A 113,610-nucleotide genomic window follows, 5' to 3' on the forward strand; every position below is an offset into this window, starting at 1 on the left:
TCTGCTCGGCAGGCAAAACAAAAGCCCCCGACCACTAGGGGTGTCGGGGGCTTTTGCGCCTAATCGTCAGGAAATCAGCGACGGAACCAGTGCTGAACTCGGGGGTTGGCTATAAGCAGCCGCGCGAACATACCCATCGGAGTCCTCAGCTTGCTGTCGGCAGCGGGTGCCAGTCGTCAACCTGCTCGGAGGTCTCACCTTCCACCAGCATGTCGCCGTGGTAGAGAGCCTCGAAGTCAGCCTTGATGACGTCGGCACTGGTCTCGTCGATCCACATGACCATGAGCGTATGAGTCGCTATTAAGGAATCCTTGAGTCACGATTCGGAAAATGGTGGCAATTATTACCGCTCGGTAGGGTGGCGCCGCCGAGCCGCGGCCACCCGAGCCCCCCGGCAAGAAATCCAGTCGATATCGGGACCTTGCTGAACCATCCGATACCTGGGCGTCGTATCTAGACCAAGACTTCTTCGACACCTGTTGAGTTATGGCCGGCAACGTGCCGGTCGGGGCGATCGACGACCCGCCGGAGGTATTCGACGTGCTGCAGAGGATTGCACTGCTGGCCATTGCAGCCCCACGGCGAATCATCGCGATCGCGGTCCTGGTATTCATCGCCGCCGCGGTTTTCGGCATCCCGGTGGCCAAGAGCCTGTCGCCCGGCGGCTTCCAAGATCCGAACTCCGAGTCGGCGCGTGCCATCCGCTTGTTGAGCGACAAATTCGGTCAGAGCGGCCAGCAGCTGCTGATCTTGGTGACCGCGGCCGGCGGCGCCAACAGTGCAGCGGCCCGCCAGGTCGGCACCGACATCGTCGCGAACCTGAGGCGCTCGCCGCTGGTTTACGACGCAACCTCGCCGTGGACCATGCCCGGCGCTGCCGCCGATCTGATCAGCAAGGACGGCAATTCGGGCCTGATCGTCGTGAATGTCAAGGGCGGCGAGAACAACGCTCAGCACAACGCCCAGCTACTGTCCGACCAATTCGGGCATGATCGCGACGGCGTGACCGTACTGGCCGGTGGCGCGGCGATGCAGTACGCGCAGATCAACCAGCAAAACCAGGACGACTTACTGGTCATGGAGATGATCGCGCTTCCGATGAGCTTCCTGGTGCTGGTCTGGGTGTTCGGCGGGCTGCTTGCCGCCGCGTTGCCGATGGCGCTGGGAGCGCTGGCGGTCGTCGGCTCGATGTCGGTGTTGCGACTCGTCGCCTTCACCACCGAGGTCTCGATATTCGCGCTCAACTTGAGCACTGCGCTGGGCCTGGCGCTGGCCATCGACTACACGCTGCTGATCATCAGTCGCTATCGCGACGAGTTGGCCGAGGGCAGTCACCGGGACGATGCGCTGATCCGGACCATGGCCACCGCCGGCCGTACCGTGCTGTTCTCGGCGACCACCGTCGCGTTGTCGATGTCGGCGACGGCACTGTTCCCGATGTACTTCCTCAAGTCGTTCGCCTACTCGGGCGTGGCCACCGTGGCCTTCGTCGCGATAGCCGCGATAGTGATAACCCCGGCCGCGATAGTGCTCCTGGGTCCGCGGCTGGACTCACTCGACGTACGCCGGCTGCTGCGGCGACTGCTGAGCCATCCCAACCCGTCGTACAAGCGGGTGCAGGCGTTTTTCTGGTACCGGTCGAGCAAGTTCGTGATGCACCATTGGCTGCCGATCGGATTGGCGGTTGTCGCGGTGCTACTACTGCTCGGACTGCCATTCTTCTCGGTGAAGTGGGGTTTCCCGGACGACCGGGTGTTACCGGTATCGGCGTCGTCGCACCAACTGGGAGACCAGTTGCGCACCAACTTCGCCCACGATCCCGCGATGACGGTACCCATAGTGGTTCCCGACGTCCGCGACCTGGACTCGGCGGAGCTGGACCGATATGCCGCCGACCTGTCGCGCGTCCCCGACGTGGCATCAGTCGCCGGCCCGACGGGAACATTCGTGGCCGGGCAACGCAGCGGCCCTCCGGCCGGGGCCAACCGTGTGGTCGACGGCAGCGCGTTCCTGACGGTCAGCAGCACGGCACCGGAGTTCTCGCCGGCCTCGGACAGCCAGCTCAAACACCTGCACGCCGTGCTCGGTCCTGGTGGCCGGCCCGTCGCCATGGCCGGTGTCGCACAGGTCAACCGGGACAGCGTCGATGCGGTGACAAGACGACTCCCGGCGGTGATGGGACTGATTGCCGCAATTACGTTTGCGTTGCTGTTCCTGCTCACCGGCAGTGTGGTGCTGCCCGCGAAGGCGCTGGTGTGCAACGTGCTGTCGCTGACCGCCGCGTTCGGCGCGCTGGTCTGGATTTTCCAGGACGGTCATCTGGGCGCATTGGGAACGACGCCGAGCGGAACGCTGGTGGCCAACATGCCGGTGCTGTTGTTCTGCATCGCGTTCGGGTTGTCCATGGACTACGAGGTGTTCCTGGTCTCCCGAATTCGGGAGTATTGGTTGGCTTCCGGGGCCGCGGGACAGGCCCACGACGCTCATGCCGCCAACGACGAGAGTGTGGCGCTGGGCGTGGCCCGGACCGGCCGGGTGATCACCGCGGCTGCCCTGGTGATGTCGATGTCGTTTGCGGCGCTGATCGCGGCTCATGTGTCATTCATGCGAATGTTCGGTCTGGGCCTGACGCTGGCTGTCTTCGCCGACGCCACCCTGGTCCGGATGGTGCTCGTCCCGGCGTTCATGCACGTGATGGGGCGGTGGAATTGGTGGGCACCCAAGCCCCTGGCGTGGATACACCGGCGCGTCGGCGTCAGCGAGGGAGCTCGCCAGCCGGCAGCCCGCGGGCCCGTCGAGGTGACGACGCAACACAACGGGCAACCCGTGCCTGCTCGTTGACCCGTTAAGGTGTCGATGGATTTGTGCAGCGACTTCCAAAGGGGTCAACGGTATGACGGCGAGTGCCGCGTCGGAAGTCGATAACCGGTTCTTCGCCCGGATATGGCCGTTCGTCGCCAGCCACGAGGCGGAGGCAGTGCGGGCCTTGCGTCGGGAGAATCTGGCCGAGTTGACCGGCCGCGTGCTGGAGGTCGGCGCAGGCATCGGAACGAACTTCGCCCTGTATCCGCAGTCGGTCGAAGAGGTGGTGGCCCTCGAGCCCGAGCGCCGGCTGGCCGCCCGGGCCGAGCAGGCGGCGGCGAGCGCGCCCGTTCCGGTGGTGGTGTTAGGCCAGACGGTGGAAGAGTTCGAGGGCGAGGAGCAGTTCGATGCGGTGGTGTGCTCGCTTGTGCTGTGCTCGGTGAGCGAGCCCGACGCAGTCCTGCGGCGTCTGCGAAAGTTGCTGCGGCCCGGTGGGGAGCTGCGGTATCTCGAGCACATCGCCAGTGGCGGCTTCCGCGGTCGAATGCAGCGGTTCGTCGACGCGACGTTCTGGCCGAAGCTGTTGGGTAATTGCCACACCCATCGCCATACCGAGCGGTCTATCGTGAACGCCGGATTCGAGCTGGCCAGCTCTCGCCGGGAATGGACGTTGCCGGCCTGGGCGCCGCTGCCGGTATCGGAATTAGCCTTGGGCCGGGCCCGGCGGGCTTAGGTCCTCTTTCCGCCGAAACTGCGGTGAGGGCGCCGATTTCCGCTCAACGTTGACCCTGTGCGCAGGATCGGCGCCACTACCGCAGGCTCGACATACGCGATTCGCGTGCTCCGCGGACCCGGGCGACGATCCCCGGCGGACGATCACCGGCGATAACGCGGATGACCATCCAGCCGAGCCGAGCTATCGCCTCGCTGCGGCGGATGTCCTGCTTGTACTGCCAGTCGTCGAGGCGATGTTGTTCGCCGTCATACTCGGCAGCGACCAGGAGGTCCTCCCACCCCATGTCGAGGTGATACACCGTCCCGTCAGGAGTGATCACGGGTATCTGGGTGGTCGGCCGCGGGAAGCCCGCTTCGATGAGCAGTAGACGCAACCAGGTCTCCTTGGGCGATTGCGAACCTGCGTCGGCCAGCCCTAATGCCGTCTCCAGTTGTCTCAGTCCGCGCGCGCCGCGATGTTGGTCGGCGATTTCGGCGACTTCGTCGACTTTGATGCCGGTCGCGCGTAGGAGGGCATCTAGGTGTGCGACCGCGGCACCTAATGGCTTGCGGCGGCCGATGTCGAAGGCCGTCCGTTGCGGGGTGGTCACCGGCAGCCCGTCGACAATGCCGTACTCGCCTGGAAGAAGCCGTATGTCGTTGGTTCGTATACCGCGCGGCGGCCGTGCGTTCGACCAGATCAGTTCGACGGGCAGACCATCGTCGACCCATTTCGAGCCATGCCAGTCGGATGCGGTGAGTCCGGCGATCACACCCTGACGGTGCGACCACAGCCAAGCAGCGACTGCACGCTGCCGCAACGTCAACCGCTGATTGCGCGGTGCATAGACGTCGGGAAACACGGCCCGGAATCGCGTGCGTAATTGGTGGCGTCGCAGCGTTCCACTGGCCAGGGCTTCACTGCCGATGAAGGGTTCGTTGCGCATCATGACGGCAGATTCGCCGACGACGCCGACGTACGCCCTATCCATCCTGCGTGCAGGGCACACTGTTGTGGACGAACCGCGATCTGTGCGCAGGATCGGCGCCACTACCGCAGGCTCGCGGCTACTTCAAAAGCGCGGGCAGCCGTTCCAATAACCCGGGCAACGCCCGACTCGCCGACTCGCGAATGCTGATTGTGGCGCTGCTCGTCAGCGGTGTGGGCTCGGGGTTGACCTCGATGACGGCCGTGCCGCGCGCCAGCGCCAGATCGGGTAGGCCGGCCGCCGGATAGACGATCGCCGACGTGCCGACCACCACCATCACGTCTGCGGTTTCGGTGGCCTCGACCGCGGCTTGCCACGGCCCCTGCGGCAAGGGCTCACCGAACCACACGATGTCGGGCCGAATCAGGCCGCCGCAGTGGCACACCGGCGGCTCCACTTCAATCGTCGGCTCGAGCATTTCGGGTAGCGTCTCGGTGTAAGCCGAATGGCAACGCTCGCAACAGAATTCGAAAAGGCTGCCATGCAGGTGGTGTACCGGCGCACTGCCGGCGCGCTCGTGCAAGTCGTCGACATTTTGGGTGATTACGCTGACCTCGGCATGGTCTTGCCAGGCGGCAATGGCGCGGTGCCCCTCGTTGGGTTCGACCTTGGCCACCAGGTAATGGCGCCACAAATACCATCCCCAGACCCGCTCGGGATTGCTGCGCCAACCTCGGGTGCTGGAGAGCTCGTAAGGGTCGAAGCGGGCCCACAACCCGTTCTTGTCGTCGCGGAATGTCGGCACCCCGCTCTCCGCGGATATACCCGCGCCACTGAGCACCGCAACTCGCATCCCACCAAGATAACCGTGCTCAGGGAGATGCTGGGTGATACTAGGAAGGTGGAACTGCGGGATTTCTTACGGGTCGACGTGAAGGCGGGCAAGCCGCTGTTCGACCAACTCAGGACCCAGGTCATCGAAGGAGTCCGGGAGGGCGCGTTGCCGCCCGGCACCCGGCTTCCGACCGTGCGTGATCTCGCCGGGCAGCTGGGTGTGGCAGCCAATACCGTCGCGCGCGCCTACCGTGAACTGGAGTCCGCGGCGATCGTCGAAACTCGAGGACGCTTCGGCACTTTCATCTCCCGTTTCGACCCGACCGATGCCGCGATGGCGGCCGCCGCCAAGGAATACGTCGAAGTGGCCAAGGCGCTCGGGCTGACCAAGTCCGACGCGATGCGCTACCTGACCAACGTGCCCGACGACTGAAGCGCCTCGGGAGCACCAGCCACCACCAGATCGCCTGTCAGCCAAGGGAATTCGTTTCTACTCACTGCAGTAACTTGGCCAGCGTGCGCAGGTTGCGGGTGGTGGTCGACGACTTGTAGCGCGGCTTGCCCATCGTCTTGCCGATGGTGCTGTCCAGGGTGCTGCCCTTGGGGACCTGCCAGTAGATGACGCCCAGCGGATCGGGGGCGCGGCTGATCTTCTCCTTCGGCCCGGGCGTCAGTTCGGCGAGCTCGTCGAGGATTTTGGCGTCGCTGACGAACGTGACGTAGGACTGAAAGCCGTCGCGTTCGCGCTCGAAAGGGTAGGCCTCGTCGATGGCGCGCACCGTATCGATGTCGTAGACCAGCACCCAGGCGTCGTAGCCGAACCTCTCGCGCAGTGCGGCTTCGGCCTTCTTGCGGACCGTCGCAACCTTGGCAGACGACTTCAGCAGCACGTTGCCGGTGGCCAGGATGGTGCGAACGTCGGAGAACCCGGCGTCAGTCAACGCGTCCTTCACCTCGGCCATTTTGAGGTTGACGCCTCCGACGTTGACGCCGCGCAGGAATGCCGCATACGTGGTCATGTTCCGATTCCATCAGGGCTGCCGAGAATGGCGCAACGGAGACGTAGGCTTTCGGCATGGGACGCCAAGTCTTCGACGACAAGCTGCTGGCCGTTATCAGTGGGAATTCCCTAGGGGTGCTGGCCACGATCAAGCGAGACGGTCGTCCCCAGCTGTCGAACGTGCAGTACTACTTCGACCCGCGCCGGGTGGCGGTGCAGGTGTCGATCACCGAGCCGCGCGCCAAGACCCGCAATCTGCGCCGCGACCCGCGGGCCTCCCTGCTGGTCGACGCCGACGACGGGTGGTCCTACGCCGTCGCCGAGGGCACCGCAGAGCTGACGCAGCCGGCCGCTGCGCCCGACGACGACACGGTGGAGGCGCTGATTGCGTTGTATCGCAACATCGCCGGTGAACATCCCGATTGGGACGAATATCGGCACGCGATGGTCACCGACCGCCGGGTGCTGCTCACCCTGCCGATCTCGCACGTTTACGGCCTTCCACCGGGCATGCGGTAGTCCGCGACGCTAGGCTGCCGGTATGCCTTCATCGAAGCCCCCCGAGGACGAGACCAAGCGAAAGTTTCGTGAAGCCCTTGAGCGCAAGACGGCGAAGTCCACGGGCGGATCGGATCACAAGGACGGCGGCGGAAAGCAGTCGCGGGCGCACGGCCCGGTGGAGAACCGTCGGGAGTTCCGCCGCAAGAGCGGCTAGCCGCGAAAACCATTGCGGCAGCGGTAGTTCGGCAGTGGGCTGAGCGCCCAGGCAGTAGTGGATGCCCACCCCGAAGCCGAGGTGCTGGCGCGGCTCACGGTGAATGTCGAAAATGCCACCGTATGGCGGGAATTGGCGATGATCCCGGCAGGACGTCGAGCATCATGGGCAGCACCAGTCAGTCCGAAGGATAGTGCTCCGGCTCAGGCCCCAGCGGCCAGCGATCGCGCATAGTTCACCGTCTGGTGAGCAAGCATGACCGACTGAGGGCTCGTTGCCGGGATGATCGTCGAGTGGTAAAAGCCGCTGCCCTGCACAGTGACCTGGATGTAACCCACCATCCTGCGGTCCTTCATTAGTAGAAAAAGCAATCCCAACAAGCAAAACCACGCGAACAATATCGCGAGCACGATGCCCGCGGTGGAGATGCTCTCCTCGTAGCGCGACATGTCCGTCACCGTCCACACCGAGCCGCGAATAGGGTACGTGCCAGTTGGCGTGCTTATCCAGTACTGCGAGATAGCGATGTCGCCGATCATCGTCAGCTGCGGTTCAGGCAGGCCAGCGCCGTATTGAATCGGTGCCCCCACGGGCCTATTGAAGCACGGCGTCGCAGCTGCGGTGGGCCTAATCCAGATTTGTGCTCACGTGGTCTACCGCAGCACCAAGCAGTTCTAGACTGACCGGGTGCCGAAATTGCAGCTTGTCCAAGATCCCGCCGCTGATGCCCTCCTCGACGACAATCCCTTCGCGTTGCTGGTCGGCATGCTGCTCGACCAGCAGGTGACGATCGAAACCGCCTTCGCGGGACCGAAGAAGATCGCGGACCGGATGGGCAGCTTCGACGCCGGCGAGATCGCCGACTACGACCCGGACAAGTTCGCCGCGTTGTGCTCGGAAAGGCCTGCGATACACCGGTTTCCGGGGTCGATGGCCAAGCGCATCCAGGCCTTGGCGCAGATCATCGTGGACCGTTACGACGGCGACGCGGCCGCATTGTGGCGCAGCGGCGATCCCGACGGCAAGGAGCTGCTGCAACGGCTGAAGGGATTGCCCGGCTTCGGTGAGCAGAAGGCGCAGATCTTCCTGGCGTTGCTCGGCAAGCAATACGGTGTGACGCCGAAGGGCTGGCGCGCCGCTGCCGGGGAGTTCGGCAAGCCCGGCACCCACCTGTCCGTCGCCGATATCGTCGATGCCCAGTCACTCGGCAAGGTCCGATCCCACAAGAAGCAGATGAAAGCAGCGGCGAAGGCGGCCAAGTAGAAACCCAAGGGAAGGCGGCAACGTGAAGACGCACCTGACGTGTCCATGCGGAGAAGCGCTGGTCGGCAAGGACGAGGACGACCTGGTGGAAAAGGCCCAGGCTCACCTTGCCGACGTTCATCCCGGCCTGGAGTACGACCGCGACGCCATCCTGTTCATGGCCTACTGATATGCGCCGCGAGCGCCCGGCTCAAACCGGACGCCCGCGGCGGGGGAGGGCCGCTACGGAACTACCGTCGACCCGATCGTCGGCATGAACTGGCACTGCCTTTCCTTGGTGGTGACCTGTCCGAAGATCGTCGACATGATGCTGCCAGAACCGGTATCGGCGATCACGCTCAACGTCGTCGGTCCGTCCGGGTTGATGTCTGAACGCGGCTTGAGCGTGGCGCTTCCAGACTTGCCGGTGGTCAGGTTCACCCAGGTGACATTCAATGGCAGCTTCTGTACCTCGGCCGGACCCGGCGTGCCGACGGCGGTGAACACGTAGGCGGTCTGGCCGGGGCCGGGACCGGGTGTCGGAATCTTGGCCGGACCCGCGACGGATAGCGCGGTCGCTATCGAATTCGTGCCGTCGCCAAGGCAATTCGTGCCGATCGAGGGGTACATGAAGTCCTGCGTCGGCGGCGCGTCGGGGCCGAAACCCGGCGCCGCTGCGGGTGCAGCCGACGGTGCAGGTGCTGGCGTCGGCGCGGCGGACGGTGCCGGCGTCGGGGCGACGGACGGTGCCGGGGCGGGTGTGGGCGCCGCGGCCGGCGGGGTGGCCGGTGGTGTCGCAGCGGGTGCCTCCCCCGGCGGCGGTGCGACTGGCGCGGGCGCTGCGGCCGGCGCCGGTCCGGCCGCGCGCTGGGGGTCGACTCCCGTCGGCAGGTGTGCCAGTGAGCCTGGCACTACGCCCGCTGGCGGCAGGTGCGCTTCGGGTGCGGCCACTCCGGCCGGCACCGCGGAAGCGCCCGGCTGCTGCACGAATTGGTTCACCGACGCGGCCACGTTCTTGGACTCCGTGGGCGTGGCCGGGTTGTGGGTGAACGCCTGCGCGGCGGCCATCAGCAGCTGCGTCGCCTGCCCCGGGTTGCTAGCCGCCTGCTGAATTATCGGACTCAGCTGCGACAGGGCCGGCAGGCCCGGGAGTTGTTCGGCTGGGTTCGGCGGCGGCGCCGGGTCGGCTGCCGCACTCGGGCAGAGCCCGAATGCGGCAGCCGACGCCGTTACGACTACGGCCAAACCTTTGGACAGATTCCAGGTGCTTGCCATGGTGTCCTCCGGTCGTCGATGGTGGGTTCGCCGTCTCACAAACTGCTCAGGGCAGGGCCGAGAGCAGCGATGTGGGCGCCAGCGGCGACGTGGGTGCGTGTGCAGCCGCGCCGGGTGCACCCGGGACGGCGCCCGAAGCCAGCGTGGGAAGGTCGGCCGGAAGCGAAATCTGCGGCGGCACATTCACCGGCAGGTACGGCGGCAGCGCGGGCATGTCGACCTTGGCCTGCGGCACGCCCGGCGTCGCGGCCGGCACCGCGGCGGAGGCGGGTGCTACCGGCGTGGTCAGGCCAGGGATGGACGGCATTCCAGGAATCGCGGGAGCCGCCGGAGCTGCAGGTGCCGCCGGGGCCGCGGGTGCCGCCGGAAGCGGAGCGTTGACCCCGGGAATGGTCGGGGCTGCAGCGGGCGCCGTGGTCGGCGCGGCGGCGGCCGGTGACGATATCCCCGGGATCGGAGCATTGATCCCCGGAATGGTCGGAGCTGCGGCGGGCGCGGGTGTTGCCGCCGCAGCCGGCGGAACGCCCGGCAGGGTGGCGCTGATACCCGGGGCCGAAGGCGGCGCAACCGGCGGCGTGGCGCCGAGGGCCGTCGCGAGGTTCTGCAGAATCTGCGGCGCATTGGCCGCCGAGCTGATCAGCTGTTGCGGAATGTTCGGGATTTGCGGCGGTGCCGGCGCGGGGTCGGCGTGGGCGATACCGCCGGTTAGCAGAGCGGCTGATGAACCGACTACGACGGCGGCTGCCCGCACGATGGTCCAGATGGTTGGCATGACTCTCCCTGGTTGTGGATGACTGGTCGCGGCGCCGACGCTACTTTGATACTGAAGTGACTCAAGTGACACGTGTGGCATTTATTCGATCGTTACTCATACGTGCGGCGGCGGTGACCAGACCGTTGCCACCGCCAAAGTTGGAACCCACCTACGCGGGCCGGCAACGACGCAGAATGCGTTGCGGCCCGTCGTGATCGCTAAAGTCGAACCTGTAGACACCACCTCGGCCGCCCCGGCGGCAACCACCACCCGGCGGCTGGCAACTCGGTTGAGCGCCGCCGCGCCATTGCTGCTGATGCTGAGCATCGCGGCGCGGCTGGCCTGGACGTACCTCACTCCGCACGGCGCCAACCTCGTGGACCTGCACGTGTACCTCGGCGGGGCGGCCGCCCTCAATCACCCCGGCACCCTGTACAGCTATGTGTACGCGGATCAGACGCCCGACTTCCCGCTGCCGTTTACCTACCCGCCGTTCGCGGCGATCGTGTTCTATCCGCTGCAGTTGCTGCCGTTCGGCCTGGTTGCCTTCTTGTGGCAGGTCGCCACGATCGCGGCGCTGTACGGTGCCATCCGGATTGCCCAGCGGTTGCTGGGCGGCGGTTCGCACCGGGTTGCGATGTTGTGGACGGCCGTCGCCATGTGGATCGAGCCGCTACGCAGCACGTTCGACTACGGACAGGTCAATGTGTTCCTGATGCTCGGGGTGCTCTGGGCGGTGTACAGCACACGGTGGTGGCTGTCGGGTCTGCTGGTGGGCGTGGCCGCCGGAATCAAGCTGACGCCGGCAATCTCCGGCGTCTACTTCGTCGGCGTTCGGCGCTGGGGAGCGGCCGTATTTTCGGCGGTCGTGTTTGTTGCCACCATCGCGGTGTCGGTGCTGGTCGTCGGTGATCAGGCCCGGTACTACTTCACCGACCTGCTGGGCGACGCGCACCGGGTTGGGCCCATCGGCACCTCGTTCAATCAATCTTGGCGCGGCGGCATCTCGCGCATTCTCGGCCACGACGCGGGTTTCGGTCCACTGGTCTTGACGGCGATCGCGGTCACCGCGGTGCTGGCCATCCTGGCGTGGCGGGCGCTGGACGAGACCGACCGGCTCGGCAAGCTGCTGGTGGTCGAGTTGTTCGGGCTGCTGCTCTCACCGATCTCGTGGAGCCACCACTGGGTGTGGCTGGTGCCGACGATGATGTGGCTGATTCACGGGCCACTGCGGGACCGCCGCGGCGCGCCGATCGTGGGCTGGGGCTGGCTGGCGCTCACCATCGTCGGCGTGCCGTGGTTGCTGAGCTTCGCTCAACCCAGCATCTGGGTGATCAGCCGGCCCTGGTACCTGGCGTGGGCCGGACTGGCTTACATCGTCGCGGCGCTGGCGACGCTCGGTTGGATTGCCATAGCCGGACGGCAGGATGGTGCGTCCGAGTGTCCAGCCGCCCAGCGGCGCCCCGCTGCGCGGGTCGACTCCTAGCCGCCGACGAGCCCGTCGATATCGCGCGCCATCTCCACGTCGTTCTTGGTGATCCCGCCCTCGGAATGCGTGACGAGAGCGAATGTGACTGTCCGCCAACGGATATCGATATCCGGGTGATGGTTTTTGCGCTCCGCGTGCTCGGCGACCCGTCGCACGGCGTCGATGCCGTCCATAAAGCTCGGGAATTTGATCGACCGGCGCAGAGTTCCGTCGGCATGCTCCCAGCCGTTGAGCCCGGACAGGGCAGCGCCTACTTCCTCATCCGATAACACAGCCATCTGAACCCCTGCGTGGTGTGCCCACCCCGGAAAACGACCAGACCAGGATGACAAGCCAATACCCTTACACGTAACCACCTACCCGCCAGAGCGGCAAGCTAACACGATGCAGTAACGCCCCCGGATTACGTGTTCTTCTAACCCCATTCGGCGGAAGGTTAGAGCACGCCGTTCTGCCGTGTGCCGTTGGGCAAGGACAAAAAGAAACTAAGCCGGCGAGAAAGGTTTACACGGCAAAGTGAGTTATGAGGCCAGTCGACTTACGGATCTGTCGAGCACTTGCTGGCGCGGATTTTGGCGCCGCTACCGCTTCGGGCAAGCGCATCGTTGACGGCTTCCTGGGCGGTGGTTCCCTCGCCGCCGTGCACAGCCTTTCCGTCGTCGGTCAAGGCAACACAGTTCGCCGATGAGGCGAGAATTTTGCAGTCGCTGCCCTTGGCAGAACAATTCTTAAGGGCGTCTTGCTCGGCTTCGGCCTTCGACTCCGGGCCATAGGAGGTATACGAGTAATCCGCTTGCGCCGAGTAGGCGATCGCGGCCCAGTTGCCGGCGGCATTTGCCGGGCAGGCCAGGCCCACACTCAGCCCTGCTCCGACCGCGGCGGCCAGAACGAATCGATTCATTGGAGGCCCCTTTCAGCCCTGTTGTCTTCGATGTGTCGCTTTCGATCCCCGAAGTGTTACGTCGGCACCATATCTCCGCGACAACTAATCAGCGACCGGTTTTGCAAAAATCGTCGTTGAACGCCTCGCTGCTTGCCAATGTCTCCCGTTCGGTTTTTACAAACGCTGTTGTACACGGTGAGGTTTACGAACCCGGGCGTATTACTACACATAATGGTCATATTGGCGTAACGCATTATGTTCACTGCCGTGGTATCTCGGGCTTGAAGAAAGTCCCCCACGAGAAGTCAAGTGCAGCAAGAGTTCCGGGTGTCACCGCTGCGACTGGCATTACGGCCGCAATGGCCATAACGCGCGAGAGTTCCCGACGGTATACCGTGACTGGCCATGCCCACCCAGATCGTGGTCGCGGGCGCGGTCATCTGTGATTCGGCGGTCCTGGTGGCCCAACGAGTCCGGCCGCCGGAGTTGGCCGGTCGTTGGGAACTCCCGGGCGGAAAGGTCGCCCCCGGCGAATCCGAGCGCGACGCGTTGGCCCGTGAGCTTTCCGAGGAGTTGGGTGTCGAAGTTGGCGACGTCGCGGTGGGCGGTCGCCTGGGCGACGACATCGCGCTCGACGCCACGACCACCTTGCGCGCGTACGCGGTACGTCTGGTTCGCGGGGAACCGCATCCGCATGATCATCGGGCGCTGCGCTGGGTGACCGCGGCCGAGCTGCACGATGTCGATTGGGTCCCCGCCGACCGGGGCTGGCTGGCAGATTTAGCTCGAGCCCTTTGAGGAACCTCGAAGAAGCCTGACAGCTTCTCCGCAGGCGGTCCACAGCCTGAATGCAGCTTCCGGGTGGCAGACTGGAACAGTACGCCATACAAACACTTGACCTGGATTTGGATTACCGGCTGTGATCCCGACGGTTGCCTCCAGCGGCGTCTGCGACGCCGCAATTTGGCGTCTCTCCACGCAGAGCCATCCGGCCGCGCTGGATGTGCGGGCTGCCAAGTCGAGCCCGCCCGGTCGTCCGCCGGAACCAGGCACTGAGGACGCGTTGACGAGTAGGGGGGCTATCAGTTGACAGTCACACCTCACATCGGCGGAGCGATCGAAGAGCTGCTGGAGCGCAGCGGGCAGTTCTTCACGCCTGGTGAGATCTCGTCCGACCTGCGCACGGTCACCAGGCAGGGGGGCCGCGAAGGCGACGTGTTCTACCGGGACCGGTGGAGCCACGACAAGGTGGTCCGTTCCACGCACGGCGTCAACTGCACCGGGTCGTGCTCGTGGAAGATCTACGTCAAAGACGGGATCATCACTTGGGAAACCCAGCAGACCGACTATCCATCGGTGGGTCCGGACCGGCCGGAATACGAGCCGCGCGGCTGTCCCCGCGGCGCCTCGTTCTCCTGGTATAGCTACTCACCCACTCGGGTCCGCTATCCCTATGCCAGGGGAGTGCTGGTCGAGATGTTCCGCGAGGCCAAGGCCCGCCTCGGTGACCCCGTCCTGGCGTGGGCCGATATCCAGTCCGACCCCGTTCGCCGCCGTCGCTATCAGCAGGCGCGCGGTAAGGGCGGCCTGGTCCGGGTGACCTGGGCGGAAGCCAGCGAGATGATCGCCGCGGCCCACGTGCACACCATCAAGACATACGGCCCGGACCGGGTGGCCGGTTTCACCCCGATTCCGGCGATGTCGATGGTCAGCCACGCCGCCGGATCCCGGTTCGTTTCATTGCTCGGCGGCGTGATGACGTCGTTCTACGACTGGTACGCCGACCTGCCGGTGGCGTCGCCACAGGTCTTCGGCGACCAGACCGATGTGCCCGAATCCGGCGACTGGTGGGACGCATCGTATTTGGTGATGTGGGGCTCCAACGTCCCGATCACCCGCACGCCCGACGCGCACTGGATGGCAGAAGCCCGTTATCGCGGCACCAAAGTCGTTGTCGTCAGCCCGGATTACGCCGACAACACCAAGTTCGCCGACGAGTGGATGCGGTGTGCCGCCGGCACCGACGCCGCGTTGGCGATGGCCATGGGGCATGTGATCCTCTCGGAATGCTATGTGCGTAACCAGGTCCCGTTCTTCGTCGACTACGTCCGCCGCTACACCGATCTGCCGTTCCTGATCAAGCTGGAACAGCGCGGCTCAGGGGTCACGGCGTTGGTGCCGGGAAAGTTCTTGACAGCGGCTGACATTGGCGAGGAGGTCGACAACGCCGCCTTCAAACCCGCACTGCTCGACGAGGTCACCGACAAGGTCGTCATACCGCACGGCTCCCTGGGATTCCGCTACGGCGAAGACGGGGTGGGCAAGTGGAACCTGGACCTGGGCGCGATTGTTCCGGCCCTCAGTGTCCAGAGCGCCGGCGAAGCCAAAGTCGTTGAGCTGCCCAGCTTTGACACCATCGACGGCCACGGTGAAAGTGTGCGGCGCGGCGTGCCGGTGCGCCGGGTCGGCGAGCACCTGGTGTGCACGGTGTTCGACCTGATGCTGGCCCATTACGGGGTGCGGCGCGAGGGCCTGCCCGGCGAATGGCCGACAGGCTACGACGATGCCAGCCAGCAGAACACCCCGGCCTGGCAGGAATCGATCACCGGAGTGCCTGCGACCCAAGCCATCCGCATCGCCAAGGAATTCGCCCGCAACGCAGAGGAATCCGGCGGCCGATCCATGGTCATCATGGGCGGCGGCATCTGCCACTGGTTCCACAGCGACGTGATGTACCGCTCGGTGCTGGCGCTGCTGCTGTTGACCGGATCGATGGGACGCAATGGCGGCGGCTGGGCGCACTATGTCGGCCAGGAGAAGGTGCGCCCGCTCAGCGGGTGGCAGACGATGGCAAACGCCAGCGACTGGTCACGTCCGCCCAGGCAGGTACCCGGCGCGTCGTACTGGTACGTCCACACCGACCAGTGGCGCTACGACTCCTACGGCGCCGCCAAGCTGAGCAGCCCGTTGGGCCGCGGCAGGTTCGACCAACGACACACGATCGACCTGCTGGCCTCGTCGACGGCGATGGGCTGGAGCCCGTTCTATCCGCAGTTCGACCGGTCCAGCCTCGACGTGGCCGACGAGGCGACGGAGGCGGGCCGTGACGCCGGCGAATACGTCGCCGAACAACTCGCCCAGCGCAAGCTGAAGCTCGCCATCACCGAACCGGACAACCCGGCCAACTGGCCACGGGTGCTCAGTGTTTGGCGGTCCAACCTGATCGGCTCGTCCGGCAAGGGCGGCGAGTTCTTCCTCAAGCATCTGCTCGGCACCGATTCCAACAGCCAGGCCAAACCCCGGGACAGCGGCGTGCTACCCACCGACGTGGCCCGCGATGGCGAGATTCCCGAAGGCAAACTCGACTTGCTGATGTCGATCGACTTTCGGATGACGTCGACGACGCTGGTGTCCGACGTGGTGCTGCCGGCGGCAACCTGGTACGAGAAGGAGGACCTGTCCAGCACCGACATGCACCCGTACGTGCACGCGTTCAGCCCCGCGATCGACCCGCCGTGGGAAACCCGCACGGACTTCGAGGCATTCGGCACCATTGCCCGGGCTTTCAGTGCGATGGCCCGCCGTCATCTGGGCACTCGCAACGACGTGGTGCTGACCGCGTTGCAGCATGACACCGCCGACGCGATGGCCTATCCCGATGGCACCGAACGTGATTGGTTGCATAGCGACGAGACGCCGGTGCCGGGCCGGACGATGAGCAAGGTCACCGTCGTGGAGCGCGACTACGCGGCGATCTACGACAAGTGGGTGACCCTGGGACCGCTGGTCGACCGGTTCGGGATCACCGTGAAGGGTGTCACCGTTCATCCGCTGCGTGAGGTCAGCGAGCTGGCCGCCAAGTTCGGCGTGATGAATTCCGGTGCCGCCGCGGGCCGTCCGGCGATCACCTCCGCCGCGCGGATGGCCGACGTCATCCTTGCGCTGTCCGGAACGTGCAACGGCCGGCTTGCTGTCGAGGGTTTTCTCGAGCTGGAGAAGCGCACCGGCCAGCGGCTTGCGCATCTGGCCGAGGGCAACGAGGAAAAGCGCATCACCTACGCCGACACCCAAGCGCGCCCAGTCACGGTTGTCACCAGCCCAGAATGGTCGGGCAGCGAAACCGGTGGCCGTCGCTACGCCCCGTTCACCATCAACATCGAGCACCTCAAGCCGTTCCACACCCTGACCGGGCGCATGCACTTCTATCTCGCCCACGACTGGATCGAGGAGATCGGCGAGCAGTTGCCGGTGTACCGGCCGCCGCTGGACATGGCGCGGCTGTTCGATCAGCCGGAGTTGGGGCCCACCGAAGACGGAATCGGGCTCACCGTGCGGTATTTGACGCCGCACTCGAAGTGGTCGTTCCACTCCACCTACCAGGACAACCTGTATATGTTGTCGCTGTCTCGCGGCGGGCCCACCATGTGGATGAGCCCGGGCGATGCGGCGAAAATCAATGTGCGAGACAATGATTGGGTCGAAGCGGTCAACGCGAACGGGATCTATGTGGGTCGGGCGATCGTCTCGCACCGGATGCCCGACGGCGTGGTGTTCGTCTACCACGTGCAGGAACGCACGGTGGACACGCCCCGCACCGAGACCAACAACAAGCGCGGCGGCAACCACAACGCGCTGACCCGGGTGCGAATCAAGCCCAGCCACTTGGCCGGTGGCTACGGGCAGCACTCGTTCGGCTTCAACTACCTGGGCCCCACCGGCAATCAGCGCGACGAGGTAACCGTGGTACGCCGTCGCAGCCAGGAAGTGCGGTACTGACCTATGAAAGTAATGGCGCAGATGGCGATGGTGATGAACCTCGACAAATGCATTGGGTGCCATACCTGTTCGGTGACCTGCAAGCAGGCTTGGACTAATCGTTCGGGAACCGAGTACGTTTGGTTCAACAACGTCGAAACCCGCCCGGGCGTGGGCTATCCGAGCACGTACGAGGATCAGGAACGCTGGCGTGGGGGCTGGATCCGGGACAAGAAAGGCCGGCTGCGGCTACGCGACGGCGGCCGATTCGAAAAGCTGCTGCGGATTTTCGCCAATCCCCGGTTGCCAACCATGAGCGACTACTACGAGCCGTGGACCTACGACTACGAAAACCTGACGCAGGCTCCCGCGGGTGACACGTTTCCCACCGCGGCGCCGCGTAGCCAGCTCAGCGGTGAGCCGATGAAGGTGTCGTGGGGTCCCAACTGGGACGACAACCTGGCCGGCTCAACGGAAATCGTGCCGCACGACCCGATCCTGAAGAAGGTCAGCGAAGAGGTGAAGCTCAAGCTCGAAGAGACCTTCATGTTCTACCTGCCGCGCATCTGCGAGCACTGCCTCAACCCGTCGTGCGTCGCGTCGTGCCCCTCGGGCGCCATGTACAAGCGCACCGAGGACGGGATTGTGCTCGTCGACCAGGACCGATGCCGCGGCTGGCGCATGTGCGTGTCCGGATGTCCTTACAAGAAAGTGTATTTCAATCACCAGACCGGCAAGGCCGAGAAGTGCACCCTGTGCTACCCGCGGATCGAGGTCGGCCTGCCCACGGTGTGTTCGGAAACGTGTGTGGGCCGGCTGCGCTACCTCGGCCTGGTGCTCTATGACGTCGACCGGGTGCTGGAGGCGGCGACGGTGGAGAAGGACACCGACCTCTACGAGGCGCAACGTCAGATCCTGCTGGACCCGCACGATCCCGCGGTGATCGCCGGCGCACGGGCGGAGGGCATTTCCGACGAGTGGATCGAGGCCGCCCAGCGCTCACCGGTTTACGCGTTGATCAACACCTACCGGGTGGCGCTGCCGCTGCACCCCGAATACCGCACCATGCCGATGGTCTGGTACATCCCGCCGTTGTCACCGGTGGTCGACGCGATCAGCCACGACGGTCACGACGGGGAGGACCTGGGCAACCTCTTCGGAGCCCTGGATGCGCTGCGTATTCCGATCCAGTATCTGGCCGAGCTGTTCACCGCCGGCGACACCGAAGTCGTCGGAAATGTGCTGCGTCGGCTGGCGGCCATGCGGTCCTACATGCGCGATATCAACCTGGGCCGCGAAACCCAACCGCACATCCCGCAGTCCGTCGGCATGACCGAAGAGCAGATGTACAACATGTACCGATTGCTGGCGGTCGCGAAATACGAAGAGCGATACGTGATTCCGACTGCATACGTGGCGGATGTACCCGCGGCGGCCATGGCGGAGGAGGTGGGCTGCTCGTTGTCGTTCGAGGGTGGGCCGGGCATGTATGAGTCCGGGCCGTTCGGCGAGGGCAGCGGCTTTCCGGTTCCGGTTGCCGTGGAGACCTTCCACGCCCTGCAACAACGCCAGCACGGTGAGCCGGCGGCCGCCGGCAAGGGTGGCGGCGGTCGCTCCCGGGTCAACCTGCTCACATGGGACGGCCACGGCACACCCGCAGGTCTGTTTCCGGAGTCCAGGCAATGAGGCTGCTCTCGGCGGTACTGGACCGTTCGGGCGGCCGGGCGGTGCAGGACCGACTGGTTTGGCAGGCCGCCTCGCTACTGCTGGCCTACCCGGATGACGGTCAGTCCGAGCGGCTGGACATCGTCGATGAGCTGCTCGGTCACATCGTGGGTCCTGCGGCGGTGCTGCTACGAAAGACGCTGGCGGAGTTGCGGACTCGCGACCTGATGACCGCCGCGGCCGATTACGTCGAGACCTTCGACATGCGGCGGCGAGCGACCATGTATCTGACGTACTGGACGGCCGGGGACACCCGCAACCGGGGCCGGGAGATGCTGGTTTTCGCCTCCGCCTACCGCGACGCAGGCGTGGCGCCGCCGCGCGCCGAGGCTCCGGACCACTTTCCCGTCGTGCTGGAATTCGCCGCCACCGTCGACCCTGAGGCGGGGCGCCGGCTGCTGATCGAGCATCGGGTTCCGATCGACGTGCTGCATCAAGCGCTGGTCGACGCTAAGTCCGTGTACCAGCACGCCGTTGCGGCGGTCTGCGAGACGCTGCCGACCGCAACGGATCAGGACGTGCGCCGCGCCCAGCGCCTGGCGCACGCCGGCCCACCCGCGGAAGCCGTTGGGCTGCAGCCGTTTACCCTCACCGTCCCGCCCAGGCGCAGCGGAGGCGATTGACGTGGCCCAGGTTCACATGAAGCTGCTCGAAATCTTCTGGGACGACGTGCCCTACGTCGTGATGGCGATCGCGACCGTCGGCGCTTGGTGGCGGTATCGCTACGACAAGTTCGGCTGGACCACCCGTTCGTCGCAGATCTACGAGTCGAAATTGCTGTCGATCGCCAATCCGCTGTTCCATTTCGGCAGCCTGGCGGTCATCATGGGCCACGTCATGGGTCTGTTCGTGCCCGAATGGTTCACTCGCAAAATAGGTTTGAGCGATCACCTGTATCACCTGCAGGCGCTGCTGCTCGGCATTCCCGCCGGTGCGGCCACGCTGCTCGGCATCGGTTTGTTGATCTATCGGAGACGCACCCGCGGACCGGTGTACCTGGCCACCACCCGCAACGACAAACTGATGTACCTGGTGTTGACGTGCGCGTTGGTCGCGGGCATGTGCTGCACGCTGGCGGGCGCGACGCACTTCGGCGAGCTGCACGACTACCGGCAGAAGGTGTCGGTGTGGTTCCGGTCGATCTGGATCCTCGATCCGCGTGGGGATCTGATGGCGCATGCGGCGTTCTACTACCAAATACATGTGGTGATCGCGCTGGCGCTGTTCGCGCTGTGGCCCTTCACTCGCTTGGTGCATGCGTTCAGCGCGCCGATCGGCTATCTGTTCCGGCCTTACATCGTGTACCGCAGTCGCGATGTCGCGGGAAAGCAGTTGGTGGGTTCAGCGCCGCGCCGTCGAGGTTGGTGAATGCCCCGGCGCGATTCACGAGTTGCGCCGAGATCGACGCTAGCGCGGAAAACTTCGAGTAGGTGTCGCGCCCGCGTCGATCTCGAGGCAACCGGCGTGGGCGCCAGTCATGCCGCCGCTCAGGTCGGCGGGGTGCCGCCGCAGCCGCGCCAGACAAAGGCGGCGGTGCGTACGGGCCAGTCGTCGGGCGGGGTGATTCCGGCAAGCTGATACGCGTACCACGATCCGGTGAGGCTGGCGCCGGCCTGCTCGATATCGGCGTCGGCGGGTAGTTGCCCGCGGTCGATGCCCGCCTGCAACAGCGCCTGAAAGCGGGCGCGCCGAGGTGCGACGATCTGCTCGAGGTAGGCGCGACGGACTTGAGGTTCCGCGGCGTCGGCCAGGATGGCCCCGGCCAGCGGCAACGATCCGGCTTCGGTGATGCGCTGCCGAAAATGCTCGAGCTCGGCGACGAGATCGGTGAACGGGTCTCCCGTCACCGCAGGCCGGTCGGCCTGGGCGAGCCGCGCAACGGCCGCGACGGCGAGGGCGGTCTTGGTCGGCCAGCGACGGTAGATCGCGGTGCGAGTGGTGCCGGCGCTGGCGGCGACCTTCGTCATCGACAGGCCGGTCAGCCCGTCGCGCGCCAGCGCTTCCAGCGCCGCCCGCAGAACGGCTTCGTCGATCGCCTGGTCGCGAGGACGGCCGCCGGACACCGGATTGGCCATGCCATTAAGTTACAAGACAGCACCGTATTGCAATAGGCCGAATTCCCGGCTAACGTGGGTTCCGTTACAAATCTGTAGCGTAACTCTAGGAGCAGAAATGGCTGGTCCAGGCGCCCACGACGCGACCGCTGTGCAGACGGTGACGATTGTCGGAGCTGGGCCCGTCGGCTCCGCACTCGGGGCGAATCTTCTAGGCCACGGCCATCGCGTGCGGTTTGCGGTGCGCAACAAGGCCGTTGACGTCCCGACGGATGCCACCACCGTCGACATCGACGGCTGCGCGACAGGCAGCGACATCACTATCCTCGCGGTGCCGTTCCCGGCGGTCGCCGACGTGGTGCCGCGCCTTGGCCTGAGCGATGGCGATGTGTTGATCGACGCGACCAATCCATTCGGCGAGCCCGTTCCCGACGGTTATTCCAGCGGCACCGCCTACGTGCAGAGCCTGGCCAGCCCCGGAGTCCAGGTCGCGAAGGCTTTCGGCGTGCTGGGCGTCGAGCACATGGCCGATCCGGCGCTACCGGGCGGGTTCACGCCGGTGCTACCGGTGGCCGCCGACGACGACGCCGTGCGCGATCGGGTGGTCCGGCTGGCCCGCGAGATGGGTTTCGATGCAGTGGCGGTCGGCGGCCTCGACAATGCCGCCCTGCTCGAGCACGCCGCACTGTACTGGGGTCTGCTTGCCTACACCGGCGGCCTGGGCCGAGGCTTCGTCCTGGTCGCCCACCATCGCGGCTGACACGCATTTCGCCGAACGTGCTCTGACGGCGAAAATTTGGCGATTTTTTCGCCGTAGTTGCACACTCGGCGCAGCGGGGTTTGCAGCCGTGAGCGCAACCCCGTCGGCCAACGCCCAGCAGCAAGTTCGCTATCCGCCGTCGTCGCTGCCACAATCACCGACGTGCCATTCCGTAATGTCGCCATCGTCGCGCACGTCGACCATGGCAAGACCACGCTGGTCGACGCGATGTTGCGGCAATCCGGCGCGCTGCACGAACGCGGCGAGGTCCTCAAGGAACGCGTGATGGACACCGGCGACCTGGAACGTGAGAAGGGCATCACGATCCTGGCCAAGAACACCGCAGTACACCGCCACCACGAAGACGGCACGGTGACAGTAATAAATGTCATCGACACCCCCGGCCACGCCGATTTCGGCGGCGAAGTGGAGCGCGGCCTATCCATGGTGGACGGAGTGCTGCTGCTGGTCGACGCGTCCGAGGGGCCCCTGCCGCAGACGCGGTTCGTGCTGCGCAAGGCCCTGGCCGCGCACCTGCCGGTGATCCTCGTCGTCAACAAGACCGACCGGCCCGACGCGCGGATCGCCGAGGTGGTCGACGCCAGCCACGACCTGCTGCTCGACGTCGCCTCCGATCTCGACGACGAGGCGGCAAAAGCCGCAGAACACGCGCTGGGGCTGCCGACGCTCTACGCGTCCGGCCGCGCCGGCGTGGCCAGCACCACGCAACCGGCAGACGGCCAGGTTCCCGACGGCACCAACCTGGACCCGCTGTTCGACGTCCTGCTGGACCACGTGCCCCCGCCGAAAGGCGACCCCGGGGCACCGCTGCAGGCCCTGGTCACCAACCTGGACGCCTCGCCGTTTCTGGGCCGGCTCGCCCTGGTCCGCATCTACAACGGCAAGCTGCGCAAGGGCCAGCAGGTGGCGTGGATGCGCGAAGTGGACGGGCTGCCCGTCATCACCAGCGCCAAGATCACCGAGCTACTCGCCACCGAGGGCGTCGAGCGCAGCGCCACCGACGAAGCCGTCGCCGGGGACATCGTGGCCGTCGCCGGCCTGCCCGACATCATGATCGGCGACACGCTGGCCGATCCCGACCACGCCCACGCCCTGCCACGCATCACCGTCGACGAGCCGGCCATCTCGGTGACCATCGGCACCAACACCTCGCCCCTGGCCGGCAAGGTTTCCGGGCACAAGTTGACCGCCCGCATGGTCCGCAGCCGCCTGGACACCGAGTTGGTGGGCAACGTGTCGATCCGGGTCGTCGACATCGGCCGGCCCGACGCGTGGGAGGTCCAAGGCCGCGGCGAACTCGCGCTGGCGGTTCTGGTCGAGACCATGCGCCGGGAGGGTTTCGAGCTCACCGTCGGCAAGCCGCAAGTCGTTACGAAGACAATCGACGGCCAGCTGCACGAGCCGTTCGAGGCCATGACGATCGACTGCCCCGAGGAATTCGTCGGCGCCATCACCCAATTGATGGCCGGCCGCAAAGGCCGCATGGAAGAGATGAAGAACCACGCCGCCGGGTGGGTCCGAATGGATTTCATCGTGCCCAGCCGCGGCCTGATCGGCTTTCGCACCGACTTCCTCACCCTGACTCGCGGCACCGGCATCGCCAACGCCGTGTTCGACGGCTACCGGCCGTGGGCGGGCGAGATCCGCGCCCGCCACACCGGATCGCTGGTGTCCGACCGGTCCGGCACCATCACGCCGTTCGCGCTGCTGCAACTCGCCGACCGCGGCCAGTTCTTCGTCGAACCCGGTCAGGACACCTACGAGGGCATGGTCGTCGGAATCAACCCGCGCCCAGAAGATCTCGACGTCAACGTCACCCGCGAGAAGAAGCTCACCAACATGCGGTCGTCGACCGCGGACGTCATCGAGACGCTGGCCAAGCCGCTCGAACTGGACCTGGAGCGGGCCATGGAATTCTGCGCGCCCGACGAATGCGTCGAGGTGACCCCGGAGATCGTGCGGGTCCGCAAGGTCGAGCTGGACGCCACCGCCCGCGCCCGCAGCCGGGCGCGGGCCAAGGCCCGGGGTTAGCTGTGCGGCGCGTGGTCGGCCAGGCTCTTGGCCATTCGCTCGATACCCTGTTGGGCGTGCTGCACCGCGCTCGCCACCTCCTGGTGGTCGCCGGCGCGCTGGTCGCGATGGTGGGTCTGGGACTGGCGGCCTGCACCGTCAACCCGCCGCCCGCTCCGCAAAGTACCGATACGCCGCACAACTCGCCACCGCCGCCGCAGCGCCCGATTCAGATCATCATGGGCATCGACTCGATCGGCGCCGGGTTCAATCCGCATCTGCTGTCGGATCTTTCGCCGGTGAACGCGGCGATCAGCGCGCTGGTGTTGCCGAGCGCGTTCCGGCCGGTATCCGATCACACCACGCCGACGGGTTCGCGCTGGGAGATGGACCCGACGCTGCTGGTGTCCGCCGACGTGACCAACCAAAACCCGTTCACGGTGACCTACAAGATCCGGCCCGAGGCGCAATGGACGGATAACGCCCCGATCGGCGCAGACGACTTCTGGTACCTGTGGCGGCAGATGGTCAGCCAGCCCGGCGTCGTCGACCCGGCCGGCTATGACCTGATCACGGGTGTGCAGTCGCTCGAGGGTGGCAAACAGGCCGTCGTCACCTTCGCGCAGCCGTATCCGGCGTGGCGGGAATTGTTCAGCAACATCCTGCCCGCACATATCGTCAAGGACGTGCCCGGCGGTTTCGGCGCAGGCCTGGCCCGGTCTCTGCCCGTCACCGGCGGGCAGTTCCGGGTGGAGAACATCGACCCACAGCGCGACGAGATCCTGCTCGCCCGCAACGACCGCTACTGGGGCGCGCCGGCCACCCCCGCCCTCATCCTGTTCCGCCGCGCCGGGGCTCCGGCTGCGCTGGCCGACTCGGTGCGCAACGGCGACACTCAGGTAGCCCAAGTACACGGCGGCTCGACGGCATTCGCGCAGCTCTCCGCGATCCCCGACGTGCGCACCGCCCGGATAGTCACGCCGCGGGTCATGCAGCTCACGCTGCGCGCCAACAAGCCCAAGCTGGCCGATGGCCAGGTCCGCAAGGCGATTCTGGGATTGCTCGACGTCGACCTGCTGGCCGCGGTGGGCGCCGGCAGCGACAACACCGTCACCCTGGCGCAAGCCCAGATCCGGTCGCCGAGCGATCCCGGCTACGAACCGACGGCGCCGCCGGCGATGTCCAAACAGGCGGCGCTGGACCTGTTGACGGCCGCCGGCTACCAGGTCGAGAGCAACGCCTCGGCTACGCCCGCTCCGGGCACCCCGTCCGCAACACCGACCAGCACCGGCCCGCCGGAAGTCATCCACGGGCGGATCAGCAAGGACGGCCAACAGCTGACGCTGGTCATCGGCGTGGCGGCCAACGACCCGACTTCGGTGGCCGTCGCCAACACCGCCGCCGACCAGTTGCGCAGCGTCGGCATGGCCGCGAGCGTCATGGCGCTGGACCCCGTCACGCTCTACCGCGATGCGCTCAACGACAACCGGGTGGACGCCATCGTCGGTTGGCATCGAGCCGGCGGCAACCTGGCCACGGTGCTGGCCTCGCGCTACGGTTGCCCGGCGCTGCAAACCAGCCAATTGCCGGCACCCAACGCGCCGACCACGACACCCGCGGGTGCGACGCCGTCGGCCACGCCGCCCAGCACTCCCACGCCGGCGCCGACGAACCGCCCGCCGGACCCCGGAGCGCTGGTGCGGGCGCCGTCGAATCTCACCGGCATGTGCGACCGCAGCATCCAGGCCAACATCGACGCCGCTCTGAACGGCACGAAGAACATCAGCGACGTGATCACCGCGGTCGAGCCGCGACTGTGGAACATGTCGACGGTGCTGCCCATCCTGCAAGACACCACGATCGTCGCGGCCGGCCCGAGTGTGCAGCACGTCAGTCTGACCGGCGCGGTACCGGTTGGCATCGTCGGCGATGCCGGCCAATGGGTCAAGACCGGACCCTGACTTCAATCCTCCTGCGCGGCAGGCGTTTTCGGCGGGATCACGGTATCGACGATGAGCGCGATCTCTCGTCGGCTCGGCGGCTCGCCGGTGAGCAGGAAGTGCTGGTTGATCAGGGCGGGTCCCACCCGCCCGGTCATCGGTGTCAGGTTGGCCGGGTCGATGTCGCCGTCGCGGACAGCGGCTTGCAGGATCGACTCGACGATTTTCAGCCGTGGGGCGACAACGGCATCGGCGAAGATGGCGCGTAACTCGGGTTCGTGAATCAGCTGGGCGATAATGCCCAGGCCGGGAAACGCGGTCTTGCCGGCCAGGACATCGCGGTGCGCGGTGAACACCGTCAGCAGGTTCTCCCGCGCCGACCGCCCGGCGCGTGGCTCGGTCAACGGCGGCACCACGTGCAGCAGGGCCGCGTGCACCAGATCGTGCTTGCTGGTCCAGCGCCGGTACAACGCCGCCTTGCCCGTGTGGGCGCGCACCGCGATCCCTTCCATGGTCAACCTGCCGTATCCGACTTCGGCCAGCTCGGCCAAGGTTGCCTCGTAGAGCGCACGTTCGAGCACTTCGCCTCGTCGGCGGTTCCGACCGGCCTTTGGGTCGGTTCGGGTCACCTGCGCCATCCGACGATAGTAGCCGCTCGCGTTCCTCTTTGCTGCGGCCTCGATAAGAAACGCCGACGACTACTCAAGCTTCGGGCGGCGGTAGGGTGCCCCCATGCCTGAGACGCCGCGGCTGCTGTTCGTGCATGCCCACCCGGACGACGAGAGTCTCAGCACCGGGGCGACCATCGCGCATTACGCCTCCATCGGGGCCGACGTGCGCGTCGTCACCTGCACTCTCGGCGAGGAGGGCGAGGTCATCGGCGAGCGCTGGGCCGCATTGGCCGTCGATCACGCGGATCAACTGGGTGGTTACCGGATCGGCGAGCTCACCGAGGCATTGCGCGCGTTGGGGGTCGGCAGCCCGAGCTATCTCGGCGGGGCGGGTCGCTGGCGCGACTCGGGAATGCAGGGCACCCCGCGCCGGCGCTGGCAGCGGTTCATCGACGCCGACGAACGGGAGGCCGTGGGTGCGCTGGTCGCCATCATCCGCGAGCAGCGTCCGCATGTGGTCGTCACCTACGACCCCCGGGGCGGCTACGGCCACCCCGATCATGTCCACGCTCACACGGTCACCACCGCGGCCGTGGCCGCGGCCGGCACCGCCGACTGCTACCCGGGAAACCCATGGACCGTGCCCAAGTTCTATTGGACGGTCCTGTCCGAAGGCGCCATGGCCGAAGGCCGGCGGGCGCTGCGGCCCGACGACCTGCTGCCCGAGTGGACGGTCCCGTCGCCCGAGGAGTTCGACTTCGGCTACGCGGACGAGAACATCGACGCCGTCGTCGAGGCCGGTCCCGACGCGCACGCCGCCAAGATTGCGGCGTTGCGGGCGCACGAAACCCAAGTCACCGTCGGCCCCACTGGCCGGGTCTGCGCGTTGTCGAACAACATAGCGCTGCCGATTCTCGGGCAGGAGCACTATGTCCTGGCCGCCGGCTCCCCGGGCGAGCGCGACCGGCGCGGATGGGAGACAGATCTGCTGGCGGGACTGGGTTTCAATGACTACGGCACGCGGTAGGCTGCCAAACAGCCGTGTTGACAAGAATCAGAAGGATTTCTCATGGACCCCGACCTGGACCCCAATCTGCAGCACTGGCAAGACCGACTTGACAGCTTTCAATGGGTGATCGGTTCGATACTCTCGAACATCGACAGCGTCCCGACCTGACCGAAACGAAGCCACGCGCCGCGTCCGTCCAAGACAGCGGCGCGGCCGATCCAGCTATCCGCACAGTCGTGCTGGCCTTGTTGGCCGTGGATGGCATCTTGTCTGCACTGGCCGGGGCATTGCTGCTGCCCTCGTATGTCGGCTCTGTTCCCATTCCGATCAGCGGACTGATCAGCGGCCTGGTCAATGCCGCGCTGGTATGGGCCGCCGGGAGGTGGACCACGTCGGCGCGGGTGGCCGCGCTGCCGTTGTGGACGTGGCTGTCGACGGTCGCGCTGATGAGCCTGGGCGGGCCTGGCGACGACGTGATCCTGGGCGGCAGCGGGTTGCTGGCCTACGCGGCTCCGCTGCTGATTCTGCTGGGCGTCGTCCCCCCGGTGTGTGTGCTCTGGCGAACCACCCACCAGCACTGACAGCGCGGCAGCATGGTCGAGCGCGGGCCGGCCGCGTCCTGCCGCTACTGTTGCGGATGAAAATCGATCGCGGGGAAGTTAAACCAACGTGTCGTTGACTCCAGGCGAGGACCCCATCGTCCTGCCAAATCCCCTTGTTCCGGCCGGGGTCCCGGGCCGGGCCACTGCCTCGGCGCTGCGGCGGGTGCTGCGGCGCGCGCGAGACGGCGTCGCGTTGAACATCGACGAGGCGTCGGTCGCTATGACCGCCCGGGGTGACGACCTGGCGGATCTGTGCGCGAGCGCGGCCCGGGTGCGCGACGCCGGTCTCGAGGCGGCGGGCCGGCACGGACCCAGCGGCCGGTTGCCGATCACGTATTCCCGCAAGGTGTTCATCCCGGTAACGCATCTATGCCGAGACAACTGCCACTACTGCACCTTCGTCACGGTGCCGGGCAAGCTGCGGGCCCGGGGCGCTGGCATGTATCTAGAACCGGACCAGATCCTCGACATCGCCCGCCGCGGGGCCGAACTCGGTTGCAAGGAAGCACTATTCACGCTCGGCGATCGGCCCGAAGCGCGCTGGCCCGAGGCGCGGGATTGGCTGGCAGAACGCGGCTACGACTCCACCCTGTCCTATGTGCGGGCGATGGCGATCCGGGTGCTCGAAGAGACCGGTCTGTTGCCGCACTTGAACCCCGGCGTCATGAGCTGGACCGAGATGGCGCGGCTGAAACCCGTTGCGCCGTCGATGGGGATGATGCTGGAGACCACGTCGCGCCGGCTGTTCGAAACCAAGGGGCTGGCGCACTACGGCAGCCCGGACAAAGACCCCGCGGTTCGGCTGCGTGTCCTGACCGATGCCGGCCGGCTGTCCATTCCGTTCACTACCGGCTTGCTGGTCGGCATCGGCGAGACGCTGAGCGAACGCGCCGAAACCCTGCACGCAATCCGCAAGTCGCACAAGGAGTTCGGGCACATCCAAGAGGTCATCGTGCAGAACTTCCGGGCCAAGGAACACACCGCGATGGCCGCGGTGCCCGACGCCGGAATCGAGGACTACCTGGCGACGGTTGCCGTCGCGCGGCTGGTGCTCGGCCCCGGCATGCGCATTCAGGCGCCGCCGAATCTGGTGTCGCGCGACGAGTGTCTGGCCCTGGTGCGCGCCGGCGTCGATGACTGGGGCGGCGTCTCGCCGCTGACGCCCGACCACGTGAACCCGGAACGGCCGTGGCCGGCCTTGGACGAACTGGCCGCGGTCACCGCGGACGCCGGCTACGAATTGGTGCAGCGATTGACGGCCCAGCCGAAATACGTCCAGGCGGGTGCCGCGTGGATCGACCCGCGGGTGCGCGGACATGTTGTGGCGCTGGCGGACCCGGCGACCGGCCTGGCTCGGGACGTCAACCCGGTAGGCCGGCCCTGGCAGGAACCCGACGACGTGGAGTCCTCGGGCCGCATCGACCTCAACGCCGCCATCGACACCGAGGGCCGCAACGCCGACACGCGCAGCGACCTCGACAGTGCCTTCGGAGACTGGGAATCGGTCCGGACGCAGGTACACGAGCTGGCTGCTCGCGCTCCCGAGCGCGTCGACTCCGATGTGCTCGCGGCGTTGCGGTCGGCGGAACGCGACCCGGCCGGCTGCACCGACGACGAGTATCTCGCGCTGGCGACCGCCGACGGTCCGGCGCTGGAAGCCGTTGCCGCGCTGGCTGATTCGCTGCGCCGCGACGTGGTCGGCGACGAGGTGACCTTCGTGGTCAACCGCAACATCAACTTCACCAACATCTGCTATACCGGCTGCCGATTCTGCGCATTCGCTCAACGCAAGGGTGACGCCGACGCGTATTCGCTGTCGACCGACGAGGTCGCCGACCGCGCTTGGGAGGCGCACGTCGCCGGGGCCACCGAGGTGTGCATGCAGGGCGGAATCGACCCGGAGCTCCCGGTCACCGGCTACGCCGAGCTGGTGCGCGCGGTCAAGGCCCGGGTCCCATCGATGCACGTGCACGCGTTCTCGCCGATGGAGATCGCCAACGGAGTTACCAAGAGCGGCATGAGCATTCGCGAGTGGCTGATCAGCCTGCGCGAGGCCGGGCTGGACACCATCCCCGGCACGGCCGCCGAAATCCTGGACGACGAGGTGCGCTGGGTGCTCACCAAGGGCAAGTTGCCGACGTCGATGTGGATCGAAATCGTCACCACGGCACACGAAGTGGGGCTGCGGTCGTCGTCGACGATGATGTACGGACACGTCGATAGTCCCCGGCACTGGGTGGCGCACCTGAATGTGCTGCGCGGCATCCAGGACCGCACCGGTGGCTTCACCGAATTCGTTCCGCTGCCGTTCGTACACCAGAATTCGCCGTTGTATCTGGCCGGAGCGTCGCGGCCCGGTCCCACGCACCGGGACAACCGCGCGGTGCATGCGTTGGCGCGGATCATGTTGCACGGCCGCATCTCTCATATCCAGACAAGTTGGGTGAAGCTCGGCGAGCGGCGCACGCAGGTCATGCTCAACGGCGGCGCGAACGACCTGGGCGGCACGCTGATGGAGGAAACCATCTCGCGGATGGCCGGCTCAGAACACGGCTCGGCCAAGACCGTCGCCGAGCTGGTCGCGATCGCGGAGGGCATCGGCCGTCCCGCCCGTCAGCGGACCACCACGTACGCCCCGCTGGCGGCGTAACCGTTCAGGCCCCGCGAGGGTGCGTGGTTGTACGCCGACACGCCGGTAGGCGTGGCATTTTGCGCACGCTCGCGACGCCAAGCGGGTATATGCAACCCGTGCGATATCGAATCGATGACGAGCGCTTCCCCGAATGGCAGCCATTCCTGGACGCGGTGCAGCAGCGGCGGCCCGACGTGGGCACGTGGTGTGAGGCATGGACGGTGCGTGACATCGTCATTCACCAGGCCGGTAACGCCGAGGAACTCGCCCGGGTGCTGGGCGCCCACCTGCACGGCGAACCCGTCGGCACCCGCAGCTTCGAAGAACGCGAGGCTCCGCTGCGCGCCATGAACGACACGGACCTCTGGGACGCGCTGCACGAACGGATGGCGGCACTGACCTTGGTCGCCGAGGCCGGCGACGACGTTCCAGCGGAGACCGACGTGGCCTGGACTGGACGCACGATGAAGGTGCCGTGGTTTGCCGAGCACATGCGCGAAGAGCTCGTGCTGCACGGGTGGGACATCACCGGCGACGACCCGCCGGCACAGGCGCGGCTGGCCGAGCCCTGGATGACGACGCACAGCGTGGTCGCGGTGGGCCGCCCGCTGCTGGCCAAGGGCGCGCCGCAACTGGACGAAAAAGTTGAGGCGAGGCTGCGGGTGCAGGGTAGCGACGATGTCGTGCTCAACGCCGACGGCGAGCAAACCAGCATCGAACTCAGCGAACCCGCAGGCCCGGCCACACTCGAAACCGACGCGGCGGCAAGGGTTTTGCTGCTGTGGGGGCGCCGACCCGCAGACCCGTCGCGGATCTGCAGCCGCGTCGGACCGGAAACCTTGGGCCGGGTGCGCCGCCTACTCAGCGGCTACTGATTGCTCAGTAGTTGTTGCAGACCGCCGCCACCCGGGTGACAGTTCCCATGTACCGCGGAGGCAGCTGCGACAAGATCTGCTGCCGCTCCGGCGAACCCGGAGGCGCGGCGAGGAAGTTGTTCAACGCGCCTTGCACGACAGCGCTTCTGTTGAACTGTGCGGCAGCCGCAGGGTCGGTCGCGTTGAGAGCTGCCATCACCTGCCCGTAGTTGCACGTCGTGTAGAGCGGGTCAGTCGGATCTGCCGAGGCAATTCCGGTCGCGGCGCCCAACGCGAACGCGATACCACCGAAACCGGCGGCCAGTTTGGTCAACGACAACCTCACCATTTGTGGACCTTTCCCAGATTATTCGTACCGTCGCGAGAGACGGCCACTAGAGCTGCCCAGCGGTCGCCGTCTTTCGTTGAGGGTACCAGCCCCCGCGGGCCAGCTTCCATCACGGACGTTATCGCAAAACCCGCTCGGCGTCTTACTTTTCGCAGGTCAGCGCCCTGAGTATGGCCTTGCTGTGAATCTGCCATGTAGACCGTTAGAGCCGCGCCGCCAGCTCGGTGCCCTGCTTGATGGCGCGCTTGGCGTCCAGCTCCGCGGCCACCGCCGCACCACCGATGAGGTGCGGGTGGAGGCCGTTGCGGCGCAATTCGCTGTCCAGGTCCCGCACCGGCTCCTGCCCGGCGCAGAGCACAACGTTGTCCACCCTTAGTAGCTGAGGCCGCCGGCGATCCGCGCCGAAGCTGATGTGCAGGCCGTCGTCGTCGATCCGCTCGTAGTTCACTCCACACAGCTGATGGACGCCCTTGGCGTGCAGCGCCGCCCGATGCACCCACCCGCTGGTCTTGCCCAGTCGCCTGCCTTGCGGACCCTTGGTGCGCTGCAGCAGATACACCTCACGGGCGGGCGGTGCGGGCCGGGGCGTGGTCAGGGCTCCGCGGGCTTCCCGCGGGTCGGCCACACCCCACTCGGCCCGCCAGTTCTTGAGGGCGCGCCAGTTCTCGAGGCTTTCCGCTGCTGAGGGCTCGGTGACCAGCAGTTCGCTGACGTCGAAGCCGATGCCGCCGGCCCCGACGACGGCCACGGTCTTTCCGACCGGTTTGGCGCCGGTGATGGCCTGGGCATAGGTCAGCACCTTCGGGTGGTCGATGCCCGGGATAGCGGGGATCCGCGGCGCCACGCCGGTGGCTAAGACGACGTCATCAAAGCCGGTCAACTCATGAGCCGTGGCGCGGGTGCCCAACCGGACCGTGACCCCGTGCTTGGCGAGCATCGTCGAGAAGTACCGGTTGGTCTCGCGGAATTCCTCCTTGCCCGGGATGCGGCGGGCCAGGTCGAACTGACCGCCGATGAAGTCGTTGGCCTCGAAGAGCGTCACGCGGTGGCCGCGCTGTGCGGCGCTGACGGCGGCCGCCAGCCCGGCCGGGCCGGCCCCGACGACGGCCACCGAGCGGGCGCGTCGCGTCGGAGACAACACCAACGTCGTCTCGTGACCGGCCCTCGGATTGAGCAGACACGACACCGCCTTCCTGGCGAAGGCGTGATCGAGGCAGGCCTGGTTGCACGCAATGCAGGTGTTGATCTCCTCAGCACGATCGGACTGCGCCTTGAGCACCCACTCGGGGTCGCTCAGCAGCGGCCTGGCCATCGAGATCAGTTGCACCCGGGTGTCGGTCAGGATCTGCTCGGCGGCCTGCGGCATGTTGATTCGATTGGAAGCCATCACCGGGACGCTGACCTGTTCGGCGACCGCGTCGCTGATGTCGACGAACGCGCTGTTGGGCACCGAGGTGACGATGGTTGGCACCCGCGCCTCGTGCCAGCCGAAGCCGGAGTTGATGACGGTGACGCCCGCAGACTCCAATTCGATTGCCAGCGAGACGATTTCGTCCCAACTCTGGCCGTCCTCGACGTAGTCGGCCATCGACATCCGGTAGCAGATGATGAAATCCGGCCCGACCGCCTCGCGGGTCCGGCGCACGATCTCGACCGGGAACCGGCGACGGTCGGCGGGCGTCGCGCCCCAGCGATCGGTGCGCTTGTTGGTGCGCGGCGCCAGGAACTGGTTGAGCAGATACCCTTCGCTGCCCATGATTTCTACCCCGTCGTAGCCCCCGTCGCGGGCCAGCTGCGCGCACCGAACGAAATCGGCGATGGTCGCCTCGACTCCCCGCGATGTCAGCGCTCGCGGCCGAAACGGGTTGATCGGCGCCTTGATCGACGATGCGCTTACCGAAAGCGGGTGGTACGCATAACGCCCGGCGTGCAGGATCTGCAGCAGTATCTTGGCGCCCGCGTCGTGGACCGCGCTGGTGATGCGGCGGTGCCGCCGGGCCTGCGTCGAGGAGACCATTTCCGACGCGAACGGCAGCAGCCAGCCGGTGCGGTTCGGGGCGTAGCCGCCGGTGATGATCAGCCCCACTCCGCCGCGGGCGCGTTCGGCGAAATATGCGGCCAACCGATCGATGTGCCCGGCGCGGTCTTCCAGTCCGGTGTGCATGGAACCCATCACCACCCGATTCCGCAAAGTGGTGAAGCCAAGGTCCAACGGGGACAACAGGTTTGGATAGTCGGTCATGGCGCGGCGGGACCTAGGTATGCGAAGAGCGGAAGATGCCGATCCCCGTCGAAAGTCAGCTCCCACTCGCCGACCCGGCGCCAGCCCAGGCATTCGTAAAAGCGAATCGCGGCCACACTGTCTTGCGCGACATCGAGCACCGGTCGTGCGCCGAGTTCATGCACATAGCGGGTCGCCGCGTTGGCCAACGCTTCGCCCAGGCGTTGCCGGCGGTAGGTCGGTGACACGATCAGCCGACTCAGCGCCACCAGTCGCTCCTGCCCGATGCCCGCGGCCCTGGTCCAGAGGTCGCTTGCCGGACCTTCGACAACCCGGTGCAGCGCCACGTGGCCTTGGATGCTCGACGCAGCGTCCCGCGCAACCCCCGCGGCAAGCTCGCGCTTCCCAACTAGCCACCTGATGGGATCTGACGGCCACAGCACCGGATACGCGTCCGCGACATGGACGGCGTGAAGAAGATCGACGCATGCTGGCAGATCTTCAGCCTGCCTTGGTTCGACCCGGAACGGGGGGCCTGTTTCCCCAGTGACCACCGGGTCAGTGTCACAGATCCGGGCGGTCGGTCAACACGTACGTACGGCTGGACACATTCGCGGGCGTGCCCAGTGGTAGGCGTGTATGTGCAACGTCTAGTATCAGTAACCGAACGCTCCGCCATCGGGGTCCAGGCGGCTCCAGGCGAGGCGAGCAGCAGCAGCCCACGTGGAACCAGTACATGGAGGACACCTTGAGGAGACGTCCGTGACGTACACGATCGCCCAGCCCTGCGTCGACATCAAGGACAAGGCGTGCATTGAGGAGTGCCCGGTCGACTGCATCTACGAGGGTGCCCGGATGCTGTACATCCACCCCGACGAATGCGTCGACTGCGGTGCCTGCGAACCGGTGTGCCCGGTCGAAGCGATCTATTACGAAGACGATGTGCCCGAACAGTGGAGCCAATACACGCAGATCAACGCCGACTTCTTCGTCGAGCTGGGATCACCGGGCGGTGCGGCCAAGGTGGGCATGACCGAGAACGACCCGCAAGAGGTCAAGGACCTGCCGCCGCAGGGCGAAGGCGACTGAGCGCGGCGGTGCGCCGAGAGCCTGCGACCCGCCGGCCTGCGGTGTCGGCGTCGCTGCCGGTGTTCCCCTGGGACACCCTGGTGGACGCGAAAGCGCTGGCCGCGGCCCACCCGGACGGCATCGTCGACCTCTCCGTCGGCACACCGGTCGACCCCGTCGCGCCGCTGATCCAAGCGGCGCTGACGGCCGCCGCCTCGGCGCCCGGGTACCCCGCCACCGCCGGCACCCCGCAGCTGCGCGAATCCGCCGTAGCCGCCCTGGCCCGCCGGTTCGGCATCACCGGGCTCACCGAGTCGGCGGTGCTGCCGGTGATAGGCACCAAAGAACTCATCGCCTGGTTGCCGACGCTGCTCGGTCTCGGCCCGGCCGACCTCGTCGTGGTACCTGAGCTGGCGTATCCGACCTACGACGTCGGCGCCCGGCTGGCCGCGGCGCAGGTGCTGCGTGCGGACTCGCTGACCCAGCTGGGGCCGCAATCTCCGGCGCTGATCTACATCAACTCGCCGAGCAACCCGACCGGGCGGGTACTGGGTGTCGATCACCTGCGCAAGGTCGTCGAGTTTGCCCGCGACCGAGGCACCGTGGTGGCGTCCGACGAGTGCTACCTGAGTCTGGGCTGGGACGTCGAACCTCCAGGACCGCTGTCCGTGCTGCACCCAGCCGTCTGCGATGGCGACCACACTGGCCTGCTGGCCGTGCACTCGCTGTCGAAGAGTTCGTCGTTGGCCGGATACCGGGCCGGCTTCGTGGCCGGAGACCCGGACATCGTCGCCGAGCTGCTGGCGGTGCGCAAACATGCCGGGATGATGGTGCCGACACCGGTGCAGGCCGCCATGGTGGCGGCTCTGGACGACGACGAGCACCAGAAGCTGCAGCTGGACCGTTACGCGCGCCGTCGCGCCGCCCTGCTTCCGGCGCTCCGCGCAGCGGGTTTCACCGTCGATCATTCCGAGGCCGGCCTCTATCTATGGGTCACCAGAGGCGAGCCGTGCCAGGACACCGTGATGTGGCTGGCCGCGCGCGGGATCCTGGTGGCGCCCGGTGATTTCTACGGTCCCGGCGGTGCACAGCACGTGCGTGTCGCGCTGACTGCCGCCGACGAACGCATCGCCGCGGCGGTCGACAGGCTCTAACAGGGCGCGACCACTGCGAGACGCCAGAATCGCAAAAAGCCCAGCAAGTTGGCTTGATTTTGCATCTCAGTGGTGGAATGAGGCGTGGCATCTACTACTAGTGCTGCCGGTACCCCCGGCTCCACGGGTTCGGCGGGCTCGGGTACCAAGCAGCGCATCCCGCTTTCGATTGGGGATATCGCCAAGCGCGTCTTTCTGGGAAAGCCGCTCATCACCGAGGAACTGCATTCCGAGAGACTGTCGAATTCGGTTGCGCTGGGCGCGCTTTCACCAGATGCGATCTCGTCGACGGCCTATGGCACAGAGCAGATTCTGATCGAGCTGCTGCCCCACGCGGGGCTGGCGGCGTTTGCTCTGTTGCTGCCGATCAACGGCGTCATCCTGTTGATTCTGGTGCTGGTGGCCGCGTCGTATCGGCAGGTCGTCATGGCCTATACGCGGGCGGGCGGGTCGTACATCGTCGCGCGGGAGAATTTCGGGCCCCGCGTCGCGCAGGTCGCCGCCGCGGCGCTGTTGATCGACTACGTCGTCACCGTGGCGGTGCAATCGGCTGCCGGTACGGTCGCGGTGGTCTCGGCGATACGGGCCCTGGGTCCCTACAGTCTGGAAATCACCATCGGCGTGGTGATCGCCATCTGCTATGCCAACCTGCGCGGATTGCGGGAAGCCGGCATACAGTTCGCATTGGCCACCTACTTCTTCGTCGTCATGATCAGCTTGACGATCGTCGTCGGTGTCATTCGCCATATCTTCTGGGGATTGCAGCCCTACGATCCCCAGCACATCCCCGGGACGGTGCCGATTGAGCAGGGCAACGGTCTGGTGATGGGCGCGACGGTCCTGGTGTTGTTGCGCGCGTTCGCCAATGGCGGTTCGTCGCTGACGGGAGTCGAGGCGATCTCCAACACCGTCGACGTATTCCGCAAGCCCCAGGGCCGCAACGCGCGCCGGGTACTCACCGCGATGGCGTGCATCCTCGGTTTCCTGTTGGCCGGTGTCGCCTACCTGACATTTGTCACCCACGCCACCCCGTATGTCGCCGGATACCCGTCGGTGTTGTCGGAGGTCGCCCGGGCGGTGTTCGGCAACGGGCTGATCGGCCACATCTTGTTTATTCTGGTCCAGGCATCGACCGCCGCCATCTTGTTCACCGGTGCGAATACCAGCTTCAACGGCTTTCCCGCGCTGGCGAGTTTTGTCGCCGAAGACAGGTTCCTGCCGCGCCAGCTGATGAAACGCGGCCACCGGCTGGTGTTCTCGAACGGCATCATCGTGCTCACCGCGCTGTCGGTGGTGTTGCTGGTGATCACCGGCGGCTCGGTCAACGCGCTGGTCCCGTTCTATGCGATCGGCGTGTTCACCGGATTCTCGATGGCCGGCTACGGGATGACCAAACATCATCTGACGCACCGGGAGCGTGGGCGGCGACGCCGGCTGGCCATCAACCTGTCCGCGGCGATCCTTTCGACGGTGGTGGTCGGCATCTTCGCGGTGGCGAAGTTCACCGAGGGCGCCTGGCTGGTGGTTGTCGTCTTCCCAGTGTTGGTGTTTGCGCTGATGCGGCTCAACAAGGAATACCGGGCCGAGGCCGCCATACTCGAGATGTTCCGCACCGACCGCCCAGAGTTGGTGAAATACGCCAGGCACCGGGTGTTCATCTTCGTCAACTCACTTGACCTCGCGGTCCTCGAGGGGCTGCGATACGGCAGGGGATTGCGGGCCGACGAGCTGATCGCGGTGCATTTCATGGTCGACGCGGCGCACGCCGCGCAACTCCGAAAGCGTTGGGAGGACTTCGATCTCGACACCCGGCTGCGAATCGTGGACTGCCCCGACCGGCGGCTCACCCGGGCCGCTCAGTTGCTGGTCGCCAAGGCGAGCAAGGAACACCCGAACACCAACGTGACGGTGTTGCTGCCACGTCGGACCTACGCGCCGCTGCTGGGCCGGTTGCTGCATGACCGAACCGCGGACAAGATCGCCCGCGCTGTGAGCCTGCTTCCCGACGCGGCCGCGACGATCGTGCCCTACGACGTGCAATCGCGGGTCCAGGAGGCCTACCCCGAACGCGTCGAGCAACGGCTGGCCCGCGAACTCGACAAGCTGGAGGCCTGGGTTTCCGAGGGCGAGGACCAGGACGTCGACGCCTATGAGCATCCCGAGAATTCCGATCGGCCGCCGTCGGTGATCACGGTGGCGGGCCTGATTCCCGGGCAGCGCGCCACCTTCGAAGGGCGGGTCAGCCAGGTCGAGGACGTCGCCAAAGGACGGCGGACGTTTCGCTCGATAGTGGTCGGCGACGACACGGGGGAGATCAGCATTTCTTTCCGCCCCGGGCGTGGAGGTGCCGATATCCAGCCCGGTCAGGTATTGCGGATCATCGGGAAGCCCCGCCAGAGCGGCCATCGGCCGATAACGATGGTGGACCCCGCGTATCACGTCATCGAGGACCCCGCGAACACCGACGACACCGCGGAAAGTGCCGACTCCGAGGACAGTTAGATTCACTTACCGAGACGGTCCGCAAACGGAATTCGAGGGAGCGACGACTGTGCGACGAGTTGCGGCGGTGCTGGTGTCCGTTTTCAGCTTGGCGTTCACCGCCAACGGCTACCGGCCGCTGACCAAGAACGGCTATGCCTCGCTGTACGCCTTCGGTTTTGGCCTGTTCGCCTCGGAGCTTCCGGTGCCTTCGTTCGCAGCCCAGGTGGCTGCGCTGACGGCGCTGTCTCGGCGGCTCTCGCCTAGGGTGCGTTTGTTCAGCTGGCTGGTGTCAGCGGTGTCCTGGCTGGGGTTGCTCGGCCTGCGCCACTGCGGGCGTACCGCCGACCAACCGTTGACCGCGGCGCTGGACCAAGGGCTGGGTCTGAGCCGTCGCACCGAGTCCGGCGATTTGTGGAAGCGCCCGCAGCCCGGCGGCGCCACCGCCAAGCAACCCGGCGTGCTCCGGATGATGCGGATCTACCGCGACTATGCACATGACGGCGACATCAGCTACGGAGAGTTCGGTTCGCGGAATCATCTCGACATCTGGCGCCGGCCGGATCTGGACCGCGGCGGACGGGCTCCGGTGTTGCTGCAGGTTCCCGGCGGCGCCTGGATGGTGGGGAACAAGCGCGGACAGGCGCACCCGTTGATGAGCCACCTCGCCGAGCTGGGTTGGGTGTGTGTTGCCATCAACTACCGCCTCAGTCCGCGCTCCACCTGGCCGGACCACATTGTCGACGTCAAGCGCGCGATCGCCTGGGTCAAGCAGAACATCGCCGAGTACGGCGGAGATCCGGACTGGATCGCGATCACCGGCGGCTCGGCCGGCGGACATCTGTCGTCGCTGGCCGCGCTCACCCCCAACGACCCGCAATTCCAGCCGGGTTTCGAAGACGCAGATACCCGGGTGCAGGCGGCGGTGCCGTTCTACGGTGTCTATGACTTCAGCCACCCGGAAAGTTCGCATCCCTTGCTCACGCCGACACTGGCGAAGAACGTGTTCAAGCTGAGCCGCACCGAGATCACGGAGCCGTTTCGCAACGCCTCGCCGATCACCCACGTCTCCGCGGATGCGCCACCCTTCTTCGTGCTGCATGGCCGCAACGACTCGTTGGTCCCGGTCGAGCAGGCGCGCAGCTTCACCGCCCGGCTGCGCCAGGTCAGCCGAAACCCGGTCGTCTACGCCGAATTATCTTGCGCGCAACACGGTTTCGACATCTTCGGGTCGGCCCGCGCGGCGCACACCGCGGTGGCGGTCGAGCAGTTCCTCGCCGAGGTGTATGCGTCGGATCGGTACAGCGTCGCGGACCGCGCGTCCGGGTGACCTTGGGCGGCTGCACGGTTGGGTGTGAAACCTTGGCGTCGGAAGTGAAACGAGGGCGGGAAAATCGCCTAGAAGCCGCCCTGCTTGCACTTTGAACGCCCAGGTTTCACACCGAACATCCCCTTAGGCCGTTAGCCGGTGTTTCGCGGGCTGCGCTCGTTGAGCAGTGCGATGACCTGAGCCGCCAGCTCGTCGATGTCGGCATTGGTGGTGTCGAGGACGAGGTCGGGGTCGTCCGGTGGCTCGTAGGGTGCGTCGACACCGGTCAGGCCGCGTAGTTGGCCACTGCGAGCGCGCGCATACAGGCCCTTGGGGTCACGCTTCTCGCACTCGGCCAACGAGGTGGACACGTAGACCTCTATATAGGGCAGCTTGGCGGCGGCGTTGAGGGCGCGGACCATATCGCGGTCCGACTTCAGCGGCGACACCAGCGACGCCAGCGCGACCACTCCGGCGTCGGCCAGCAGACGCGTCAAGTGCCCTACGCGCCTGATGTTTTCGGTGCGGTCGCCGGGTGAGAAGCCCAGGTCGTCGGACAGCCCGTGACGCAGATTGTCGCCGTCGAGCAGGTAGGCCACCCGCCCGGATTCCACCAGCGCACGCTCCACCGCTACCGCGATCGTCGACTTGCCGGATGCGGGTAACCCGGTGAACCAGATGGTGGCGCCCGATTGACCGGTGGCGCTCCAGCGGTAGCCCCGGTCCAGCGACGACGGATGCCAGCGGATGTCGGTGCGGGGATGAGTCCCCGGCTTGACCTCCCGAGCCTCCAGGATGGTGCCGGCGCCGACGGTGTCGTTGGTGGCCTCGTCGATCAGGATGAATGCCCCCATGGCGCGGCTTTCGGCGTAGCTGTCGGCCACCACAATCGAGCTGGTTCGCAATGTGACGGTGCCAATGTCGTTGAGCGCCAACTCGACTGGCCCGTCGAGCTCGTCGAGCGTCTCCGGGTCCAGCCGCGAGTGCAGCGCCTGCACGGTGGCCCGGACGGTCTTGGCGGTCTGTTTGAGCGCCAGCCGGTCGCCGGCGCGCAGCGGGGTGTCGGCGAACCAGCACACTGTCGCGTCGATCTCGCGGGCCAAGACGGGTGCGACGGCGTCGTCGGCACCGCTGATCAGCACGTCGCCGCGACCCACGTCGATGTCGTCGGCCAGTTCGACCGAAACCGACAGCGGCGCAACGGCTGTGGCGCGGTCGTCGTCGAGGGTGTCCAGCGCGGTCACCGTCGAGCGGGTGCCGGCCGGCAGCGACACCACCGGATCACCGACGCTGAGCGTTCCGGCCGCGAGGCGCCCGGTGTAGCGGCGGCGCATGTCCGCGGTCGGCCGCGACACCCACTGCACCGGCAGCCGCAGCCGCGACGCCTCGGCCAGCGGCGCGCTCAACTCGATGCCCTCCAGGTACTCCAGCAGCGTGGGGCCGGTGTACCACGGGGTGCGATCGGAACGGTGTACCACGTTGTCCCCGTGCTTCGCGGCGATGGGGATCACGGTGATGTCGGTACCGCCGAGCCGTGCCGTCATCTGTCGCAGCTCGGCTTCCACCTCGGCAAACCGGGCTTGGTCGAAGTCGATCAGGTCGATCTTGTTCACCGTCGCGACGAAGTGCCTGATACCCAGCAAGCTCGCGATCCGGGCGTGCCTGCGGGTCTGGCGCAGCACCCCGGCACGCGCGTCGACCAGCAGGATCGCCACGTGTGCATTGGACGCGCCGGTGAACATGTTGCGGGTGTAGCGCTCATGACCGGGCGTGTCGGCCAGGATGTAGCTGCGCGTCGCCGTGGAAAAGAACCGATAGGCGACGTCGATCGTGATGCCCTGTTCCCGCTCGGCGCGCAGGCCGTCGGACAGCGCGGCCAGATCGGCGATGCCGTCCGCGTCGGTGACCGCCTCGAGGTGGTCCAACGGCAGGCTGTCGGTGTCGTGCATGAGCCGGCCGATCAGCGTGCTCTTGCCGTCGTCCACCGAGCCCGCGGTGGCGATGCGGAGCAGCTGACGTGTCACGGTCGTGGTCATCAGAAATACCCTTCGCGCTTGCGGTCTTCCATCGCGGCGGCGGAGGTGCGGTCGTCGGCGCGGGTCTCGCCGCGCTCGGAAACCGTGGCCGCGGAGATCTCGGCGATGACCCGGTCGATATCGGTGGCGGTAGAGCGCACCGCCCCGGTGATGGTCAGGTCGCCGACGGTACGGTAGCGCACCCACTCCACGGCGGAGGATTCGCCGGCCTGTGGGCGGATGTATTCGGACACCGCCAGCAGAATGCCGTCCCGTTGGAACACCTCGCGCTCATGGGCGAAGTAAATCGACGGCAGCTCCAGGCCTTCCAGCTGGATGTAGCGCCAGACATCGAGCTCGGTCCAGTTGCTCAGCGGGAACACCCGCACTTGCTCGCCCTTCTTGATGCGGCCGTTGTACAGCGTCCACGGCTCGGGGCGCTGCGCACGCGGATCCCACTGGCCGAACTCGTCGCGGAAGCTCAGTATGCGCTCCTTGGCGCGGGCTCGTTCCTCGTCGCGGCGGGCGCCGCCGAACGCCGCATCGAAACCGCCGGCCTCCAGCGCGTCGAGCAGCGTGCGCGTCTGGGCCCGGTTGCGTGAGGCTCCGGGCCCCGGGTCGGGCACCCGGCCGTTGTCGATGGATTCCTGCACCGAGGCGACGATCAGCTTGTGTCCCTGGCCGGTGACCCGACGGTCGCGGAACTCGATCACCTCGGGGAAATTGTGACCGGTGTCCACGTGCATCACCGGGAACGGCAGCGGCAGCGGTCGAAATGCCTTCTCCGCCAGACGAAGTAACACAATCGAGTCTTTGCCCGCGGAAAATAGCAGCACCGGCTTTTCGAGTTCGGCGACGACCTCGCGGATGATATGTACCGCTTCGGCTTCCAGCAGCCGCAGCTCGTCGACGCGTCGGAGTTCGGTTTTCGTCACCGTGGCAGTCATGTTGGTAGTCCTTCTCTTTCGGCGTCCGCGCGGTAGCGGTCCACCCAATCGTCCGAACGCTGGTCGGCTTGTCGTTCCAGCACCGGCTGGGGCGCCAGGCGCGGGTCAAGTCCCAACGCCTCGAGGATGGTGGCCACCACCTGAGTCAGGTTGCGCCACAACACCGGATACGAGACCTCCATTGGTTGGATGCCTTCCGCGGCGAACCAGGATTGCCAGCCTTCCTCCTGGGCGCGCAGCATCGTGACGATGTGGGCTATCGCGCCGGCGTGATAGGTGGCACGCGCATCACGAACCGGATCGGGCCTGCCGCGCCAGACCCGGGTCTGCACCGCGCGCCAGAACGACACCGCCTGCGACACCACATCAGGCCGGTGGATATGGATCAGCAATGGCTCCTCGCCGACGACGTCGCGGATCGCGGCCAGCAGGCTGTCACCGGATCGATCGGGCAGTTGGCGCGCGCGGTTCAACAGTAGCGGGGTTTGGTTCCACATCAGCTTGCCGCCCCAGACGCCGTTGGGCGTTCTTCCGACCGTGCGGATGTAATCGCGCCAGATCTCGGCCGGCGCCAAGTCGGGCGTGCCCACGTCCAACGGGTCCAGCAGGCGCAGGATCGACTCGTCCTCGACCCCGGCGAACCACTCCCGCGGCTGCGGGGCCTGGCTGGTCGCGGGCAGGTATTGGAAGAACTCCTGGGGTTCGCCGGCCACGCCGGTCGCACGCAGCGATTCGACCAGCAGCGTGCTGCCACTGCGCTGGGACGCCAGGACTAGGTATGACGACGGGGTGTCTGCCATCCTGGCAGGATAACGGGACGGAAATCCGGTGCAACGCAGGGAATTCCTTCACGCTGAAGATAACTATTGCGGGCCGAGGATTTGTCGCCGTTTATCTGCGGCCGGCAGCCGGGCCGATGCGGGCCATCCCGCGCAGGAGCCACGGCGCCCGCCTCGCCACCACCTCGACGGCGCGATCCGAGCGGCGCATGGTCGTCCGCGCTCCGGGAGTGGGCGTCGACACCAATTGCGCCTCCGGTGATCCGGCCCGAGGACCGCGGCGATCGACCGCGAGTAATTGCCAGCTGCCCGGCACACCGCGCAGTTCGACGCGGCCACGGTCCTCAAACCCGGTGCCCGAGCCGACGACCAGATCACGCACGGTATGCGAGACCAGAATTTCTCCGGCACCGGCGTGGCCGAGGATGCGCGCGGCGATGTGGACCGCGATGCCCCCGATGTCCGCGTCCAGCAGCTCGCACTCGCCGGTGTGCACGGCGGCGCGGATCTGGATGCCCAGCATCTCGGCCTCTGCGCGCAGGGCTTCGGCGCAGCGAATCGCCTGCGTCGGCCCGTCGAACGTGGCCAAGTGACCGTCCCCGGTGTTTTTGACCACCGTGCCGCCGAATCTTTCGGTGGCGTTGGCGGTGATCTGCCCGAAGCGCTCCAGCACCGCTCGCCACGTTTCGTCGCCCGCCGCAGCGGCGTGTGCTGTCGAGGCCACCATGTCGGTGAACAACACCGTGCGCAGCGCGCGACGTGAGTGCGACGGCGCCGCATGGCTGCCGGTGAGAAACTCCTCGATCTCGGTCAGAACCTTGTCGGCCTCAGCGAACCAGGGCAGGTGCTCGCCGTCGATTTCGAGGTACCGCGCGCCCTGGATGTGGTCGGCCAGATAGCGGCCAGACTGTACCGGAACGACGGCGTCCGTGCGGGCGTGGATGACCAGGGTTGGGGTCATGATCGACGGCAGGACCGGCCGCACGTCGAGCCGAAACGACGCCTCGAGTGACACGCGCGCCATCCCAGGGCTCGCGCACATGCGCTCCAACATGGCGAACTGGCGTTGTCGACCGGTCAATGACGGCCCGGAGATGCTGAGTGTTGCTCCGCTGCCCCACCCCGAGCGGACGGCGCGGTGGATTGCCTGGACTCGCGCGATCTGCTCCACCGACCAGATGTAGTCGTCACCCACGTCGGGAAGGAGACGTGCCCGGAGTTCGGCTGGGTCGGAGTCGATAGTGTCCCACCCGCCCGGCTGAAACGAATATGTGTCACAGAGGATCAAGGCCTTCGTTCGTTCCGGCCGGGATGCCGCGAACATCATGGCGGCCGGGCCACCGTCACTGCACCCGAAGAGGGCGGCCTTGGCGAAGCCGGCGGCGTCCATGACAGCCTCGATTTCGGTCGCGCGATCATCGAGCGTGCGAACTTTCGGTACCGGGTCCGACAGCCCAACCCCGGCCTTGTCGAACACTGCGATGCGACAGAACGTGGCGAGCTGGTCGAAGAATGCCTTGAATTCGGGCACGGTCCAGAACAGCTCTAGGTGGCTGACGAACGGTCCGATGAAGACCAGTTCGACCGGCCCGTCGCCGAATACTTGATACGCCAGGCTGAGGTCGCCGCACGGCGCGTACGACGTTTCCGGCACGGATCGACCATAGCGGCGGCCGCGGCTAGGCGTAGCCCGTTCGGTCGTGGCCGCGCTTTTCTCGATGGGCCCTCGTGTGGGGGCTTCGGGGGGCGGCCGACCGGGGTGGCCGGTTGCGCATGTGGTCGCGGACGCGGCTCATGACGTCGCCGAGGACGCGCACGTCCTGGTCGGAAAGGGAGCCATACAAGAGGTCGCTGACCACCTCGATGTGGCCGGGGAGGACCTTGGCGATGCGGGCTCGCCCGGCCTTGGTGATGTCGACGACGGTCGCGCGCTTGTCGTGGGTACTGACTTGGCGGGTGATGAGGCCGGCGTCTTCCAATAGTCCGGCCTGATGCGTCAGGCCGCTGCGGCTATACACGACGCCATCGGCCAGCTCCGTCATGGTGAGCGAGCGGCCGGCGTCGACCAATTTGGCCAAGATCTCGAACTGCACGTAGCTCAGGCCGCCCTCGGCCTGCAACTGTTCCCGCACGGCGTACTGCAGCAAGTTGACCGCTTCGGTCAGGGCGAAGTACGTGCGCAACTGTGCCGGCTTGAGGCGCTTAGCCATGCCCCCAGCGTAGTGCTTCAACATCGAAGTACCGCGGGTGTCGGGTCCGGGGCCGCGTCGATCCGCGCAATGAGACGACCGTCACAGGCGCACACGGAATTGCTTCGATCTCGAAGCATGTTGCACCAGGCGCAACTGCTTCAAAATCGAAGCAATTAACGAAGGAGAAACCATGAAGGCTGTGCGATACCACCGTTACGGCAGTAGCGAGGTTCTGCAGTACGAAGACGCCCCGCGACCAGTGCCGGGTCCGCACCAGGTGCTGGTGCAGGTGGCCGCGACCTCGTTCAACCCAGTGGACGCAGGCATCCGCGGCGGCTACCTGTCCGAGGTGTACCAGATCAGCTTCCCGCATATCCCCGGCGTCGACGTCGCGGGCACCATCGCCGGGCTCGGCGAGCAAGTTCGGGGATGGAACATCGGCGATGCGGTCGTGGCGTTCTTGCCGCTGGATGCCGATGGCGCCGCCGCAGAGTACGCGCTCGTGCCAGCCGAGTCGCTGGCCGCCGCACCGACGTCGGTGCCGCTGGCTGATGCAGCAGCACTGCCGGAGGCCGCGTTGACGGCATGGCAGGCCCTCTTCGAGATCGCCGGTTTGACTGCCGGACAGACGATCCTGATCAACGGTGCCTCAGGGGCGGTCGGTGGCTACGCGACTCAGTTGGCCAAACAGGCCGGAGCCGTCGTGACCGCGACCGCCAAGGCACGTGACGCCGAGCGGCTGCGCGGCTTGGGCGCGGACCGCATCGTCGACTACATCGACTACACCCACTCACCGATCGACGTCGAAGGTGCACCATTCGATGTGGTGCTCAATCTGGTCAGCACCACCGACGAGCAGACCGAAGCCCTCATCGGCGTGGTCGTCGACGGTGGTTTCCATGTCGGCACCATGGTTTTCGGGCCGCAGAACCCGGGCCGGGGAGTCCGCAGCCAGCGGGTGTTCGTCCGTAGCGACGCCGCCCAGCTCGCCGGGCTGGTCCGCCGCGTCGAAGACAGGCAACTGAGCATCGAGGTCGCCGACCGCCGCCCACTGGACCACGCCGCCGCCGTGCACGCCGCCTCCGACAATGGCCGCCTGCACGGCAAGACCATCCTCATCCCTGTCGGCCAGTAACCCTCTGCCACAACCATATTCATGCGGCATTGGAGCGGCTATCGCCGCTCCAACACCCGTAGCCCGAGCGAGAACAGCAGGCGCACATCGGGATCCGCCAAGGAGGTGGACACCAGCTGCTCGATTCGACGCACCCGGTAACGAACCGTATTAGGGTGCACCTGCAGTGCATGTGCGGCGGCGGCAATGTCGCCGAAGCTGTCCAGGTAGGCGCGCAGCGTCTCCGCCAGCACCGGATCCCGGGTGCGCAGCTCGCGCAGCCGAGGGTCGACGAGTCGCGCTTCGCTGCCAACCAAACTGACGATCTCGTCGAGCAGCACCGTGGTTCGTGCTTCGGTCAGCGAGAGCACCGGCCCCAAAAACGGGTGCCGCGCAGCGCTTTCCAGTAAGCGGTCCACCTCGCGGCGCGCCTCGGCGACTCCGGACAAGCCCGGTAACGGCGCGGCAACGGCGGCGCGCAGCTCGACACCCAGTTCGGTGCGCAGCGCGCCGACAGTACCGCGCACCCACGACGTCAGCGACCGGGCCCTCGCGGTCGACGGCAGCAACACATACATCCGCCCGCCCGCCGAAGCGACCTGCGCATCGGACCGAAAGGCATTGGCGCTCAAGGCAATGACATCGGCGAGCCGAGGATGGCCCGGCCCGGCGCCGATGACGTCGAAGCCGATCAGTGCGGCGTTCCCGTCGGTGGACAGGCCGAGCTCACGGCCGATTTCGGCGACGTCGACGGCCTCACCATCGCTCAGGCCCAGCAATTGCTGCACCCGCCGCGCCTGAGTCGACGGCCGGGCGGCCAGGCGCGAAATGATCCGAGCAGCAAGCACAGCCGCGCCGCGCAGCATATCCTCGGCGTCTTCGGCCAATGGCTGCGACCCCTGCTGCACCCAGATGGTGCCGGCGAAATCCGACGGCCGCCGCGCCCCGGCCGGTGCATGGTGAATGCCGATGGCCAATCGCGGGCGCAGGCCCAATTCCGGTCTCTCGGCAACGCGGACCACCTCGTGGCCGGCCCGCAGCGCGTCGAAGATGCCCCATTGGCCGATCCATTCGAGATGTTCCGGCGGACCCGCGCGACCCAGGATGGACAGCCGCCGCAGCTCGTCGGCTTCGTCGTTGGAGGCCGAATAGGCCAGCACATGCGACTGTGCATCTTCGATGCTGACCATGCCGTGGATCCGGTCGGCCAACGACTGTGCCAGACCGAAGAGGTCGGTGCCCGAGTCCGCCGCCGGGTCTGCGTGATCCGCGTGATGCTCCAAGACGTGATCGACCAACCGATACAGCCGCTCCCAGCGCGCCTGCGGCTCAACAGCCACCACCGCTGATCCGACCGCGATCGCCTTGGCAACCAATGCGTCGGACGGCTCCTTCACCAGAATCGCCACGGGCGGCCGCCCGGCTTGCCGGTCGATCCAGCGCAGCGCCTCCGCTTCGGTGACTCCCAGCAGGAAGAAGAGGTCGGCCGAGCCTGCGGCCGGGGCCAGTCCCAGCCGCACGTCGTCGGAATCGATCAACGCCGCCGTCGAGACCGGAAGGTCCAGGCCCCGCGGTGCTTCGACAAGGGTCACCAGCGTCGCGTCCAGCGCAAGCAACAATCGGCCCAGCCCGACGCCAGGGACTTTCATATTGTCCGATCGTACTAGGCAGTCAGTAAATTGTTGTCTGATCCGCCAAGTGGTTGGGCCCTTGGGGCGGGGATCCTGGCTAGCATGGACGCAATCTCCCAGGTTCCAGCGCCGGCCAACGAGCCGGTTCACGACTACGCCCCCCATTCCCCAGAACGCAGCCGCCTTGCGGCCGAGCTGGCCGCGCTGACTGACCACCCGATCGACCTTCCGCATGTCATCGGCGGCAAACATCGGATGGGCGACGGCGAGCGGATCGACGTCGTCCAGCCGCACCGGCATGCCGCGAGGCTGGGTACCCTCAGCAACGCAGTGCACGCCGACGCATCAGCCGCCGTGGACGCCGCCATGGAAGCCAAGACAGCTTGGGCGGCAATGCCTTTCGACGAACGCGCCGCGGTGCTGCTGCGGGCTGCCGATCTGCTGGCGGGGCCGTGGCGGGAAAAGATTGCCGCGGCAACGATGCTCGGTCAGTCCAAATCCGTTTATCAGGCCGAGATCGATGCCCCCTGTGAGCTGATCGACTTTTGGCGGTTCAACGTCTCGTTCGCGCGACAGATCCTGGCGCAGCAGCCGATCAGCGGTCCGGGGGAGTGGAACCGATCCGACTACCGCCCGCTGGACGGGTTCGTCTATGCGATCACACCGTTCAACTTCACCTCGATCGCCGGTAATCTGCCCACCGCCCCCGCGTTGATGGGCAACACCGTGGTCTGGAAACCGTCGATCACCCAAACGCTTTCGGCATACCTGCTCATGCAACTGCTCGAGGCCGCGGGGCTGCCGCCGGGAGTGATCAACATGGTCACCGGCGACGGGTTCGCGGTTTCCGATGTCGCGCTGGCCGATCGGCGGCTGGCCGGTATCCACTTCACCGGATCGACGGCCACCTTCCAGCGACTGTGGTATCAGGTCGGCACGAATATCGGTCGCTACCACTGCTATCCGCGACTGGTCGGCGAGACCGGTGGTAAGGACTTCGTGGTTGGGCACGCCTCGGCGGACCCGGATGTGTTGCGCACCGCCCTGATTCGGGGGGCCTTCGACTATCAGGGCCAGAAGTGCTCGGCGGCGTCGCGGGCGTACATCGCGCATTCGGTGTGGCAGCGAATGGGTGACAGCCTGCTGAGTGCGGCGGAGGAGCTGCGCTACGGGGATGTCACGGACTTGACCAACTACGGCGGCGCGCTGATCGATCGGCGTGCCTTCCTCAAGAACGTCGACGCCATCGAGCGGGCAAAGGGCGCGCCCGGGGTAACCGTTGCGGTGGGCGGCGAATACGACGACAGCGAAGGCTATTTCGTGCGTCCGACGGTTTTCTTGTCTGACGACCCGACCGACGAGTCCTTCAGCACCGAGTACTTCGGCCCCCTGTTGTCGGTGCATGTCTACCCCGACGATCAGTACGAGCGCATCCTTGACGTCATCGACACGGGATCGCGTTATGCGCTGACCGGCGCGTTGATTGCCGACGACCGCCATGCCGTGCTGACGGCGCAGGAACGGCTGCGGTTCGCGGCCGGCAACTTCTATGTCAACGACAAGCCGACCGGGGCGGTGGTGGGGCGACAGCCGTTCGGCGGCTCGCGCGGCTCGGGAACCAACGACAAGGCGGGCTCCCCGCTGAATCTGTTGCGTTGGACGTCGGCCCGCACGATCAAGGAGACGTTCGTGCCGGCCACCGATCACACCTATCCGCATATGGGGCCGGAGTGATGGCCGGGCTGTTCGCCTACACGTTGCGGCCGGCCATCCTGGCCGCGAGCCGCCGGCCCGGACTGCGGCGTGCGGCCGAACGCCTACCGGTCACCCGCCGGGTGGTGCGGCGGTTCGTTCCCGGGGAGACTCTTCCGTCGGTGGTGGATAGCGTTGCCGCGCTGCGAGACTCGGGGCGCCTTGTCAGCGTCGACTACCTTGGCGAGGACGTGACCGATGTCGACGGCGCCGCGGGCACCGTACGCGCATATCTGGAGCTCCTCGATGCGCTGGGCGGCGGTGGCGTGGGCGACCGTGTGCGGCCGGTGGAGGTGTCGGTCAAGCTTTCGGCGCTGGGGCAGGCGCTGGAACGCGACGGCCAGAAGATCGCTCTCGACAACGCCCGCAGCATCTGCGAGCGGGCGCAGCAGTTGGGTGTCTGGGTAACGGTAGATGCCGAAGATCACCGAACCACCGATTCCACGCTGTCGATCTCCGGTGATCTGCGCGTCGACTTTCCTTGGCTGGGAACGGTTTTGCAGTCGTATCTACGGCGTACGCTGAGCGATTGTCGCGAGCTGGCTACCGTCGGGGCGCGGGTCCGGTTGTGCAAGGGGGCCTACGACGAGCCGGCATCGGTGGCGTATCGCGATCCCGCCGACGTCACCGATTCCTATTTGCGGTGCCTGCGGGTGCTGATCGCCGGCAACGGGTATCCGATGGTCGCTTCGCACGATCCACAGATCATCGACGCGGTCCCTGGGTTGGCTGCCGAGTTTGGGCGCGCTGTGGGCGATTTCGAATACCAGATGCTGTACGGCATCCGCGACGACGAGCAGCGTCGGCTGGTCGACGGCGGTAATCAAGTGCGGGTGTACGTCCCGTTTGGAACCGAGTGGTATGCCTATTTGATGCGACGGATTGCCGAGCGTCCAGCAAATCTGGCGTTCTTTGTGCGGGCACTGGGGGATAGCGCGAGCAGACGCAAAATCGCCTAATTTGGTATGAGATTGGGGGACTTTGCGTCTGCTCGCGACGGGTCTAAATCCCTTGTGTCACTTTGGCTTCAGTGGCCACATTTTGGGATTTGTTGTCGGTGGGTCTTCATAAGCTTGCGGCATGAGTTCGAGCAGTCGTGAGGAGATCGTGGAGGTCTTTCGCGCGCTCGATGCTGAGGTGGACCGGTTGTGCGGGTTGTCCTTTGACGTGTTCACCACCCCAGAACGCCTGCGGGCGTTGGAGCGGCTAGAACACCTAACCCGCCGGCTGCGCGCCCCCCAGCACACCTTGATCAACCAAGTCAAAGCTCAAGCAGGCGAACAAGAACTGGGCGGCGCCTTATCCACCGCATTGGCCAACCGCCTGCGGGTCACCAAAGCCGAAGCGGCCCGGCGCATCGCCGACGCCGACGATCTTGGCCAGCGCCGCGCGCTGACCGGCGAACCGCTCGCCCCACAGCTCAGCGCCACCGCGGCCGCCCAACGCCAAGGCCTGATCGGCGACGGGCACATCAAGGTGATCCGCAGCTTCTTTTCTCACCTGCCCACCGACATCGACCTGCCCACCCGGGAAGCCGCCGAGGCCGACCTGGCCGACAAGGCCAGCCACTACCGCCCCGACGAGTTGGCCAGATACGCCCAGAAAGTCATGGACTGGCTCAACCCAGATGGCGAACTCGACGACACCGAGCGCGCCCGCAAGCGCGGCCTGACCCTGGGCACACAGGAATACGACGGCATGTCCCGCCTCAGCGGCATGGTGACCCCGGAGCTGCGCGCCGCCATCGAGGCCCTGTTGGCCAAATTGGCCGCACCGGGGGCGTGCAACCCCGACGACGAAAACCCGGTGGTCGACGAGCAGCCCGGAGAGGAGGCGGTGCGCCGCGACACCCGCTCTCAGGCTCAGCGCAACCATGACGCGTTTCTCGCCGGACTGCGCGGCCTGTTCGCCTCCGGAGACCTGGGTCAGCACAACGGGCTGCCGGTATCAATCATCGCGATGACCACTGTCAAGGAGTTGCACGCCGCCGCCGGCAAAGCCCACACCGGTGGCGGGTCGCTACTGCCGATGTCGGATCTGATCCGGATGGCCAGCCACGCCCACCACTACCTGGCCATCTTCGACGGCGCCAAACCCCTGGCCCTGTATCACACCAAACGCTTCGCCTCACCCGCACAGCGAATCATGCTCTACGCCAAGGACCGCGGCTGTAGCCGACCGGGCTGTCCAGCGCCGGCCTACCACAGTGAAGCCCACCACGTAAAAGGCTGGACCACCACGCACCGCACCGACATCACCGACCTCACCCTGGCCTGCGGCCCAGATAACCGGCTCGTCGAAAAAGGCTGGACCACCCGCACCAACAGCCACGGCCAGACCGAATGGATACCGCCACCGCACTTAGACCACGGACAGCCACGGACCAACGCGTTTCACCACCCGGAGAGATTCCTAAACAACGACGACGATGAACCCGGTTGACGACCCGCGATACTCGACTAGCCGAGCATGCGACGATAACGCACCTCGTCCAGCTGCGCTCCCGCAATGGTTTTCGTCTGTCGCCCGCCGTCCAACGTCCACCCGTCGCGTTCGTAGAACCGCCGCGCACGCGCGTTCCCGTCCAGTACCCATAAGGCGGCCTCGCGATAACCATCCCGGCGCAGCCCGTCTCGCGTGGCCATGATCAGCAGCCGACCCAAGCCGGTATGCCAATAGTCAGGGTCGACGTAAATGGCCAGCAGCTCACCGCTATTCGACAACTCGTCACCCCGATACGGCCCGAACATCGCCATGCCGCATACGGTGTCGCCATCCGCTGCGATCAGCGTGGTCGGCAACCCAGGGCCGGCGCGGTGAAAGGCGTATTTGGCGGCCCAGATTTCGGGTTTCAGGCTGTCGAGATACGCCTGAGCGATCAGCCCCCGGTAAGCCGCCTGCCAGGCCCGGACATGCACCCGCGCTACGGCCAGCGCATCGTCTGCAGCGGCCGGGCGAATCTCCGTCACCCTTGACACCTTGGGAGGCTCCTCAGCCAGCCCGCGCGAGGATCAAGCCGCTCGTCGGCACGCCGGTGCCCGATGTCACCAGCACGTGCTCGACGTTGTCGACCTGGTTGTGCGACGTGCCGCGCATCCCCACGTTGCGGGCGATCTCGATCTCGTCGCTGGAGTCCATGGTGAACATGACCATGCCGTCGACGTCGCCAGGCCCCAATCCGGCGTCGTCCAGCGCGGAACTGACCGCCTCGCAAGCCAATTGCAGTTCGCTACGGCCGGACTCCTTGGAGAACTCGGTCTGACCGATGCCGACGATCGCCGCGGCGCCGGGCAGCGTGCTCGTCATGCCGAAGCTCCGTCGAGCAGGCTGATGGTCGCGGTACCAGAGACGTGATTGCCCAAGCTGTTGGCACCGTGGAAGGTCACTTCGACGAAGTTTTCGCCATCGGTGCCTTCGGTTTTGCCGGTCACGCTGCCGGTGAAGCGCAGCGGGTCATCCGGAAAGCACGGCACGCCAAGGCGAATCGACAGATTCTTGACCATCGCCTCGGGCCCGGCCCAGTCGGTGAGGAAGCGCACGCAATACCCGTTGGTGGTCAGGATATTCATGAACAAGTTGGGCGAGCCCTGCTTGTTCGCGTAGTCGCGGTCGTGATGTACCGGCATGAAGTCACGGGAGGCTATCGCGCCCGCGACGATCATCGTTGTGGTGATAGGGATTTCGAGCGGTGTCACTTCGTCGCCGACCGAGATATCGGCCCACTTCAACGTCTCGCGTCTAGCTGTCATCATGCGCGTCCTTCCGAGTCCGTCGGGCATGACCTATTCGCCGGCCGGAACTGGTGCAGCACCAGGTCCCCGTCGAAGGTTTGGAAGTAGACCTCGAGCGGCATTCCGACCGTCACCTCGGCCGGGTCGACGTCGGTCAGGTTGGACACCAACCGCACACCCTCGTCAAGTTCCACCAGCACCACGACGTACGGATAGTCGAAGAACGGGAACCGGGGTTGGTGCGGCATGACGTAGCTGTAGACGGTACCGCGTCCCGACGACGCGACCGCTTCCCAGTCCAGGGAGCGGCAGTTGGGGCACATCGGGCGTGGCGGGTGGCGCAGCTGTCCACATCCGCCGCAGCGCTGGATCAAAAGCTTGTTCTCCCGCAACCCATTCCAGAAGAATTCGGTATCCGGGCTGATGGCCGGCGCAAGTCGGGTAGCCATCAGCGTTCCGGCCTGAATCGCAACACGCGGAATCGCTGCCGGCCCAGCACTTCGCCGTGTTGGTCGGTGTAGGTGGTCAACCAGGTCAGGAAGAAGCCGGTGCCCAGCGCCGTCTTCTTCTCCTCGGACGCCGACTCGTAGACCGTTGTCGCGCTGATGATGTCGCCGAGCCGAGGGTAGCGTTCGATCTCGAACTCCGAGTTGGTCGCGACGGTGCTGGTGTAGCCGGCCTCGTCGAGGAATGCCGTCGGGTTCGATTTGATTTCGATGGGTGCGCCGCCGCGCTCGCCGATCCCTTCGAGGATCGGCGGCGGCATCGTCCAGGTCTGCAGCATCACCGGTGGTGACACGATGCCGCCGAACCGCGACGCGGCGGCGAACTCCGGGTCGAGGTAGACCGGGTTCATGTCGGCCAGCGCGTAGGCCCAGTGCCGGATCATCGGCTGGTTGACCGGATCCGGTGCGACGGAGGGTTTTCCGGTGCCGCCGGTGGGCTGGCCGACGAGGGCGCGCACTTTAGCGCTGACGGTTTCTGGGTCGGTCACTTGTTGCTGTCCTCCTAACTTGCCGTGGCCCGGAGATCACCCGGCGCTCGTGGCATGAGCAACCCGGCCATCGCGATGATGTCACGTTGAAGTTCGTTGGCGCCGAGACGTATTCCGTTGCCGTCCCAGCTGGGAAAGGCTGATCGAGTGCGGCGGGAATTGCGTGCGCACCGGCGGCCCCTTCGCGGGACAAGAATCCGACAGATTAGGTCAATCTGTCCTGCGAATTGTGTCTACTCTGCCCTTAGTCCAGCTGTCAATACAGACACAACACATTGATATCGCCGCGAATTCATTCGCCCACGATTGACGGCGCAGCTCCGCAGGTGTACACCATGGGGTTAGATGACCGACGTGGGTGAGGATCCCGATGACCGAGCAAGCGACTGAAGTCAAGGCACCTTCCAATCTTGTCGACACCTACCAGCTCTACGTCGACGGGCGGTGGGTCGAGCCGGAGGACGGTCGCTACGACGATATTTCGCCGGCCACCGAGCAGGCCATTGCCACCGCGCCGGACGCGAGCGTCGGCCAGGTCGCCGACGCCATCGCCGCCGCGCGACGGGCCTTCGACGACGGTCCGTGGGCCACCATGAGCCATCAGGAGCGCGCCGCGTGTCTCAATCAGCTCGCTGACGCGCTGATGAAGCACGCCGACGAATTCGCAGCGCTGTCTCAGGTGGAATGGGGCTGCACCGCGAACGAGCGGGTGATGCAAATCGACGGCGCCGCCTTCATGTCCATGCGAGCGGCCCAGCTCGCCACGCAGCTGACCGACCAGGAGATCACCGGCATCGGCGCCGGAAAGACCGTAATACGTCACGAGCCTCTCGGTGTCGTATCGCTCCTGACGCCGTGGAACTTCCCGCACTGCCTTAACGTCATGAAGCTGAATAACGCTCTGGCAGCGGGCAATACCGTCGTGCTGAAGCCGTCGCCGCTGACGCCGCTGGCCGGACTCGCGCTCGCTCGGCTCATCGACGAGCACACCGACACTCCACCCGGCGTGGTCAACGTCGTCACCCCATCAAGCATTGAGGCGGCCAAGCTGCTCACCACAGATCCACGTGTCGACATGATCAGCTTCACCGGCAGTTCGGTGGTCGGCCGCCAAGTCATGGCCGCGGCGGGCGACACCCTGAAGCGGATCCTGCTGGAGCTGGGTGGCAAGTCGGCGAGCATCATCCTCGACGACACGGTGGTCACCGACGAGATGCTGCGGCAGATGCTGTTCGACTGCTGCTCCATGCATGCCGGGCAGGCCTGCATCCTGCACAGCCGTCTGTTGCTTCCCGATTCGCTGCATGACGACGTCGTCGACCGGCTGGTCGCGCTGGCCCGTCGGGTGAAGGTCGGTGACCCTACCGATCCCGCCGTAGAGATGGGGCCGCTGATCAGCGCGGCGCAACGGGAACGGGTCCAGGCGCACGTCGACGGCGCCGTCCGCGAAGGGGCGAAGCTGGTGACTGGCGGCGGCCGTCCGGCCGGCCTGGACGTCGGATTCTATTTCGAGCCAACGATTCTCACCGATGTCGATCAGAACTCGACGATCGCCCAGGAGGAAGTGTTCGGACCGGTGTTGACCGTGCTGCGCTACCGCGACGAGGACGACGCGGTCGCGATCGCGAACAACTCACGGTACGGGCTTTCCGGCGCGGTGTGGGGCACCGACACCGATCGTGCCGTCGCCGTGGCCCGGCGTATTCGCACCGGCCAGATCGCGGTCAACGGCGTCGGTCCCGGCGACGCGCCGTTCGGCGGATTCAAGCTGAGCGGGCTCGGCCGCGAGGGCGGCGGAATCGGCGGGCTGCACCAGTACATGGAGAAGAAGGCCATCGGCGTCCCCGCGTGAACCTGTCCGACGACGACGGGCTTGCGCGAGCAACGTGTCATCGGGAAGGGGGCTGATCGCCTGAGCTGTGCCACACTGTGGCACGCCGTGTTACGTTGGCGAGGTGGCCGACCATTACACCTTGCGACTCGCTGCCGGTATGCGGCAGCGACTCAGCGAACGGGCGCGTCGTGTTCACCTGCCTGAACGCACCCTGGCGCAGCGCTACGTCGAGGAAGGCCTGCGTCACGATGCGCATCCGTTGATCCACTTTCTCGATGGCCCGAGCGGGCGCCGGGCTAGCCTGGTCGGCCGCGGGCTAGACGTCTGGGAGGTCATCGCAACGGTCCGCGACAACGACGGGTCGATTGCCGAGAGCGCCGAATATCTGCAGATCCCAGCCGGGCTGGTGGAGGCGGCCGTCGCCTACTACGGCGAATACCGCGATGAGGTCGACGCAGAGATCGCGCTCAACGAGGACGAGTACGACCGCGGTCGCGCGGCGATTGCCGCGGGCGAGCGGGCTCTCCGCGAGTGAGGGCGCTACTGGACGAGCAACTCTCTCCACAGATCGCCCTATTGCTGCGCCACTCCGGTTATGACGTAGTGGCCGTCGCTGAACGTGACGACCTCGTCGGCTACAGCGACAGGATGATTCTCGAGGCTGCGAGCAGCGAAGGTCGCGCGCTGGTGACGAACAACGTCAAGGACTTCCGCCCCCTTGCGGCCGAGTGGCTTGCCCAGGGCCGGATGCATCCAGGCCTAATCCTGCTGCCGTCGGCGCGCACCCGCACACGTAAAGCCGTTCCTGCCCTGGCCGCGGCCATCGAAGCCATCGTTCGCGCACATCCGGACGGCATCGCTGGTAGCGGGCGCTGGGTCGGCCCACTGCCGAACACATAGCGCTCACATGCGAAGCTGCTCACCATGGCCGTCGCGATAGCCCGCCCCAAACTCGAAGGAAACATCGCCGTCGGCGAAGACCGGCAGATCGGCTTCGCCGAGTTCGGTGCCCCCCAGGGGCGTCCGGTGTTCTGGCTGCACGGCACCCCGGGCGCGCGCCGGCAGATTCCGACCGAGGCCCGGGTCTACGCCGACCAGCACAACATCCGCCTGATCGGCCTCGACCGGCCCGGCATCGGCGCGTCCACACCACACCGGTACGAGACCATCGCCGCCTTCGCCGACGACCTGCGCACTATCGCGGACACCCTCGGAATCGACAAGATGGCCGTCGTCGGGCTTTCCGGGGGCGGCCCCTACGCACTGGCATGCGCCGCCGGGCTATCCGATCGGGTGGTGGTGGCCGGAGTCCTCGGCGGCGTTGCCCCGACGCAGGGGCCGGACGCGATCAGCGGAGGCGCGATGACCCTTGGCTTGCGGGTCGCGCCGCTGCTGAAGTTCGGCGGCAACCCGCTGCGGATCGGCGCGAGCATGCTGGTCCAGGCGATACGGCCGGTCGCGTCTCCCGCGCTCGAGGTGTACGCCCTGCTCTCGCCCGAAGCCGACCGGCACCTGTTGACCCGGCCCGAGTTCAAGGCCATGTTCCTCGACGACCTGCTCAACGGGAGCCGCAAACAACTGGCCGCGCCATTCAACGACGTCATCCTGTTCGCCAAGGACTGGGGATTCCGGCTCGACGAGGTCAAGGTCCCGGTCCGGTGGTGGCACGGCGACCACGACCACATCATTCCGTTCTCACACGGTGAGCACGTGGTTTCGCGACTGCCCGATGCCGAACTATTCCACTTGCCGGAGGAAAGTCATCTCGCCGGACTGGGCCGCGGCGAAGAGATTCTGTCCACGCTGATGAAGATCTGGGACGAGCGAGTATGAACGCAGCGTATTCCTCTACCAAGGCGAAAACCCGCGTCGTCGAGGTGCCTTCGTTGGGCCTTTACCTCAGCGACGTGCCACGTGCGATGGCGGAGTACGGGGCGCTGATGACGGCTTTGCCGCTGCGCCGGACGCTGCCCACCGGCGACGGGCATCCGGTGCTGGTGCTGCCCGGACTGCTTGCCGCGGACGGCTCCACCTGGACGCTGCGTCGCATCCTGCGCCGGCTTGGATACCGGACGCACGGATGGGGGCTTGGCCGCAACATCGGCCCGACGGCCAAAGCCGTGGCCGGAATGGCCGATCGGTTGCACGAGCTGCATACCCGATACGACGCGCCGGTCAGCCTGATCGGCTGGAGCCTGGGCGGCATCTTCGCGCGTGCGCTGGCGCGCCATAATCCGTCGTCGGTGCGCCAAGTGATCACCCTGGGCAGCCCGTTCCGGATGGACGACGCAAACCAGTCCCGCGCCACCCGAGCCTTCAACCGCTACGCACACCTGCACATCGAACATCCGCCGCTACCGGTGGAATCGGAAGCCGAGCCGTTGCCGGTGCCGGCCACCTCGATCTACTCGCGCTACGACGGCATGGTCGCCTGGCAGACCTGTCTGGACACGCCGTCTGCGCGTGCGGAGAACATCGCGGTGCTGGCCAGCCACATCGGCTATGGCCACAATGCGGCCGTGGTGTGGGCCATCGCGGACCGGCTGGCTCAGCCGCTCGGCCAATGGGCACCGTTCCGGCCGCCGGCTGTGCTGCGGCCGCTGTTCCCCCGCCCGGACACGCCACCCGACCGTCGGGCCGGTGGTGCGCGGTTGCGGCTGGCGTAACGGGTGGCGGACTTCCAAAGCGGTTGTGCGCCAAGCTTTTGCGTGTGAGCTCAGGGCGTTGCGGGTGAATGCACGGCGGGATTCTGGCGATGTCTGCGCCGTGGATGCACTGCCAACGCCATGGCTTCACTGTCAACGCCCGGCACCGCTTAGCGTCCGGGTAGCCTCGCTGACGTGCTGTTAGCCTCCCTGGATTCTGCCGCCGCCACCGACCTCGGCGACGCGGTAAGCATCGACGGCGTGACGTTGAGCCGCAGCGACTTGGTGGGCGCTGCCACGTCCGTGGCCGAGCGGGTTGCCGGTGCACACCGCGTTGCGGTGCTGGCCACGCCGAGCGCATCGACGGTGCTCGCGATCACCGGCTGCCTGATCGCGGGGGTGCCCGTCGTCCCGGTGCCCGCCGACATCGGCGTCGCCGAACGTCGCCATATGCTCACCGACTCCGGTGTGCAAGCGTGGCTCGGCCCGGCACCTGACGAAGCGGAAGGCCTGCCGCATATCCCGGTGCGATTGCATGCCCGCTCCTGGCATCGTTATCCGGAGCCGTCGCCCGATGCCACCGCGATGGTGGTCTACACCTCCGGCACCACCGGGCTGCCGAAGGGCGTGCAACTGAGCAGGCGCGCGATTGCCGCCGACCTGGACGCGCTAGCCGCCGCCTGGCAGTGGACGCCCGACGATGTGCTGGTACACGGGTTGCCCCTGTTTCACGTGCACGGACTGGTGCTGGGTCTGCTCGGGTCGCTGCGGGTGGGAAATCGCTTCGTGCACACCGGAAAACCGACGCCCGCGGGTTATGCAGCGGCCGGCGGCACGCTCTATTTCGGCGTCCCGACGGTGTGGTCGCGGATAGTGGCCGACCGGGCCGCGGCCGAGGCGCTGCGGCCGGCGCGTCTGCTGGTGTCCGGCAGTGCCGCGCTGCCGGTGCCGGTGTTCGACGGGCTGGCCGAGCTCACCGGGCACCAGCCCGTCGAACGGTACGGCAGCACCGAGTCGCTGATCACGCTGTCCACCCGGGCCGACGGCGAGCGGCGCGCCGGTTGGGTGGGCCTGCCGTTGACAGGTGTGCAGACCAGGCTGGTCGACGACAACGGCGAGCCGGTAGCCCACGACGGGGAAACCGTTGGGAAGCTTCAGGTTCGGGGCCCGACAATGTTCGACGGCTACCTCAATCGCCCGGAGGCCACCGCCGAGGCGTTCGACTCCGACGGCTGGTATCGCACCGGAGACGTCGCCGTCGTCGACGGCGCCGGCATGCACCGCATCGTGGGCCGGGAGTCGGTGGACTTGATCAAGTCGGGCGGATACCGGATCGGCGCAGGCGAAATAGAGACGGCGCTGCTGGGACATCCGGATGTCGAGGAGGCGGCCGTCGTCGGGCTGCCTGACGAGGACCTCGGCCAGCGGATCGTCGCATACGTCGTCGGCCCAGCTCGCCCTGACCAGCTCATTGACTTTGTCGCACAGCAACTTTCCGCACATAAGCGACCGCGTGAGGTGCGGGTGGTGGACGCATTACCGCGCAACGCGATGGGCAAGGTGCTCAAGAAACAGCTGCTGAACGACCGCTGATGGGATTTCTTTTGCGGCGAGGGTGCGCATTTGTACACCAAAACCGGCGTGTCGGTGTACATTTGCGCACGCTCGCGACGTGCCGATTACGGTGCATACTGTGACGATCGCGGCCGGCTCCGGGGTCACCCCGATGCGGCGGGTGGCGGCTGCCTGCCTCGTCGGCTCGGCGATCGAGTTCTACGACTTCCTCATCTACGGAACCGCGGCGGCGTTGGTGTTTCCCGCCGTGTTCTTTCCGCACCTGCAGCCCGCGGTCGCAACTATCGCCTCGATGGGCACGTTCGCGACGGCGTTTGTGTCACGCCCGCTCGGCGCGGCCGTCTTCGGGTATTTCGGAGATCGGCTGGGGCGCAAGAAGACTCTGGTCGCGACGCTGTTGATCATGGCCGTATCGACGGTCGGCGTAGGTCTGGTACCCAGCAGCGACGCCATCGGTGCTGCGGCCCCGTTGATCCTCGTCGCGTTCCGGCTGCTGCAGGGCTTCGCCGTCGGCGGCGAATGGGCGGGATCTGCGTTACTGAGCGCCGAATACGCCCCGCCGGACAAACGCGGCCGATACGGCATGTTCACCCTGATCGGCGGCGGCATCGCGGCGGTGCTGAGCAGCGCGACCTTCCTCTGCGTGAACCTCACCATCGGTGAGCACAGTCAGGCGTTTCTGCAGTGGGGCTGGCGGGTGCCGTTCCTGCTCAGCGGGGTGCTGATCGTGATTGCCCTCTACGTGCGGCTCAACATCGACGAGACCCCGGTATTCGCCGAGGAGAAGGCCCGCAACCTGGTGCCCAAGGCGCCGATCGCGGAGTTGCTGCGACTGCAGCGTCGGGAAATCCTGTTGGTCGCCGGCAGCATCGTCGGCGCGTTGGGGTTCATCTACATGGCCCTGACCTATCTGGCCATCTATGCGCACTCGCAGCTGGGGTATTCGCTGAACTTCATCTGGTTCGTCGGCGCGCTGGGCGGATTCGCGAGCATGACGTTCATGGCGCTGGCGGCCGTCCTGTGCGACCGGGTTGGGCGCCGTCGCGTGATGCTGGTCGGTTGGGCGGTATGTCTGCCGTGGTCGTTTGTGGTGATGCCGTTGCTTGACACCGGCAAACCCGTTTTGTATGCGGTGGCGATCATCGGCATGTGTACGGTTGCGGCGATCGGCTCGGGGCCTACCGCGGCGTTCATTCCGGAGCTGTTCGCCACCCGCTATCGCTACAGTGGCTCGGCGTTGGCGCAGAACCTGGCCGGTCTGGTCGGCAGTGCCTCGCCACCCCTGATCGCCGGGACGTTGCTGGCCAGCTACGGCGGCTGGGCGATCGGTCTGATGCTGGCCGCCTTGGTGGTGACGAGCCTGGTGTGTACCTATCTGCTCCCGGAAACCCGCGGAACCGCGCTCGGCGCCACCATCGGGATCAGTTCGCGTGCAGATCCTCGTTGAGCGCGATGCCCTGGCCGTCGCGGGCCACCACTTCGACCGCCCCGGTCAGTGAATTGCGCCGGAACAACAAATTGCTGGTGCCGGAGAGTTCCCGAGCCTTGACCGAATTGCCTTCCGGCATAGCGACTTTGGTGCCCGCGGTGAGATATAGCCCCGCTTCGACGACGCAGTCGTCGCCCAGCGATATGCCGAGGCCGGCGTTGGCGCCCAGCAGACACCGCTTGCCGATCGAAATCACTTCGGTGCCACCGCCGGACAGCGTGCCCATGATCGACGCACCGCCGCCGATGTCCGAGCCGTCGCCCACCACCACGCCCGCCGAGATGCGTCCCTCCACCATCGACGCACCCAGTGTGCCGGCGTTGTAGTTGACGAACCCTTCGTGCATCACGGTGGTGCCCGGCGCCAGGTGGGCGCCCAGCCGCACCCGGTCGGCGTCGGCGATCCGCACCCCGGTCGGCATGACGTAGTCGACCATCCGGGGAAACTTGTCGACGCCGTACACCGTCACCGGCCCGTGGCGGCGAAGCCGGGCCCGGACCGCCTCGAAACCCTCGACCGCGCACGGGCCGCGACTGGTCCACACCACGTTGGTCAATATCCCGAACAAGCCGCCGGCGTTGAGCCCGTGCGGTACCACCAGCCGGTGCGAGAGCAGATGCAACCGCAGGTAGGCGTCGTAGGCGTCGGCGGCGAGGTCATCCAGCGAGCCGATGACGGTGCGGACCGCGATCACCTCGACGCTGCGGTCGTCGTCGCGCCCGACCAGCGCAGCCAGCTCGGCCGGAACGTCGGAAACCGCCAGACGGGTGGTGGCGCTGGTCCCCGACTCGGTCAGCTCCGGGGCGGGAAACCACGCGTCGAGGACCGATCCGTCGGAGGCGAGCGTCGCCAACCCAATACCTGCAGCTCCAGTCACGCGGTCAGGTTACTTTCCTGGCCGAGCTGGGCCCACACCGGAGGTAGGGCAACACAAAAGCACCCGACACGCCGACGAAAAAGGTGCTTTCGCGTCTGCTCGGCATAATTGGTGACCGTGCTGGACTTGGGCGGGGACCCGATCGAGCTGACCGCAGCGCTGGTCGACATCCCCAGCGAATCGCGCGACGAGTCGCGCATCGCCGACGAGGTGGAAGCCGCGCTGCGCACCCAGACGTCGGGCTTCGAAATCGTCCGGAACGGCAACGCCGTGTTGGCGCGTACCGCACTGAACAAGCCGACTCGGGTGCTGATGGCCGGACATCTGGACACCGTGCCGGTGGCCGGAAACCTTCCCAGTCGTCGGGACAACGACGAGCTGCACGGCTGCGGCACCGCGGACATGAAATCGGGTGACGCGGTCTTCCTGCATCTGGCGGCCACCGTGGCCGAACCCGCGCACGACCTGACGCTGGTGTTCTACGACTGCGAGGAAATCGAAGCGGCGGCAAACGGTTTGGGCCGCATCCAGCGTGAGCTGCCGGATTGGCTGACGGCCGACGTGGCGATTTTGGGTGAGCCGACGGCCGGGTACATCGAGGCCGGCTGTCAGGGCACGCTGCGGGTGGTGATCAGTGCTACCGGTACGCGTGCCCATTCGGCGCGATCTTGGTTGGGCGACAACGCAATTCACAAGCTGGGCGCGGTGCTGGACCGGTTGGCCGGCTACACCGCGCGCAGCGTCGATATCGACGGTTGCACCTACCGCGAGGGCCTGTCGGCAGTGCGCATAGACGGTGGCGTGGCTGGCAACGTGATTCCCGACGCGGCCTCGGTGACGGTCAACTTCCGGTTTGCCCCCGACCGGTCGGTGCCCGATGCGCTGCAGCACGTGCACGAGGTTTTCGACGGCCTCGATGTGCGGATCGAGCAGACCGACGCCGCGGCGGGTGCGTTGCCTGGCCTGTCCGAGCCTGCGGCCAAGGCCTTGGTAACTGCCGCCGGCGGCCAGGTCCGGGCGAAATACGGCTGGACGGATGTAGCCCGGTTCGCCGCGCTGGGCATACCGGCCGTCAACTACGGGCCCGGCGACCCCAATCTGGCGCACCGGCGTGACGAGCGGGTGCACGTCGACAAGATCACCGCGGCAGTGGAAATGCTGCGCCGGTACCTCAGCGGCTGAGCAACCGCTGCGCCTGGGCGGCGGCATCGCCGGCGGCGGCTCGCATCCCGATCGCCGCGAGGTCTTCCGACACCGCTTGCAGCGCCGGGCCGTCACCGGCGGTCAGCGCCTGCGCGTGTGCCAGAGCGATCCGGCCTACGGCACAGTCGATCTCGTCGGCCAGTCGGGACAGCGGATCGGCGGCGCGGCGGTCGCCCAGTCGAACCGCGTCATGCCAGGCGGACAGCGCGACCGCCGACTGCCCGGCCCGCTCCGCCGTTCGGGCCGCCTCGCGCGCCGCCGTGATCGCGCCGGTGGCGTCGCGGGCCGTGGCACGGGTCCACGCGCGCGCCAGCCCTAGTTCGGGCGCGAACAACGCCGACTTGGTTCCATGACGAGTTTCGGCTCGCCGCAATGCTTTTGCGGATGCAGGTATGTCGCCTTGCTGGGCCAAAGCGGTCGCCAACAGCATCAGCGACAACGGACCCCACGAGTATCCGGTGCGCTCCAAGGTGGCGGCCGCTGGCTCCAAAAGCGCTGCAGCAGAGGCGAATTCGCCGCGGACCAGCAACACGTGCGCCAACAACACCTCACCGATGGCCCGGCCGGGTTGCTGCAGCTCGGCGAAGTCGGTGAACCGCTGAGCCAGTGCCTGTGCCTGCGCGATCTCACCGGCCATCAGCAACGCCGTGATCTGGCCCAAGCCCACGGTGAACCGCAACAGGCCGGGATGCTCGGCGGTCGACGCCTGCTCGGCAAGCCGCTCGACGTCGTCGAACCGGCCCATCCGCGCGGAGCACAACGCGCCCGCGCTGGCCGCCCACGCGACCGCCATGTCCCCGGCCGGCGGCCCGGACAGCACCTCGGTGACCAGTCCGATGGCGCGCTTGAGGTTTCCGGCATTCATCGCGAAGGTCGCGGTCAGCGCATCCAGGCTGCTGCGTGCCGCCGGGTCGGTGACCCGGTTGCGGGTGGTCTGCAGGAAGGCGGTGGCTCGCTCGGGCTCGCTGAGCATCCAGAACTGGTTCGCGGCCCGCGGCACCGCCCAGGCCATCAGGTCGGTCTCGGACAATTCGGCGGGATCGACCGCCGCAAGCACCTCGCCGGCTTCGCGGCCGCGGCCTTGCCAGCTCAGCGCGTACGCCAGTGGCAGTCGCGCGGCCAGCCCGCCGGATCGGTCCAGGGCTGACCGCCCGAACCGCTCGGCGAGCACCATGTCGCCCAGCCGCAGCGCCTGCTGTGCGGCTTCGATCACCTCGTCCACCGGTTGCGGGGCATCGCTGTCCAGTGCCAGCGACGCCAGCCGCAACCGGTCGCTGAGATGCTCCGGCGGATGCTGCGACAGCAGCGTCACCAGCTCGGTGCGCCGTCGGCGTGCGCCGTCGGCACCGAGCGCGGCAAGCGCTCGTTCGGCAAACAGCGGGTGCGCCGTGTAGACCATCGGGTCGACCGCGCGCCCGCCGGGCACCCGGGATTCCGCCGCGCCCCATTCCTCGGCCTCGGCCACTGCTCCCTCCCCGGCCAGCACGGTCAGATCGGCCAGCGACAGCGGCTCCTGCACGGCGAGGTAGTCCAGCACCGAACGCGCGGCCGGAGGTAACTCGGCGATGAACGCGTCGACCTCGGACGGCCCCGACGGCCCCGACGCCTTGACCTGCCCGGCCGGCGGCTCGATGTCGATCCGATCCAGCAGGCCGTCGGTCCACAGCGCCGCGATCGCATCGGGCGCGGCGTCGGCGCGGGCGGTGACGATCATCCGGGCCGCGCCGCCCAGCGCCAACTGGTACACCAAGGTGGCCGACAGCACGTCGAGATGATGCGCGTCGTCGACGACCAGCAGCAGGTCACCTTCCCGGCCGTCGCGAGTCAGCGAAGCCCGCGCCGCCCGCAGCAGCGCGGCCGGCTTCCCGATGTCGGCGATCTCCACCAGGTGGCCGAACGCGCCGAACGGCACCACGCGTTCAGTGGTGGTGCCGGTGACCCATCGGGCGACCGTGGTGGGGTGCTCGCCGGTGAAGTATTCGGCGGCCAGGCGGGCCAACGTGGATTTGCCGACGCCGTCGGGTCCGAGTACCACGGCGCCCTTGTCTCCCACACAGCCCTTCAGCTGCGCTAAGGCGGCTTCATGCTCCGGGACGTTCCACCGAATCGGCACCTGCCGAATCTTATGGCGTGCCCTGACCCAACGGCACCGACTGTGGGACATGCGCGCTTTGGTTTACCTTTGGCGGATATGCGCCGCAAACGCGATTCCTCCAGCGAATGGGCGGTTTGTGTGTTCTGTGCGGCCACGCCGACGCACCCCGAATTGCTCGGGCTGGCCGCCGACCTCGGCGAGGCGATCGCCGAGCGGGGCTGGACGTTGGTGTGGGGTGGCGGGCGCGTTTCGGCGATGGGTGCGCTGGCGACCGCGGCCCGGGCGCGCGGTGGCCGGACCGTCGGCGTCATCCCGCAAACCTTGATGCGGCGCGAGGTCGCCGACACCAATGCCGACGAGCTGATCGTCACCGACACCATGAGCGAGCGGAAGCAAGTGATGACCGACCGCGCCGATGCGTTCATCACGCTGCCGGGCGGCATCGGGACCGTCGACGAGTTGTTCGACGCGTGGACGTCGGGCGTGCTGGGGCTGCACGACAAGCCCGTCGTGATGCTGGACCCCTGGGGGCACTACGAAGATTTGTGGATCTGGCTGAACCGATTGCTCGACGACGGATACATCTCACAGCTGGCGATGGATCGGTTGGTGCTGGTGGATAAGGTGGGTGCCGCAATCAAGGAGTGCCAGCCGGACGGGCCCGCCTGAGGTCGATCGGCAATGCCTTTAGGGAGGATCACGTGTCCGATAGCGGCGCACGCACTGCGGTCAGACTGACCGATATCGCCACTCGCGTACCCGCCGTCCTGGCCGACCTGCCGGTGATCCTGCGCGGGGCGGTGACGGGACTCTCGGCCCAGCCGAATTCCAAGAAGTCGATCGGCACGGTGTTCCAGGAGCGGGCGGCTCGGTATGCCGACCGGGTGTTCTTGCGGTTCGGCGAGCAGCAACTGACCTACGGCGAAGCCAATGCGACCGTCAACCGCTACGCCGCCGTGCTGGCCGCGCGTGGTGTCGGCCACGGCGACGTCGTGGGCGTCATGCTGCGCAATTCGCCCAACGCGGTGCTGACGATGCTGGCCACCGTCAAGTGCGGCGCCATTGCCGGCATGCTCAACTACCACCAGCGTGGTGAGGTGCTGGCGCACAGCCTCGGTCTGCTGGATGCGAAGGTGCTGGTCGCCGAGACCGACCTCGTTAGCGCCGTCACCGAGTCCGGTGGTGCGGGCGCCAGCGAGGCGCTGACCATCGAGGACCTGGAGCGATTCGCGGTCAGCGCTCCGGCCACCAATCCGCCGTCGGCGTCGGCGGTGCTGGCCAAGGACACCGCGTTCTACATCTTCACCTCGGGCACCACCGGCTTCCCGAAGGCCAGCGTGATGACCCATCGCCGGTGGCTGGCCGCGCTGGCCGGTTTCGGTGGCCTGGGCCTACGGCTGAAAAGCTCCGACACCCTGTACAGCTGCCTGCCGCTGTACCACAACAACGCGCTGACGGTCGCGGTGTCGTCGGTGATCAACTCGGGGTCGACGTTGGCGCTGGGCAAGTCGTTTTCGGCGTCGCGGTTCTGGGACGAGGTGATCGCCAACGACGCGACGGCGTTCATCTACATCGGCGAGCTGTGCCGGTATCTGCTCAACCAGCCGCCGAAACCGACCGACCGCCGGCACAAGGTGCGGGTGATCGCCGGCAATGGGCTGCGGCCCGAGATCTGGGACGAGTTCACCGAACGCTTCGGCATCGAGCGGGTGTGCGAGTTTTACGCCGCGAGCGAAGGAAACACCGCCTTCATCAACATCTTCAACGTGCCCAAGACCACGGGTATCTCGCCGACACCGTTGGCCTACGTGGAGTACGACCCGGACACCGGCGCGCCGCTGCGTGACGAGAACGGGCGGGTGCGCCGGGTGCCGTCCGGTCAGGCCGGGCTGGCGCTCAGCCCGGTCAACAGGCTGGCGCCGTTCGACGGCTACACCGACAAGGCGTCGAGCGAAAAGAAGCTGGTGCGCAACGCTTTCAAGGAGGGTGACTGCTGGTTCAACACCGGCGACGTGCTGAGCCCGCAGGGGTTGGGTCACGCCGCGTTCGTCGACCGGCTAGGCGACACCTTCCGCTGGAAGGGCGAGAACGTGGCCACCACGCAGGTCGAAGCGGCGTTGGGGTCCAACCCCGCCGTCGAGGAGTGCACGGTCTACGGCGTCGAGATCCCGCGTACCGGGGGCCGCGCCGGGATGGCCGCGGTCCAGCTGCGCGACGGCGCCGAATTCGACGGCCAGTCGCTGGCCCGCACCGTTTACGACCAATTGCCCGCCTATGCGCTGCCGCTGTTCGTGCGGATAGTGGAGACGATGGAGCACACCTCGACCTTCAAGAGCCGCAAAGTGGAGCTGCGCGAGCAGGCCTACGGCTCCGAGGTGAAGGACCCGCTGTACGTGCTGGCCGGCCGCGGCGAGGGCTACGTGCCGTTCTACGCCGAATACCCCGAGGAAGTAGCCGCCGGCAAGCGGCCGCAGGGCTGACCGGCGAGCGCCGAGTCTGCGCTGAGGGCGCCGAAACTGCGGTGAGGGCCTGCTATCGGCCTCATCGGTAGCCCTGGATGCAGGCTCGAGCCATCCTCCGGCCACGCCCGGCCCAGTGCCCAGGCACTATGGAGAGCGTGAATTCGACGCTCTGCGGCCGTCCGGTCGCAGGTGATCGCGCGCTGATCATGGCGATCGTCAACCGCACCCCGGACTCGTTCTACGACCGGGGTGCGACATTCGGTGACGAAGCTGCCAGGGCCGCCGCACACCAGGCCATCGCCGACGGCGCCGACGTCATCGACGTCGGAGGCGTCAAAGCCGGACCTGGCCAGCACGTCGATGCGGATACCGAGATCGCCCGGCTGGTGCCCTACATCGAATGGGTTCGCAACACCTATCCGAACCAGCTGATCAGCGTCGACACCTGGCGCTCAGAAGTGGCGAAGGTGGCCTGCGCGGCGGGCGCGGACATCATCAACGACACCTGGGGCGGCATCGACCCCGCCCTGCCCGAGGTGGCCGCCGAATTCGGCGCCGGACTGGTGTGTTCGCACACCGGCGGCGCGCAGCCCCGCACGCGTCCGTTCCGGGTGAGCTACGGTACGACTACCCGCGGTGTGGTTGACGACGTGATTCGCCAGGTCACCGACGCCGCCGAGCGGGCCGTCACGGCCGGTGTAGCCCGTGACAGAGTGCTGATCGACCCGACGCACGACTTCGGCAAGAACACCTTCCACAGCTTGCTCCTGTTGCGCCACGTGGCCGATCTTGTTATGACCGGATGGCCCGTGCTCATGGCTTTGAGTAACAAAGACTTCGTCGGGGAGACTCTGGGCGTGGAACTGACCGAACGGCTCGAGGGTACGTTGGCGGCCACCGCGCTGGCGGCGGCAGCCGGCGCGCGGATGTTCCGGGTGCACGAGGTCGCCGCCACCAGGCGGGTGCTGGAGATGGTGGCCTCGATCCAGGGCACACGGCCGCCGGCGCGCACGATAAGGGGACTCGCATGACCGCATCGGAGCTGGTCGGTGACCTCACCAGCGATGCCGCCGGGCTGACCGCCGGCTGGCTGGCCGAGCGCAGCTGGAACCGTCCCGGCTGGACGGTCGCGGAATTGCAAGCGGCGAAGGCCGGGCGGACGATTTCGGTGGTGCTGCCTGCCCTCAACGAGGAACAAACCGTCGAATCGGTGATCGACAGCATCTCGCCGCTGGTTGACGGCCTGGTCGACGAGTTGATCGTGCTGGACTCCGGCTCGACGGACGACACCGAGATCCGCGCGATCGCGGCCGGCGCCCGCGTCGTCAGCCGGGAACAGGCGCTGCCCGAGATCCCGACACGGCCCGGCAAGGGTGAGGCGCTGTGGCGCTCACTTGCTGCCACCAGCGGCGACATCGTGGTTTTCGTCGATTCCGATCTGATCAACCCGCACCCGATGTTCGTGCCGTGGCTGGTCGGACCGCTGCTCACCGGCGACGGCATCCACCTGGTCAAGGGCTTCTACCGACGGCCCCTGCAGGCGAGCGATGTGAGCGCAGCCGAAACGGGTGGCGGGCGGGTGACCGAGCTGGTGGCCCGGCCGCTGCTGGCCGCGTTGCGACCAGAGCTGGGCTGCGTGCTGCAACCGCTCGGCGGTGAGTACGCGGCCAGCCGGGAACTGTTGACGTCGCTGCCGTTCGCGCCGGGCTACGGAGTGGAGATCGGCCTGCTGGTGGACACCTTCGACCGGCTGGGCCTGGACGCGATCGCGCAGGTCAACTTGGGTGTGCGCGCGCACCGCAATCGGCCGTTGGCCGAACTCGGTGGCATGAGTCGTCAGGTCATCGCCACCCTGTTCGCGCGGTGCGGGATCCCTGACTCGGGGGTGGGGCTGACCCAGTTCTTCGCCGAGGGTCCCGACGGTCCGCAGACCTCGGAGGTCTCGCTGGTGGACCGGCCGCCGATGAATGTGGTACGCCCACGCTGAGCGGCTCGACCGAAAAGGTTGTCGGAGCCGTAGGGCAAGATCGACGACGTGACGTTGGTGTTGCTGTACCTGGTGGTGCTCGTCCTGGTGGCGGTGGTGCTGTTCGGCGCGGCCAGTCTGCTGTTCGGCCGCGGCGAGCAGCTGCCGCCGCTGCCGCGGGGGACGACGGTGACGGTGTTGCCCGCGTTCGGGGTCACGGGTGCCGATGTCGATGCCGTCAAGTTCACCCAAGCGCTGCGGGGCTACAAGACCAGCGAGGTGGACTGGGTGCTGGACCGGCTCGGTCGTGAGCTCGAGGCGCTGCGCGGCCAGTTGGCCGCGGCCCACGCGGCCGCCGATGCCAAGCCCCCGCCACCGCAGGACGCCGAGGCGGACGTCGCCGACAGCGAGACCGTCGCCTCCGAGCATCCCGATCCGCCGTGAGCGACGTGACCGGGCAGGAGCCGGTTCGCTGCGGTTGGGCGATCACGCGGCCCGGGCCTGACTTCGAGTTATACCGCGACTATCACGACCAAGAGTGGGGCCGCCCGCTGCGCGATGGGACCGCACTGTTCGAGCGGATGAGCCTGGAGGCTTTTCAGAGCGGCCTGTCGTGGCTGATCATCCTGCGCAAGCGGGAGAACTTCCGGCGCGCCTTCAACGGGTTCGACATCGAGAAGGTTGCCGGCTACACCGATGCCGACGTGCAGCGGTTGCTGGCCGACGACGGCATCGTGCGCAACCGGGCAAAGATCGAGGCAACCATCGCCAATGCGCGGGCGGCCGCAGAGCTGGGAGGCCCGGCAGAGCTGTCCGAACTGTTGTGGACTTTTGCGCCACCGCCCCGGCCCCGGCCCCTCGACCTGTCCGAAATTCCCTCGGCCAGTGTGGAATCCAGGGCCATGGCGCGCGAACTGAAACGGCGCGGGTTCCGCTTCGTCGGCCCAACGACCGGCTATGCGCTGATGCAGGCAACCGGCATGGTCGACGACCATATCCGCAGTTGCTGGGTGGCTCCGCTGAACTCCTGAGGGCGACAGAGCCGGGTCTTGTGCACTCGGTCACCCGGATAGGGAACAATGGAGGGGTGATTTGGCAGTTCAATGTCGGGTATGGCTGGAAATCCACTGGCGGGGCATGCTCGGCGCCGGCCAGGTCCGCGGCGGCGGGCCAGCTCGAATCTGGAGGGAGCACTCGATGGCGGCGATGAAGCCCCGGACCGGAGACGGTCCCCTGGAAGCAACAAAAGAGGGGCGTGGCATCGTGATGCGGGTACCACTCGAAGGCGGCGGCCGCCTCGTCGTCGAGCTGACGCCCGACGAAGCCGCCGCGCTGGGTGACGAACTCAAAGGCGTAACCAGCTAAGCCGCCGACGCTAAGCGCACACCTTCCGGTAGATGTCGAGCGTCTGCTCGGCCACGCGAGTCCAGGAGAACTCCTCGATGCAGCGCTGGCGTCCCGCTTCCCCGTAGCGCGCAGCCCGCGCCGGGTCGGCGATGAGTTCGTTGACCGCTTCGGCCAATCGAGCCTCGTAACCCGGGGTGTCGCCGGCGTCGTAGGGCACCAGCAATCCGGTGATCCGGTCGGCCACCACCTCCGGTATCCCGCCGACGTCAGACGCCACCACCGCCGTCGCGCAGGCCATTGCCTCCAGGTTCACGATGCCCAACGGCTCGTACACCGACGGGCAGACGAAAACCGTTGCTGCGGAGAGTATTTCGCGAAGCTTCCGGATGGGCAGGATTTCCCGGATCCAGAACACACCGGTGCGGTTGTGGGCCAGCTTGGCCACCGCCGAGCGCACCTCGTTGGCAATCTCGGGAGTGTCGGGAGCACCGGCGCACAAGATCAGCTGCACGTCGGCGCTGAATCGGTGGGCGGCGGCGACCAGGTGGGCGACGCCCTTCTGCCGGGTGATACGCCCGACGAACGCGACGATGGGCCGGCTGGGGTCAACACCGAGGTCGGCCAGCACCGAACCCTCGCATGCCGGCTCGGCCGGGTACCACATGTCGGTGTCGATCCCGTTGCGAATGACGTGCACCAGGCTCGGGTCCAGGGTGGGGTAGACGCGGAGCATGTCCTCACGCATGCCCGAGCTGACCGCGATGACGGCGTCGGCGGCGAGCATCGCGGTGTGCTCCACCCATGACGACACGCGGTAGCCGCCGCCGAGTTGCTCGGCTTTCCACGGCCGCATCGGCTCGAGCGAATGAGCGGTCATGACGTGCGGAATGTCGTAGAGCAACCCGGCCAGATGCCCGGCCAGGTTGGCGTACCAGGTATGTGAGTGCACCACGGTCGCCGCCGACGTCGTGTCGGCCATCAGCAGGTCGGAGGACAACGTGGACAGCGCCGCATTGGCCCCGTGCAGCCTCGGATCCGGCTGATGGGCGAACGCGGCCGGGCGCGGGGGGCCCATGCAGTGCACGTCGACAGCGCACAGCCGACGTAGATGCGCGACCAGTTCGGTGACATGCACGCCCGCGCCGCCGTAGACCTCGGGAGGGTACTCCCGAGTCATCATCGCCACCCGCATACCCGCACCGTAATGCTGTCGGCTGGGTTCGGGCGAACTGGGGCGTCACCGGGCCAAACACGTTGATGGACGGCCCGTCAGAATGGGCATCCTATGGCAGGTTGATGGTGGCAGTGGTTAAAGGGTGCCGATAGGTTTGAGGCCATGAGGGAAGCGCCACACGTGCTGGGCATCGTCCTGGCCGGCGGTGAGGGTAAGCGGTTGTATCCGCTCACCGCGGACCGGGCCAAGCCCGCGGTTCCCTTCGGCGGCGCGTACCGGCTGATCGATTTCGTGTTGTCCAATCTCGTCAACGCCCGGTATCTGCGGATTTGCGTTCTCACCCAATACAAGTCGCATTCGCTGGACCGTCATATCTCGCAGAACTGGCGGTTGTCCGGCCTGGCCGGGGAGTACATCACCCCGGTTCCGGCGCAGCAACGCCTGGGCCCGCGGTGGTACACCGGCTCGGCCGACGCGATCTATCAGTCGCTGAACCTGATCTACGACGAAGACCCCGACTACATCGTGGTTTTCGGCGCCGATCACGTATATCGGATGGACCCCGAGCAGATGGTCCGGTTCCACATCGACAGCGGGGCCGGCGCGACGGTGGCCGGCATCCGGGTCCCGCGGGGCGACGCCAGTGCGTTCGGCTGCATCGAAGCCGACGACTCCGGCCGCATCCGCAGTTTCCTGGAAAAACCCCTGGATCCGCCCGGGACGCCGGACGACCCCAACGCCGCGTTTGTCTCGATGGGCAACTACATCTTCACCACCAAGGTGCTGATCGACGCGATCCGCGCCGACGCCGACGACGACCACTCCGATCACGACATGGGCGGCGACATCATCCCGCGGCTGGTGGACGACGGATTGGCCGCGGTGTACGACTTCAACCACAACGACGTGCCCGGCGCGACCGACCGGGACCGGGCCTACTGGCGTGACGTCGGGACGCTGGACGCGTTCTACGACGCGCACATGGACCTGGTGTCGGTGCATCCGGTGTTCAACCTGTACAACAAGCGCTGGCCCATCCTGGGTGCGTCGGAGAACCTGGCCCCGGCGAAGTTCGTCAACGGTGGTTCGGCTCAGGAGTCCGTCGTGGGTGCCGGCAGCATCATCTCGGCGGCGTCGGTGCGCAATTCGGTGCTGTCGTCGAACGTCGTGGTCGACGACGGCGCGATCGTGGAGGGCAGCGTCATCATGCCGGGCGCCCGGGTAGGCCGCGGCGCAGTGGTACGCCACGCGATTCTGGACAAGAACGTCGTCGTCGGGCCCGGCGAAATGGTCGGCGTCGATCTGGAGAAGGATCGGGAACGCTTCGCGATCAGCGCCGGCGGGGTCGTCGCCGTGGGCAAGGGCACCTGGATCTAACGCGAGTTACGTCTGCTCGCGCAACTACCAGAGGTACGGCACCAACCGCGAACGCACCTTCTGCTGGTATTCGCGATAGCCGGCCAGCTCATCTTCGAGCATCTTTTCCTCGTCCTCGATGCGCAGTGCCAGGGCGAGCAGCCCGACCGCCACGCCCGTCAGCGCCCAGTACGAGCCGAGCGCCAGCGGTATGCCGACCATGGCGATTACGAGAGAAAAGTACATCGGGTGCCGAACGAAGCCATACAAGCCGGTGGTGATAACGGGCTGATCCGCTTCGACGGTGACGTTGGCCGCGGCGTAGTTGTTCTGGACGACGGATAAGGTGCCGAGCACCAAGCCGACCGCTGCCAGCACATCGCCGACAATCGAAACGGTGACCGGCACCGTGGACCATCCGAACCGATGATCCAGCGCGCTGACGACCAGCAGCGCGGCGAACGCCGCGAATAAGCCTGTGACCGCGAGCTTTTGCGCCATCCGAGTTTCGGCTACCGGGCCGCCACGGAGCCGCCGCTGCAGGAGCGCCGGGTTCGCGGCGCCCCAGCTGATGGTCGGAACCAGCGCCGCAACGGCATAGATGGCCAGAAACACCCATGCCTGCCAGTAAGCGAATGTTCCTGCCGGCCAAAACAACAGCAAGCCGAACACGACGACGGCGATCAGTGCGGAGCCCACGGCTTGAACGACGACCTTCATGATCGAGTCCTTCCAGTTACCACACGTAGGGGACGAGCCGATAGCGAACTCGATGGGTGTACTCGCGGTATCCGTCGAGCTGCTGGCCGAGCAGCGCTTCTTCGTCGCGGATGCGAACGCCCAGGACCAGCAGCCCGGGCAGGAGGAAGACCAGTCCCCAGTACGAGCCCAACGCCAGCGGGATGCCGGCCATCAGCAGTACGTTCCCGGTGTACATCGGATGGCGGACCAACCCATACAGACCGCTGGTGATGACTTTCTGCTCCGCTTCGACGGTGACGTTGGCCGCCGCATAGCTGTTTTGGATTACCACGAGCATTGCCAGCCCCAGTCCGATTGCGACCAGGACGTCGCCGGCCACGCACACCGCCGCCGGCACCGACGACCACCCGAACCGATGGTCGAAGGCGCTGAGGACGATCATGGCCATCAGGGATAGGAATGCGACGGAGATGACGATCCGTTGCACCGGTCTGGTTTCCGCGGTGGGGCCGACTCGCATGCGCCGTTCCAGGGCAGCAGGGTTGGTGCGCATCAAGTAGATGCTGGGGATCCAGGTGGCCACGGTGAATACGACGAGGAATGCCCATGCCTGCCAGTACTTCAGCGTGCCGGCCGGTAAGAACAACATCAATCCAACTGCCGCAAATCCCAGTACCGATGAAACCAGCGCCCTTGCAATGATTTTCATGTCAATCTCCTCAGTTACGTAAATCCCGCCGGCGAAATGCCACGGCGCCCAATGCAATCAACACTGCATCGATAGCCAGCAACCACAGCAGCGGTACTGCGGTGAAGTCGCCACCACCCACCCGCGGGGTGTGCGCGAAGGGCTCCAGGTCAAGCAGCCACTGCGAGAAACCGGCCAACGACCCGATCAGATACAAGGCGATGAATGCCACCAGCACGCCCCACGCCACCGGGGTGAATCTCGGCGCCAGGCCGAACAACGCCACCGTCACGGCGCAGAGCAGCCACACGGCGGGTAGTTGCGCCAGTGCCGTACCCGCGACGATGCCCAGTTTGCCGGCGACGTCGCCGTCGGCAATCCCGTAGATCACCCCGGCCGCCACCCCGGCGATCAGCATCGCCAGTGCCGATCCGATCAGTGCCGCGGCCACATGCGTTGCCAACCAACGTGTTCGGGAGACGGCACCGGCCAGCGTCGGCTCGGCTCGCTGACCGGCCTCCTCCTGGTGCAGCCGCAAGGTCAGCGAAACCGCGAACGCCGCGGCCGCCATGGCCATCATGGTGAACGCGACCGCGATGAAGGCCTGTTCCAGCGCGCTGGTGCCGCCCATCCGCGCGACGATGTCGCGGACCATGGTGCTGTCGCCCAACTCGTCGCCGATGCCGTGCACGACGCTGCCCATCAGCACGCCATACAGGCCCAGGCCAACGCTCCACAGCAGCACCGCGCCGCGGTCCAGCCGCCAGGTCAGCCCGGTGACGCCGCGCAGACCCGGTCCGGCCGACCCCGGTCCGGCACGCTCGGGGATCAGTCCGGCCCCCACGTCACGGCCGGCCAGCAGCCAATAGGCCACCAGGGTGAGTGCCAGGGCAGTCGCCAAGTGCAGCAACAGAATCCACCAGCGATCGCCGGCATATGGCCTGACTTGGAGTGACCACCCCAGCGGCGACAGCCACGACAGCGTGCCCGAACCCGCGTCCCCGATGGCGCGCAGGGTGAAGGCGGCCGCCAGCACCGTGAACGCGGCACCCCGGGCGACCCGGGCGCTGGGCGACAGCTGTGCGGCCACCGCGGCCACCGCAGTGAACACCAACCCCGAGCAGGTAAGTGCCGCGCAGAACGCCAGTGACCCGGCGGCCGGGACGTCGGTCTTGAGCAACCCGGCCGCGCCGATCACACCGGTGGCGATCGACGCGCCGGAGGACAGGATCAGCGCCGCGGTGAGGCTGGCGTAACGTCCGACCGCGGTCGAGTCCAAAAGCTCGGTGCGGCCGGATTCTTCGTCCGCGCGGGTGTGGCGGATCACGGTGAGGATCACCGCTACCGCGATCAGCAGGTGGAACATCCCGGCTTTCCAGATGCCAACGGCGCCAAGGCTGTTGTTGTAGATCTGGCCGTACAGCGCTCGTTGGGCCGGGCTGGCCATGATGGTAGCCGCAAAGCCGGCCCGGGCCGCCTCGGTGGGGTAGACCTTCTGGATGCTGCCGACGTAGACGGAGCCCAGCGGCGCCGAGAGCAGTAATATCCAGAGCGGCAAGGAGATTCGGTCGCGCCGCAGATAGAGCCGCAACATCGACAGCGTTCCGGAGTAATTCGAGCCGGCCGGCTGCGCAGCCCGGTGTGGTCGGTCCAAAATGGCGGTGCTCATAATGTGGCCACCTTCTTTTCGTGCTGGCCGTCGGTGGTGTCGTAATGGCGCAAAAACAGCTCTTCGAGCGTGGGTGGTTGGCTGACCAGGCTTCGCACGCCGGCGTCGCCGAGTACGCGGATGAGCTCCCCGAGGCTTTCGCTGTCCACCTGGGCGCGCAGCGTGTTGCCGTCGATGCTGACGTCTTCGACGCCGTTGATTCTGGTGATATCGCCCGGATCGCCGATCATTTCGGCCTTGATGGAGGTGCGGCTGAGATGACGCATCGAGTCCAGGGTGCCGCTCTCGACGGTCCGGCCGGCCCGGATGATGGTCACCCTTTCGCACAGTGCTTCGGTCTCGGCCAGGATGTGGCTGGACAGCAGGACCGTCACGCCACGGTCGCGGGCTTCGCCGACGCACTGCTGAAACACATTCTCCATCAACGGGTCCAAGCCGGTGCTCGGTTCGTCGAGCAGCAAGAGTCGGGCCTGGGACGAGAAGGCGGAGATCAGCGAGACCTTCTGACGGTTGCCCTTCGAGTAGGTGCGGGCCTTCTTGTGCGGGTCCAGGTCGAAGCGCTCGATCAGCTCGGTGCGGCGCTTTTCGTCGATGCCGCCGCGCATGCGGGCCAGCAGGTCGATGGTCTCCCCTCCGGTCAGCGAGGGCCACAGCGTGACATCGCCTGGCACATAAGCGATGTCGCGGTGCAGCCGGACCGCGTCGGCCCAGGGATCGCCGCCGAGTAACCGGACGGTTCCGCCGTCGGCCCGTACCAGACCCAGCAGGATGCGGATGGTGGTCGATTTTCCGGCGCCGTTGGGTCCGAGGAAGCCGTGAACTTCTCCCTCGCGCACGGTCAGGTCCAGGCCGTCGAGCGCTCGCACCGCACCGAAATTCTTGGTCAGGCCTTGGATCTGGATTGGGTAGCTGTCAACTGACATGCGATTCTCCTTCATCCGCTGCCGCCAGAAACGCGTCGTACATGGTGCGATCGGCCAGCAGTCCTTCGGTGTACACCTCCATGGCGGGAAGCACCATTTCGCGTGCGTAGTCGCGCAGCACAGCGCGGAGATCCGTTGGGTTTTCATGCATTTGCAGGTACAGCAGGAACGCGCCGCCACCGGAGAGAGCCAGATACTTGGCCCTGGCCTGCGGGTCACGGCTGGGCTTCACGGTTCCGGCCCGCACGCCTTCTTCCATGTACTCGCCGGTGTTGTCGATCATCCTGCGCCACAACGTCATTGCCAGCTCGCCCCCGGAGTACATGCTGCGCACCAGGTAGGCCATCAGGGGCGCATAGGACTCGATCTCGGCCATCGCCGCAAACCAGGTGGCGGGATCCCGGGACTGAATCGTCTCCGACTTTTCGGTGCGGATCTCCTCGGCGACGAACTCGTCACAGGCTCGGCGCAGGCCGTCCTTGGAACCGAAGTGGTGGATAACCAGCGCGGCGCTCACCCCGGCAGCTTCGGCGATGGTGCGCAGCCCCACTTCAAAGCCGTGCTGACCCCAGAGCTCGATGGCCGCATCGCGGATCCGCGCGGTGGCGGTCAGATCGACTGAACGCATGTTCAGTACACTAAACGCGCGTTCAGCCGGCGGTCAAGCGACGCGCGCGTCAAGATTCCGTAAAGGTTCGCCGGCCGCGTCTGAGCAGCGAAATCGGCACGTCAGGGCCGCGTGGACACTACGATGCGGTCCAGGGCGCACGGCCGCAGCGGAGGCGCGCCATGGCATTGCCCACGTTGGTGCTCGTACACGGCGGCGGACTCGCCGCCGATTCGTGGGAGCTGACGATCGACGAGATCCACCGGCTGGCGCCCGAGCTGGCCGTCTTTGCCCGGGATGGCGGAACAGGCCCGGAAACCTCAGGGAAATGACCATCGCCGACTATGTCGGCTCTCTGGTCGGTGACATCGAGAGCGCCGCTTCGGAGGACATCGTCATCGTCTGGCGAGGCCAGTCAGGGCCTGCGGCAGTGGGCGCAGATGGAGGACGCCGAGCCGCTGGGTAGCGCGGGTGAGGGCGACGTAGAGCTCTGCGGCTCCGCGTGGACCCTCGGTGAGGATGCGTTCCGGCTCGACTACCAGGACGGCGTCGAACTCCAGGCCCTTGGTCTCCGACGGCGGCACCGCACCGGGCACACCCGGTGGCCCGATCACCACGCTGGTGCCCGCGCGTTTTGCTTCGTCACGGACGAATTCCTCGATGGCAGAAGGTAATTCGTCCTCGCGTACCTTCCTGGCCCACGGTTGAACGCCGGTCGCGCGGACCGACTCCGGCGGCTGAACCCCCGGCGCGAATTCGGCGAGCAGCATGGCAGCAACGTCCATGATCTCCACCGGGGTGCGGTAGTTCACCGACAGTGACCGGTAAACCCAACGCCCAGGGACGTAGGGCTCGAGCATGGTGGCCCATGATGTCGCTCCGGCGACCGACCGGCGTTGGGCGAGATCGCCGACCACCGTGAAGGATCGACTCGGGCAACGACGCATCAGCACCCGCCACTGCATTTCGGATAGTTCTTGGGCCTCATCGACTACGACGTGCCGGTAAGTCCAGTCGCGGTCTGCGGCAGCACGTTCGGCGAGTTCACGGGTATCGCGCTCGAGGAAGCGTTCGGCCAAGTCCTTCGCGTCGAGCAGGTCGGTCGCGAACAGGTGGTCCTCGTCGTCCATGTGGTCTTCGCGAGCGACCATGAGATCCAGGACGCCGGCCGCGTAGTCGGCGTGTGCCCGTTGTTCGCGCTCTGCGGAATCATCGGTCGACTTGTCGGGGCCAAGCAGGTCGACAAGTTCGTCGAGCAGCGCCACGTCGGACACCGTCCAGTCATCGCCTCGGGCGCGCCACAGCGCATTATCGCCTCCGGCCGCTCGCAGCCGTTCGGGTGACGAATACAGCTCTGCCAGCAGTGTTTCCGGCGTAAGGATCGGCCACAGTTGATTGAGCGCGGCGTCGAACTCATCGCTGTCGGCCAGTTCGTTGCGCAAGTCCGCCCGCATGTTCTCCCATGCGTCGCGGTCCTTGCGGGTCAGCCAGCCCCGGCCGATCCGGGCTATCGCGCGTTCGGTGAGCGCCCAGGTCAGGACATCGATGAACACCGCGCGAGCGCGGTTGTGGGGCTGCCCGCTGGCGCGGGCCTCCTCTCTGGCCCACCCTGTGATCTCGGCGTCGATCTTCAGTGTGACGTCGGACAGTTCGATGGGCAGCGGGTGCTCCGGTAGTCGCTGCCGGTCGGCGATCGCCGCGGCGAGCACGTCCAGGATTTTCAGCGAGCCCTTGAGCCGTGCGGCGTCTGGGGTGTCTTCGGCGGTGACATGCAGGCCGGGTAACAGATCGCCGGTGGTCATGAACACGACGTTCGTCTCGCCCAGCGACGGCAGAACGCGGCCGATGTAGGTGAGCAAGGCCGGGTTGGGCCCGACCACAAGCACACCGTGGCTTTCCATCCGCTCCCGCTGGGTGTAGAGCAGGTACGCCACCCGGTGCAGCGCGACGGCGGTTTTCCCGGTGCCCGGGCCGCCCTCGATCACGAGCACCCCTTGGTGATCGAGTCGGATGATCTCGTCCTGTTCGGCCTGGATCGTCGCCACGATGTCGCGCATCGCGTCGCCGCGTGGCATGTTGACCGCCGCGAGCAGGGCCGCGTCACCCCGCTCGCCACCACCGGGGCGCCCGAGGACCTCATCGGTGAAATCGACGAGTTGACGACCCCGGGTGTGGAACTGGCGGCGCCGGCGCATGTTCTCCGGGCTGGCGGCGGTGGCGACGTAGAACGCGCGCGCTGCGGGTGCCCGCCAGTCGAGCAGCCTTGGTTCGTAGGAGTTCTGTTCGTCGAACAGACCGATGCGGCCGATGTAAAGATATTCACCCGCAATGCTGTCCAGCCGACCAAAGCACAGGCCGTCGTCGGCCACGTTCAGCCGACTGATCTGGTTGGCGAGCGCACGCACCTCGGCATCCCGATCGACGAGTGTCACGCCGTTCTGCACATCGATAGGGCCTCGCAATGCCGCGCGGTATCGACCCTTTACCCGCGCGCGCTCGGTGTCGAGCCGCGCGTAGAGCTCGGCAACGTAGGTCCGTTCGGACTGCAATTCGGCTTCATACTCTGCATCTGACAAAAGGCGCCCCAAATCTCACGAGTTTCGACTTCGGCCAAAGCTTTTGACACGTCGTCAGTGACTAAGCACGGATTGTGGCCAACTGCCGCAGGAAGCGCGCCTTCCACAGCAGGGCGAAGGTCTCCAACAGGATCAGCGGAATGTGGATGGTCGAGGCGGAGAGGTAGGCGGTGGTCTGGCTGTTGGTTGATACGAAGACGCTATGGGCAATGATGATGATCGATAGCGGGGGAAGGTGTGCGGCGAGCAAGGTTGCGTTCCAGAGTCGGCTGGGCCAGCGCGTCGCGCCGATCAGGCACACCAGCGCGAGCAAGAACATCAGCAGATAGGCCTGGTACAGGCCGATGTAGCCAAATGGCTGGCTGGCCAGCAGGCGCAACGGCCCATGTCCGTGCCAGCCGAAAGTAGAAGCGGTGGTGGTGGCGATGGTGATGATGAACAGGCATGTTGCGTGGATGCGCGTCACGGTTGTGCGCAAACCCGAACCTGGGTCTTGCGTTGCCAAGGTCATTGCCACTCCTCAATCGAATGCTGTTCTACGGGAAACGTATTGACCACGCCTTGCAGAGGCTTGGCCTTCGGGGTCGTGGAGAAGAATTCCTCCAGCAGCCGGTTGAATGGCTCTCCCGTATCGGGCACCAGGTGGCCCATCCCGGGACAGTGCGCGCGTCGAGCACCGGTCTTGGCCGCCAGTGCGTCGCAGATTGCCTCGTATACGCGCATGTGGCGACCGGAAACGACCAAGATCGGGATATTGGATTCACGCAACCGGTCCAGCGGGGGGTCGGCCTCGTCGGGTGGGCGCGCACCTTGCAGCTGGCGCATGCCGGACAGCAGCACCTGCGGGATAGGGTCGGCGTTTTGGACGTGCGCGCCGGCGAGTTCCAGAAACCGAGGCAGAGCGACTTCCGGTGGCGTGTCCACCGATTCGATGATGTCGCGAATTGCCGCGCCGAACGCGTCAACATCCGGGTCGCCTCGGATGATGCCGGTGGCGGGTGGCTCAATCACGGTGAGACTCTGTACCGGGTCCGGACGATATGCTGCGGCATACATGGCCACAATCGCCCCGTAGGAAAGCCCCACCAGATGGGCTGGCCCAATGAGGAGCTGTTCGGCTACAAGCTCGGCTTCCCGTTCGAAATCTGTTGGGCCAGCAGGAGATTGGCCATGGCCGGGGCGGTCCGGAGCCAGCAGGGTCCAGCGTTGTGTCAGTGGGCGCTGTGCGCGCCACGCCTGACGCCCGCCAAGGAGCGCGCCATGAATCAAGACGACACGTGGCCCATCGCCCCACTGGTGCACGTGCAGCCGCGGCGGTTTATGCATTGTCGAGATCTCCGTCGGGCTGAGTTACTGTCGGCGCGGCGAACACATGTTGTGCAGAGCGTGAATCCAGTGGCCCCTGCTGTCGCCTCCAGTCAGCCAAGGTGCGCCGACAGAAGCCAGCCCGTTATCGACTTGCGGCCATTGGGTTCGTCTCTGAACTGAGCTCCGGGAAATACCGCAAAACCGTCTGGCACATTGCCGTAAAGGCGTGCGGGTCTGATGTCGTCGATTACCCAGTATTGCGATACCACGTCACGCAACTCATCAGCGGTCACCGCGTTGACTGGACCCTGGGGTACCGCGGCCTTGTCGAAGACCAGCACGAAATAAGAAGCATCAGGCGCTGCGGCACGGACAATCGATTGCTGATATCCCTCGCGCGCGCCGATCGGGATGGAATGAAACAGTGTGCTGTCAACGATCGTGCCGAACCGGCCGTCGTAGCCAGTGAACGAGCTGATGTCGGCCACTTCAAAGCTGGCGTTGGCCAGACCGCGTTTCTCAGCCTCACGACGCGCCAATTCGATGGCCGTTGGTGACGAGTCCAGTCCGACTGTGGTGTATCCCCGCTCGGCGAGGTACAGCGAGATGGCGGCTTCACCACAGCCGACGTCGAGGACATCACCGTGGAACTTACCTGCCTCGATTAGGTTGGCGAGCTCCGGTTGTGGTTCGCCGATGCTCCATGGTGGCCGTGTCCCCTGCCCGAGCTGGGGAGCGTCGCCGCGGTAGGCCGAATCGAATTCGAAATCCAAAGATTCCGTCATGGTGCCCTCTCTGTCAAATCTGGTTAGAAGGAAACAACTTTCGATGATGTAGTCTGTGGGCCGAGAAATCTGCTGCGGTTGGGAGCTATTGACCAACGGCCGCGAGGATGCCGGCGAGCACCAGCTCCAGGCCGGCTTGAAAGCCGGCCTGGCCGTCCGGATTAAACGTCACCTGCAATGCCTGTGCGGTAAGCGGATAGTATTGTGGGTCAATGGTTTCAGCTGTCGCGTATGGGTTGCGCGGGTAGTCTTTTCCGGCCTGCGCCTGTTCCTCGATCACGTAACCGGTGGTGTAATGCAGCAGCGTCACAGCCGAAAGCGCCGCCAGTTCAAGAGGAAAACCAGCCGCCGTCAGTTCTTGTAGCACCAGCTCATTGATGGGTAGCGCTGACGGCGTGTAGGACCCGACAAAAACGCGCGCGCCGTCGCGATGTTGCAGCATCGCCGCCCGAAGGGCCTGGGCCGTCTCGGCCAGCCATTCGGCGAGCGATTCCTCAGCCCGGCGGGGCCGCACGCGCTTGGCCGCGTCGGCGGCGATCACATCGGCCATGGCGTCGAGCAGCGCGCGTTTGCTATTGACGTGCCAGTAGAGCGTGGGTGCTCGCACACCCACCGCCGCGGCGATCGAGCGCATGGTGAGCCCGTCGATGCCCTCTTTATCGAGGAGCCGCAGCCCCGCACGGGCTATGGTCTCGCGGCTGACTTTCATGCCGGGCACTCTAACATCGTTCGAGATATCTAACAATGTTAGAGTCATCGCTCAAGCTCGTCGAGCTGCGGTACTCCAGGCATGTCTCGCACGATTGTGTTGTGAATAGCGCGGATTCGGTAGCCGTCGTTCCGTTGGATCAGGATTGTTTGCGTTGCTTGGGATGTCCCGGCCAAGGGGCCGTGCGGTACGTACAGGTCCGCCGCAGCATGTCCCAGGATGATCGCGTGATGCAGCAGCGAGGCATCGAGCGCGCGCAGTGTTAGCCGGCTGCCGAGGTGAATAGTCGCGAAGTTGCGTCGATGTAGGGCTGCGATAAATCGTCGGCCGCGTATCATGCGGCCCAGGGCATCGACGAACTCCGCGTTGGGGTGAAAGTAGTTGGCGTATCCGTCGGCATCGGCTGCGTTCCAGCGTTTAGCGAGGTTGTCGACGATCTGGATAAGGCATTCCTTGGGGTCGGTGTCAGACAAGATCACGGCCGTCCCTTTCTCTTGGGTTTCTATCGGGTTTCGCTGGACGGGTTAGTCGTCAATGACCGCGCGCAGCAGTCTGTCTACTAACCCGGCCGGAGGTTGGGCGCCGGGTATTGTGAGTTGACTAAATGCCCAGCCGTTCAGCAGTCGACTCAGTTCCTCCATCTGTTCGGAAGTTGGGGTGAGACCAGCGGATTCGATGATCAGCGTCGCCGACTTGACCGCGGCTGCTTGCAGCTCCTTGAGGAACGGCTGAAGCTCTGGGCGGCGGGTGCCCTCCATGAACAGCTCGAAACGGGCCAGCGTGAACCGGCGCATTGGCTCGTCGGGTGAAAGCATTTGTGTCAGCAGGGTTTTGACACCATCGCGCGTCATCGGGCCGATCGCCGACTGCAGTAACTCCACCCGCTGCCAATGTAGTTCAACTGTCCGCGCTGCAGTGGCTTCGAGCAGGGCCAGCCGTGTCCGGAAGTAGTTCGACGTCGTACCTTCCGGCAGCTGCAAGCGTTGGTCGATATGGCGGTGCGTCAAGCCTCCGACACCGGTGTCGGCAAGGATGTCGATCGCCGCGTCCAGGATCTGGGCCCGGCGCCCGGGATTCGGCGGCATCAGTTCCTGAACCGCAACCGCGCGTACATGGTCAGGAATGCCGGATACAACACGATGAGCAGGAAGTAGCTGAACCACATCGGGAACCACGTATAGACCGTCGTGTCGACGATGATGTACGAGCAGTACAGGTGCAGTGGCACGCTGGCGGCGATGTAGACGATTGACGCGGTCACGAGCGCGCGGTGCGGCTTGTTCGCGAATATCATCCTGTGCCACACAAGAATTCCCGTGACGGCAGCGTAGGTCATTGGGACCAGGAGGATTCGGTCAGTCGCCGGGGTGACGACATAACGCAGGGCGAAGTGGTCACCGAAGATCACCCGCAACACATGCATCACGCCTCCGAGCGCAATAGTCAGCATTGCGGCCTCGCGGAAGAACCAGCCGCGCCGACGATACATCTTCCACAGGGCGGAATCGTGTACTACACCTGTAGTGTTAGTCATACTCGCGAGAGTAGCACTACGCCTGTAGTGCGTGTCAAGACGCTGCATGCTGTGGCCGCCGCCTCTAGCACTAATGCGGTGATATGCGGGCTGAGTGGTCTACTGCGCTCGCAAACAAGACGAGCCGCCGGCTGGCGCAGGCGTCGCGATGAGTTTGGTCCTCCGCTGCAGTCTGATCTTCATGGGCAAACTCATCTATGGCTTCAACGTCTCGGTGGACGGGTACATCGCGGATGCACAAGGCAACATCGACTGGAGCACTCCCAGCGAAGAACTGCATCGGTACTGGAACGACTTCGAGCGGGAGACCGCGCTTTCGTTCTACGGGAGGCGGCTCTACGAACTGATGTCCGCCTACTGGCCGACCGCCGACAAGAACCCGGACGCCACCCCGGAGATCATCGACTTCGCCCGCATCTGGCGCGACATGCCCAAGGTCGTGTTCTCGCGCACCTTGGAGTCGGTCGAGTGGAACTCCCGCCTGGAACGCGGCGACCCGGTCGAGGTGGTGACACAGCTGAAAGCCGAAACCGACGGCAGGCTGGAGGTGGCCGGCGCGACGCTGGCCGCACCGATCGTGCGGGCCGGACTGGTGGATGAGTACCGGATCGTGGTCGCGCCCACCGCCGTGGGCGGCGGTACCCCGTTCTTCCCGGCACTGCCGTCATGGATCTCGTTGCGACTGTTGGAGAACCGCACCTTCCCGGGTGGCACGGTCCTGCTGCGCTACGAGGCGAAACCCGACTAGCCGAGGGCGTCGCGCACACGTCCTCGCGCGCGCTCCAGCCGGTTGGCCGCCTCGGCCACATCGACGCCCGCCAGCAGCGCCACGATTGCGGTCTTGGCGTGACCACCGGCGGCGGCGAGCGCGGCGGTTGCGGCCTCCTCATCGACGCCGGCCGCGTCGCGAACGATCCGCACCGCGCGGCGGCGCACCTTCGTGTTCGTGACACGCAGGTCGACCATCCGTGGCCCGTATGCCTTGCCGATCGCGATCATCACGCTCGTCGAAAGCGTGTTGAGCACGACCTTCTGGGCGGTACCTGCCGTGAGCCGGGTGGAGCCGGCGAGCACCTCGGGCCCGGTCAGCAGCTCGATCACCACGTCGGCGCACGCCTCGCGGCCCGCATTGTTGACGACGGCGACCGTCAGCGCGCCCACCGACCGCGCGTGCTCGAGTGCGCCCAATACGTACGGCGTGCGGCCCGACGCCGTGATCCCGACAAGCGCGTCCGAAGCGGTCAGACCGGCGAAATCGGCAGGATCGAACGCGTCTTCCGCGCCTTCGATCGCCTCGGTCAAGGCCGCCGGCCCGCCGGCGATCACGCCGCGCACGAGGTCGGTGCCGAACGTCGGCCCGCACTCTGCCGCATCGAGCACGCCGAGCCGCCCGGGTGTCCCGGCGCCGGCGTAGATCAGCCGACCGCCGCGCTCCAACCGTGCGGCGATTGCCTCGGCCGCCGCGGTGATCCGCGGAACCGCCGCGGCGACCGCACCGGGTGTCTCACCCTCGGCGGCGACGAGTAACGCGACGATATCGGCGATAGGACGGGTGTCGAGGTCGTCCAGGCCTGGCCGCACGGCCTCGGTCGTGAGCTCGTCAAGCCCTTGTACGGCAAGGGTTTTCGGGGTCGACTGCACGCGGCTGAGATGTGGCTCGTGGATCGCCCCCAGCCGCAGTGCGCCGTCGAGTGCGTCGCCGGCCGCCGGAACAAGGTCGAGGTTTCTGCGCAGGGCTTCGACTCCGGCCAGGCCGCCGACCATCGCCACCGGACCATCTCCGGCCGCGCGGGCGGTCGCGGCCAGCGCCTCGGCGGCGGCGCGGACAATCTCCGCCGCGACAGCGTCGTGCCGCGCAGCGAGGACGTCGGGCGCGAAAGACGCCAGGGCGGCGGCGCCGACGAGCTGCGCAGGCCAGGTCTGTGGCGCGCCGAAGCGAGCGCGGGCGACGTCGAGCAGCGTGGTGGACGGGCCGCGGCCGTCGTAGGCGCGCAGTGCCGCGCGCAATCCGGCGGCGCCGATCCATGCGCCGCCACCCTCGTCGCCCATCCAATGACCCCAGCCGTCGGTAGTGCGCAGCACGCCGTCCGCGTCGATCGCGATCGCCACCACGCCGCTGCCAGCGATCAGCACCACCCCCGGCTCGCCATTCAGCGCACCGGCGTGCGCGAGCACGGCGTCGCTGGTCACCGCGACCCGACGGGCCCGCAGCGATACCAGCAGCGCATTGCCCAGCGCAGCCGCCGCGTCCGGGGCAGCCAGCGCGCCGGCAGCGCCCACGATGACGTCGTCAGCCGGGCCGAGCTCCCGCGCGACGGCCAGCACCGCGCCCTCGGCGGCCCGCACCCCGCCCGGCTCGGTCAGGCCGGGCGCGCCCGCCCCTTCGGCTCTGCGGCCGCGCAGCGCAGCTCGGCAGGACGTCTTGCCGAGATCGACTGCGAGGATCACCGCACCATCGTTTCACGGCAGCGGCGCCCGCGAGCAGACGCAAAATCCCCCAAAACCAGGGGTTTTGAGGGGATTTTTGCGTCTCCTCGCCGAAAAAACTAGTCGCGGACCGCGGCCAGCAGCCCGTCCCCAAGCGGGATCAGCGCGGGCGTGAGCCGCTGATCCTCGGCGATCAGCCGGGCTGCCTCGCGGACCGCCGCGACCTCGGCGTCGTTCGCCGCGGGATCACCGGCCCGCCCGCCCAGGGCCGCTCGGTGCACGACGATGACCCCGCCGGACCGCAGCAGCCGCACACCTTCGACGACGTAATCCGGCTGGTCAACCGGATCGGCGTCGATGAATACCAAGTCATAGGAGTCGTCGGCGAGCCGGGTCAGCACATCCTGGGCCCGGCCGCTGATCAGCCTGGTGCGCGACTGCCCGATCTCCGCCTCGGCGAAGGCCTGCTTAGCCAGCCGCAGATATTCGGGCTCGAGGTCGATCGTCGTCAATACCCCGTCGTCGGCCATGCCGGACAGCAACCACAGCCCGCTGACTCCTGCGCCGGTGCCCACCTCGGCGACGGCCTTGCCGCCGCTGAGCTTGGTCAGCAGGCTCAGCACGGCACCGACCGCAGGTGTCACCGCGCCGGCACCGATGTCCATCGCGCGCTCGCGGGCGGTGACCAGGATCGCGTCTTCCGATATCGACCCTTCGGCGTGCGCACACAGCGATTCGGCTCGGCCGGGGGCCTGGGCGGGGGTCTCGAGGGTGACGTCCATGTGCGCAGCGTAGGTCCATTTTCCGTCGGGATCAGGCAGGCGCGCCTGAAACAGTGCTGCTGTATCGCGCGGCCCTGACACGCCCGGACCGGAACCGCGACGAACGTCACTTCGGGCGCCGAATTCGCTGGTAAACGCCGGTAACAATACGGTTTCTCAGCTAAACCTCAGGATGCTCCTATACCGCCCACACCCCGGTACGCCACGGTATCGGTATGGAACGCGGCAGTCGCCGGTCCCGCGATGACGCCGGGATTAGGCCCGGCGAGACCGGGAATACGCAGTGGCAGCAGCGCGTTGCCGGTGTCGAACTGCCGAGCCCGGATGGCAAGGCAAACTCGGAGGACTTGATCATCACCACCTTGAACCCCACCACGATGTCGCATCCCCAAGTGATCCGGGACGACGAGTGGGCGGAAGTACTTGACCAGCCACACGGCACAGCCGTCTTCGACGCCACCGGCGACAAAGCGGCCATGCCTTCCTGGGACGAGCTGGTGCGCCAACATGCCGACCGGGTGTACCGGCTGGCTTACCGCCTGTCGGGCAACCAGCAGGACGCCGAGGACCTGACCCAGGAGACCTTCATCCGGGTCTTCCGCTCGGTGCAGAACTACCAGCCGGGAACCTTCGAAGGCTGGCTGCACCGCATCACCACCAACTTGTTCCTGGACATGGTCCGCCGGCGGGCGCGTATCCGGATGGAGGCGTTGCCCGAGGACTACGACCGGGTCCCGGCCGACGAGCCCAACCCCGAGCAGATCTACCATGACTCCCGGCTGGGCGCTGACCTGCAGGCGGCGCTGGACTCGCTGCCGCCGGAGTTTCGTGCCGCGGTCGTGCTGTGTGACATCGAGGGTCTTTCTTATGAAGAGATCGGTGCCACCCTCGGAGTGAAGCTCGGTACGGTCCGCAGCCGTATCCATCGCGGTCGGCAGGCCTTGCGCGACTATCTGGCCGCACACCCCGAATACGACATGCGTGCCGAAGTGCCGCAAGTCAAGTCCGCCTAGTTCGTACCGGGGACCACAGCCGCCCCGATGATCCCGGGGTTTTACCGGTTCGTGCTGGGGATCAGGGATCTGCCGCGCTACATTCGACATAAGCGTGGCGGCGAGAGGAGCCGGTAAATGGCCGACCCGGGCAACGTGGGACACGTGTTCCGCCGGGCTTTCTCCTGGCTGCCCGCCCAGTTCGCCTCCCAGAGTGACGCGCCGGTCGGGGCACCGCGCCAATTCGGCTCCACCGAGCATCTGTCCATCGAGGCCATTGCGGCGTTTGTCGACGGCGAGCTGCGGATGAACGCACATCTGCGCGCCGCTCACCACCTGTCCCTATGTCCGGAGTGCGCGGCGGAAGTGGACGACCAGAGCCGGGCCCGCGCCGCGCTCCGCGACTCGAACCCGATCCGAATCCCCAGCACATTGCTGGGACTGCTGTCGGAGATTCCGCAGTGCGCCCCGGATGACACCGCCGCACAGTCCGGGCCCTCGCCTGACAATCTCGGCGATGGCGACCCGCGCAGTCACCGTAGGCGCCGGTAGCTTGGCGGTAACAGCGCACCTGGTCTGCCCCGCGCGCACTCATGCCGACCCATCCCGATCCGTGGATACTAGGGTGGACACGAACAAGGCGGATGCCGGTATCCGGCCCCGCCGGGCGGCGTGTCTCGAGCTTTCAGACAAGCATCCAGAACAGGACCCGGAAGAGGGCTGAGAAGAGGGCAGAGTGACCTCCGACCAAGGCAATAACATCGGCCAAGACGGCGGCGACCGCCTGGCGCCGCGGCCGGTATCCCGGCCGCCCGTCGACCCCGTCTCGCGTCAGGCGTTCGGTCGTCCCCAGGGCATCCGGGGGTCCTTCGTGGCAGAGCGGGTGCGCCCGCAGAAGTATCGCGAACAAACCGAGTTCCGACCGCACGACCCGGAAACCGACCCGGTCTTGGAAGAGGCGTTCAGCCGCCCCTTCCCCGGCGCCGAGTCGCTGCAGCGCCACCCGATCGACGCCGATGCGCTGGCCGCCGAGAAAGACGGTGCGGACGAGGACGGCGAAGACCCATGGCGCGACCCGGGCGCCCCGGCGGCCCTGGGCACACCCGCGGTAAAACCGCCGGTGTCTCGCACCGCGCTCGGCCAGACCGGCAAGCTCGGTGTGCGGGATGTGCTGTTCGGCGGCAAGGTGTCCTATCTGGCCCTGGTTGTCCTGCTGCTGATCGCGCTGGTGATCGGTGCGATCGGCGGCGTGATCGGTCGCAAGACGGCCGAAGTCGTCGGCGCGTTCACCACCTCGAAAGTGACGTTGTCGACCAGCGGCAACAAAGAAGGCCCCGCCGGCCGGTTCACCAAAGTGGCTGCGGCAGTTGCCGATTCGGTGGTGACCATCGAGTCCAAGAGTGACCAGGAAGGCATGCAGGGCTCCGGGGTGATCATCGATGGGCGCGGCTACATCGTCACCAACAACCACGTGATCTCTGAAGCGGCGAATAACCCCAGCCAGTTCAAGACCAAGGTGGTGTTCAACGACGGGAAAGAGGTGCCGGCCACCCTGGTGGGCCGCGACCCCAAGACCGACCTGGCCGTCCTCAAGGTCGACAACGTGGACAATCTGACCGTGGCCCGCCTCGGCGATAGCGACAAGGTCCGGGTCGGCGACGAGGTCCTGGCCGCCGGAGCGCCACTGGGGCTGCGCAGCACTGTCACCCACGGCATCATCAGCGCCTTGCACCGGCCTGTGCCGTTGTCGGGTGAGGGCTCGGACACCGACACCGTGATCGACGGCGTCCAGACCGACGCCTCGATCAACCACGGCAACTCCGGTGGCCCGCTGATCGACATGGATTCCCAGGTGATCGGCATCAACACCGCCGGCAAGTCGCTGTCCGACAGCGCGAGCGGGCTGGGTTTCGCGATCCCGGTCAACGAGATGAAGCAGGTGGCGCAGACGCTGATCAAGGACGGCAAGATCGTGCACCCGACGCTGGGAATCAGCACCCGCTCGGTCAGCAACGCGATCGCCTCCGGCGCGCAGGTCGCCAACGTGAAGGCCGGAAGCCCTGCGCAGAAGGGCGGAATCCTGGAGAACGACGTGATCGTCAAGGTCGGCAACCGCAAGGTCGCCGACGCCGACGAGTTCGTTGTCGCCGTGCGGCAATTGACCATCGGGCAGGACGCCCCGGTGGAGGTGGTCCGCGAAGGCCGGCACGTCACCCTGACCGTCAAGCCAGACGCCGATACCAGCTAGATGTTCGCCAACGTCGGCTGGGGCGAGTTGCTGGTGCTCCTGGTGGTCGGGCTATTGGTCCTCGGCCCGGAGCGACTTCCCGGTGCCATCCGGTGGACGGCGGGCGCGTTGCGGCAGGCCCGGGATTACCTGAGCGGCATGACGAACCAGCTGCGCGAGGATATCGGGCCGGAGTTCGACGACCTGCGCGGGCAGCTCGGCGAGTTGCAGAAACTGCGTGGCATGACACCGCGGGCGGCGCTCACCAAGCACCTGCTCGACGGCGACGACTCGCTTTTCACCGGGAACTTCGACAAGCCGGTGAACGGCGCTCCGGCCCCGCCCGCGCAGCCGGTGCAGGGCGCTGACCCGGTCAACGGCGAGCGCACTCCTTTCGACACCGACGCCACGTAGAGGCGCGTTGAGCGTCGAACGTGGGGGCTATGGACGCATTCGAGCCGTTTTTCATGCCTAAGGCCCACGCTCGGCGATGAAGCCAGGCGCTGCCTAACGGCGGGTGGGGTCGAGGCCCAACGAAACGCCGGCCAGTCCCCGCCGTCGCGACGACAAGCTATCGGCGATCTTGCGCAATTCCTTGCCCACCGGTGAATCCGGCGCACTCAGCACCATCGGGACTCCGGCGTCACCGGCCGCCACCAGGGCGGGGTCCAGCGGGATCTGGCCCAGCAGCGGCACTTCCGCGCCGACCGCACGCGACAGCCGCTCTGCCACCCGCTGGCCGCCGCCTTCGCCGAAGACCTGCAGCATCGAGCCGTCCGGCAGCCGCAGCCCGGACATGTTCTCCACCACACCGACGATGCGCTGGCGGGTCTGTATCGCGATGCTTCCCGCTCGTTCGGCGACCTCGGCGGCGGCCAGCTGTGGCGTGGTCACCACCAGGATTTCCGCGTTGGGGATCAGCTGGGCCACCGAAATGGCGATGTCGCCGGTTCCGGGCGGCAAATCGAGCAGCAGCACATCCAGGTCGCCCCAGTACACGTCGGCCAGGAATTGCTGCAAGGCGCGGTGCAGCATCGGGCCGCGCCACACCACCGGGGTGTTGCCCTCCGTGAACTGGGCGATCGAGATCACCTTCACCTCGTGGGCGATGGGCGGCAGAATCATCGACTCGACCTGGGTGGGCCGGTCTGTGGTGCCCAGCATGCGGGGAATGGAATGTCCGTGGATGTCGGCGTCGAGCACGCCGACCGACAGGCCGCGGTTGGCCATCGCGGCGGCCAGATTCACGGTAACGCTGGACTTGCCCACCCCGCCCTTGCCGGATGCGACGGCATATACCCGGGTCAGGGAGTTGGGCTGGGCGAACGGGATGACGGGCTCGCGGGAATCGCCGCGCAACTGCTTGCGTAGCTCGGTGCGTTGCTCGTCGCTCATCACGTCCAGGGTGACCCGCACGGCACCCGTCCCGGGAACGTCGGCGACCGCTTGGCTGACGCGCTCGCTGATCTCGGTCTTCTTTGGGCAGCTCGCGGTGGTCAGGTAGATCGCTACGTGCACCGCGGCGTCGCGCTCGACGTCGACGCTCTTGACCATCCCGAGTTCGGTGATGGGACGGCGCAGTTCGGGATCGATCACCTTGCCCAAGGCGGCGCGGACGGCCGCGGTCAGTTCGGCTTCGGAGTGCGGGGCGTCATGACGGGACATCACCGCCGAGTGTAGGCGGCTCGGCTTTCTGCGGCTGGGCCAGCCGACCCGCGGTCGGTCAGGCGGGCGGAACCGGTGCCGCTTCGTTAGGCGGCGCGGCCACGTTCGGGGCAGCCGGCGGGCCGGCTGGCTTGTTGGGCACGCGCGCCCCGGCGGGCGGGGTGACCGGTGGCGCGTCGGCGGGCGGGCCTGCCGGTGAAGCGCCTGGTGGTGTCGCCTGCGGGTCAACGGGCGGCCCGGCAGGTGCCGGCGCCTGCCGGATCGGCGGCGCGCCCGCTGCCGGCGGCTGCCCAACCGGGGGCACAGCCGCGGCCGGCGGCGCCCCGACCTCGGACGGCGGGTTCGTCCCGGCCGGCAGCGGACCCGGACCCGGCCCGGGGCCCTGTGAGCCGATGCAGATGAGCGTGCAACCGGGTGCGAGTGTCAGCGGTGCGGGTCCCTGCGTCGCCGGTGGCGTCATCCACGGAAACGCGGGCTGGCCGCTCACGAGTTGAGTTTGGCCGCCGAGGTCGATCAGCGGCGTGCGGCCGGCAAACGGATCGGTGTACGGCAGGCCGGTGTGGTTCAGCGGCAGGTTGGGCCCCAGCCCTTCCGGGTGCTCCAAGAACCCATCGCCGATGGGCGGCGGCGGGCCGGTGATCGGGGGCAGGTCAACCGGCACCACGCCGGTCGCATATGCGGCGGCCCAGCCCAGCACGTTCTGCGCGTAGGCGACCGAGTTGTTGTACCGCAGGATCGCTGCCATCACCTGTTGGGGATCGCGCAGGTTGAGGCCGCCGCTGCACAGGTACCGGGCGGCCGCGAGCGTCGAGTCGAACAGGTTCTGCGGATCGGCGATGCCGTCGCCGTCGCCGTCGCTGGCGTATCGCGCCCACGTGCCGGGCAAGAACTGCATGGGCCCCATCGCGCGCACGTAGGTCACCCGGTTGCCGACGGTCTGCTGGATGACTTCATTGCCGGGCAGCGTGCCATCCAGTGCCGGACCGTAGATCGGGTTGACCGCGGTGCCGCGGGAGTCGACGGCACCGCCGCCGGCGTGGCCGGACTCGATGCGGCCGATTCCGGCGAGCAAGTTCCAACTGACGCCGCAGCCGGGGACGGCAGCGGCCATTTTCAGCTCGGCGTTGCGGTAGGCCGCCAGCGCCATTTTCGGGATGCCCAGTGTCCCAGGCGTATTCACAACCATCGGCGGTGGCGGCGCCGATATGGTTGCCGCCGCGACGTGGAACTTGGCGGGCCCGCGCGCGATCGCGACCACACCCGGGCCGGACGGGTTGGCGCGAAGATCACGGTGCGAAGCAGACACTGCGGCCACCGGGGTGACCGCGCGAACCGCCGGAATCTTTCCCGGTAGCGGAGCCGGAGCGCCGCCGACCGCTGCGGCGAAAACCAAAGGCGTGATGGCGGCGATACCGACTGCGGGTGGTCGCGTTGCGTGACGCGGCCACTGTCGCACGGCCGCGACGGCCGGGTGTGCAGCCCAGCGTCCCCCTATGCGCACTCGACCGTCCTTCAGTTGTGTGGGCCAATCGGAAAACCGTGTCCGGTTAGTTACGGTTTCTTCTTAGCTTCGTGAACTAGATCACCATACATAACTCTTGTTACGGGAGTGGCGCAATGGGGGATTTGGTTGTCCCCTATTTCTTCACTCGCCGCTCCACGTTGCCGGTCGCGCGCACCGGCTGATCATCGAGGTGCGACGGCTGGCGCTCCGCCAGTGCTGCACGCAAGTTTTCCAGCTCGTGCCGCAGGTAGTCGCGGGTCGCCACCTCGCCGACGGCCAGCCGCAAGGCAGCCAGCTCGCGGGCCAGAAACTCGGTGTCTGCCTTGGTCTGCGCGGCTCGGCGGCGATCCTCTTCCAGCGCCACCCGGTCCCGGTTCTCCTGCCGGTTCTGGGCCAGCAGGATCAGCGGCGCCGCATAGGCGGCCTGCGTGGAGAAGGCCAGGTTGAGCAGGATGAACGGGTACGGATCCCACCGCCAATGCACCGCGAACAGGTTCACCAAGATCCACGCCAGCACCAAAACCGTCTGCAGCAACAGGTAGCGGCCGGTGCCGAAGAAGCGCGCGATCGACTCGGTGATCTGACCGACCGCTTCGGGGTCTACCTGCAGCGAGAACCTGCGCGACGTGCGGGGGGTGTACAGCCGGCGCGGCGCCGTGGTTTTGCTCACTGGCCTACTCCGGCTCGTCCGGTGCCAACTGTGCCGTTGACGTCGAGTTGCTGGGCATCCAGCCGCCAGTCATGCGGCAGCAGGTGATCGAGCAGGTCGTCCACCGTAACCGCGCCCAGCAGGTGGTTTTGGTCGTCCACCACCGGCCCGCACACCAGGTTGTAGGCGGCGAAGTAGCGGGTCACCGAGCCCAGCGGCGTTTCCGGCGACAAGGTCAGCAGATCGGTGTCGACGATCCCGCCGACCAGCTCGGCCGGCGCTTCCCGGAGCAGCCGTTGTAGCGGTACGCAGCCCAGGTAGCGCCCGGTGGGTGTGGCGGTCGGCGGGCGTGCCACGAACACCATGGATGCCAGCGCGGGCGTCAGATCGGGGTCGCGGACGCGCGCCAGCGCCTCGGCGACGACGGTGTCGGGGGCCAGCACCACCGGGTCGGAGGTCATCAGACCGCCCGCGGTGTCGGGGGAGTGCGTGAGCAGCCGTCGCACCGGGTCGGACTCGTCGGGGTCCATCCGGGTCAGCAGCATCTCGGCGTCGGTCGGGGTGAGCACACCGAGCAGGTCGGCGGCGTCGTCAGGGTCCATCGCCTCCAGCACGTCGGCAGACCGATCGGTGCCCAGCTGCGACAACACTTCGGCCTGGTCCAGCTCCGGCAGCTCCTGGAGGATGTCGGCCAACCGTTCGTCGTCGAGAGCCTTGAACACCTCATAGCGGCGCTTGGGCGGCAGCCCGCGAATGGTGTCGGCCACGTCGACGGCCTTGCGTCCCTCGAACTGCTCCAACAGCTCTGCCACTCCCTGATCCGGCATCGCCAGCGCCGACGGCGTCAAGCCCTGCACGTTGTGCCAGTCGACGATGTGCACGGGTCCGCGTCGCCCCAGCCGGCGCTGGCCGCGGACCGCAACCCTGGTCACCACCCAGTCGCGGGTTCGGGTCTGCTCGATGCCGAGGTCGGTGATCACTACTTGAGCTTGGGCGTTGGCCAGCTCTGGCAGATCAGGATCGTTGACCTTGACCGGTGTGTCCAGAATTTGGCCCATCGCCAGCGCCTCGCCGGGCCGTTGTTCGAAGCGGCGCAGCGACACATTGCCGGTGGTCAGCGTCACCGCGTTCGGCTCGATCGCGGCCACCCGCAGCATCGGTATGAAGATGCTGCGGCGGGTCGCCAGATCGACCACCAAGCCCAGCACGCGCGGTTGCTGGCGGACAATGCTGATGCTGATCACCACATCGCGGACCCGTCCGAAAGATTCGCCGAGTGGACCCAGCACCAACATCCGCGCAAGCCGTGCGACGTACACCCTGTTGACCGATCCCATGGGGAAAGCCTAAGCAGGTACAGGCCGGACGGCAGCCGGGCGGTGTCGCCCGGGCGGACCGGGCTGGTGTTGGCTCAGTGCACGTGCGCAATGATCACGACGAAGATCACGACCGCGATCAAGACAAGCGCAATTCCGACGCCCCCGATCACGATGCCGGCGATGGCCATCCCGCGGCCCGGTTGGTTGGTCTGCTTGATCTGGTTGACCGCGACGATGCCGAGCACCATACCGACGATGGGGATCACCCAACCGAGGTAGCAGAACAGCGTCAGGGGAATGCCGAGTAACGCCCCCGCGATCGACGTGATCAGCGACGCGGTCGCCAGCCCGCTGGTCCCGGATGACGGGGCGGGGTAGCCGGGCTGGTATGGGCTGTAGGCGCCCGGATATGCCGGTGCGGGCGGGTAGCTGGGGGGTGGCGCGCCCGGATAGGGGGGCGGGTAGCCGTATCCCGGTTGCTGGTACCCGGGCGGGTTGGCCGCATACCCGGGGTAACTGGGCGGCGAATGGTCGGTGTGCGGGTAGTCGACCGGCGGCGGTTCCCAGGGAGCGCCGTGGGGCATCGGCGCAGCGCGGGTCGCGTCGTCGTCCTGCCCGTACGGGCCGCCGGGACCGGTCATGCGATCAACCTAACTCATCGGGGCGCTGCTGCGACGTCCAAGAGCTCCGGCCCGGCGGCGAGATCGTGTCGTTGGCGCAGACCTCGCCGAAGGTGGAACGATGGCCGCAGGGGATCGGGAACAGAGGAGAATGTGGACCGATGACTAGTCCTTTCCAGCCCGGCCAAGTTCCCGGCGCAACGCCGGGCGCCGCGGCCGGGGGTCGAGGTATACCGGGTTTGCCGACGCCGCCCAGAGGTTGGCCGGTGGGCTCGTATCCCACTTACGCCGAGGCGCAGCGCGCCGTCGACTACCTGTCCGACCAGGAGTTCCCCGTTCAGCAGGTGACCATCGTCGGAGTCGACCTGATGCAGGTGGAACGCGTCACCGGCCGGCTGACCTGGCCCAAAGTGCTCGGCGGCGGTGTGCTCAGCGGAGCGTGGCTCGGCCTGTTCATCGGTTTGGTGCTGAGCATCTTCAGCGGCTCATATGCCGTGCTGGTCACCGGCGTGGTCGCCGGGGTGTTCTTCGGACTGATCACCTCTGCCGTCCCGTACGCGATGGCGCGTGGCACCAGGGATTTCAGCTCGACCATGCAGTTGGTGGCGGGCCGTTACGACGTCCTTTGCGATCCGCAGAACGCGGAGAAGGCCCGGGATCTGTTGGCGCGCCTGGCGATCTGACGTGAGTCGCAGGCGGTTGACGGCCGCCTTTCGCGCCACGCTGACCGCCGCGGTACTGCTATCGGGTTGCCGGTCCGGCGGTTCGGAGCTGGTCGTCAGCTTGTACACGCCGGCCACCGACGCCGCGACGTTCACCGCGCTCGCGCAGCGCTGCAACCAGCAGTTCGGCGGACGTTTCACCATCCAGCACGTCGGCTTGCCCAGATCTCCCGACGTGCAGCGACTCCAGTTGGCCCGGCGGCTGACCGGCAACGACCGCACGCTGGACGTGATGGCCATGGACGTGGTGTGGACAGCGGAGTTCGCCGAGGCGGGCTGGGCACTGCCGCTGTCCGAAGATCCGGCGGGCCTGGCCGAGGCCGACGCCACCGACGACACCCTGCCGGGCCCGCTGGCCACCGCCCGCTGGAAGCAGAAGCTCTACGGCGCACCCGTCACCACCAACACCCAATTACTTTGGTACCGCGCAGATTTGGTAGACCATCCACCGGAGAACTGGGACGGCGTGGTGGCCGAGGCGACGCGGTTGCACGACGCGGGCGGACCCAGCTGGATCGCCGTCCAAGCCAACGAGGGAGAGGGGCTGGTGGTGTGGTTCAACACGCTGCTGGCCAGCGCGGGGGGTCAAGTCCTGTCCGAAGACGGCCGCCGCGTCACCCTGACCGACACCGCCGAGCACCGGGCCGCCACCGTCTCCGCGTTGCGGATCCTGAAGTCGGTGGCCACCGCGCCCGGAGCCGACCCGTCGATCACCCGGACCGACGGCGGCACCGCGAGGTTGGCGGTCGAGCAGGGCCATGCCGCGCTGGAGGTCAACTGGCCGTACGTATTGGCGTCCATGCTGGAGAACGCGGTGAAGGGTGGCGTGCCCTTCCTGCCGCTCAACCGGCTGCCGGAATTGGCCGGCAGCATCGACAATGCCGGAACATTCACCCCGTCGGGCGAACAGTTCCGTATCGCCTATGCGGCCGCCAGCAAGGTGTTCGGGTTCGCGCCGTATCCGGCGGTGTCGCCGGGCAAGCCGGCCAAGGTGACGATCGGCGGGTTGAACTTGACGGTGGCCCGGACTACCCGGCACAAGGCCGAAGCCTTCGAGGCCGTGCGGTGCCTGCGCAGCCTGGCCAACCAGAAGTACCTCTCGATCGAAGGGGGCCTGCCGGCGGTTCGGGCCTCGCTGTACTCCGACCCGCAGTTTCAGGCGAAGTATCCGATGTACGACGTCATCCGGCGGCAGCTCATTGACGCGGCCGTGCGCCCGGCGACGCCGGTCTATCAGGCGGTGTCCATCCGGCTTTCGTCGGCGCTGAGCCCGATCACCGCGATCGATCCGGAGCGGACCGCCGACGAACTCGCCGTCGGAGTGCAAAAAGCCATTGACGGCAAAGGCTTGTTGCCTTGATGCGCGCCGGCGACGACGCAGTGGGGGCACCCCCAGCCGCGCAGCGGCGAGGGGGACGCAGCGATGAGGTGGGGGCACCTCCCGCTTGCGGGGGAGAGCGGCGCTTATGATGCGCGAGCGGGGACTGGCTTTCCTGCTGATCGCGCCTGCGACGACGCTGATGCTGGCGGTGACGGCGTATCCGATCGGCTACGCGATGTGGCTGAGCCTGCAGCGCAACAACTTGGCCACCCCCAACGACACCGCGTTCATCGGCCTGGGCAACTACCAAGAGATCTTGACCGACCGCTATTGGTGGACCGCGCTTGCGGTGACGTTGGCGATCACGGTGGTTTCGGTGTCCATCGAGTTCGTGGTGGGCCTGGCGCTGGCGTTGGTGATGCACCGGACGTTGATCGGCAAGGGGCTGGTGCGCACCGCGGTGCTCATCCCGTACGGCATCGTGACGGTGGCCGCCTCGTACAGCTGGTATTACGCCTGGACGCCGGGCACCGGGTACCTGGCCAACTTGCTGCCGCAAGGCTCATCTTTTCCCCAAGCGCCGCTGACCGAACAGATCCCGTCGCTGGGCATCGTGGTCTTGGCCGAGGTGTGGAAGACCACCCCCTTCATGGCGCTGTTGCTGCTGGCCGGATTGGCGCTGGTGCCCGAGGATTTGCTGCAAGCCGCGCAGGTCGACGGCGCGGGTGCCTGGCGTCGTCTGACGAAGATCACCATGCCGATCATCAAGCCGGCGGTGGTGGTCGCTCTGTTGTTCCGGACGCTGGACGCCTTTCGCATCTTCGACAACATCTACGTGCTGACCTCGGGGGAGAACAACACCGAGTCGGTGTCAATCCTGGGCTACGACAACCTGTTCAAGGGTTTCAACGTGGGCCTGGGCTCGGCGATCAGCGTGCTGATCTTCGTGTGCGTGGGGATCATCGCGCTGGTGTTCGTCAAGTTCTTCGGCGTTCATCAAATTGCAGCAGCGCCCGGATCCGAGGGGCGCTAGATGGGCACTGGATGTGCGCGGCGGGCCGCCTTCTGGGCGGTGGTCGACAGCTTGGTCGTGGTGTACGCGCTGCTTCCGGTGTTCTGGATGCTCAGCCTGTCACTCAAGCCGACGTCAACGGTCAAGGACGGCAAGCTGATTCCGTCGTCGGTGACGCTGGACAACTACCGGGGTATTTTCCGCGGCGAGTTCTTCAGCTCGGCGTTGGTGAACTCCGTCGGGATCGGGTTGACCACCACCGCGATCGCGGTCGGGCTCGGCGCGCTGGCGGCCTACGCGATCGCCCGGCTGAACTTTCCGGGCAAGCGGCTGTTGATCGGTATGACGTTGTCGATCACCATGTTTCCGGCGATCTCGTTGGTGACGCCATTGTTCAACATCGAGCGGTTCATCGGCCTGTTCGACACCTGGCCGGGGCTGATCCTGCCGTACATCACTTTCGCTCTGCCGCTTGCCATTTACACGCTGTCGGCGTACTTCCGGGAGATCCCGTGGGACCTGGAAAAGGCCGCCAAGATGGACGGCGCCACCGCAGGTCAGGCCTTCCGCAGGGTGATCGTGCCGCTGGCGGCGCCCGGTCTGGTGACGGCGGCGATCCTGGTGTTCATCTTCGCCTGGAACGACCTGCTGCTCGCGCTGTCGCTGACGGCCACCAAGGCGGCGATCACCGCGCCGGTGGCGATCGCGAACTTCACCGGCAGTTCGCAATTCGAGGAGCCGACGGGATCGATCGCAGCCGGCGCGATGGTGATCACCGTGCCGATCATCGTGTTTGTTTTAATCTTCCAACGACGAATTGTCGCCGGGTTGACCTCTGGCGCTGTGAAGGGATAGCGCGATGGCCGAGATTGTGCTGGAGCACGTCAACAAGACGTACCCCGACGGCCACACGGCCGTGCACGACCTCAACATCACCGTCGCCGACGGAGAATTCCTGATCTTGGTCGGGCCGTCCGGCTGCGGCAAGACGACGACGCTGAATATGATTGCCGGGCTTGAGGATATCTCCTCGGGGGAGCTGCGCATCGGCGGTGAGCGGGTCAACGAGAAGGCGCCCAAGGACCGGGACATCGCGATGGTGTTCCAATCGTACGCGCTGTATCCCCACATGACGGTCCGCCAGAACATCGCCTTCCCGTTGACGCTGGCGAAGCTGAAGAAAGCCGAGATCGCCCAAAAAGTGGAGGAAACGGCGAAAATCCTTGACCTGACTGAGCTTTTGGACCGTAAGCCCGCTCAGCTGTCCGGCGGGCAGCGGCAGCGGGTTGCGATGGGCCGGGCAATCGTGCGTCATCCCAAGGCGTTTCTGATGGACGAGCCGCTGTCCAATCTGGACGCCAAACTGCGGGTACAGATGCGCGGCGAGATCGCCCGGCTGCAGAAGCGGCTGGGCACCACCACCGTCTACGTCACCCATGACCAGACGGAGGCCATGACGCTGGGCGACCGGGTGGTGGTGATGCACGGCGGGGTCGCACAGCAGATCGGCACGCCCACAGAGCTTTACGAGCACCCCGCCAATCTGTTCGTCGCAGGGTTCATCGGGTCGCCGGCGATGAACTTCTTTCCCGCCACACCGACCCCGACCGGATTGCGGTTGCCGTTCGGCGAAGCGCTGCCGGCACCCGAAGTCCATCAGGCGATCGCGAGCCGGCCGAATCCGGAGGGCATCATCGTCGGGGTACGGCCGGAGCACATCCAGGACGCGGCGTTGATCGACGGCTACCAGCGCATCAAGGCACTGGTCTTCGAGGTCACGGTGGACCTGGTCGAGTCCTTGGGCGCGGACAAATACGTGTACTTCACCACCGCGGGCTGCGACGTGCACGCGGCGCAACTGGATGAGCTCGACGCTGAGTCCGAATCGCACGAGAAGCATTTCGTGGCAAGGCTTCCCGCCGAATCGAAGGCGGCCCTCGGCCAGTCGATCGAGTTGGCTCTCGACGCCACCAAACTGGCTGTTTTCGACGCCGCCTCCGGGGTCAACCTGACCGCGCCTGCGCGCCCTACAACCAGCCCCGCTTTCGGAAGCTGAAATAGAGGAAAACGCAGATGAGCACCATCGCGGTGACCACCGTCGGGTAGCCCCACTTCTCGTTCAGCTCGGGCATGAAGTGGAAGTTCATGCCGTAGATCCCGGCGACCATGGTGGGCACGGCGACGATACCGGCCCACGCCGAGATCTTGCGCATATCGCTGTTCTGCTGCATGCCGACGCGCGCCAGCGCGGCCTGCACCAGCGTATTGAGCATGTCGTCGTAGGCGGCGATGTGGTCGGCTGCCTCGGTCTGGTGGTCGGCGACGTCGCGCAGATAACGCCGAACCTCTTTGGAGATCAGGTCCTTGTTCTCGGTCTGGATGCGCTGGAATGCGGCCGATAGCGGGCTCACGCACCGCCGCAGCTCGACGACCTCCCGTTTGAGCAGATAAATCGGTTCGACGTCCACGTTGCGGGCCGGAGCGAAGGCCACTTCTTCGGCGCTGTCGACGTCGAACTCCATCAGGTTGGTCACTTCCACGTAGTGGTCCACCACGTAGTCGGCGATGGCGTGCATCACCGCATACGGGCCCAGCCGCAGGTGCTCGGGATCGGCGTCCATCCGCTTGCGCACGTCGGCCAGTCCGCCGTGTTCGCCATGCCGGACCGTGATCACGAAGTCCTTGCCGACGAAAATCATCACCTCGCCGGTTTCCACGATCTCGCGCGCCAGCACCACCGACTCGTGCGGAACGTAGTTGACGGTCTTCAGCACCAAGAACAGCGTGTCGTCGTATCGCTCCAGCTTGGGCCGCTGGTGGGCATGCACGGCGTCCTCAACGGCCAGCGGGTGTAGGCCGAATACGTCGGCCACCTCCTGCATGTGGCCCTGGTCCGGCTCGTGCAACCCGATCCAGACGAAGGCGCCCTGCCCGGTCAGCGCAATCTCGCGCACCGTGTTCAACGCCTGGGCGTAGCTGTATTTGCCGGGCTGTCGTCGGCCCTCGATGTAGACGCCGCAGTCAACCAGCGGCTGCGCGGGTCTCGGATCGGGGTGAACGTGCGGCGCGAAACTGCGGGCCCGGGCGACGGGTCGCAGCGCTTCCGGCAACGCGTCAAAGCCTGGGAACACATCAACCTCCGATCGCGGTGCTGGTCCGATCGAGCGGTGCTTTATGGTACGCGTCCTGGCACAAAGCGACCTGGCAAAATTTCGGACGTCGGCCGTGCGCTAGTTTCGACCCGAAACCAAGCAGATCGAATTCTCCCTAAGGAGCACCCCGACGTGAGCGCAACTCCTCTGAAGGTCGCTGTCACCGGCGCCGCCGGCCAGATCGGCTACAGCCTGTTGTTCCGCCTGGCCAGCGGCTCGCTGCTGGGTCCGGACCGCCCGATCGAGCTGCGCCTGCTCGAGATCGAGCCCGCGCTCAAGGCGCTCGAGGGCGTCGTCATGGAACTCGACGACTGCGCGTTCCCGCTGCTGGCCAACGTCGAGATCGGTGCGGACGCCGACAAGATCTTCGACGGGGTGAACCTGGCCCTGCTCGTCGGAGCGCGTCCACGCACCAAGGGCATGGAGCGCGGCGACCTGCTCGAGGCCAACGGCGCGATCTTCACCGCCCAGGGCAAAGCCCTCAACTCGGTTGCCGCCGACGATATCCGGATCGGTGTGACCGGCAACCCGGCCAACACCAACGCGCTGATCGCGATGAGCAATGCGCCGGACATCCCCAAGGAGCGGTTCTCCGCCCTGACCCGCCTCGACCACAACCGCGCGATCAGCCAGTTGGCCCGCAAGACCGGCGCCAAGGTCACCGACATCAAGAAGATGACGATTTGGGGCAACCACTCGGCCACCCAGTACCCCGACATCTTCCACGCCGAGGTCGGCGATAAGAACGCCGCCGAGGTGGTCAACGACCAGGCCTGGATCGAGAACGACTTCATCCCGACCGTCGCCAAGCGCGGCGCGGCGATCATCGAGGCACGCGGTGCGTCCTCGGCGGCCTCGGCCGCATCGGCGACCGTCGACGCCGCCCGGGACTGGCTGCTCGGCACCCCGCAAGGCGACTGGGTCTCGATGGCCGTCGTCTCCGACGGCTCCTATGGCGTGCCGGAAGGGCTGATCTCGTCGTTCCCGGTGACCACCAAGGACGGCAATTGGACGGTCGTGCAGGGCCTGGACATCGACGACTTCTCCCGCGAGCGGATCGACAAGTCCACCGCCGAGCTGGCCGACGAGCGCAACGCGGTCACCGAGCTTGGCCTGATCTAGCGGCGTGAGGTGGGGAGATCACGGCTCGATGACCGGCTGAGTACTGTGGGGGCCGTGTCGGAGCAGCCAGCAAATCCTCGGGTCGTCATCACCGACGAGGAGATCTTCGAGGCACACGTAGGGGGGAAGCTTTCCGTCGCCCTGAAGGCTCCGCTGGACACTCAGCGCGCACTGTCGATCGCCTACACCCCGGGCGTCGCCCAGGTCTGCCGCGCGATCGCCGCGGATCACACCCTCGCGACGCGCTACACCTGGTCCAATCGGCTGGTGGCCGTCGTCAGTGACGGCAGTGCCGTGCTCGGGCTCGGCGACATCGGGGCGGCCGCCGCCCTGCCGGTGATGGAGGGCAAGAGCGCGCTGTTCAAGGCATACGGCGGCCTCGACTCGATCCCGATCGTGCTGGACACCAAGGATCCCGACGAGATCGTCGAAACCTTGGTGCGGCTGCGGCCGACGTTCGGTGCGGTCAGCCTCGAGGACATCTCCGCTCCGCGCTGCTTCGAGATCGAGCGTCGCGTGGTGGAGGCGCTGGACTGCCCGGTGATGCATGACGACCAGCACGGCACCGCGATCGTCGTGCTGGCGGCGCTGATGGGTGCCACGAAGTTGCTGGGCCGCGACATGAGCTCACTGCGGGTGGTGGTGTCCGGGGCCGGGGCCGCCGGCATCGCGTGCTCGAATCTGCTTCTGGCCATGGGGATTTCGGACATCACCGTGCTCGATTCGCGGGGCATCCTGCACGCCGGGCGCGACGACATGAACAGCGTCAAGCACGATCTGGCCCGCCGCAGCAATCCCCGCCGGCTCACCGGCGGCATGGTGGAAGCGCTGGACGGGGCCGACGTGTTCCTCGGGGTGTCGGCGGGTGTGGTGCCCGAGGAGCTGATCGCCACCATGGCGCCCGACGGGGTGGTGTTCGCGCTGTCCAACCCCGACCCCGAGATTCACCCCGAGGTCGCGGCCAAGCACGCGGCCGTGGTGGCCACCGGACGCAGCGACTTCCCGAACCAGATCAACAATGTGCTCTCGTTCCCGGGGGTGTTTCGCGGAGCGCTGGATGCCGGGGCTCGCAAGATCACCGAGAAGATGATGGTGGCCGCCGCCGAGGCGATCTTCTCCGTCGTGAGCGACGACCTCGCGCCGGACCGCATCGTGCCAAGCCCGCTGGACCTGCGTGTCGGGGAAGCGGTGGCCGCCGCGGTGGCCGGAGCCGCCGAGACGTCAGACGCCTGAGGCGTTCGGGTGTGAGAGTCGGCAGGCTGGCGGCGCTGCTGTTGACCCTGGTGCTTTCGGTGCCGGGCTGCGCCTCGGGTCGCTGGGCCATCCACCATTCCGCGCCCGAGGTGGTGGTGGGCTCTGAGCCCGATACCGAATCCAGGCTGCTGGCCGACCTCTATGTTTCGGCGTTGCGCTCATACGGCTTTGCGGCGCGCGCCGAAACCCACGCAGACCCGATGGCCGAACTGGATTCGGGAGCGTTCACGGTGGTCCCGGTTTTCACCGGAAGGGTATTGCAGCGGCTGAAGCCGGGCGTGGCGGTGACGTCGGACAGCCAGGTCTATCGCGCGATGATCGCCATGCTGCCCGAAGGCATCGTCGCGGGCGACTACACCACTTCCGCCGAGGACAAACCCGCGTTGGCCGTCACCCCGGCCACCGCTGCCGCCTGGGGCGGCAACGACCTGTCCGCTCTGGCCGGCCATTGCGACGGCTTGGCGGCGGGAATCGTCACGGGCTTCCAGCCGCCGCCCTGGGTGGGAACCTGCCGAATGCCCGCCCCCCGCGAATTCCCTGGCGGCACACAACTATGGGCCGCCCTGCGGGCGGGGCAGCTGACCGCGGCCTGGACCACCACCGCCGATCCCGACGTTCCCGCCGAGTTCGTCGTGCTGGCCGACGTCAAACCCCCGCTGATCCAGGCCGAGAACGTGGTACCGCTGTATCGGCGCAATGCGCTGAAGGATCGCCAGCTGCTGGCGCTCAACGAAGTGGCCGGCGTGCTGGACACCGCGGCCCTGACCGAGATGCGCCGCCGAGTGACTGCCGGCTCCGATCCCCAAGCGGTGGCCGACGGATGGCTGGGCGAACATCCACTCGGCCGAAGCTGACTGCGTGAGACTGCGCTGGTGGCGTCCAGTCTGCGGTGAGGGCTGGCCCAAGGCCCGAAACCGCGCCCTCACCGCAGTCTCGATGAACAGCGCGCTGCGCGGAAGGTCAGTGCTGCTGCAACGTCGGCATGATCCGGCCCACGACGGGGCCGAACAGCCGCGGGTAGTTAGGACCGGCCATCCGCACCAGCGCATCCAACACCTTGGCGTCCACGCCGACCAGCACCCGGGCCTTGTTCTTGCGAACCGCGTCCAAGATGGTCCGGGCGGCGGCCTCCGGGCTGGTGCGGGCCAGCCGCTTGTCGAACAGCTTTGCCAGCTGCTCGGGGTCCAGCCCCTCGACGGCGGTGGCATTGCGGGCGATCGCGGTCTTGATGCCGCCGGGGTGCACCGTGGTCACCCCTACCGGATGGCCGGCCAAGATCATCTCCTGCCGCAGCGCCTCGGTGAACCCGCGGACGGCGAACTTGGCGGCGTTGTACGACGCCTGACCCGGGACGGCAAACAGGCCGAAGACGCTGGAGACGTTGATGACGTGGCCGTCGCCGGACGCGATCAGGTGCGGAAGGAATGCCTTGGTGCCGTTCACCACGCCCCAGAAGTCGACGTCCATCACCCGTTCGATGTCTTTGAACTGGCTGACTTCGACGTCGCCGGTGAACGCGATCCCGGCATTGTTGTAGATCTGGTTCACCTTGCCGAAGTGCTCGTTGACCGCGTCCGCGTACAGCAGGAACGCCTCGCGTTCGGTGACGTCCAGCCGGTCCGATTTGACCGACGCGCCGATCGCCTTCAGCCGTTCCTCGGTTTCCTGCAGCCCTTCGGTGTTCACGTCGCTGATGGCGACCTTGGCGCCGGACCGGGCCAGTTCGATGGCCAGCGCCTGACCGATCCCCGAGCCGGCGCCGGTGACCACGGCGACTTTTCCGGCGAACCCCTGCATAAGACCCTCACTTCCTCCCTGCGCGAGCGTGCATGGTTGTACGCCGACACGCCGTTGTCGCTGACACTTTACGCACGCTCGCGGGCGGGCTAGGCAAACGCGGTGTCGAGGATCTCCTGCTGCTCGACGGCGTGCACCTTCGACGAGCCCGACGACGGCGCCGACATGGCCCGGCGGGAGATGCGCTTGAGGCCGCTGAGCTTGTCCGGCAACAGCTCGGGCAGCTCCAGACCGAACCGCGGCCACGCCCCCTGATTGGCCGGCTCCTCCTGCACCCAGAAGAATTGCCGAGCGTTCTCGTAGCGGTCCAGCGTCTCGCCGAGCCGGCGCTTGGGCAGCGGAGCCAGCTGCTCGATCCGCACGATCGCGACGTCGTCGCGGTTGTCCTTGGCCTTGCGGGCGGCCAGCTCGTAATACAGCTTGCCGCTGGTCAGCAGGATCCGGTTGACCTTGCCCCGATCGCCGATGCCGTCCTCGTAGGTGGGCTCCTCGAGCACCGAGCGGAACTTGATCTCGGTGAAGTCCTTGATGTCGCTGACCGCGGCCTTGTTGCGCAGCATGGACTTCGGGGTGAACACGATCAGCGGGCGACGCACGCCGTCCAGCGCGTGGCGCCGCAGCAGGTGGAAGTAGTTGGACGGAGTCGACGGCATCGCGATCGTCATCGACCCCTCCGCCCACAGTTGCAGGAAGCGTTCGATCCGGCCGGACGTGTGGTCGGGCCCTTGCCCCTCGTGCCCGTGCGGCAGCAACAGCACCACCGTGGACAGTTGTCCCCACTTGGCCTCGCCGGAGCTGATGAACTCGTCGATGATCGACTGTGCGCCGTTGACGAAGTCTCCGAATTGCGCCTCCCACAGCACGACGGCGTCCGGGTTGCCCACGGTGTAGCCGTACTCGAAGCCGACGGCGGCGTATTCCGACAGCGGCGAGTCGTAGACCAGGAACTTGCCGCCGGTCGGCGTGCCGTCCTTGTTGGTCGTCAGCAGCTGCAGCGGCATGAACTCCTCGCCGGTGTTGCGGTCGATGATCACCGAGTGCCGCTGGGAGAAGGTGCCGCGCTTGGTGTCTTGTCCGGACAGCCGCACCAGTTTGCCTTCGGCGACCAGTGAGCCCAGCGCCAGCAACTCGGCGAACGCCCAGTCGATCTTGCCCTCGTAGGCCATCTCCCGGCGTTTTTCCAGCACCGGCTGCACGCGCGGGTGCGCGGTGAACCCGTCGGGCAGGGCCAGGAAGGCGTCGCCGATGCGGGCCAGCAGCGACTTGTCCACCGCGGTGGACAGGCCGGCGGGCAGCATCTGGTCGGACTCCACCGACAGGCTCGGCTTGGCGCCGTGCTTCTCCAGCTCGCGGACCTCGTTGAAGACCCTTTCCAGCTGGCCCTGGTAGTCGCGTAGGGCGTCCTCGGCCTCCTTGATCGAGATGTCGCCGCGGCCGATCAGCGCTTCGGTGTAGCTCTTGCGGGCCCCGCGCTTGGTGTCGACGACGTCGTACATGACCGGGTTGGTCATCGACGGGTCGTCGCCCTCGTTGTGCCCGCGGCGCCGGTAGCACAGCATGTCGATGACGACGTCCTTGTGGAACCGCTGCCGGAAGTCCACCGCCAGCCGCGCCACCCAGTCGCAGGCCTCCGGGTCGTCGCCGTTGACGTGGAAGATGGGCGCGCCGACCATCTTGGCGACGTCGGTGCAGTACTCGCTGGACCTGGAGAACTCCGGCGCGGTGGTGAACCCGATCTGGTTGTTGACGATGATGTGGATGGTGCCGCCGACGCGGTAGCCGGGCAGGTTGGTCAGGTTCAGCGTCTCGGCGACCACGCCCTGGCCGGCGAAGGCGGCGTCGCCGTGCAGCATCATCGGCACCACCGAGAAGGCCTTCTCGCCGTTGCTGTCGCTGGCTCCGTGGTCCAGCAGATCCTGCTTGGCCCGGACCAGACCCTCCAGCACCGGGTCGACGGCCTCCAGGTGCGACGGGTTGGCGGTCAGCGAAACCTGAATGTCGTTGTCGCCGAACATCTGCAGGTACACGCCGGTGGCACCGAGGTGGTATTTCACGTCGCCGGAGCCATGCGCCTGCGCCGGGTTCAGGTTGCCTTCGAACTCGGTGAAGATCTGCGAGTAGGGCTTGCCGACGATGTTGGCCAGCACGTTGAGCCGGCCGCGGTGCGGCATGCCGATGACCACCTCGTCCAGGCCGTGTTCGGCGCACTGGTCGATCGCTGCGTCCATCATCGGGATCACGCTCTCGGCGCCTTCCAGCGAGAACCGCTTCTGCCCGACGTATTTGGTCTGCAGGAACGTCTCGAACGCCTCGGCGGCGTTGAGCTTGCTCAGAATGTATTTCTGTTGCGCCACAGTGGGTTTGACGTGTTTGGTCTCGACCCGTTGCTCGAGCCACTCCTGCTGTTCGGGGTCGAGGATGTGGGTGTACTCCACCCCGATGTGGCGGCAGTAGGCGTCGCGCAGCAGGCCCAGCACGTCGCGCAGCTTCTTGTACTCCGCACCGGCAAAACCGTTGACCTTGAACACTCGGTCCAGGTCCCACAGCGTCAGGCCGTGGGTGAGCACCTCCAGGTCGGGGTGACTGCGAAACCTGGTGCTGTCCAAGCGCAATGGGTCGATGTCGGCCATCAGGTGCCCGCGGTTGCGGTACGCGGCGATCAGCTCCATGACGCGAGCGTTCTTGTCGACGATCGAGTCCGGATTGTCCTTGCTCCAGCGCACCGGCAGATACGGGATGCTCAGCTCGCGGAAAATCTCGTCCCAGAAGTCGTCCGAGAGCAGCATCTCGTGGATGGTGCGCAGGAAATCACCGGATTCCGCGCCCTGGATGATGCGGTGGTCGTAGGTCGAGGTCAGCGTGATCAGCTTGCCGATACCCAGTTCGGCGATGCGTTGCTCGCTGGCGCCCTGGAACTCGGCGGGGTACTCCATCGCGCCGACGCCGATGATCGCGCCCTGGCCGGCCATCAGTCGCGGCACCGAGTGCACGGTGCCGATGGTCCCGGGGTTGGTCAGCGAAATCGTCACTCCGGCAAAGTCTTCGGCGGTCAGCTTGCCGTCGCGCGCGCGGCGCACGATGTCTTCGTAGGCGGAGACGAATTCGGCGAACCGCATAGTGTCGGCACGCTTGATGCCGGCCACCACCAAGGCACGTTTGCCGTCTTTGCCGGGCAGGTCGATAGCGAGGCCCAGATTGGTGTGCGCCGGCGTGACCGCGGTGGGCTTGCCGTCGACCTCGGCGTAGTGCCGGTTCATGTTGGGGAACTTCTTGATGGCCTGCACCATGGCGAAGCCCAGCAGGTGCGTGAACGAGATCTTGCCGCCGCGGTTGCGCTTGAGCTGGTTGTTGATGACGATCCGGTTGTCGATCAGCAGCTTGGCCGGAATCGCGCGCACACTTGTCGCGGTCGGCACGTCAAGCGAGGCGGACATGTTCTTCACGACGGCCGCGGCCGCGCCGCGCAGCACCTGGACTTCGTCACCCTGGGCCGGCGGTGGGGTACTGGCCTTGGCGGGCCCGGAGGGAGCCGTCGCGGCGGTCGTGCCATTGCCGGCCGGAGCGGGCGGTGGGCTAGCGGCGGGCGGGGCGGCCGGTTTGGCGGGCGCGGTTTCGCTGCGCTGGGCGGCGGCCGGCTGGGCCGCCGGGGCGGGGGATGTCGCGGGTTTTGTCGCCGCGGGGGCCGGCTGCCCGTCGGCTCCCGAAGCGGATTCGGCGGCCGCTTCCGGGTTGTAGTCAACCAAGAATTCGTGCCAGCTCGGATCGACCGAAGAGGGGTCGTCGCGGAACTTGCGGTACATCTCCTCGACCAGCCATTCGTTTTGCCCGAATGGTGAACCTGTGTTGCTCACGGCCGCTGTTCGCCTCGATTCCTTTTCCGAGTATCGCCTGCAAGCGTCCGGCGAGATCCTCACAAGCGCTGCCATCTACGGCACCCCGACCGGACGGGATACCTCATGCCCGCGGCGGCCCGGAAGATCGCCGACCTCTAAAGGCTAACGCTTTGCGCCTGTCCGCGAGCGCAGACCGGGACACCGTGGCGACAGGGTCAGCCGGCCTCGTTGACGGCGGGCAACAGGTGCAGGGTGACCGGCCAGCGGGCGGGCGGGACGCCGAACGCCTGACGGGCGTTGTTGACGATCTTCTTGCCGACGATGCGGTTGCCGACGCCACC

General features: G+C 66.7%; 108 protein-coding genes and 3 pseudogenes (1 of these 111 only partly in view). 58 read left to right on the top strand and 53 right to left on the bottom strand.

What is annotated here, in order from left to right; translation table 11 throughout:
• Positions 1-145 precede the first annotated feature (145 nt).
• Positions 146-277: a hypothetical protein gene (locus AC5Y2L_RS04535; protein WP_156623035.1), complete on the bottom strand. Its 132-nt coding sequence runs from the start codon at positions 275-277 to the stop codon at positions 146-148.
• Between the two features lie 263 nt (positions 278-540).
• Here AC5Y2L_RS04535 and AC5Y2L_RS04540 point away from each other — a divergent pair, with 263 nt between their 5' ends.
• Both AC5Y2L_RS04540 and AC5Y2L_RS04545 read left to right on the top strand, forming a co-directional pair.
• Entirely contained in the window at positions 541-2,841 is a 2,301-nt protein-coding gene (locus AC5Y2L_RS04540) for an MMPL family transporter (protein ID WP_499933219.1), read from the top strand.
• Positions 2,842-2,893: 52 nt separating this feature from the next.
• Positions 2,894-3,535 carry a methyltransferase domain-containing protein gene (locus AC5Y2L_RS04545; RefSeq protein WP_499932987.1) on the top strand — a complete coding sequence of 214 codons (642 nt, stop codon included), beginning with the start codon at positions 2,894-2,896 and terminating at the stop codon, positions 3,533-3,535.
• A 76-nt stretch (positions 3,536-3,611) separates the two neighbouring features.
• On the opposite strand, the gene AC5Y2L_RS04550 is transcribed toward AC5Y2L_RS04545, so the two are convergent.
• Positions 3,612-4,463: a type IV toxin-antitoxin system AbiEi family antitoxin gene (locus AC5Y2L_RS04550; protein ID WP_499933218.1), complete on the bottom strand. Its 852-nt coding sequence runs from the start codon at positions 4,461-4,463 to the stop codon at positions 3,612-3,614.
• Between the two features lie 121 nt (positions 4,464-4,584).
• On the bottom strand, positions 4,585-5,298 hold the full coding sequence (locus tag AC5Y2L_RS04555) for an NAD-dependent deacylase (RefSeq protein WP_499932985.1): 714 nt from the start codon (positions 5,296-5,298) through the stop codon (positions 4,585-4,587).
• A gap of 48 nt (positions 5,299-5,346) precedes the next feature.
• Between AC5Y2L_RS04555 and AC5Y2L_RS04560 the strand changes: the two genes are divergently transcribed.
• Positions 5,347-5,712 (top strand): Rv1152 family transcriptional regulator, encoded by a 366-nt coding sequence (locus AC5Y2L_RS04560; protein WP_499932983.1) that lies wholly within the window; start codon positions 5,347-5,349, stop codon positions 5,710-5,712.
• Between the two features lie 61 nt (positions 5,713-5,773).
• Here AC5Y2L_RS04560 and AC5Y2L_RS04565 read toward each other — a convergent pair whose 3' ends face one another.
• Positions 5,774-6,298: a DUF1697 domain-containing protein gene (locus tag AC5Y2L_RS04565; RefSeq protein WP_499932982.1), complete on the bottom strand. Its 525-nt coding sequence runs from the start codon at positions 6,296-6,298 to the stop codon at positions 5,774-5,776.
• Positions 6,299-6,354: 56 nt separating this feature from the next.
• On the opposite strand from AC5Y2L_RS04565, the gene AC5Y2L_RS04570 reads away from it, so the two are divergent.
• Complete coding sequence (locus tag AC5Y2L_RS04570) at positions 6,355-6,798, top strand: PPOX class F420-dependent oxidoreductase (RefSeq protein ID WP_499932981.1); 444 nt, start codon at positions 6,355-6,357, stop codon at positions 6,796-6,798.
• 22 nt (positions 6,799-6,820) lie between these two features.
• On the top strand, positions 6,821-6,994 hold the full coding sequence (locus tag AC5Y2L_RS04575) for a DUF5302 domain-containing protein (protein ID WP_499932979.1): 174 nt from the start codon (positions 6,821-6,823) through the stop codon (positions 6,992-6,994).
• Positions 6,995-7,197: 203 nt separating this feature from the next.
• Here AC5Y2L_RS04575 and AC5Y2L_RS04580 read toward each other — a convergent pair whose 3' ends face one another.
• On the bottom strand, positions 7,198-7,584 hold the full coding sequence (locus AC5Y2L_RS04580; protein WP_499932978.1) for a hypothetical protein: 387 nt from the start codon (positions 7,582-7,584) through the stop codon (positions 7,198-7,200).
• Positions 7,585-7,681: 97 nt separating this feature from the next.
• On the opposite strand from AC5Y2L_RS04580, the gene AC5Y2L_RS04585 reads away from it, so the two are divergent.
• Positions 7,682-8,257, top strand: a complete 576-nt coding sequence (locus tag AC5Y2L_RS04585) for an HhH-GPD-type base excision DNA repair protein (RefSeq protein ID WP_499932977.1) — start codon at positions 7,682-7,684, stop codon at positions 8,255-8,257.
• A 22-nt stretch (positions 8,258-8,279) separates the two neighbouring features.
• On the top strand, positions 8,280-8,426 hold the full coding sequence (locus tag AC5Y2L_RS04590; protein WP_499932975.1) for a DUF1059 domain-containing protein: 147 nt from the start codon (positions 8,280-8,282) through the stop codon (positions 8,424-8,426).
• 53 nt (positions 8,427-8,479) lie between these two features.
• Here the strand turns inward: AC5Y2L_RS04590 and AC5Y2L_RS04595 are convergent, their stop codons facing one another.
• Positions 8,480-9,511, bottom strand: a complete 1,032-nt coding sequence (locus tag AC5Y2L_RS04595; RefSeq protein WP_499932973.1) for an Rv1157c family protein — start codon at positions 9,509-9,511, stop codon at positions 8,480-8,482.
• Between the two features lie 46 nt (positions 9,512-9,557).
• A complete protein-coding gene (locus tag AC5Y2L_RS04600) occupies positions 9,558-10,283 on the bottom strand; it encodes a hypothetical protein (RefSeq protein ID WP_499932971.1) in 726 nt (241 codons plus the stop codon).
• Positions 10,284-10,464: 181 nt separating this feature from the next.
• Between AC5Y2L_RS04600 and AC5Y2L_RS04605 the strand changes: the two genes are divergently transcribed.
• A complete protein-coding gene (locus AC5Y2L_RS04605; protein WP_499932969.1) occupies positions 10,465-11,751 on the top strand; it encodes a mannosyltransferase in 1,287 nt (428 codons plus the stop codon).
• Here AC5Y2L_RS04605 and AC5Y2L_RS04610 read toward each other — a convergent pair.
• Both AC5Y2L_RS04610 and AC5Y2L_RS04615 read right to left on the bottom strand, forming a co-directional pair.
• Positions 11,748-12,032, bottom strand: a complete 285-nt coding sequence (locus AC5Y2L_RS04610; RefSeq protein ID WP_499932967.1) for a 4a-hydroxytetrahydrobiopterin dehydratase — start codon at positions 12,030-12,032, stop codon at positions 11,748-11,750. The genes AC5Y2L_RS04605 and AC5Y2L_RS04610 overlap by 4 nt on opposite strands.
• 260 nt (positions 12,033-12,292) lie before the next feature.
• On the bottom strand, positions 12,293-12,655 hold the full coding sequence (locus AC5Y2L_RS04615; RefSeq protein WP_499932965.1) for a DUF4189 domain-containing protein: 363 nt from the start codon (positions 12,653-12,655) through the stop codon (positions 12,293-12,295).
• A 387-nt stretch (positions 12,656-13,042) separates the two neighbouring features.
• Between AC5Y2L_RS04615 and AC5Y2L_RS04620 the strand changes: the two genes are divergently transcribed.
• The 5 genes from AC5Y2L_RS04620 to narI all read left to right on the top strand — a co-directional run bounded on the left by AC5Y2L_RS04620 (position 13,043) and on the right by narI (position 20,485).
• Positions 13,043-13,435 (top strand): (deoxy)nucleoside triphosphate pyrophosphohydrolase, encoded by a 393-nt coding sequence (locus AC5Y2L_RS04620; protein ID WP_499932964.1) that lies wholly within the window; start codon positions 13,043-13,045, stop codon positions 13,433-13,435.
• Positions 13,436-13,723: 288 nt separating this feature from the next.
• Positions 13,724-17,413, top strand: a complete 3,690-nt coding sequence (locus AC5Y2L_RS04625) for a nitrate reductase subunit alpha (protein ID WP_499932963.1) — start codon at positions 13,724-13,726, stop codon at positions 17,411-17,413.
• Positions 17,414-17,416: 3 nt separating this feature from the next.
• A complete protein-coding gene (narH, locus tag AC5Y2L_RS04630; RefSeq protein ID WP_499932961.1) occupies positions 17,417-19,078 on the top strand; it encodes a nitrate reductase subunit beta in 1,662 nt (553 codons plus the stop codon).
• Entirely contained in the window at positions 19,075-19,740 is a 666-nt protein-coding gene (gene narJ, locus AC5Y2L_RS04635) for a nitrate reductase molybdenum cofactor assembly chaperone (protein ID WP_499932959.1), read from the top strand. The genes narH and narJ overlap by 4 nt, the downstream gene beginning before the upstream one ends.
• Positions 19,741-19,756: 16 nt before the next feature.
• On the top strand, positions 19,757-20,485 hold the full coding sequence (gene narI, locus AC5Y2L_RS04640; RefSeq protein ID WP_499933217.1) for a respiratory nitrate reductase subunit gamma: 729 nt from the start codon (positions 19,757-19,759) through the stop codon (positions 20,483-20,485).
• A 119-nt stretch (positions 20,486-20,604) separates the two neighbouring features.
• On the opposite strand, the gene AC5Y2L_RS04645 is transcribed toward narI, so the two are convergent.
• Positions 20,605-21,192, bottom strand: a complete 588-nt coding sequence (locus AC5Y2L_RS04645; protein WP_499932957.1) for a TetR/AcrR family transcriptional regulator — start codon at positions 21,190-21,192, stop codon at positions 20,605-20,607.
• Positions 21,193-21,289: 97 nt separating this feature from the next.
• Between AC5Y2L_RS04645 and AC5Y2L_RS04650 the strand changes: the two genes are divergently transcribed.
• From AC5Y2L_RS04650 to AC5Y2L_RS04660, 3 genes are all read left to right on the top strand, one after another.
• The gene (locus AC5Y2L_RS04650; RefSeq protein ID WP_499932956.1) at positions 21,290-21,931 is read left to right on the top strand and encodes an NADPH-dependent F420 reductase; all 642 of its coding nucleotides are present in this window, start codon (positions 21,290-21,292) and stop codon (positions 21,929-21,931) included.
• 162 nt (positions 21,932-22,093) lie between these two features.
• Entirely contained in the window at positions 22,094-23,983 is a 1,890-nt protein-coding gene (gene typA / locus AC5Y2L_RS04655; RefSeq protein WP_499932954.1) for a translational GTPase TypA, read from the top strand.
• Positions 23,984-24,090: 107 nt separating this feature from the next.
• Complete coding sequence (locus AC5Y2L_RS04660) at positions 24,091-25,923, top strand: ABC transporter family substrate-binding protein (RefSeq protein ID WP_499933215.1); 1,833 nt, start codon at positions 24,091-24,093, stop codon at positions 25,921-25,923.
• 2 nt (positions 25,924-25,925) lie between these two features.
• On the opposite strand, the gene AC5Y2L_RS04665 is transcribed toward AC5Y2L_RS04660, so the two are convergent.
• The gene (locus AC5Y2L_RS04665) at positions 25,926-26,540 is read right to left on the bottom strand and encodes a TetR/AcrR family transcriptional regulator (RefSeq protein ID WP_499932953.1); all 615 of its coding nucleotides are present in this window, start codon (positions 26,538-26,540) and stop codon (positions 25,926-25,928) included.
• A 94-nt stretch (positions 26,541-26,634) separates the two neighbouring features.
• On the opposite strand from AC5Y2L_RS04665, the gene mshB reads away from it, so the two are divergent.
• From mshB to AC5Y2L_RS04685, 4 genes are all read left to right on the top strand, one after another.
• Positions 26,635-27,540, top strand: coding sequence for an N-acetyl-1-D-myo-inositol-2-amino-2-deoxy-alpha-D-glucopyranoside deacetylase (gene mshB, locus AC5Y2L_RS04670; protein ID WP_499932951.1), 906 nt, complete (start codon positions 26,635-26,637; stop codon positions 27,538-27,540).
• Positions 27,541-27,641: 101 nt separating this feature from the next.
• Positions 27,642-28,103 (top strand): hypothetical protein, encoded by a 462-nt coding sequence (locus AC5Y2L_RS04675; RefSeq protein WP_499932950.1) that lies wholly within the window; start codon positions 27,642-27,644, stop codon positions 28,101-28,103.
• Between the two features lie 88 nt (positions 28,104-28,191).
• A complete protein-coding gene (locus tag AC5Y2L_RS04680) occupies positions 28,192-30,774 on the top strand; it encodes a bifunctional FO biosynthesis protein CofGH (RefSeq protein WP_499932948.1) in 2,583 nt (860 codons plus the stop codon).
• A 98-nt stretch (positions 30,775-30,872) separates the two neighbouring features.
• Positions 30,873-31,631, top strand: a complete 759-nt coding sequence (locus AC5Y2L_RS04685) for a maleylpyruvate isomerase N-terminal domain-containing protein (protein ID WP_499932947.1) — start codon at positions 30,873-30,875, stop codon at positions 31,629-31,631.
• A gap of 4 nt (positions 31,632-31,635) precedes the next feature.
• Here the strand turns inward: AC5Y2L_RS04685 and AC5Y2L_RS04690 are convergent, their stop codons facing one another.
• The 3 genes from AC5Y2L_RS04690 to AC5Y2L_RS04700 all read right to left on the bottom strand — a co-directional run bounded on the left by AC5Y2L_RS04690 (position 31,636) and on the right by AC5Y2L_RS04700 (position 34,527).
• Positions 31,636-31,956, bottom strand: a complete 321-nt coding sequence (locus AC5Y2L_RS04690) for a hemophore-related protein (protein ID WP_499933213.1) — start codon at positions 31,954-31,956, stop codon at positions 31,636-31,638.
• A gap of 205 nt (positions 31,957-32,161) precedes the next feature.
• A complete protein-coding gene (locus AC5Y2L_RS04695) occupies positions 32,162-34,201 on the bottom strand; it encodes an FAD-dependent oxidoreductase (RefSeq protein WP_499932945.1) in 2,040 nt (679 codons plus the stop codon).
• Positions 34,198-34,527: a GNAT family N-acetyltransferase gene (locus tag AC5Y2L_RS04700; RefSeq protein WP_499932944.1), complete on the bottom strand. Its 330-nt coding sequence runs from the start codon at positions 34,525-34,527 to the stop codon at positions 34,198-34,200. Before AC5Y2L_RS04700 ends, AC5Y2L_RS04695 begins: the two co-directional genes overlap by 4 nt.
• 415 nt (positions 34,528-34,942) lie before the next feature.
• On the opposite strand from AC5Y2L_RS04700, the gene fdxA reads away from it, so the two are divergent.
• From fdxA to AC5Y2L_RS04720, 4 genes are all read left to right on the top strand, one after another.
• Positions 34,943-35,269: a ferredoxin gene (gene fdxA / locus AC5Y2L_RS04705; protein WP_067373695.1), complete on the top strand. Its 327-nt coding sequence runs from the start codon at positions 34,943-34,945 to the stop codon at positions 35,267-35,269.
• A gap of 41 nt (positions 35,270-35,310) precedes the next feature.
• A complete protein-coding gene (dapC, locus tag AC5Y2L_RS04710) occupies positions 35,311-36,402 on the top strand; it encodes a succinyldiaminopimelate transaminase (protein ID WP_499933212.1) in 1,092 nt (363 codons plus the stop codon).
• A gap of 156 nt (positions 36,403-36,558) precedes the next feature.
• A complete protein-coding gene (locus AC5Y2L_RS04715) occupies positions 36,559-38,904 on the top strand; it encodes an APC family permease (RefSeq protein WP_499933211.1) in 2,346 nt (781 codons plus the stop codon).
• 49 nt (positions 38,905-38,953) lie between these two features.
• The gene (locus tag AC5Y2L_RS04720; RefSeq protein WP_499932942.1) at positions 38,954-40,213 is read left to right on the top strand and encodes an alpha/beta hydrolase fold domain-containing protein; all 1,260 of its coding nucleotides are present in this window, start codon (positions 38,954-38,956) and stop codon (positions 40,211-40,213) included.
• A gap of 131 nt (positions 40,214-40,344) precedes the next feature.
• Here the strand turns inward: AC5Y2L_RS04720 and cysC are convergent, their stop codons facing one another.
• The 5 genes from cysC to AC5Y2L_RS04745 form a co-directional block, all read right to left on the bottom strand.
• Positions 40,345-42,228, bottom strand: coding sequence for an adenylyl-sulfate kinase (gene cysC / locus AC5Y2L_RS04725; protein WP_499932941.1), 1,884 nt, complete (start codon positions 42,226-42,228; stop codon positions 40,345-40,347).
• On the bottom strand, positions 42,228-43,154 hold the full coding sequence (gene cysD / locus AC5Y2L_RS04730; protein ID WP_499932939.1) for a sulfate adenylyltransferase subunit CysD: 927 nt from the start codon (positions 43,152-43,154) through the stop codon (positions 42,228-42,230). The genes cysC and cysD overlap by 1 nt, the downstream gene beginning before the upstream one ends.
• A complete protein-coding gene (gene stf0 / locus AC5Y2L_RS04735) occupies positions 43,151-43,954 on the bottom strand; it encodes a trehalose 2-sulfotransferase (RefSeq protein WP_499932938.1) in 804 nt (267 codons plus the stop codon). Before stf0 ends, cysD begins: the two co-directional genes overlap by 4 nt.
• A gap of 91 nt (positions 43,955-44,045) precedes the next feature.
• On the bottom strand, positions 44,046-45,587 hold the full coding sequence (locus AC5Y2L_RS04740; RefSeq protein WP_499932937.1) for an adenylate/guanylate cyclase domain-containing protein: 1,542 nt from the start codon (positions 45,585-45,587) through the stop codon (positions 44,046-44,048).
• A gap of 25 nt (positions 45,588-45,612) precedes the next feature.
• Positions 45,613-46,143: a MarR family winged helix-turn-helix transcriptional regulator gene (locus AC5Y2L_RS04745; RefSeq protein ID WP_499932935.1), complete on the bottom strand. Its 531-nt coding sequence runs from the start codon at positions 46,141-46,143 to the stop codon at positions 45,613-45,615.
• A gap of 172 nt (positions 46,144-46,315) precedes the next feature.
• On the opposite strand from AC5Y2L_RS04745, the gene AC5Y2L_RS04750 reads away from it, so the two are divergent.
• Positions 46,316-47,260 (top strand): NADP-dependent oxidoreductase, encoded by a 945-nt coding sequence (locus AC5Y2L_RS04750; RefSeq protein ID WP_499932934.1) that lies wholly within the window; start codon positions 46,316-46,318, stop codon positions 47,258-47,260.
• Between the two features lie 38 nt (positions 47,261-47,298).
• On the opposite strand, the gene AC5Y2L_RS04755 is transcribed toward AC5Y2L_RS04750, so the two are convergent.
• Positions 47,299-48,888, bottom strand: a complete 1,590-nt coding sequence (locus AC5Y2L_RS04755) for a PucR family transcriptional regulator (protein WP_499932932.1) — start codon at positions 48,886-48,888, stop codon at positions 47,299-47,301.
• Positions 48,889-48,972: 84 nt separating this feature from the next.
• On the opposite strand from AC5Y2L_RS04755, the gene pruA reads away from it, so the two are divergent.
• From pruA to AC5Y2L_RS04770, 3 genes are all read left to right on the top strand, one after another.
• Positions 48,973-50,604: an L-glutamate gamma-semialdehyde dehydrogenase gene (gene pruA, locus AC5Y2L_RS04760; RefSeq protein WP_499932931.1), complete on the top strand. Its 1,632-nt coding sequence runs from the start codon at positions 48,973-48,975 to the stop codon at positions 50,602-50,604.
• The gene (locus AC5Y2L_RS04765; protein ID WP_499932930.1) at positions 50,604-51,581 is read left to right on the top strand and encodes a proline dehydrogenase family protein; all 978 of its coding nucleotides are present in this window, start codon (positions 50,604-50,606) and stop codon (positions 51,579-51,581) included. The genes pruA and AC5Y2L_RS04765 overlap by 1 nt, the downstream gene beginning before the upstream one ends.
• 121 nt (positions 51,582-51,702) lie before the next feature.
• Entirely contained in the window at positions 51,703-53,064 is a 1,362-nt protein-coding gene (locus tag AC5Y2L_RS04770) for an HNH endonuclease signature motif containing protein (RefSeq protein ID WP_499943632.1), read from the top strand.
• Positions 53,065-53,081: 17 nt separating this feature from the next.
• Here the strand turns inward: AC5Y2L_RS04770 and AC5Y2L_RS04775 are convergent, their stop codons facing one another.
• The 5 genes and pseudogenes from AC5Y2L_RS04775 to AC5Y2L_RS04795 form a co-directional block, all read right to left on the bottom strand.
• Positions 53,082-53,591 (bottom strand): GNAT family N-acetyltransferase, encoded by a 510-nt coding sequence (locus AC5Y2L_RS04775; protein ID WP_499932927.1) that lies wholly within the window; start codon positions 53,589-53,591, stop codon positions 53,082-53,084.
• A gap of 124 nt (positions 53,592-53,715) precedes the next feature.
• Positions 53,716-53,928: pseudogene (locus AC5Y2L_RS04780) on the bottom strand (lipid-transfer protein); the annotation flags it as partial.
• Complete coding sequence (locus AC5Y2L_RS04785) at positions 53,925-54,371, bottom strand: MaoC family dehydratase (RefSeq protein WP_499932926.1); 447 nt, start codon at positions 54,369-54,371, stop codon at positions 53,925-53,927. The gene AC5Y2L_RS04785 and the pseudogene AC5Y2L_RS04780, both read right to left, overlap by 4 nt.
• Entirely contained in the window at positions 54,371-54,802 is a 432-nt protein-coding gene (locus AC5Y2L_RS04790; RefSeq protein WP_499932924.1) for a Zn-ribbon domain-containing OB-fold protein, read from the bottom strand. Before AC5Y2L_RS04790 ends, AC5Y2L_RS04785 begins: the two co-directional genes overlap by 1 nt.
• The gene (locus tag AC5Y2L_RS04795; RefSeq protein ID WP_499932923.1) at positions 54,802-55,347 is read right to left on the bottom strand and encodes an FAS1-like dehydratase domain-containing protein; all 546 of its coding nucleotides are present in this window, start codon (positions 55,345-55,347) and stop codon (positions 54,802-54,804) included. The genes AC5Y2L_RS04790 and AC5Y2L_RS04795 overlap by 1 nt, the downstream gene beginning before the upstream one ends.
• A gap of 370 nt (positions 55,348-55,717) precedes the next feature.
• On the opposite strand from AC5Y2L_RS04795, the gene AC5Y2L_RS04800 reads away from it, so the two are divergent.
• The 7 genes from AC5Y2L_RS04800 to AC5Y2L_RS04830 all read left to right on the top strand — a co-directional run bounded on the left by AC5Y2L_RS04800 (position 55,718) and on the right by AC5Y2L_RS04830 (position 62,848).
• Positions 55,718-57,199 (top strand): aldehyde dehydrogenase family protein, encoded by a 1,482-nt coding sequence (locus AC5Y2L_RS04800; protein WP_499932921.1) that lies wholly within the window; start codon positions 55,718-55,720, stop codon positions 57,197-57,199.
• 103 nt (positions 57,200-57,302) lie between these two features.
• The gene (locus AC5Y2L_RS04805) at positions 57,303-57,716 is read left to right on the top strand and encodes a hypothetical protein (RefSeq protein WP_499932920.1); all 414 of its coding nucleotides are present in this window, start codon (positions 57,303-57,305) and stop codon (positions 57,714-57,716) included.
• Positions 57,713-58,081, top strand: coding sequence for a DUF5615 family PIN-like protein (locus AC5Y2L_RS04810; RefSeq protein ID WP_499932918.1), 369 nt, complete (start codon positions 57,713-57,715; stop codon positions 58,079-58,081). Before AC5Y2L_RS04805 ends, AC5Y2L_RS04810 begins: the two co-directional genes overlap by 4 nt.
• Positions 58,082-58,105: 24 nt before the next feature.
• The gene (locus AC5Y2L_RS04815; protein WP_499932917.1) at positions 58,106-59,014 is read left to right on the top strand and encodes an alpha/beta fold hydrolase; all 909 of its coding nucleotides are present in this window, start codon (positions 58,106-58,108) and stop codon (positions 59,012-59,014) included.
• Positions 59,011-59,847, top strand: coding sequence for an esterase/lipase family protein (locus AC5Y2L_RS04820; RefSeq protein WP_499932915.1), 837 nt, complete (start codon positions 59,011-59,013; stop codon positions 59,845-59,847). Before AC5Y2L_RS04815 ends, AC5Y2L_RS04820 begins: the two co-directional genes overlap by 4 nt.
• Positions 59,848-60,021: 174 nt before the next feature.
• On the top strand, positions 60,022-61,419 hold the full coding sequence (locus tag AC5Y2L_RS04825; protein ID WP_499932913.1) for an acyl-CoA synthetase: 1,398 nt from the start codon (positions 60,022-60,024) through the stop codon (positions 61,417-61,419).
• 133 nt (positions 61,420-61,552) lie between these two features.
• Positions 61,553-62,848: an MFS transporter gene (locus AC5Y2L_RS04830; RefSeq protein ID WP_499933209.1), complete on the top strand. Its 1,296-nt coding sequence runs from the start codon at positions 61,553-61,555 to the stop codon at positions 62,846-62,848.
• Here AC5Y2L_RS04830 and dapD read toward each other — a convergent pair.
• On the bottom strand, positions 62,823-63,767 hold the full coding sequence (gene dapD / locus AC5Y2L_RS04835) for a 2,3,4,5-tetrahydropyridine-2,6-dicarboxylate N-succinyltransferase (RefSeq protein ID WP_499932912.1): 945 nt from the start codon (positions 63,765-63,767) through the stop codon (positions 62,823-62,825). The two genes, AC5Y2L_RS04830 and dapD, sit on opposite strands and share 26 nt — an antisense overlap.
• 117 nt (positions 63,768-63,884) lie before the next feature.
• On the opposite strand from dapD, the gene dapE reads away from it, so the two are divergent.
• On the top strand, positions 63,885-64,949 hold the full coding sequence (gene dapE / locus AC5Y2L_RS04840; protein WP_499933208.1) for a succinyl-diaminopimelate desuccinylase: 1,065 nt from the start codon (positions 63,885-63,887) through the stop codon (positions 64,947-64,949).
• On the opposite strand, the gene AC5Y2L_RS04845 is transcribed toward dapE, so the two are convergent.
• Positions 64,939-67,083, bottom strand: coding sequence for an AAA family ATPase (locus tag AC5Y2L_RS04845; RefSeq protein WP_499932910.1), 2,145 nt, complete (start codon positions 67,081-67,083; stop codon positions 64,939-64,941). The two genes, dapE and AC5Y2L_RS04845, sit on opposite strands and share 11 nt — an antisense overlap.
• Positions 67,084-67,161: 78 nt before the next feature.
• Between AC5Y2L_RS04845 and log the strand changes: the two genes are divergently transcribed.
• The 7 genes and pseudogenes from log to AC5Y2L_RS04880 all read left to right on the top strand — a co-directional run bounded on the left by log (position 67,162) and on the right by AC5Y2L_RS04880 (position 72,858).
• Positions 67,162-67,734: a cytokinin riboside 5'-monophosphate phosphoribohydrolase gene (gene log / locus AC5Y2L_RS04850; RefSeq protein ID WP_499932909.1), complete on the top strand. Its 573-nt coding sequence runs from the start codon at positions 67,162-67,164 to the stop codon at positions 67,732-67,734.
• A 32-nt stretch (positions 67,735-67,766) separates the two neighbouring features.
• Positions 67,767-69,545 (top strand): long-chain-acyl-CoA synthetase FadD6, encoded by a 1,779-nt coding sequence (gene fadD6 / locus AC5Y2L_RS04855; protein WP_499932907.1) that lies wholly within the window; start codon positions 67,767-67,769, stop codon positions 69,543-69,545.
• A 73-nt stretch (positions 69,546-69,618) separates the two neighbouring features.
• Positions 69,619-70,558 (top strand): annotated as a pseudogene (folP, locus tag AC5Y2L_RS04860) (dihydropteroate synthase).
• On the top strand, positions 70,555-71,514 hold the full coding sequence (locus tag AC5Y2L_RS04865; RefSeq protein WP_499932905.1) for a glucosyl-3-phosphoglycerate synthase: 960 nt from the start codon (positions 70,555-70,557) through the stop codon (positions 71,512-71,514). The pseudogene folP and the gene AC5Y2L_RS04865 overlap by 4 nt, the downstream one beginning before the upstream one ends.
• A gap of 48 nt (positions 71,515-71,562) precedes the next feature.
• A complete protein-coding gene (locus AC5Y2L_RS04870; RefSeq protein ID WP_499932904.1) occupies positions 71,563-71,937 on the top strand; it encodes a DivIVA domain-containing protein in 375 nt (124 codons plus the stop codon).
• A 5-nt stretch (positions 71,938-71,942) separates the two neighbouring features.
• The gene (gene tag, locus AC5Y2L_RS04875) at positions 71,943-72,524 is read left to right on the top strand and encodes a DNA-3-methyladenine glycosylase I (RefSeq protein WP_499933207.1); all 582 of its coding nucleotides are present in this window, start codon (positions 71,943-71,945) and stop codon (positions 72,522-72,524) included.
• Between the two features lie 166 nt (positions 72,525-72,690).
• Positions 72,691-72,858, top strand: coding sequence for a DUF3117 domain-containing protein (locus tag AC5Y2L_RS04880; protein ID WP_003406247.1), 168 nt, complete (start codon positions 72,691-72,693; stop codon positions 72,856-72,858).
• 10 nt (positions 72,859-72,868) lie between these two features.
• Here the strand turns inward: AC5Y2L_RS04880 and glgA are convergent, their stop codons facing one another.
• The gene (gene glgA, locus AC5Y2L_RS04885; protein WP_499932902.1) at positions 72,869-74,032 is read right to left on the bottom strand and encodes a glycogen synthase; all 1,164 of its coding nucleotides are present in this window, start codon (positions 74,030-74,032) and stop codon (positions 72,869-72,871) included.
• A 144-nt stretch (positions 74,033-74,176) separates the two neighbouring features.
• Between glgA and glgC the strand changes: the two genes are divergently transcribed.
• Complete coding sequence (gene glgC / locus AC5Y2L_RS04890; protein ID WP_499932901.1) at positions 74,177-75,391, top strand: glucose-1-phosphate adenylyltransferase; 1,215 nt, start codon at positions 74,177-74,179, stop codon at positions 75,389-75,391.
• A gap of 24 nt (positions 75,392-75,415) precedes the next feature.
• Here the strand turns inward: glgC and AC5Y2L_RS04895 are convergent, their stop codons facing one another.
• Genes AC5Y2L_RS04895 through AC5Y2L_RS04915 form a run of 5 tightly spaced genes read right to left on the bottom strand, consistent with a single transcriptional unit; the run spans position 75,416 to position 79,980 of the window.
• On the bottom strand, positions 75,416-76,090 hold the full coding sequence (locus AC5Y2L_RS04895; RefSeq protein WP_499932899.1) for a methyltransferase family protein: 675 nt from the start codon (positions 76,088-76,090) through the stop codon (positions 75,416-75,418).
• Between the two features lie 16 nt (positions 76,091-76,106).
• Positions 76,107-76,781 (bottom strand): methyltransferase family protein, encoded by a 675-nt coding sequence (locus AC5Y2L_RS04900; RefSeq protein WP_499932898.1) that lies wholly within the window; start codon positions 76,779-76,781, stop codon positions 76,107-76,109.
• 10 nt (positions 76,782-76,791) lie between these two features.
• On the bottom strand, positions 76,792-78,429 hold the full coding sequence (locus AC5Y2L_RS04905; RefSeq protein WP_499932897.1) for an ABC transporter permease: 1,638 nt from the start codon (positions 78,427-78,429) through the stop codon (positions 76,792-76,794).
• A complete protein-coding gene (locus tag AC5Y2L_RS04910) occupies positions 78,426-79,352 on the bottom strand; it encodes an ABC transporter ATP-binding protein (RefSeq protein WP_499932895.1) in 927 nt (308 codons plus the stop codon). Before AC5Y2L_RS04910 ends, AC5Y2L_RS04905 begins: the two co-directional genes overlap by 4 nt.
• Positions 79,342-79,980 carry a TetR/AcrR family transcriptional regulator gene (locus tag AC5Y2L_RS04915; protein ID WP_499932894.1) on the bottom strand — a complete coding sequence of 213 codons (639 nt, stop codon included), beginning with the start codon at positions 79,978-79,980 and terminating at the stop codon, positions 79,342-79,344. The genes AC5Y2L_RS04910 and AC5Y2L_RS04915 overlap by 11 nt, the downstream gene beginning before the upstream one ends.
• Positions 79,981-80,141: 161 nt before the next feature.
• Between AC5Y2L_RS04915 and AC5Y2L_RS04920 the strand changes: the two genes are divergently transcribed.
• Entirely contained in the window at positions 80,142-80,291 is a 150-nt protein-coding gene (locus tag AC5Y2L_RS04920; RefSeq protein WP_499932892.1) for a hypothetical protein, read from the top strand.
• Positions 80,292-80,354: 63 nt separating this feature from the next.
• Here AC5Y2L_RS04920 and helR read toward each other — a convergent pair whose 3' ends face one another.
• From helR to AC5Y2L_RS04960, 8 genes are all read right to left on the bottom strand, one after another.
• Positions 80,355-82,535, bottom strand: a complete 2,181-nt coding sequence (gene helR / locus AC5Y2L_RS04925) for an RNA polymerase recycling motor ATPase HelR (RefSeq protein WP_499932890.1) — start codon at positions 82,533-82,535, stop codon at positions 80,355-80,357.
• A gap of 61 nt (positions 82,536-82,596) precedes the next feature.
• Positions 82,597-83,046, bottom strand: a complete 450-nt coding sequence (locus tag AC5Y2L_RS04930) for a hypothetical protein (RefSeq protein WP_499932889.1) — start codon at positions 83,044-83,046, stop codon at positions 82,597-82,599.
• Complete coding sequence (locus AC5Y2L_RS04935; RefSeq protein WP_499932887.1) at positions 83,043-83,861, bottom strand: alpha/beta fold hydrolase; 819 nt, start codon at positions 83,859-83,861, stop codon at positions 83,043-83,045. Before AC5Y2L_RS04935 ends, AC5Y2L_RS04930 begins: the two co-directional genes overlap by 4 nt.
• 92 nt (positions 83,862-83,953) lie before the next feature.
• Entirely contained in the window at positions 83,954-84,628 is a 675-nt protein-coding gene (locus tag AC5Y2L_RS04940; RefSeq protein ID WP_499933205.1) for a class I SAM-dependent methyltransferase, read from the bottom strand.
• A gap of 85 nt (positions 84,629-84,713) precedes the next feature.
• A complete protein-coding gene (locus tag AC5Y2L_RS04945; RefSeq protein ID WP_499932886.1) occupies positions 84,714-85,337 on the bottom strand; it encodes a TetR/AcrR family transcriptional regulator C-terminal domain-containing protein in 624 nt (207 codons plus the stop codon).
• A gap of 44 nt (positions 85,338-85,381) precedes the next feature.
• Positions 85,382-85,816, bottom strand: coding sequence for an SgcJ/EcaC family oxidoreductase (locus AC5Y2L_RS04950; RefSeq protein ID WP_499932884.1), 435 nt, complete (start codon positions 85,814-85,816; stop codon positions 85,382-85,384).
• A 45-nt stretch (positions 85,817-85,861) separates the two neighbouring features.
• Positions 85,862-86,422 (bottom strand): TetR/AcrR family transcriptional regulator, encoded by a 561-nt coding sequence (locus tag AC5Y2L_RS04955; protein WP_499932882.1) that lies wholly within the window; start codon positions 86,420-86,422, stop codon positions 85,862-85,864.
• A complete protein-coding gene (locus AC5Y2L_RS04960) occupies positions 86,422-86,871 on the bottom strand; it encodes a hypothetical protein (protein WP_499932880.1) in 450 nt (149 codons plus the stop codon). The genes AC5Y2L_RS04955 and AC5Y2L_RS04960 overlap by 1 nt, the downstream gene beginning before the upstream one ends.
• Before the next feature lie 181 nt (positions 86,872-87,052).
• Here AC5Y2L_RS04960 and AC5Y2L_RS04965 point away from each other — a divergent pair, with 181 nt between their 5' ends.
• Positions 87,053-87,619: a dihydrofolate reductase family protein gene (locus tag AC5Y2L_RS04965; protein ID WP_499933203.1), complete on the top strand. Its 567-nt coding sequence runs from the start codon at positions 87,053-87,055 to the stop codon at positions 87,617-87,619.
• On the opposite strand, the gene AC5Y2L_RS04970 is transcribed toward AC5Y2L_RS04965, so the two are convergent.
• From AC5Y2L_RS04970 to AC5Y2L_RS04980, 3 genes and pseudogenes are all read right to left on the bottom strand, one after another.
• Complete coding sequence (locus tag AC5Y2L_RS04970; protein ID WP_499933201.1) at positions 87,616-88,512, bottom strand: N-acetylmuramic acid 6-phosphate etherase; 897 nt, start codon at positions 88,510-88,512, stop codon at positions 87,616-87,618. The genes AC5Y2L_RS04965 and AC5Y2L_RS04970 overlap by 4 nt on opposite strands.
• An 87-nt stretch (positions 88,513-88,599) precedes the next feature.
• Positions 88,600-89,319: pseudogene (locus tag AC5Y2L_RS04975) on the bottom strand (BadF/BadG/BcrA/BcrD ATPase family protein); the annotation flags it as partial.
• Between the two features lie 98 nt (positions 89,320-89,417).
• A complete protein-coding gene (locus tag AC5Y2L_RS04980; RefSeq protein ID WP_499932878.1) occupies positions 89,418-90,080 on the bottom strand; it encodes an O-methyltransferase in 663 nt (220 codons plus the stop codon).
• 215 nt (positions 90,081-90,295) lie between these two features.
• Here AC5Y2L_RS04980 and sigE point away from each other — a divergent pair, with 215 nt between their 5' ends.
• From sigE to tatB, 4 genes are all read left to right on the top strand, one after another.
• Positions 90,296-91,093 (top strand): RNA polymerase sigma factor SigE, encoded by a 798-nt coding sequence (sigE, locus tag AC5Y2L_RS04985; protein ID WP_499932877.1) that lies wholly within the window; start codon positions 90,296-90,298, stop codon positions 91,091-91,093.
• A 117-nt stretch (positions 91,094-91,210) separates the two neighbouring features.
• A complete protein-coding gene (gene rseA / locus AC5Y2L_RS04990) occupies positions 91,211-91,624 on the top strand; it encodes an anti-sigma E factor RseA (RefSeq protein ID WP_499932876.1) in 414 nt (137 codons plus the stop codon).
• A gap of 184 nt (positions 91,625-91,808) precedes the next feature.
• Entirely contained in the window at positions 91,809-93,320 is a 1,512-nt protein-coding gene (gene htrA / locus AC5Y2L_RS04995; protein ID WP_499932874.1) for a serine protease HtrA, read from the top strand.
• Complete coding sequence (tatB, locus tag AC5Y2L_RS05000) at positions 93,321-93,713, top strand: Sec-independent protein translocase protein TatB (protein WP_499932873.1); 393 nt, start codon at positions 93,321-93,323, stop codon at positions 93,711-93,713. It abuts the gene before it with no gap.
• Positions 93,714-93,806: 93 nt separating this feature from the next.
• Here the strand turns inward: tatB and AC5Y2L_RS05005 are convergent, their stop codons facing one another.
• The 5 genes from AC5Y2L_RS05005 to AC5Y2L_RS05025 form a co-directional block, all read right to left on the bottom strand.
• On the bottom strand, positions 93,807-94,964 hold the full coding sequence (locus AC5Y2L_RS05005; RefSeq protein ID WP_499932872.1) for an Mrp/NBP35 family ATP-binding protein: 1,158 nt from the start codon (positions 94,962-94,964) through the stop codon (positions 93,807-93,809).
• Between the two features lie 58 nt (positions 94,965-95,022).
• Positions 95,023-96,465, bottom strand: a complete 1,443-nt coding sequence (locus AC5Y2L_RS05010; protein ID WP_499932870.1) for a lytic transglycosylase domain-containing protein — start codon at positions 96,463-96,465, stop codon at positions 95,023-95,025.
• Positions 96,466-96,601: 136 nt separating this feature from the next.
• Entirely contained in the window at positions 96,602-97,138 is a 537-nt protein-coding gene (locus tag AC5Y2L_RS05015) for a DUF1003 domain-containing protein (protein WP_499932869.1), read from the bottom strand.
• Positions 97,135-98,454: a magnesium transporter MgtE N-terminal domain-containing protein gene (locus AC5Y2L_RS05020; protein WP_499932867.1), complete on the bottom strand. Its 1,320-nt coding sequence runs from the start codon at positions 98,452-98,454 to the stop codon at positions 97,135-97,137. Before AC5Y2L_RS05020 ends, AC5Y2L_RS05015 begins: the two co-directional genes overlap by 4 nt.
• A gap of 74 nt (positions 98,455-98,528) precedes the next feature.
• Positions 98,529-99,077, bottom strand: a complete 549-nt coding sequence (locus AC5Y2L_RS05025) for a DUF4190 domain-containing protein (RefSeq protein ID WP_499932865.1) — start codon at positions 99,075-99,077, stop codon at positions 98,529-98,531.
• A gap of 140 nt (positions 99,078-99,217) precedes the next feature.
• Here AC5Y2L_RS05025 and AC5Y2L_RS05030 point away from each other — a divergent pair, with 140 nt between their 5' ends.
• The 5 genes from AC5Y2L_RS05030 (at position 99,218) to AC5Y2L_RS05050 (ending at position 104,167) form a co-directional block, all read left to right on the top strand.
• Positions 99,218-99,739 carry a YflT domain-containing protein gene (locus AC5Y2L_RS05030; protein WP_499932863.1) on the top strand — a complete coding sequence of 174 codons (522 nt, stop codon included), beginning with the start codon at positions 99,218-99,220 and terminating at the stop codon, positions 99,737-99,739.
• 1 nt (position 99,740) lies between these two features.
• The gene (locus AC5Y2L_RS05035; protein WP_499932861.1) at positions 99,741-101,138 is read left to right on the top strand and encodes an extracellular solute-binding protein; all 1,398 of its coding nucleotides are present in this window, start codon (positions 99,741-99,743) and stop codon (positions 101,136-101,138) included.
• A gap of 106 nt (positions 101,139-101,244) precedes the next feature.
• Complete coding sequence (locus AC5Y2L_RS05040; protein ID WP_499932859.1) at positions 101,245-102,132, top strand: carbohydrate ABC transporter permease; 888 nt, start codon at positions 101,245-101,247, stop codon at positions 102,130-102,132.
• Positions 102,133-102,966: a carbohydrate ABC transporter permease gene (locus AC5Y2L_RS05045; RefSeq protein ID WP_499932858.1), complete on the top strand. Its 834-nt coding sequence runs from the start codon at positions 102,133-102,135 to the stop codon at positions 102,964-102,966. It abuts the gene before it with no gap.
• A gap of 4 nt (positions 102,967-102,970) precedes the next feature.
• Positions 102,971-104,167 carry an ABC transporter ATP-binding protein gene (locus AC5Y2L_RS05050; protein WP_499932856.1) on the top strand — a complete coding sequence of 399 codons (1,197 nt, stop codon included), beginning with the start codon at positions 102,971-102,973 and terminating at the stop codon, positions 104,165-104,167.
• Here the strand turns inward: AC5Y2L_RS05050 and corA are convergent.
• Positions 104,139-105,242 carry a magnesium/cobalt transporter CorA gene (gene corA, locus AC5Y2L_RS05055; protein WP_499932855.1) on the bottom strand — a complete coding sequence of 368 codons (1,104 nt, stop codon included), beginning with the start codon at positions 105,240-105,242 and terminating at the stop codon, positions 104,139-104,141. The two genes, AC5Y2L_RS05050 and corA, sit on opposite strands and share 29 nt — an antisense overlap.
• Before the next feature lie 153 nt (positions 105,243-105,395).
• On the opposite strand from corA, the gene AC5Y2L_RS05060 reads away from it, so the two are divergent.
• Genes AC5Y2L_RS05060 through AC5Y2L_RS05070 form a run of 3 tightly spaced genes read left to right on the top strand, consistent with a single transcriptional unit; the run spans position 105,396 to position 108,493 of the window.
• Positions 105,396-106,385, top strand: coding sequence for a malate dehydrogenase (locus tag AC5Y2L_RS05060; protein WP_499932853.1), 990 nt, complete (start codon positions 105,396-105,398; stop codon positions 106,383-106,385).
• Between the two features lie 54 nt (positions 106,386-106,439).
• Entirely contained in the window at positions 106,440-107,618 is a 1,179-nt protein-coding gene (locus AC5Y2L_RS05065; RefSeq protein ID WP_499932851.1) for an NAD(P)-dependent malic enzyme, read from the top strand.
• 11 nt (positions 107,619-107,629) lie between these two features.
• Complete coding sequence (locus AC5Y2L_RS05070; RefSeq protein WP_499932849.1) at positions 107,630-108,493, top strand: glycine betaine ABC transporter substrate-binding protein; 864 nt, start codon at positions 107,630-107,632, stop codon at positions 108,491-108,493.
• Positions 108,494-108,599: 106 nt separating this feature from the next.
• On the opposite strand, the gene AC5Y2L_RS05075 is transcribed toward AC5Y2L_RS05070, so the two are convergent.
• The 3 genes from AC5Y2L_RS05075 to AC5Y2L_RS05085 all read right to left on the bottom strand — a co-directional run.
• Positions 108,600-109,436 carry an SDR family NAD(P)-dependent oxidoreductase gene (locus tag AC5Y2L_RS05075; protein ID WP_499932848.1) on the bottom strand — a complete coding sequence of 279 codons (837 nt, stop codon included), beginning with the start codon at positions 109,434-109,436 and terminating at the stop codon, positions 108,600-108,602.
• 89 nt (positions 109,437-109,525) lie between these two features.
• Positions 109,526-113,287 (bottom strand): multifunctional oxoglutarate decarboxylase/oxoglutarate dehydrogenase thiamine pyrophosphate-binding subunit/dihydrolipoyllysine-residue succinyltransferase subunit, encoded by a 3,762-nt coding sequence (locus AC5Y2L_RS05080; protein WP_499932846.1) that lies wholly within the window; start codon positions 113,285-113,287, stop codon positions 109,526-109,528.
• A 197-nt stretch (positions 113,288-113,484) separates the two neighbouring features.
• A protein-coding gene (locus AC5Y2L_RS05085) for a hypothetical protein (protein WP_499932845.1) crosses the window boundary here: on the bottom strand, positions 113,485-113,610 show its final stretch. The gene runs 630 nt beyond the window's last position; the window shows 126 of its 756 coding nt (coding positions 631-756); its start codon lies beyond the right edge, outside the window — the gene reads right to left on this strand; its stop codon occupies positions 113,485-113,487.

The sequence above is a fragment of the Mycobacterium sp. NGS66 genome (assembly GCF_059812225.1).

Coding starts and splice junctions, on each gene's coding strand:
- AC5Y2L_RS04790 (WP_499932924.1), bottom strand. CDS start 54,802: ATGGCTACCCGACTTGCGCCGGCCATCAGCCCGGATACCGAATTCTTC.
- AC5Y2L_RS04800 (WP_499932921.1), top strand. CDS start 55,718: ATGACCGAGCAAGCGACTGAAGTCAAGGCACCTTCCAATCTTGTCGAC.
- AC5Y2L_RS04815 (WP_499932917.1), top strand. CDS start 58,106: ATGGCCGTCGCGATAGCCCGCCCCAAACTCGAAGGAAACATCGCCGTC.
- AC5Y2L_RS04600 (WP_499932971.1), bottom strand. CDS start 10,283: ATGCCAACCATCTGGACCATCGTGCGGGCAGCCGCCGTCGTAGTCGGT.
- AC5Y2L_RS04645 (WP_499932957.1), bottom strand. CDS start 21,192: ATGGCCAATCCGGTGTCCGGCGGCCGTCCTCGCGACCAGGCGATCGAC.
- AC5Y2L_RS04770 (WP_499943632.1), top strand. CDS start 51,703: ATGAGTTCGAGCAGTCGTGAGGAGATCGTGGAGGTCTTTCGCGCGCTC.
- AC5Y2L_RS04765 (WP_499932930.1), top strand. CDS start 50,604: ATGGCCGGGCTGTTCGCCTACACGTTGCGGCCGGCCATCCTGGCCGCG.
- AC5Y2L_RS04785 (WP_499932926.1), bottom strand. CDS start 54,371: ATGACAGCTAGACGCGAGACGTTGAAGTGGGCCGATATCTCGGTCGGC.
- rseA (WP_499932876.1), top strand. CDS start 91,211: ATGGCCGACCCGGGCAACGTGGGACACGTGTTCCGCCGGGCTTTCTCC.
- AC5Y2L_RS04955 (WP_499932882.1), bottom strand. CDS start 86,422: ATGCCGCCGAATCCCGGGCGCCGGGCCCAGATCCTGGACGCGGCGATC.
- narI (WP_499933217.1), top strand. CDS start 19,757: ATGAAGCTGCTCGAAATCTTCTGGGACGACGTGCCCTACGTCGTGATG.
- AC5Y2L_RS04545 (WP_499932987.1), top strand. CDS start 2,894: ATGACGGCGAGTGCCGCGTCGGAAGTCGATAACCGGTTCTTCGCCCGG.
- AC5Y2L_RS04575 (WP_499932979.1), top strand. CDS start 6,821: ATGCCTTCATCGAAGCCCCCCGAGGACGAGACCAAGCGAAAGTTTCGT.
- AC5Y2L_RS04665 (WP_499932953.1), bottom strand. CDS start 26,540: ATGGCGCAGGTGACCCGAACCGACCCAAAGGCCGGTCGGAACCGCCGA.
- AC5Y2L_RS04900 (WP_499932898.1), bottom strand. CDS start 76,781: ATGAAAATCATTGCAAGGGCGCTGGTTTCATCGGTACTGGGATTTGCG.
- AC5Y2L_RS04960 (WP_499932880.1), bottom strand. CDS start 86,871: ATGACTAACACTACAGGTGTAGTACACGATTCCGCCCTGTGGAAGATG.
- AC5Y2L_RS04595 (WP_499932973.1), bottom strand. CDS start 9,511: ATGGCAAGCACCTGGAATCTGTCCAAAGGTTTGGCCGTAGTCGTAACG.
- AC5Y2L_RS04980 (WP_499932878.1), bottom strand. CDS start 90,080: ATGGACGTCACCCTCGAGACCCCCGCCCAGGCCCCCGGCCGAGCCGAA.
- AC5Y2L_RS04910 (WP_499932895.1), bottom strand. CDS start 79,352: ATGTCAGTTGACAGCTACCCAATCCAGATCCAAGGCCTGACCAAGAAT.
- AC5Y2L_RS05030 (WP_499932863.1), top strand. CDS start 99,218: ATGACTAGTCCTTTCCAGCCCGGCCAAGTTCCCGGCGCAACGCCGGGC.
- AC5Y2L_RS05025 (WP_499932865.1), bottom strand. CDS start 99,077: ATGACCGGTCCCGGCGGCCCGTACGGGCAGGACGACGACGCGACCCGC.
- pruA (WP_499932931.1), top strand. CDS start 48,973: ATGGACGCAATCTCCCAGGTTCCAGCGCCGGCCAACGAGCCGGTTCAC.
- AC5Y2L_RS04940 (WP_499933205.1), bottom strand. CDS start 84,628: ATGACGGAATCTTTGGATTTCGAATTCGATTCGGCCTACCGCGGCGAC.
- AC5Y2L_RS04750 (WP_499932934.1), top strand. CDS start 46,316: ATGAAGGCTGTGCGATACCACCGTTACGGCAGTAGCGAGGTTCTGCAG.
- AC5Y2L_RS04865 (WP_499932905.1), top strand. CDS start 70,555: ATGACCGCATCGGAGCTGGTCGGTGACCTCACCAGCGATGCCGCCGGG.
- AC5Y2L_RS04965 (WP_499933203.1), top strand. CDS start 87,053: ATGGGCAAACTCATCTATGGCTTCAACGTCTCGGTGGACGGGTACATC.
- cysC (WP_499932941.1), bottom strand. CDS start 42,228: ATGACCACGACCGTGACACGTCAGCTGCTCCGCATCGCCACCGCGGGC.
- AC5Y2L_RS05045 (WP_499932858.1), top strand. CDS start 102,133: ATGGGCACTGGATGTGCGCGGCGGGCCGCCTTCTGGGCGGTGGTCGAC.
- AC5Y2L_RS04650 (WP_499932956.1), top strand. CDS start 21,290: ATGGCTGGTCCAGGCGCCCACGACGCGACCGCTGTGCAGACGGTGACG.
- AC5Y2L_RS04930 (WP_499932889.1), bottom strand. CDS start 83,046: ATGACCTTGGCAACGCAAGACCCAGGTTCGGGTTTGCGCACAACCGTG.
- AC5Y2L_RS04820 (WP_499932915.1), top strand. CDS start 59,011: ATGAACGCAGCGTATTCCTCTACCAAGGCGAAAACCCGCGTCGTCGAG.
- AC5Y2L_RS04675 (WP_499932950.1), top strand. CDS start 27,642: ATGGGTGATCGGTTCGATACTCTCGAACATCGACAGCGTCCCGACCTG.
- narJ (WP_499932959.1), top strand. CDS start 19,075: ATGAGGCTGCTCTCGGCGGTACTGGACCGTTCGGGCGGCCGGGCGGTG.
- AC5Y2L_RS04570 (WP_499932981.1), top strand. CDS start 6,355: ATGGGACGCCAAGTCTTCGACGACAAGCTGCTGGCCGTTATCAGTGGG.
- AC5Y2L_RS05050 (WP_499932856.1), top strand. CDS start 102,971: ATGGCCGAGATTGTGCTGGAGCACGTCAACAAGACGTACCCCGACGGC.
- AC5Y2L_RS04830 (WP_499933209.1), top strand. CDS start 61,553: ATGCGGCGGGTGGCGGCTGCCTGCCTCGTCGGCTCGGCGATCGAGTTC.
- AC5Y2L_RS04755 (WP_499932932.1), bottom strand. CDS start 48,888: ATGAAAGTCCCTGGCGTCGGGCTGGGCCGATTGTTGCTTGCGCTGGAC.
- AC5Y2L_RS05005 (WP_499932872.1), bottom strand. CDS start 94,964: ATGTCCCGTCATGACGCCCCGCACTCCGAAGCCGAACTGACCGCGGCC.
- AC5Y2L_RS04615 (WP_499932965.1), bottom strand. CDS start 12,655: ATGAATCGATTCGTTCTGGCCGCCGCGGTCGGAGCAGGGCTGAGTGTG.
- AC5Y2L_RS04745 (WP_499932935.1), bottom strand. CDS start 46,143: ATGGCTAAGCGCCTCAAGCCGGCACAGTTGCGCACGTACTTCGCCCTG.
- cysD (WP_499932939.1), bottom strand. CDS start 43,154: ATGACTGCCACGGTGACGAAAACCGAACTCCGACGCGTCGACGAGCTG.
- AC5Y2L_RS04880 (WP_003406247.1), top strand. CDS start 72,691: ATGGCGGCGATGAAGCCCCGGACCGGAGACGGTCCCCTGGAAGCAACA.
- AC5Y2L_RS04620 (WP_499932964.1), top strand. CDS start 13,043: ATGCCCACCCAGATCGTGGTCGCGGGCGCGGTCATCTGTGATTCGGCG.
- AC5Y2L_RS04610 (WP_499932967.1), bottom strand. CDS start 12,032: ATGGCTGTGTTATCGGATGAGGAAGTAGGCGCTGCCCTGTCCGGGCTC.
- log (WP_499932909.1), top strand. CDS start 67,162: ATGCGCCGCAAACGCGATTCCTCCAGCGAATGGGCGGTTTGTGTGTTC.
- glgC (WP_499932901.1), top strand. CDS start 74,177: ATGAGGGAAGCGCCACACGTGCTGGGCATCGTCCTGGCCGGCGGTGAG.
- tatB (WP_499932873.1), top strand. CDS start 93,321: ATGTTCGCCAACGTCGGCTGGGGCGAGTTGCTGGTGCTCCTGGTGGTC.
- AC5Y2L_RS04555 (WP_499932985.1), bottom strand. CDS start 5,298: ATGCGAGTTGCGGTGCTCAGTGGCGCGGGTATATCCGCGGAGAGCGGG.
- stf0 (WP_499932938.1), bottom strand. CDS start 43,954: ATGGCAGACACCCCGTCGTCATACCTAGTCCTGGCGTCCCAGCGCAGT.
- AC5Y2L_RS04935 (WP_499932887.1), bottom strand. CDS start 83,861: ATGCATAAACCGCCGCGGCTGCACGTGCACCAGTGGGGCGATGGGCCA.
- AC5Y2L_RS04895 (WP_499932899.1), bottom strand. CDS start 76,090: ATGAAGGTCGTCGTTCAAGCCGTGGGCTCCGCACTGATCGCCGTCGTC.
- AC5Y2L_RS04945 (WP_499932886.1), bottom strand. CDS start 85,337: ATGAAAGTCAGCCGCGAGACCATAGCCCGTGCGGGGCTGCGGCTCCTC.
- AC5Y2L_RS04550 (WP_499933218.1), bottom strand. CDS start 4,463: ATGCGCAACGAACCCTTCATCGGCAGTGAAGCCCTGGCCAGTGGAACG.
- sigE (WP_499932877.1), top strand. CDS start 90,296: ATGGAACGCGGCAGTCGCCGGTCCCGCGATGACGCCGGGATTAGGCCC.
- AC5Y2L_RS04915 (WP_499932894.1), bottom strand. CDS start 79,980: ATGCGTTCAGTCGATCTGACCGCCACCGCGCGGATCCGCGATGCGGCC.
- AC5Y2L_RS05040 (WP_499932859.1), top strand. CDS start 101,245: ATGATGCGCGAGCGGGGACTGGCTTTCCTGCTGATCGCGCCTGCGACG.
- AC5Y2L_RS04695 (WP_499932945.1), bottom strand. CDS start 34,201: ATGACCGACTATCCAAACCTGTTGTCCCCGTTGGACCTTGGCTTCACC.
- glgA (WP_499932902.1), bottom strand. CDS start 74,032: ATGCGGGTGGCGATGATGACTCGGGAGTACCCTCCCGAGGTCTACGGC.
- AC5Y2L_RS04920 (WP_499932892.1), top strand. CDS start 80,142: ATGGCATTGCCCACGTTGGTGCTCGTACACGGCGGCGGACTCGCCGCC.
- narH (WP_499932961.1), top strand. CDS start 17,417: ATGAAAGTAATGGCGCAGATGGCGATGGTGATGAACCTCGACAAATGC.
- AC5Y2L_RS05020 (WP_499932867.1), bottom strand. CDS start 98,454: ATGGGATCGGTCAACAGGGTGTACGTCGCACGGCTTGCGCGGATGTTG.
- AC5Y2L_RS04535 (WP_156623035.1), bottom strand. CDS start 277: ATGTGGATCGACGAGACCAGTGCCGACGTCATCAAGGCTGACTTCGAG.
- AC5Y2L_RS04905 (WP_499932897.1), bottom strand. CDS start 78,429: ATGAGCACCGCCATTTTGGACCGACCACACCGGGCTGCGCAGCCGGCC.
- AC5Y2L_RS04660 (WP_499933215.1), top strand. CDS start 24,091: ATGGTGGGTCTGGGACTGGCGGCCTGCACCGTCAACCCGCCGCCCGCT.
- AC5Y2L_RS05075 (WP_499932848.1), bottom strand. CDS start 109,436: ATGCAGGGGTTCGCCGGAAAAGTCGCCGTGGTCACCGGCGCCGGCTCG.
- AC5Y2L_RS04565 (WP_499932982.1), bottom strand. CDS start 6,298: ATGACCACGTATGCGGCATTCCTGCGCGGCGTCAACGTCGGAGGCGTC.
- mshB (WP_499932951.1), top strand. CDS start 26,635: ATGCCTGAGACGCCGCGGCTGCTGTTCGTGCATGCCCACCCGGACGAC.